General features: G+C 71.8%; 106 protein-coding genes and 1 riboswitch (2 of these 107 only partly in view). Of the genes, 47 read left to right on the forward strand and 59 right to left on the reverse strand.

What is annotated here, in order from left to right:
• The 3 genes in view from OG410_RS04090 to OG410_RS04100 are tightly spaced (each overlapping or abutting the next) and all read right to left on the reverse strand, a layout consistent with a single transcriptional unit that may run on beyond the window.
• Positions 1 to 537: the 5' portion of a GMC family oxidoreductase gene (locus OG410_RS04090; protein ID WP_329297840.1), read on the reverse strand. It extends 1308 nt beyond the left edge of the window; 537 of the gene's 1845 nt are visible here — the first part of the coding sequence; its start codon is at positions 535 to 537; its stop codon lies beyond the left edge, outside the window.
• Positions 534 to 1916, reverse strand: a complete 1383-nt coding sequence (locus tag OG410_RS04095) for a hypothetical protein (RefSeq protein WP_329297841.1) — start codon at positions 1914 to 1916, stop codon at positions 534 to 536. The genes OG410_RS04090 and OG410_RS04095 overlap by 4 nt, the downstream gene beginning before the upstream one ends.
• A complete protein-coding gene (locus tag OG410_RS04100) occupies positions 1913 to 2599 on the reverse strand; it encodes a FadR/GntR family transcriptional regulator (protein WP_329297842.1) in 687 nt (228 codons plus the stop codon). The genes OG410_RS04095 and OG410_RS04100 overlap by 4 nt, the downstream gene beginning before the upstream one ends.
• 277 nt (positions 2600 to 2876) lie before the next feature.
• Between OG410_RS04100 and OG410_RS04105 the strand changes: the two genes are divergently transcribed.
• Positions 2877 to 4040, forward strand: coding sequence for a glycoside hydrolase family 64 protein (locus OG410_RS04105; protein WP_443063875.1), 1164 nt, complete (start codon positions 2877 to 2879; stop codon positions 4038 to 4040).
• Positions 4041 to 4160: 120 nt separating this feature from the next.
• Here the strand turns inward: OG410_RS04105 and OG410_RS04110 are convergent, their stop codons facing one another.
• Together OG410_RS04110 and OG410_RS04115 are read right to left on the reverse strand one after the other, a co-directional pair.
• On the reverse strand, positions 4161 to 5297 hold the full coding sequence (locus OG410_RS04110) for a sulfite oxidase (protein WP_329297843.1): 1137 nt from the start codon (positions 5295 to 5297) through the stop codon (positions 4161 to 4163).
• A gap of 33 nt (positions 5298 to 5330) precedes the next feature.
• The gene (locus tag OG410_RS04115) at positions 5331 to 5999 is read right to left on the reverse strand and encodes a TetR/AcrR family transcriptional regulator (protein ID WP_329297844.1); all 669 of its coding nucleotides are present in this window, start codon (positions 5997 to 5999) and stop codon (positions 5331 to 5333) included.
• Between the two features lie 125 nt (positions 6000 to 6124).
• Between OG410_RS04115 and OG410_RS04120 the strand changes: the two genes are divergently transcribed.
• Complete coding sequence (locus tag OG410_RS04120; RefSeq protein WP_326789720.1) at positions 6125 to 6685, forward strand: NAD(P)H-dependent oxidoreductase; 561 nt, start codon at positions 6125 to 6127, stop codon at positions 6683 to 6685.
• 125 nt (positions 6686 to 6810) lie between these two features.
• Positions 6811 to 7488 (forward strand): AIM24 family protein, encoded by a 678-nt coding sequence (locus OG410_RS04125; protein WP_329297845.1) that lies wholly within the window; start codon positions 6811 to 6813, stop codon positions 7486 to 7488.
• A 67-nt stretch (positions 7489 to 7555) separates the two neighbouring features.
• On the opposite strand, the gene OG410_RS04130 is transcribed toward OG410_RS04125, so the two are convergent.
• From OG410_RS04130 to OG410_RS04140, 3 genes are all read right to left on the reverse strand, one after another.
• Positions 7556 to 9343, reverse strand: a complete 1788-nt coding sequence (locus tag OG410_RS04130; RefSeq protein ID WP_329297846.1) for a M4 family metallopeptidase — start codon at positions 9341 to 9343, stop codon at positions 7556 to 7558.
• Positions 9344 to 9572: 229 nt separating this feature from the next.
• Entirely contained in the window at positions 9573 to 10640 is a 1068-nt protein-coding gene (locus OG410_RS04135) for a polyprenyl synthetase family protein (protein WP_329297847.1), read from the reverse strand.
• Positions 10637 to 11692, reverse strand: coding sequence for a tetratricopeptide repeat protein (locus OG410_RS04140; protein WP_329297848.1), 1056 nt, complete (start codon positions 11690 to 11692; stop codon positions 10637 to 10639). The genes OG410_RS04135 and OG410_RS04140 overlap by 4 nt, the downstream gene beginning before the upstream one ends.
• A 355-nt stretch (positions 11693 to 12047) precedes the next feature.
• Between OG410_RS04140 and OG410_RS04145 the strand changes: the two genes are divergently transcribed.
• Complete coding sequence (locus OG410_RS04145; protein ID WP_329297849.1) at positions 12048 to 12929, forward strand: aminoglycoside phosphotransferase family protein; 882 nt, start codon at positions 12048 to 12050, stop codon at positions 12927 to 12929.
• Positions 12930 to 12945: 16 nt separating this feature from the next.
• Here OG410_RS04145 and OG410_RS04150 read toward each other — a convergent pair whose 3' ends face one another.
• The gene (locus OG410_RS04150; RefSeq protein WP_329297850.1) at positions 12946 to 13785 is read right to left on the reverse strand and encodes a helix-turn-helix transcriptional regulator; all 840 of its coding nucleotides are present in this window, start codon (positions 13783 to 13785) and stop codon (positions 12946 to 12948) included.
• 102 nt (positions 13786 to 13887) lie between these two features.
• Here OG410_RS04150 and OG410_RS04155 point away from each other — a divergent pair, with 102 nt between their 5' ends.
• Together OG410_RS04155 and OG410_RS04160 are read left to right on the forward strand one after the other, a co-directional pair.
• On the forward strand, positions 13888 to 14595 hold the full coding sequence (locus OG410_RS04155; protein ID WP_329297851.1) for an SDR family NAD(P)-dependent oxidoreductase: 708 nt from the start codon (positions 13888 to 13890) through the stop codon (positions 14593 to 14595).
• 85 nt (positions 14596 to 14680) lie between these two features.
• Positions 14681 to 15307, forward strand: a complete 627-nt coding sequence (locus tag OG410_RS04160; protein ID WP_329297852.1) for an alpha-ketoglutarate-dependent dioxygenase AlkB — start codon at positions 14681 to 14683, stop codon at positions 15305 to 15307.
• A 33-nt stretch (positions 15308 to 15340) separates the two neighbouring features.
• Here OG410_RS04160 and OG410_RS04165 read toward each other — a convergent pair whose 3' ends face one another.
• The 3 genes from OG410_RS04165 to OG410_RS04175 all read right to left on the reverse strand — a co-directional run bounded on the left by OG410_RS04165 (position 15341) and on the right by OG410_RS04175 (position 19076).
• On the reverse strand, positions 15341 to 15853 hold the full coding sequence (locus tag OG410_RS04165; RefSeq protein ID WP_328458684.1) for a TetR/AcrR family transcriptional regulator: 513 nt from the start codon (positions 15851 to 15853) through the stop codon (positions 15341 to 15343).
• A 206-nt stretch (positions 15854 to 16059) separates the two neighbouring features.
• Complete coding sequence (locus OG410_RS04170; RefSeq protein ID WP_329297853.1) at positions 16060 to 17505, reverse strand: MFS transporter; 1446 nt, start codon at positions 17503 to 17505, stop codon at positions 16060 to 16062.
• 368 nt (positions 17506 to 17873) lie between these two features.
• The gene (locus OG410_RS04175) at positions 17874 to 19076 is read right to left on the reverse strand and encodes an FAD-dependent monooxygenase (RefSeq protein WP_329297854.1); all 1203 of its coding nucleotides are present in this window, start codon (positions 19074 to 19076) and stop codon (positions 17874 to 17876) included.
• A gap of 337 nt (positions 19077 to 19413) precedes the next feature.
• Here OG410_RS04175 and melC1 point away from each other — a divergent pair, with 337 nt between their 5' ends.
• Positions 19414 to 19818, forward strand: coding sequence for an apotyrosinase chaperone MelC1 (melC1, locus tag OG410_RS04180; protein ID WP_329297855.1), 405 nt, complete (start codon positions 19414 to 19416; stop codon positions 19816 to 19818).
• Positions 19819 to 19851: 33 nt separating this feature from the next.
• Positions 19852 to 20676: a tyrosinase MelC2 gene (melC2, locus tag OG410_RS04185; RefSeq protein ID WP_329297856.1), complete on the forward strand. Its 825-nt coding sequence runs from the start codon at positions 19852 to 19854 to the stop codon at positions 20674 to 20676.
• A 55-nt stretch (positions 20677 to 20731) separates the two neighbouring features.
• Here the strand turns inward: melC2 and OG410_RS04190 are convergent, their stop codons facing one another.
• Together OG410_RS04190 and OG410_RS04195 are read right to left on the reverse strand one after the other, a co-directional pair.
• Positions 20732 to 21439 carry a ribonuclease H family protein gene (locus tag OG410_RS04190; protein ID WP_329304015.1) on the reverse strand — a complete coding sequence of 236 codons (708 nt, stop codon included), beginning with the start codon at positions 21437 to 21439 and terminating at the stop codon, positions 20732 to 20734.
• Positions 21440 to 21530: 91 nt separating this feature from the next.
• Positions 21531 to 22328 carry a VOC family protein gene (locus OG410_RS04195; RefSeq protein WP_329297857.1) on the reverse strand — a complete coding sequence of 266 codons (798 nt, stop codon included), beginning with the start codon at positions 22326 to 22328 and terminating at the stop codon, positions 21531 to 21533.
• Between the two features lie 140 nt (positions 22329 to 22468).
• Here OG410_RS04195 and OG410_RS04200 point away from each other — a divergent pair, with 140 nt between their 5' ends.
• Positions 22469 to 23485, forward strand: a complete 1017-nt coding sequence (locus OG410_RS04200; protein WP_329304016.1) for a zinc-binding alcohol dehydrogenase family protein — start codon at positions 22469 to 22471, stop codon at positions 23483 to 23485.
• A gap of 61 nt (positions 23486 to 23546) precedes the next feature.
• Positions 23547 to 24770, forward strand: coding sequence for a PP2C family protein-serine/threonine phosphatase (locus OG410_RS04205; protein ID WP_329297858.1), 1224 nt, complete (start codon positions 23547 to 23549; stop codon positions 24768 to 24770).
• A 168-nt stretch (positions 24771 to 24938) separates the two neighbouring features.
• Here the strand turns inward: OG410_RS04205 and OG410_RS04210 are convergent, their stop codons facing one another.
• Positions 24939 to 25421, reverse strand: a complete 483-nt coding sequence (locus tag OG410_RS04210; protein ID WP_329297859.1) for a VOC family protein — start codon at positions 25419 to 25421, stop codon at positions 24939 to 24941.
• A gap of 318 nt (positions 25422 to 25739) precedes the next feature.
• Here OG410_RS04210 and OG410_RS04215 point away from each other — a divergent pair, with 318 nt between their 5' ends.
• From OG410_RS04215 to OG410_RS04225, 3 genes are all read left to right on the forward strand, one after another.
• Entirely contained in the window at positions 25740 to 26936 is a 1197-nt protein-coding gene (locus OG410_RS04215) for an epoxide hydrolase family protein (protein WP_329297860.1), read from the forward strand.
• 253 nt (positions 26937 to 27189) lie between these two features.
• Positions 27190 to 27843, forward strand: coding sequence for an ATP-dependent Clp protease proteolytic subunit (locus OG410_RS04220; protein WP_329297861.1), 654 nt, complete (start codon positions 27190 to 27192; stop codon positions 27841 to 27843).
• A gap of 1 nt (position 27844) precedes the next feature.
• Positions 27845 to 28447 (forward strand): ClpP family protease, encoded by a 603-nt coding sequence (locus OG410_RS04225; protein WP_328456163.1) that lies wholly within the window; start codon positions 27845 to 27847, stop codon positions 28445 to 28447.
• A 26-nt stretch (positions 28448 to 28473) separates the two neighbouring features.
• Here the strand turns inward: OG410_RS04225 and OG410_RS04230 are convergent, their stop codons facing one another.
• Together OG410_RS04230 and OG410_RS04235 are read right to left on the reverse strand one after the other, a co-directional pair.
• Positions 28474 to 28950 carry a helix-turn-helix domain-containing protein gene (locus tag OG410_RS04230; RefSeq protein WP_329297862.1) on the reverse strand — a complete coding sequence of 159 codons (477 nt, stop codon included), beginning with the start codon at positions 28948 to 28950 and terminating at the stop codon, positions 28474 to 28476.
• 84 nt (positions 28951 to 29034) lie between these two features.
• Complete coding sequence (locus OG410_RS04235; protein ID WP_329297863.1) at positions 29035 to 30333, reverse strand: DUF6777 domain-containing protein; 1299 nt, start codon at positions 30331 to 30333, stop codon at positions 29035 to 29037.
• Positions 30334 to 30495: 162 nt separating this feature from the next.
• Here OG410_RS04235 and OG410_RS04240 point away from each other — a divergent pair, with 162 nt between their 5' ends.
• A complete protein-coding gene (locus OG410_RS04240) occupies positions 30496 to 31797 on the forward strand; it encodes a streptophobe family protein (protein WP_329297864.1) in 1302 nt (433 codons plus the stop codon).
• 55 nt (positions 31798 to 31852) lie between these two features.
• On the opposite strand, the gene OG410_RS04245 is transcribed toward OG410_RS04240, so the two are convergent.
• The 5 genes from OG410_RS04245 to mgrA form a co-directional block, all read right to left on the reverse strand.
• Positions 31853 to 32851, reverse strand: a complete 999-nt coding sequence (locus OG410_RS04245) for a serine/threonine-protein kinase (protein ID WP_329297865.1) — start codon at positions 32849 to 32851, stop codon at positions 31853 to 31855.
• 34 nt (positions 32852 to 32885) lie between these two features.
• Positions 32886 to 33755: a hypothetical protein gene (locus tag OG410_RS42530; RefSeq protein ID WP_443063710.1), complete on the reverse strand. Its 870-nt coding sequence runs from the start codon at positions 33753 to 33755 to the stop codon at positions 32886 to 32888.
• Between the two features lie 6 nt (positions 33756 to 33761).
• The gene (locus OG410_RS04255) at positions 33762 to 36104 is read right to left on the reverse strand and encodes an ABC transporter ATP-binding protein/permease (protein ID WP_329297866.1); all 2343 of its coding nucleotides are present in this window, start codon (positions 36102 to 36104) and stop codon (positions 33762 to 33764) included.
• A gap of 68 nt (positions 36105 to 36172) precedes the next feature.
• The gene (locus OG410_RS04260; RefSeq protein WP_329297867.1) at positions 36173 to 36583 is read right to left on the reverse strand and encodes a hypothetical protein; all 411 of its coding nucleotides are present in this window, start codon (positions 36581 to 36583) and stop codon (positions 36173 to 36175) included.
• A gap of 282 nt (positions 36584 to 36865) precedes the next feature.
• Positions 36866 to 37858: an L-glyceraldehyde 3-phosphate reductase gene (mgrA, locus tag OG410_RS04265; protein WP_329297868.1), complete on the reverse strand. Its 993-nt coding sequence runs from the start codon at positions 37856 to 37858 to the stop codon at positions 36866 to 36868.
• A gap of 150 nt (positions 37859 to 38008) precedes the next feature.
• On the opposite strand from mgrA, the gene OG410_RS04270 reads away from it, so the two are divergent.
• The gene (locus OG410_RS04270) at positions 38009 to 38902 is read left to right on the forward strand and encodes a LysR family transcriptional regulator (RefSeq protein WP_329297869.1); all 894 of its coding nucleotides are present in this window, start codon (positions 38009 to 38011) and stop codon (positions 38900 to 38902) included.
• Positions 38903 to 39011: 109 nt separating this feature from the next.
• The gene (locus OG410_RS04275; RefSeq protein ID WP_329297870.1) at positions 39012 to 39521 is read left to right on the forward strand and encodes a mycothiol transferase; all 510 of its coding nucleotides are present in this window, start codon (positions 39012 to 39014) and stop codon (positions 39519 to 39521) included.
• A gap of 69 nt (positions 39522 to 39590) precedes the next feature.
• On the opposite strand, the gene OG410_RS04280 is transcribed toward OG410_RS04275, so the two are convergent.
• Together OG410_RS04280 and OG410_RS04285 are read right to left on the reverse strand one after the other, a co-directional pair.
• Positions 39591 to 40655: an adenosine deaminase gene (locus OG410_RS04280; protein WP_329297871.1), complete on the reverse strand. Its 1065-nt coding sequence runs from the start codon at positions 40653 to 40655 to the stop codon at positions 39591 to 39593.
• Positions 40656 to 40756: 101 nt separating this feature from the next.
• Positions 40757 to 41149 (reverse strand): VOC family protein, encoded by a 393-nt coding sequence (locus OG410_RS04285; protein ID WP_329297872.1) that lies wholly within the window; start codon positions 41147 to 41149, stop codon positions 40757 to 40759.
• Positions 41150 to 41658: 509 nt separating this feature from the next.
• Between OG410_RS04285 and OG410_RS04290 the strand changes: the two genes are divergently transcribed.
• Genes OG410_RS04290 through OG410_RS04300 form a run of 3 tightly spaced genes read left to right on the forward strand, consistent with a single transcriptional unit; the run spans position 41659 to position 43066 of the window.
• Positions 41659 to 42363, forward strand: coding sequence for a phosphatase PAP2 family protein (locus tag OG410_RS04290; protein ID WP_329297873.1), 705 nt, complete (start codon positions 41659 to 41661; stop codon positions 42361 to 42363).
• 35 nt (positions 42364 to 42398) lie between these two features.
• Complete coding sequence (locus OG410_RS04295; RefSeq protein WP_329297874.1) at positions 42399 to 42848, forward strand: hypothetical protein; 450 nt, start codon at positions 42399 to 42401, stop codon at positions 42846 to 42848.
• Positions 42845 to 43066 carry a hypothetical protein gene (locus OG410_RS04300; RefSeq protein WP_329297875.1) on the forward strand — a complete coding sequence of 74 codons (222 nt, stop codon included), beginning with the start codon at positions 42845 to 42847 and terminating at the stop codon, positions 43064 to 43066. The genes OG410_RS04295 and OG410_RS04300 overlap by 4 nt, the downstream gene beginning before the upstream one ends.
• Positions 43067 to 43122: 56 nt before the next feature.
• Here OG410_RS04300 and OG410_RS04305 read toward each other — a convergent pair whose 3' ends face one another.
• Entirely contained in the window at positions 43123 to 43617 is a 495-nt protein-coding gene (locus OG410_RS04305) for a hypothetical protein (RefSeq protein ID WP_329297876.1), read from the reverse strand.
• Between the two features lie 264 nt (positions 43618 to 43881).
• Here OG410_RS04305 and OG410_RS04310 point away from each other — a divergent pair, with 264 nt between their 5' ends.
• Positions 43882 to 44247 (forward strand): hypothetical protein, encoded by a 366-nt coding sequence (locus OG410_RS04310; protein ID WP_443063711.1) that lies wholly within the window; start codon positions 43882 to 43884, stop codon positions 44245 to 44247.
• A gap of 118 nt (positions 44248 to 44365) precedes the next feature.
• Positions 44366 to 44986, forward strand: coding sequence for a hypothetical protein (locus OG410_RS04315; RefSeq protein WP_329297878.1), 621 nt, complete (start codon positions 44366 to 44368; stop codon positions 44984 to 44986).
• A gap of 37 nt (positions 44987 to 45023) precedes the next feature.
• On the opposite strand, the gene OG410_RS04320 is transcribed toward OG410_RS04315, so the two are convergent.
• From OG410_RS04320 to OG410_RS04330, 3 genes are all read right to left on the reverse strand, one after another.
• Entirely contained in the window at positions 45024 to 45626 is a 603-nt protein-coding gene (locus OG410_RS04320; RefSeq protein WP_329297879.1) for a hypothetical protein, read from the reverse strand.
• A 148-nt stretch (positions 45627 to 45774) separates the two neighbouring features.
• Positions 45775 to 47142 (reverse strand): PI-PLC domain-containing protein, encoded by a 1368-nt coding sequence (locus tag OG410_RS04325; protein ID WP_329297880.1) that lies wholly within the window; start codon positions 47140 to 47142, stop codon positions 45775 to 45777.
• A 131-nt stretch (positions 47143 to 47273) separates the two neighbouring features.
• Complete coding sequence (locus tag OG410_RS04330; RefSeq protein WP_329297881.1) at positions 47274 to 48107, reverse strand: alpha/beta fold hydrolase; 834 nt, start codon at positions 48105 to 48107, stop codon at positions 47274 to 47276.
• Between the two features lie 350 nt (positions 48108 to 48457).
• Positions 48458 to 48552: riboswitch (TPP riboswitch) on the forward strand.
• Between OG410_RS04330 and OG410_RS04335 the strand changes: the two genes are divergently transcribed.
• The 3 genes from OG410_RS04335 to gndA all read left to right on the forward strand — a co-directional run bounded on the left by OG410_RS04335 (position 48544) and on the right by gndA (position 52689).
• A complete protein-coding gene (locus OG410_RS04335) occupies positions 48544 to 49944 on the forward strand; it encodes a purine-cytosine permease family protein (RefSeq protein WP_329297882.1) in 1401 nt (466 codons plus the stop codon). Its footprint overlaps the riboswitch before it by 9 nt.
• A 65-nt stretch (positions 49945 to 50009) precedes the next feature.
• Complete coding sequence (gene thiD / locus OG410_RS04340; RefSeq protein ID WP_329297883.1) at positions 50010 to 50807, forward strand: bifunctional hydroxymethylpyrimidine kinase/phosphomethylpyrimidine kinase; 798 nt, start codon at positions 50010 to 50012, stop codon at positions 50805 to 50807.
• Positions 50808 to 51246: 439 nt separating this feature from the next.
• Entirely contained in the window at positions 51247 to 52689 is a 1443-nt protein-coding gene (gene gndA, locus OG410_RS04345) for an NADP-dependent phosphogluconate dehydrogenase (RefSeq protein ID WP_329297884.1), read from the forward strand.
• 87 nt (positions 52690 to 52776) lie between these two features.
• Here gndA and OG410_RS04350 read toward each other — a convergent pair whose 3' ends face one another.
• Positions 52777 to 54318, reverse strand: coding sequence for a hypothetical protein (locus tag OG410_RS04350; protein WP_329297885.1), 1542 nt, complete (start codon positions 54316 to 54318; stop codon positions 52777 to 52779).
• 323 nt (positions 54319 to 54641) lie between these two features.
• Between OG410_RS04350 and OG410_RS04355 the strand changes: the two genes are divergently transcribed.
• The 3 genes from OG410_RS04355 (at position 54642) to OG410_RS04365 (ending at position 56939) form a co-directional block, all read left to right on the forward strand.
• Positions 54642 to 55226 carry an Rv1733c family protein gene (locus tag OG410_RS04355; RefSeq protein ID WP_326789681.1) on the forward strand — a complete coding sequence of 195 codons (585 nt, stop codon included), beginning with the start codon at positions 54642 to 54644 and terminating at the stop codon, positions 55224 to 55226.
• 379 nt (positions 55227 to 55605) lie between these two features.
• Positions 55606 to 56070, forward strand: coding sequence for a Crp/Fnr family transcriptional regulator (locus OG410_RS04360; protein WP_326789680.1), 465 nt, complete (start codon positions 55606 to 55608; stop codon positions 56068 to 56070).
• Positions 56071 to 56234: 164 nt separating this feature from the next.
• Positions 56235 to 56939: a response regulator transcription factor gene (locus OG410_RS04365; RefSeq protein ID WP_329297886.1), complete on the forward strand. Its 705-nt coding sequence runs from the start codon at positions 56235 to 56237 to the stop codon at positions 56937 to 56939.
• Between the two features lie 56 nt (positions 56940 to 56995).
• Here OG410_RS04365 and OG410_RS04370 read toward each other — a convergent pair whose 3' ends face one another.
• The gene (locus OG410_RS04370; protein ID WP_329297887.1) at positions 56996 to 59380 is read right to left on the reverse strand and encodes a glycoside hydrolase family 65 protein; all 2385 of its coding nucleotides are present in this window, start codon (positions 59378 to 59380) and stop codon (positions 56996 to 56998) included.
• Positions 59381 to 59515: 135 nt separating this feature from the next.
• Positions 59516 to 61900, reverse strand: a complete 2385-nt coding sequence (locus OG410_RS04375; RefSeq protein WP_329297888.1) for a phosphoketolase family protein — start codon at positions 61898 to 61900, stop codon at positions 59516 to 59518.
• An 86-nt stretch (positions 61901 to 61986) separates the two neighbouring features.
• Here OG410_RS04375 and ppk2 point away from each other — a divergent pair, with 86 nt between their 5' ends.
• Positions 61987 to 62790: a polyphosphate kinase 2 gene (ppk2, locus tag OG410_RS04380; protein ID WP_329297889.1), complete on the forward strand. Its 804-nt coding sequence runs from the start codon at positions 61987 to 61989 to the stop codon at positions 62788 to 62790.
• Positions 62791 to 62795: 5 nt separating this feature from the next.
• Here ppk2 and OG410_RS04385 read toward each other — a convergent pair whose 3' ends face one another.
• From OG410_RS04385 to OG410_RS04400, 4 genes are all read right to left on the reverse strand, one after another.
• A complete protein-coding gene (locus tag OG410_RS04385; RefSeq protein ID WP_329297890.1) occupies positions 62796 to 63683 on the reverse strand; it encodes a universal stress protein in 888 nt (295 codons plus the stop codon).
• A gap of 5 nt (positions 63684 to 63688) precedes the next feature.
• Entirely contained in the window at positions 63689 to 64711 is a 1023-nt protein-coding gene (locus OG410_RS04390; RefSeq protein WP_329297891.1) for a zinc-dependent alcohol dehydrogenase, read from the reverse strand.
• A gap of 63 nt (positions 64712 to 64774) precedes the next feature.
• Entirely contained in the window at positions 64775 to 65680 is a 906-nt protein-coding gene (locus OG410_RS04395; protein WP_329297892.1) for a universal stress protein, read from the reverse strand.
• A 644-nt stretch (positions 65681 to 66324) separates the two neighbouring features.
• Positions 66325 to 66924: a TetR/AcrR family transcriptional regulator gene (locus tag OG410_RS04400; RefSeq protein ID WP_329297893.1), complete on the reverse strand. Its 600-nt coding sequence runs from the start codon at positions 66922 to 66924 to the stop codon at positions 66325 to 66327.
• 152 nt (positions 66925 to 67076) lie between these two features.
• On the opposite strand from OG410_RS04400, the gene OG410_RS04405 reads away from it, so the two are divergent.
• The gene (locus OG410_RS04405; RefSeq protein ID WP_329297894.1) at positions 67077 to 67895 is read left to right on the forward strand and encodes an SDR family NAD(P)-dependent oxidoreductase; all 819 of its coding nucleotides are present in this window, start codon (positions 67077 to 67079) and stop codon (positions 67893 to 67895) included.
• A 66-nt stretch (positions 67896 to 67961) separates the two neighbouring features.
• A complete protein-coding gene (locus tag OG410_RS04410; protein ID WP_329297895.1) occupies positions 67962 to 68918 on the forward strand; it encodes an SDR family NAD(P)-dependent oxidoreductase in 957 nt (318 codons plus the stop codon).
• 271 nt (positions 68919 to 69189) lie between these two features.
• Here the strand turns inward: OG410_RS04410 and OG410_RS04415 are convergent, their stop codons facing one another.
• Together OG410_RS04415 and OG410_RS04420 are read right to left on the reverse strand one after the other, a co-directional pair.
• Positions 69190 to 69570, reverse strand: a complete 381-nt coding sequence (locus tag OG410_RS04415; RefSeq protein ID WP_329297896.1) for a hypothetical protein — start codon at positions 69568 to 69570, stop codon at positions 69190 to 69192.
• An 88-nt stretch (positions 69571 to 69658) separates the two neighbouring features.
• A complete protein-coding gene (locus OG410_RS04420; RefSeq protein ID WP_329297897.1) occupies positions 69659 to 70105 on the reverse strand; it encodes a MarR family winged helix-turn-helix transcriptional regulator in 447 nt (148 codons plus the stop codon).
• 78 nt (positions 70106 to 70183) lie between these two features.
• Between OG410_RS04420 and OG410_RS04425 the strand changes: the two genes are divergently transcribed.
• The 6 genes from OG410_RS04425 to urtE all read left to right on the forward strand — a co-directional run bounded on the left by OG410_RS04425 (position 70184) and on the right by urtE (position 76362).
• Positions 70184 to 71296 carry a substrate-binding domain-containing protein gene (locus tag OG410_RS04425; protein WP_329297898.1) on the forward strand — a complete coding sequence of 371 codons (1113 nt, stop codon included), beginning with the start codon at positions 70184 to 70186 and terminating at the stop codon, positions 71294 to 71296.
• A gap of 298 nt (positions 71297 to 71594) precedes the next feature.
• Positions 71595 to 72800: an urea ABC transporter substrate-binding protein gene (gene urtA / locus OG410_RS04430; RefSeq protein WP_329297899.1), complete on the forward strand. Its 1206-nt coding sequence runs from the start codon at positions 71595 to 71597 to the stop codon at positions 72798 to 72800.
• A gap of 61 nt (positions 72801 to 72861) precedes the next feature.
• Entirely contained in the window at positions 72862 to 73758 is an 897-nt protein-coding gene (gene urtB / locus OG410_RS04435) for an urea ABC transporter permease subunit UrtB (RefSeq protein WP_329297900.1), read from the forward strand.
• Positions 73755 to 74870 carry an urea ABC transporter permease subunit UrtC gene (urtC, locus tag OG410_RS04440; RefSeq protein WP_329297901.1) on the forward strand — a complete coding sequence of 372 codons (1116 nt, stop codon included), beginning with the start codon at positions 73755 to 73757 and terminating at the stop codon, positions 74868 to 74870. The genes urtB and urtC overlap by 4 nt, the downstream gene beginning before the upstream one ends.
• Positions 74867 to 75670, forward strand: coding sequence for an urea ABC transporter ATP-binding protein UrtD (gene urtD / locus OG410_RS04445; protein WP_329297902.1), 804 nt, complete (start codon positions 74867 to 74869; stop codon positions 75668 to 75670). Before urtC ends, urtD begins: the two co-directional genes overlap by 4 nt.
• A complete protein-coding gene (gene urtE / locus OG410_RS04450; protein WP_329297903.1) occupies positions 75670 to 76362 on the forward strand; it encodes an urea ABC transporter ATP-binding subunit UrtE in 693 nt (230 codons plus the stop codon). Before urtD ends, urtE begins: the two co-directional genes overlap by 1 nt.
• Before the next feature lie 63 nt (positions 76363 to 76425).
• On the opposite strand, the gene OG410_RS04455 is transcribed toward urtE, so the two are convergent.
• Positions 76426 to 77625: an RNA polymerase sigma factor gene (locus tag OG410_RS04455; protein ID WP_329297904.1), complete on the reverse strand. Its 1200-nt coding sequence runs from the start codon at positions 77623 to 77625 to the stop codon at positions 76426 to 76428.
• A complete protein-coding gene (locus OG410_RS04460) occupies positions 77622 to 77978 on the reverse strand; it encodes a YciI family protein (RefSeq protein ID WP_326789662.1) in 357 nt (118 codons plus the stop codon). The genes OG410_RS04455 and OG410_RS04460 overlap by 4 nt, the downstream gene beginning before the upstream one ends.
• 99 nt (positions 77979 to 78077) lie before the next feature.
• Between OG410_RS04460 and OG410_RS04465 the strand changes: the two genes are divergently transcribed.
• Positions 78078 to 79151 carry an acyl-CoA dehydrogenase family protein gene (locus OG410_RS04465; protein WP_329297905.1) on the forward strand — a complete coding sequence of 358 codons (1074 nt, stop codon included), beginning with the start codon at positions 78078 to 78080 and terminating at the stop codon, positions 79149 to 79151.
• Here OG410_RS04465 and OG410_RS04470 read toward each other — a convergent pair.
• Both OG410_RS04470 and ssuE read right to left on the reverse strand, forming a co-directional pair.
• Complete coding sequence (locus OG410_RS04470; RefSeq protein WP_329297906.1) at positions 79141 to 80283, reverse strand: LLM class flavin-dependent oxidoreductase; 1143 nt, start codon at positions 80281 to 80283, stop codon at positions 79141 to 79143. The genes OG410_RS04465 and OG410_RS04470 overlap by 11 nt on opposite strands.
• A 154-nt stretch (positions 80284 to 80437) precedes the next feature.
• The gene (ssuE, locus tag OG410_RS04475) at positions 80438 to 80992 is read right to left on the reverse strand and encodes an NADPH-dependent FMN reductase (RefSeq protein ID WP_329297907.1); all 555 of its coding nucleotides are present in this window, start codon (positions 80990 to 80992) and stop codon (positions 80438 to 80440) included.
• Between the two features lie 748 nt (positions 80993 to 81740).
• On the opposite strand from ssuE, the gene OG410_RS04480 reads away from it, so the two are divergent.
• Positions 81741 to 81908: a hypothetical protein gene (locus tag OG410_RS04480; RefSeq protein ID WP_326789658.1), complete on the forward strand. Its 168-nt coding sequence runs from the start codon at positions 81741 to 81743 to the stop codon at positions 81906 to 81908.
• A gap of 145 nt (positions 81909 to 82053) precedes the next feature.
• Here OG410_RS04480 and OG410_RS04485 read toward each other — a convergent pair whose 3' ends face one another.
• Positions 82054 to 84201 carry an MMPL family transporter gene (locus OG410_RS04485; RefSeq protein ID WP_329297908.1) on the reverse strand — a complete coding sequence of 716 codons (2148 nt, stop codon included), beginning with the start codon at positions 84199 to 84201 and terminating at the stop codon, positions 82054 to 82056.
• Between the two features lie 224 nt (positions 84202 to 84425).
• The gene (locus OG410_RS04490) at positions 84426 to 84947 is read right to left on the reverse strand and encodes a MarR family winged helix-turn-helix transcriptional regulator (RefSeq protein WP_329297909.1); all 522 of its coding nucleotides are present in this window, start codon (positions 84945 to 84947) and stop codon (positions 84426 to 84428) included.
• Positions 84948 to 85103: 156 nt separating this feature from the next.
• On the opposite strand from OG410_RS04490, the gene OG410_RS04495 reads away from it, so the two are divergent.
• The 3 genes from OG410_RS04495 (at position 85104) to OG410_RS04505 (ending at position 89251) form a co-directional block, all read left to right on the forward strand.
• Complete coding sequence (locus OG410_RS04495) at positions 85104 to 86630, forward strand: SDR family oxidoreductase (RefSeq protein WP_329297910.1); 1527 nt, start codon at positions 85104 to 85106, stop codon at positions 86628 to 86630.
• A 198-nt stretch (positions 86631 to 86828) separates the two neighbouring features.
• Positions 86829 to 88202: a cryptochrome/photolyase family protein gene (locus OG410_RS04500; protein WP_329297911.1), complete on the forward strand. Its 1374-nt coding sequence runs from the start codon at positions 86829 to 86831 to the stop codon at positions 88200 to 88202.
• Between the two features lie 254 nt (positions 88203 to 88456).
• Positions 88457 to 89251 (forward strand): DUF4142 domain-containing protein, encoded by a 795-nt coding sequence (locus tag OG410_RS04505; protein ID WP_329297912.1) that lies wholly within the window; start codon positions 88457 to 88459, stop codon positions 89249 to 89251.
• A 65-nt stretch (positions 89252 to 89316) separates the two neighbouring features.
• Here the strand turns inward: OG410_RS04505 and OG410_RS04510 are convergent, their stop codons facing one another.
• On the reverse strand, positions 89317 to 90312 hold the full coding sequence (locus tag OG410_RS04510; protein ID WP_329297913.1) for a MerR family transcriptional regulator: 996 nt from the start codon (positions 90310 to 90312) through the stop codon (positions 89317 to 89319).
• A 112-nt stretch (positions 90313 to 90424) separates the two neighbouring features.
• Between OG410_RS04510 and OG410_RS04515 the strand changes: the two genes are divergently transcribed.
• From OG410_RS04515 to OG410_RS04525, 3 genes are all read left to right on the forward strand, one after another.
• Positions 90425 to 91018, forward strand: coding sequence for a sigma-70 family RNA polymerase sigma factor (locus OG410_RS04515; protein ID WP_329297914.1), 594 nt, complete (start codon positions 90425 to 90427; stop codon positions 91016 to 91018).
• Between the two features lie 103 nt (positions 91019 to 91121).
• Complete coding sequence (locus tag OG410_RS04520; protein ID WP_329297915.1) at positions 91122 to 91706, forward strand: sigma-70 family RNA polymerase sigma factor; 585 nt, start codon at positions 91122 to 91124, stop codon at positions 91704 to 91706.
• On the forward strand, positions 91703 to 92455 hold the full coding sequence (locus tag OG410_RS04525) for an anti-sigma factor (RefSeq protein WP_329297916.1): 753 nt from the start codon (positions 91703 to 91705) through the stop codon (positions 92453 to 92455). The genes OG410_RS04520 and OG410_RS04525 overlap by 4 nt, the downstream gene beginning before the upstream one ends.
• A 56-nt stretch (positions 92456 to 92511) precedes the next feature.
• Here OG410_RS04525 and OG410_RS04530 read toward each other — a convergent pair whose 3' ends face one another.
• The 5 genes from OG410_RS04530 to OG410_RS04550 all read right to left on the reverse strand — a co-directional run bounded on the left by OG410_RS04530 (position 92512) and on the right by OG410_RS04550 (position 98409).
• Complete coding sequence (locus OG410_RS04530) at positions 92512 to 93318, reverse strand: DUF1295 domain-containing protein (protein ID WP_329297917.1); 807 nt, start codon at positions 93316 to 93318, stop codon at positions 92512 to 92514.
• Complete coding sequence (locus OG410_RS04535) at positions 93315 to 94583, reverse strand: cyclopropane-fatty-acyl-phospholipid synthase family protein (RefSeq protein ID WP_329297918.1); 1269 nt, start codon at positions 94581 to 94583, stop codon at positions 93315 to 93317. The genes OG410_RS04530 and OG410_RS04535 overlap by 4 nt, the downstream gene beginning before the upstream one ends.
• The gene (locus tag OG410_RS04540; RefSeq protein WP_329297919.1) at positions 94580 to 95311 is read right to left on the reverse strand and encodes a DUF1365 domain-containing protein; all 732 of its coding nucleotides are present in this window, start codon (positions 95309 to 95311) and stop codon (positions 94580 to 94582) included. Before OG410_RS04540 ends, OG410_RS04535 begins: the two co-directional genes overlap by 4 nt.
• A complete protein-coding gene (locus OG410_RS04545) occupies positions 95308 to 96639 on the reverse strand; it encodes an NAD(P)/FAD-dependent oxidoreductase (protein WP_329297920.1) in 1332 nt (443 codons plus the stop codon). Before OG410_RS04545 ends, OG410_RS04540 begins: the two co-directional genes overlap by 4 nt.
• A 234-nt stretch (positions 96640 to 96873) precedes the next feature.
• Positions 96874 to 98409: an AMP-binding protein gene (locus OG410_RS04550; RefSeq protein ID WP_329297921.1), complete on the reverse strand. Its 1536-nt coding sequence runs from the start codon at positions 98407 to 98409 to the stop codon at positions 96874 to 96876.
• A gap of 168 nt (positions 98410 to 98577) precedes the next feature.
• Between OG410_RS04550 and OG410_RS04555 the strand changes: the two genes are divergently transcribed.
• Positions 98578 to 99150 carry a GNAT family N-acetyltransferase gene (locus OG410_RS04555; RefSeq protein ID WP_329297922.1) on the forward strand — a complete coding sequence of 191 codons (573 nt, stop codon included), beginning with the start codon at positions 98578 to 98580 and terminating at the stop codon, positions 99148 to 99150.
• 107 nt (positions 99151 to 99257) lie between these two features.
• On the opposite strand, the gene OG410_RS04560 is transcribed toward OG410_RS04555, so the two are convergent.
• The gene (locus tag OG410_RS04560; protein WP_329297923.1) at positions 99258 to 100703 is read right to left on the reverse strand and encodes a hydrolase; all 1446 of its coding nucleotides are present in this window, start codon (positions 100701 to 100703) and stop codon (positions 99258 to 99260) included.
• A gap of 254 nt (positions 100704 to 100957) precedes the next feature.
• Between OG410_RS04560 and OG410_RS04565 the strand changes: the two genes are divergently transcribed.
• Positions 100958 to 101221 (forward strand): GlsB/YeaQ/YmgE family stress response membrane protein, encoded by a 264-nt coding sequence (locus tag OG410_RS04565; protein ID WP_329297924.1) that lies wholly within the window; start codon positions 100958 to 100960, stop codon positions 101219 to 101221.
• A 125-nt stretch (positions 101222 to 101346) separates the two neighbouring features.
• The gene (locus OG410_RS04570; protein WP_329297925.1) at positions 101347 to 102228 is read left to right on the forward strand and encodes a GNAT family N-acetyltransferase; all 882 of its coding nucleotides are present in this window, start codon (positions 101347 to 101349) and stop codon (positions 102226 to 102228) included.
• Positions 102229 to 102448: 220 nt separating this feature from the next.
• On the opposite strand, the gene OG410_RS04575 is transcribed toward OG410_RS04570, so the two are convergent.
• The 9 genes from OG410_RS04575 to OG410_RS04615 form a co-directional block, all read right to left on the reverse strand.
• Entirely contained in the window at positions 102449 to 103225 is a 777-nt protein-coding gene (locus tag OG410_RS04575) for a GNAT family N-acetyltransferase (protein ID WP_329297926.1), read from the reverse strand.
• Between the two features lie 163 nt (positions 103226 to 103388).
• Positions 103389 to 104717, reverse strand: coding sequence for an MFS transporter (locus OG410_RS04580; RefSeq protein ID WP_329297927.1), 1329 nt, complete (start codon positions 104715 to 104717; stop codon positions 103389 to 103391).
• Between the two features lie 299 nt (positions 104718 to 105016).
• On the reverse strand, positions 105017 to 105967 hold the full coding sequence (locus OG410_RS04585) for a catechol 2,3-dioxygenase (protein WP_329297928.1): 951 nt from the start codon (positions 105965 to 105967) through the stop codon (positions 105017 to 105019).
• 9 nt (positions 105968 to 105976) lie between these two features.
• Positions 105977 to 107065 (reverse strand): 4-oxalomesaconate tautomerase, encoded by a 1089-nt coding sequence (locus tag OG410_RS04590; RefSeq protein ID WP_329297929.1) that lies wholly within the window; start codon positions 107063 to 107065, stop codon positions 105977 to 105979.
• Between the two features lie 73 nt (positions 107066 to 107138).
• Positions 107139 to 107849 (reverse strand): 4-carboxy-4-hydroxy-2-oxoadipate aldolase/oxaloacetate decarboxylase, encoded by a 711-nt coding sequence (locus OG410_RS04595; protein WP_329297930.1) that lies wholly within the window; start codon positions 107847 to 107849, stop codon positions 107139 to 107141.
• Positions 107846 to 108634 carry a PIG-L deacetylase family protein gene (locus OG410_RS04600; protein WP_329297931.1) on the reverse strand — a complete coding sequence of 263 codons (789 nt, stop codon included), beginning with the start codon at positions 108632 to 108634 and terminating at the stop codon, positions 107846 to 107848. Before OG410_RS04600 ends, OG410_RS04595 begins: the two co-directional genes overlap by 4 nt.
• Before the next feature lie 75 nt (positions 108635 to 108709).
• Positions 108710 to 109360 carry a GntR family transcriptional regulator gene (locus OG410_RS04605; RefSeq protein ID WP_329297932.1) on the reverse strand — a complete coding sequence of 217 codons (651 nt, stop codon included), beginning with the start codon at positions 109358 to 109360 and terminating at the stop codon, positions 108710 to 108712.
• A 352-nt stretch (positions 109361 to 109712) separates the two neighbouring features.
• Positions 109713 to 110786 (reverse strand): Ldh family oxidoreductase, encoded by a 1074-nt coding sequence (locus tag OG410_RS04610; RefSeq protein WP_329297933.1) that lies wholly within the window; start codon positions 110784 to 110786, stop codon positions 109713 to 109715.
• A 20-nt stretch (positions 110787 to 110806) separates the two neighbouring features.
• Positions 110807 to 111292 carry the 3' end of a thiamine pyrophosphate-dependent enzyme gene (locus OG410_RS04615; protein ID WP_329297934.1) on the reverse strand. Its footprint extends 1266 nt past the window's final position, so only the last 486 of its 1752 coding nucleotides appear in the window; its start codon lies beyond the right edge, outside the window; its stop codon occupies positions 110807 to 110809.

The following is a 111292-nucleotide window of genomic DNA, read 5'->3' on the forward strand; positions in this document are numbered from 1 at the left end:
GAACCGGTCGAGGGGCGCCCGGCGGCCGAAGGAGGCCGTCGGGTGGTGCCTGCCCTCCTCCAGGACGACGACGTCCAGCCCGGCGCGCGCGAGGGTACGCGCGGCCATGGCGCCGCCCGCGCCGGAGCCGACGACGACCGCGTCGGCGGTGGTGCGGGCGGGCCATTCCTCGGCCGGTGTGCAGTCGAGCGGCGGATCCTGAGGGGCGGGCCCGGGGGCGGGCCGGACCTGGGTCCGTTCGGTGCCGGCGGCCAGCAGGACGGGAATCTTGAGCAGGTCGAGGAGCGGGGCGAGCCGGGGTCGCCGGGCCAGCGAGCGGAGTACCTCCTCGCGTTCCTCGGGGCGAAGCGCCGCCAGACGCCTGCCGGTGCGTGCGAGGGCGTACGACTCCACGGCGGCGACGGCGGTGCGTACCGCGGCGCGGGCGGGCCGGGGAAGTCCTGCGAGCACGGAATCGAGGCGGTGCGGCACACGGGCGGGCCATGCGGGGCCGCCCTCGTCGGCGAGCAGCGCGGCGACGAGCCCGTCGGCGGTCATCGTTCGCCCGCCTCGGCGTGGGCGGTGCCGTCGAGTTCCCAGGTGGCTTCCGGACGCCAGTGGCCCCACCAGCGTTCCAGGACGATGCGGGCGTCGGCGGACTCACTGTTGCGACAGACGGCGCGGGCGCCGTCCGGGTCGCGGTATTCGAGGGTGAGGGTCCGTTCCGGGGGCTGGCGCACCTCGACGCGGATGCGGCGCAGGGCCGTGCGGCCGGTGACCGTCCACTCGGGCAGGCCGATGGCGGCCCGGAAGCGGCCGAGTCCCGCCCGGCCGATGGCCGAGCGCTCCGGTCGCCGCGGCCAGGTGCGGCCGTCCCGGCGCAGGCGCAGGAAGACCAGCGGGGGCAGCCGGCGCAGGGCGGGCCGGGTGGACACGGCGGCGACGATCTCCAGGACGTCTCCGTCGCCGAGGTCCGCGTGCAGCCAGGTCCACCGGTGCGCGTTGCCGTGCCCGTAGATCCGGGCCGAGGCTCCGGGTGCGGCGACCAGGTTCAAGGTCGTTTCCCCGTACGAGAATTCGCCCTCGTACGTGGCACGGGCGGCCGGCAGCATCTGGGCCGCGGGCAGCACGGGGCGGCGCCAGGACCAGCGAGGGAAGGTGAACAGTGGTGTTCCCTGCGGTTGTTCGAGGAGTCTCCAGTGGAAGTCGCCCGCGCTGCCGGTGAGTTGTCCGCCGCCGCTGGTGACGTCCTCGGCCGTGAATCCGTCGGCCGGCCGGGTCCAGGGGACGGGTCCGAAGCGGGCGTGCCGTACCTCGCCCTCGCGGGGGAACACCGCGGCCCAGCCGTGGGCGAACGGCTCGGATCCGTCGGCGGGTGCGGTGAGTTCGTGGTGCAGCCAGACCCCGCTGCCGGTCGCCGGGTCGGTGAGGGTGGTGTACCAGACCTCGGTGCGGCCCGGGGTGCCGTTCCATCGCGGGGCCGCGTGTTCCGCCGGGTCCTCGCGGCGCGGGAAACGGAATCCGAGCAGGAAGGGGAGAAGGCCGGTGGCCAGGGGAAAGCGCAGGACGCCCTCGCCCACCCGCGCCGGGCCCTCGTGGACGGTGAACCGCAGCACGGTCATGGAGGTGAGGGGACGGCGGGGCGTGACCGACTTCCAGCCGTCCAGGGTGAGGCGGCGCCCGTCGGCGGTGAAGGTGAGCCGGTAGCGAATGCGCCGCCGGGCGATCGGCGACACCTCCAACTCGCCCTCCGCGAGCGGGTCGTCGGTGTGTCCGGCGATGCGTACCCGGCCGGTGAGGCGGGCCGGGGTGGTCCGGTGCGGGAGCAGGACCTGGTCGGCGACGGCGCGCAGGTCGAGCCGGATGCGCCGGTGCCCCGGTTCGCCGTCGAGGCGGACGGTGCCGAGCATCGTCTCCGTGAACCTCGTGCCCCTCACTTGAGGCCGTCCAGCATGATGCGTTCGGTGGCCCGCAGATAGGTGTCGGCCGCCTCGTGCGCTCGCCGGGCGTCACCGGCGGTGACGGCCTCCACGACGGGTGCGAGCCGCTCGTAGGCGGCCTCCGCGTCGGCGAAGGGGCCCTTGAGCAGGGAACGGACCGGCAGGTAGGCGTTGAAGAGGGTGTTCGTGAGCAGGACGTACACGCGGTTGCCCGTGGCGCGGGCCAGCGCGCGGTGCACCTCGACGTCGGCCAGCTGGACCGCGTCGGTGCCCTCGGCCCGCCGTACGGCCGCGAGCAGCGCGCCGAGTTCGGCCCGTTGGGGGCGGGTGCCACGCTCGGCGGCCCGCTCGGCGATCAACGCGCCCACCCCGCGCCGCACTTCGAACACCTCGTGCACCCAGCCGGCGTCGTGCCGCACGAGCATGGGCAGGAGATCCGCCCCGCCGAGCCGGGCGTAGTCCCGCACCCGGGTGCCCACTCCGTGCCGGGTCTCCAGCAGTCCGGCCTGCACGAGCCGCCCGAAGGCGTGCTTGAGCGTGGTGCGCGTGACGCCGTACCCGTCGGCCAGCCGCCGCTCGGGGGGAAGGTAACTCCCCGCCGGATGACGGCCGTCGAGTATGTCCGTCCGCAGCCGGTCCTCCAGGACGTCCACGATGGTCTCGCGGGGCAGAGCCTCCACGTTTCCCCCTCCGGGCAAGTGGCTGAGTGGATGAGCCACTGAACCAGCGACCACCCCTGGGGGTCAACCCCTCGCGAGCGCTCAACCCGCCCCACCTCGAGGCGAGTTGGACCGGACCAATGCTGTGCGAATCGTTGACACGCCTGCCGTCCGGCAGGATTCTGAGAGCGCTCTCAAAAGGAAGCGGACGAGCCGCGTCCGCGTGCATCCACCTCGCTGAACCCCCACATCAAGGAGGCAGAGAGTGCGCGTACACATCAGATGGCCCGCCTGGGCGTTGGCCTGCGCCACGTTCGCCGCGGCACTGCTCACCTTCGGCGCGCCCTCCCGCGCCGAAGCCGCGGTCCCGGCGACCATCCCCCTCACGTTCACGAACAACTCCGGCCGCGGTGACCAGGTCTACATCTACGACCTCGGCACCGAGCTCTCGACCGGACGGCAGGGCTGGGCCGACGCGAACGGCACCTTCCACGCGTGGCCCGTGGGCGGCAACCCGCCGACGCCCGCGCCCGACGCGTCGATCACGGGACCGGCCAACGGTCAGTCGAAGACGATCCGGCTCCCCAAGTTCTCCGGGCGGCTCTACTTCTCCTTCGGGCAGAAGCTCGACTTCCGGGTGACGACCGGCGGTCTCGTGCAGCCGGCCGTCCAGAATCCGAGCGACCCGAACCGCAACATCCTCTTCAACTGGTCCGAGTACACGCTCAACGACTCCGGCCTGTGGATCAACAGCACCCAGGTCGACATGTTCTCCGCCCCGTACGCGGTCGGAGTCAAGCTCGCCGACGGGACCACGAAGAGCACCGGGCACCTCAAGGCCGGCGGCTACAACGGCTTCTTCAACGCGCTGCGCAGTCGGCCGGGCGGCTGGGCGAACCTCATCCAGACCCGGCCCGACGGCACGGTGCTGCGGGCGCTCGCCCCGGGGCACGGCATCGAGGCGGGCGCGCTCCCGGCCGGCGTCATGGACGACTACATCAACCGCGTCTGGCAGAAGTACGGTTCGTCGACGCTGACGGTGACACCCTTCGGCGACCAGCCGAACACCAAATACTTCGGCCGGGTCTCCGGTGGCGTCATGAACTTCACCAACAGCTCCGGAGCCGTCGTCACCAGCTTCCAGAAGCCGGACTCGGACAGCGTCTTCGGCTGCTACAAGCGGCTCGACGCGCCCAACGACCTGGTGCGCGGGCCCATTTCACGCACGCTGTGCGCGGGATTCAACCGCACCACGCTGCTGACCAACCCCAGCCAGCCGGACACCTCGTCCGCGAACTTCTACGCGGACGCGGTGACCAACCAGTACGCCCGCGCCATCCACGCCCAGATGGCCGACGGCAAGGCCTACGCGTTCGCGTTCGACGACGTCGGGAACCACGAGTCCCTCGTCCACGACGGCAATCCGCAGCAGGCGTTCGTCACGCTGGACCCGTTCAGCTGACCGACGCCGCGTCGCGGGGGCGGGAGCGGGGTCGGGTCCCGGGCGGGAACCGTGTCCGCCCCCGCCCCCGTGTCCGTCCCCGCGCCGCGTCGCCCGGACCGCCCTGGGCATGGGTCTCCGTCAGCGGCCTCGTCCGTCGTCGCCGGGGTCCAGACAGTGCACGGGGACCCGCTGGACCAGGTTGTTCACGAAGCCCCCGCGGTTCCACGGCTGTTCGACCGGCTGTGTGTGGCCTTCGGCATCGGTGGCGCGCGCACTGAGGACATGACGGCCGGGGGTCGCCGTCCACGTGAAGCTCCACGCGCGCCAGGCCCACCGGTCGGCGTTCGGCGGGTCCAGCCGTGCCGGGTGCCAGGAGCGCCCCTCGTCCGTGCTGACCTCGACGCCGGTCACGGGCGCGCGCCCCGACCAGGCCCGACCCGTCAGGGTGACGGCGCCCGGCGGGACCGCCCGCTCCCGCGACATGAAGTCGGGGAAGCCCGGCGGGACCAGAAGGGCGCGCGGGGCGATCCGGGTGACCGGCTCACCCTCGTCGGAGGCCTCCTGTCGCAGCCGGTACGCGACGGTCTGCTGGAATCCCCGGAACGGCGCGCTCGTCACCGTGATGTCCCGGAGCCACTTCACGTGCGCCATGCCGTACCAGCCCGGCACCACGAGCCGCAGGGGATGCCCGTGCTGCGGTGGCAGCGGGGCTCCGTTCATCGCGTAGACCACCAGGACCTCGGGCTCTTCGCCGCGGGCCACGTCCAGCGGAAGGGCACGCTGGTAGTCCTGCTCGACCCCGCGTTCCACGCCGTGATCGGCTCCGGTGAACACCACGTCCACCGCGTCCGGTTCGACCCCGGCCTCGGAGAGCAGCAGACGCAGCGGCACACCCGTCCACTCGGCCGTTCCGACCGCCTCCACCAGCCACGGCTGGCTGACCGGCCGGGGTGTCAGCAGGGCGCGCCCGTTGCCCGCGCACTCCATGGTCACCCGCTGCCTCACCGCGGGATACGCCTTCAGCTCGTCGACTCCGAGCAGCAGGGGGCGCTGCACCCGCCCGCCGAGAACGAGCTGCCAGGAGGCCTCTTCGGCGTACGGGATGTCGTAGTGCGTCAGCACATAGTGCAGCCCCGGCGGTGTGACCTCGTAGCGCAGGGCCTCCAGCGGCAGTCCGTGGTTCCGGGCGGCGAGGGCCAGCTCCTGGGCGCTGATGCCCTCGTCCGGTCCGGCCAGCCGGGCTGGTGCGCTCATGTCCTCGAGGCGTTGACCCATGAGCCCATTGTCCGCCCGCCCGGGGCGGGGCCGCTAGACGGAGCGCGGGCGCGGGGTGACGCTCCGGTCGACCAGGTCGCGCCAGCCGGACTCCAGACGCTCCAGCGGCATACCGCGCTGGCGGGTCAGATGGCCGATCAGCGCGGGGTCGAGGTATCCCATCAGGGTCTGGGCGACGAGCTCCGTGTCCGTGTCCGGCCCGGAGCCGGTCTGCCGCAGCAGCATGCACACGTGCATGAAGCGGACCCGGAACGGCGCGGAGGTGAAGCGGCGGGTGACCTCGGGTTCGGCGGCGAGGTACAGGTCGAGCTGTTCGGAGGTCTGGCGCAGGGTGTGGCATCCGAAGGCGTGCAGGCGCTCCACCGGTGGTGCGCCGGGGCCGAGCGGGGCCGGACCGCTGATGAAGGCGGTCTGGAAGCGCTGCTCGGTGTGGTCGAGCAGCGCCATCAGCAGGCCGGTGCGGTCGCCGAAGCGCCGGAAGACGGTCCCCTTGCCCACCGCCGCCGCGCAGGCGACGCCTTCCATGGTGAGCCTGGTCACTCCCTGCTCCTCGACCAGCCGCGCGGCGGCCTCCAGCAGGCGCGCGCGGTTGCGGGCGGCGTCGGCGCGCAACGGGGCTTCCTCAGGTGCGGTGAGCTGCATGAGGACGGGCTCTCCGGGCGACTCCGGTCGCTTCGGAAACGGCGGAAGTGGCTGGGACATGAAGCAAGCGTAACGGCATCCGGGGTCAACTGGACTGCGGTCCGCTTCGGTGGTAGACCTTAAGCGGACTTCGGTCCGTTTTATTACGGCAGTGTTTCAGCGATTCCACCCCCCGGGAGATATCCATGTCCGTACGCATCCTCGCCCTCGTCGGCAGCCTGCGCGCCGGTTCCCACAACCGTCAGCTCGCCGAGGCGGCCGTCAAGCTCGCCCCGGAGGGTGCCGAGGTCGAGCTCTTCGAGGGCCTGGCCGAGATCCCCTTCTACAACGAGGACATCGACGTCGAGGGCGCCGTGCCCGCCGCCGCCGCCCGGCTGCGCGCCGCGGCCGGCGAGGCCGACGCGTTCCTGCTCTTCTCGCCGGAGTACAACGGCACCATTCCGGCCGTCCTCAAGAACGCCATCGACTGGCTGTCGCGTCCGTACGGCGCCGGCGCCTTCAGCGGCAAGCCGGTCGTCGTGGCCGGCACCGCGTACGGCCAGTTCGGCGGCGTCTGGGCGCAGGACGAGGCCCGCAAGGCCGTGGGCATCGCCGGCGGCACCGTGCTGGAGGACGTCAAGCTCTCCGTCCCCGGCTCCGTGGTCCGCTTCGCCGAGACGCACCCCGTCGACGACGCCGAGGTCGCGGCGCAGCTCTCCGAGGTCCTGAACCGGCTGCACGGCCACGTCGGTGCGCCCGCTGCCTGACAACTCCCTTGTGGGCCGGTCCGGTTGACCCGGACCGGCCTTCGGCATGTCGTCACTCGGTCACCGTTCGTCCCAAGATCGCCACGACTCTGGCGGAGCCTCACCCTCCGCGACAGGATGCCCGCATGAAGAGCGATCTCTTTTCCAGTGACCACATCGTGCAGCCGGCCGTGGCGGCGGGCATGACCGTCCAGAACGCGAAGTCCATCAAGTACGCGGTCCAGGGCGAGATGTTCGCGCGCCAGGGCGCGATGGTCGCCTACCGGGGCAGCCTCCAGTTCGAGCGCAAGGGCCAGGGCGTGGGCGGCATGCTCAAGCGCGCTGTCACGGGTGAGGGACTTCCGCTGATGACCGTCCGCGGGCAGGGCGAGGCCTGGTTCGCGCACGAGGCACAGAACTGTTTCATCGTGGGCATCGAACCCGGCGACGTGTTCACGGTCAACGGCCGCAACGTCCTGTGCTTCGACGCCTCGCTGTCGTACGAGATCAAGACCGTCAAGGGCGCGGGCATCACCGGCGGCGGTCTGTTCAACAGCGTCTTCACCGGTCACGGCAGCCTGGGGCTGATATGCGAGGGCAACCCGCTCGTCATCCCCGTCTCCCAGCAGCAGCCGGTGTTCGTCGACACCGACGCGGTCGTCGGCTGGACGGCGCATCTGCGCACCTCGCTGCACCGCTCGCAGTCGATCGGCTCGATGATCCGCGGGGGTTCGGGCGAGGCGGTGCAGCTCAAGCTGGAGGGCGAGGGCCATGTGGTCGTACGTCCCAGTGAGGCGACGCCGCAGAAGACGCAGCAGCACTGAATCCGGGCAACGGCGAGGGGGCCCGCCGGCCGGCGGGCCCCCTCGTGTCGTCTTCCGGAGCGGTCCGTCAGCGGCCGGCGGCCGGGGTGTTGGCGGCCGTGACGTTGACGGCGGCCCAGGCCGCGCCCACCGCCTTGTACTCGGCGCTGTTCGCGCCGTACATGTCGGCGGCGGCCTTCAGCGTGGCCTTGCGCGCGTCGTGGAAGTCGGTCGTGGAGACCATGTACCGGGTGAGCGCCCGGTAGAAGACGGCGGTGGCCTTGGTGCGGCCGATGCCGGTCACCCGGGAACCGTCGTACGTAGGCGAGTTGTACGCGACACCATTGATCGTCTTGCGGCCGCTGCCCTCGGCGAGCAGGTAGAACGCGTGCGAGGAGACGCCGGAGCCGGCGTGCACCTCGGTGTCGTATGCGGCGGGCGACCAGTAGTCGACCGTCTCCTCCAGCACGTCGAGGGACGGGTGGTCGAGGCGCCGCAGGAACTTCTGGGCGAGGCCCAGCTTCTCCCCCACCAGGTAGTTCGGCGGGTTCTTCGGGTTGTTCGCCGAGAACTCGACGTTCGAGCCGAAGACGTCGGCGAGCGACTCGTTGAGGGAGCCCGCCTCGCCGTACTGGTTGCCGTCGTCGTCGACGCGGGTGGGTTCCAGGGCGGCGGTCGCGTCGACCACCCCGTGGGTCAGCTCGTGGCCGGTGACGTCGAGGACGACGAGGGGCTTCTTGAACACCTGGCCGTCACCGTCGCCGTACAGCATGCAGCCGCAGTACGAGTCCCAGAAGGCGTTGCCGACCTTGTTACCGAAGTGGACCATCCCGCGGGCACCGGCGCTGTTGTTCTTGATGCCCTTGCGGCCGAAGGTCTTCTTGAAGAAGTCCAGGGTCTGGGCGATGCCGTACTGGGCGTCGACCGCGGCGCTGGTCCGGGCCGAGGTGGTACCCGTGCCCCACTTGTTGTCGCCGTCGGTGAACGCCTTGCCGCGCGCGAAGGACTCCAGTTCCTGGCCCTTGGCGTCCCGGGTCTCGGTGTTCCACCGGGTCGGGTCCTTGAGCAGATAACTGGTCCGCGCGGTGCGGGTGGTGGTCAGGGACACCTTGCCGGCGAACAGGGAGGCTCCGCTCCCCTTGGCCGTGGCCGGGTAGTGGCCCGCCGCGGCGACGCCCGTGAGGCCGGACAGCCCGGCGGTGGCGTCGGCCGCGATACCGGTCTGCGGGGTCGCACTCTGGCCGCGCTCGCGCAGCGTGGCGGCCAGGGTCGGCGATATGAACTCGTCGGTGTTCGGGGTGTTGCTGCGGATCCGGCCGGTACGGGCGTCCACGACGACCGTGCTCGACCCGCCGGCCTCCGTGGTGCCGCTGTCCATGACGAGCACCTGGTAGGCGAGGGCGGTTGCGCCGTCGCGGCCGTCCACGACGAGCCGGGCGGTGCCCGCGTCGCCCTTCGCCACGGCCTCGGCCTTCCGCTCCGCCTGCTCGGGCGTCAGCTCCGCCTCCACGGTGGACGGCTCGACCACGTGATCGGCGGCCCGGGTCACACCCAGGTACTCGCCCCGCTTGCCGAGGTGGACGACCATGTCGCCGCCGAGGACCGGGAGGCCCCGGTGGGTGCGGACGAAGCGGACGTGGCTCTTTCCGTCCGGGTCGGTCATCACGTCCTTGGCCCGGAGGGTGTCCCCGTGGGTGACACCGGTGGCCGAGGCGTGCGCGAACGCCGCCGCCCTGGCGGCGGCCACCGGCGACGAGGCCGAAGTCGCCGCGCGGGCGGGCTCGTTCGGCGCGGAGGCGAAGGCGGGACCGGGGAGCGTGGCGGCCGTCGTCACGGCGACGGCGATCGCCACGCGGCGTATGTGGGGTCTACGCACTGAGTTCCTTTGCACAGGGCGGCCGGTATTACCAACCGCCTTACGGCGCGGCGCCGTCGGGCACCGCGGGGGCTGTCGGGTCCCGGCCGGACAGATGTACGAGGGAACGAGGTGGTTGCCCGGCCCGGCCGATCAGCGTCCGTGTGTGACCGATGTCGCACGGACCCGGCCCCGGAGCGGACAGGGCGGGCGTGCGGGCTGAGAGGCGGGATCAGGGAACGCGGAGACCTCAGACGGTGCGGTCGGCGAGGGCGGACAGCACGGTACGGAGTTGCGCCGCGGGCTCCTGGGCCGACGGCACCCCGGCGAGGAGCGTGTCCGCCGCGGCCAGGTGACGGCGCGCGGCGCGCACGGCCTCCGCGCGGCCCCCGGCGCGCTCGACGAGGGCCGTCGCACGGCGGACTCCGGATTCACCCAAGACGGCTGAGGCCGCGAGGAGTTCTTCGAGTTCGCCGTACCCCGCTCCGCCGAGCGCCGCGAGCACCGGCAGGGTCTTCTTCCCCTGCCGCAGGTCACTGTGGACCGGCTTGCCGGTGACCGACGGATCGCCCCAGATGCCCAGCACGTCGTCGGCGATCTGGAAGGCGACGCCGAGATGGCGGCCGGCGCGGTCCAGCACGGCCACGGTCCGGTCCGGCGCTCCGGCCAGCCGGGCGCCGAGTGCCAGCGCGCAGCCGAGCAGCGCACCGGTCTTGCGCTCGGCCATCACCTCGTACTCCCGTACCCCGACCGCGCCCGGCCCTGTCCAGGGCCGGGCGGCGAACAGCAGGTCATCGGCCTGGCCGCGGACCAGGTCACCGAGTGCGGAGGTCAACTGCCGTACGGCGGAACCTGCTTGGGGAGTGAGGGCGACGGTCTCGACGGCCAGCGCGAACAACGCGTCACCCGCCAGGACGGCGGGACCGGTGCCGTACGCCTTCCACACGGCCGGGCGCCCGCGGCGCAGCGGGTCACCGTCCATGATGTCGTCGTGGAGCAGCGAGAAGACGTGCACGAGCTCCACCGCGACAGCCCCCGGCACACCGGCCTCGGCCGGGCCGGAGACGAGTTCCGCCCCGAGGACGGCCAGCGCCTGGCGCACCCCTTTGCCCTGGCTGTGGTCGGCGGGGGCGCCGCCGACCTCGCAGCGGCCGAGCGCGTACCGGGCCATCTCGGCCACCCACGGGTGCAGCGTGCCGATCGCCTCCGACAGTGCGGGAGCGGCGAGTTCGCGGCACCGGCGCAGCACCTGCGCGGCGGCGGGCGGCGGCGCGGGCAGCGCCGGGACGGTCGAACGGTCGAGGGCGGTGGACGTCATCCCGCGGCCTCCGTCTCGTCGGTCCCGGTCGTCAACCCGAGCTCTGTCCGTGCTCGTTCGACCATCCGGTGGGCGTGCCGCAGTCCGATGCCCTCCAGCGTCACGGCCAACTCGTCGAGCTCGGCGGCGGTTTCGGCGCGGTCGCGGCCGAGGCGGGCGAGGGACTTGGCCAGCCCGAGACGGGACAGGGCCGTGCCGCGCGGCTCGCTCATCGCCTCGAACTCCGCCAGGGCGCCCGCATACACATCGCGGGCCGACTCGTAACGCCCGGCACGGTAGAGGACGTTGCCGCGCATCTTGTGGTTGTACGCGAGCGCGCCGGACAGCTTCATCGCGCGGCAGGAGACCTCGGCCTCGCTCAGCAGCTCCAGCGCGCGCTCCGTGTCCCCGTTGCGCACGGAGACGATGTCCGCGAGTCCCCGCAGCGCCCAGGCGTGACCGCGCCGGTCCTCGGCACGGGCGGCTATCCCGGCCGCCTCCTCGAACATCGTGTACGCGGTGTCGTAGGCGCCGGTGTTGCGGTGGATCTGGGCGATGCCCTCCAGGGCCCACACGGTGTGCCGGGCCTCGCCACGCTTGCGGGCCTCGGCCAGCAACTGCTCGTGCAGTTCCGTCACGGCCGCGTAGTCGCCCTGGATGCGGCCGGTCTCCGCCATTCCGGCCAGCGAGTAGCCGCGCACCACCACATCCCCCGCCTGGCCGCCGAGTTCGGCGGCCAGGCGCAGCAGCCGCCACGCCAGCGGGAACGCCCCGCGCTGGCGGGCCAGGGTGCCACCGCTCCACAGAGCCCACGCCATCGCGGCGCCGTCCCCGGCCTCCCGGGCGGTGCGGTAACTCGCCTTCCACGCCCGGTCTGCGTCCGTCACCTGCCCGAGCCGGCGGTGCGCCTCGGCGACCGCGAGGCCCGACCGGGCGGCCTCGGCGCGGGCGCCCGTACGCTCGGCGGCGCGCAGTTGCTCGGTACCCGCCGCGAGGACGTCGGTCAGCGAGGAGTTCACCGACAGGGTGGTCAAGGCGCCCTGGTATTCCGGGGCGAAGGCTTTGCCGTACATGAGTGCCCTTCCGTCCGCCCACCGTCCGTCCGCATACGGGCTCGGCCCGGTGGTGATGCTGTTCTCGACTCCTTCAAGGCGGTGACGTGCGGCGATCCAGCTATGCACACCATGTACACATGGCATGTATACATGGACTGTATACACCACGTGAATAGTGCGCTGATCCCTGTCCGTGAACTGATGCTTCAGGGAGGGCAGCGCGCCACGCGCCCGTTGCCGATCAAGACGGCGATCACGTCCAGGAGGTTGCCTGGCCGCCCCAAACACGTTGCACGGCGGCCCGAACCGGCCACAGGATGGCGGCAGCAGAGCCTCCCCCGCGGAAAGCAGGCCACCGTTGCCCCCAGCCCCGATGCACGCAGGTGAGACGCGGATCGACGGTTCGCTCGTACGGCGTCTGCTGGCCGGGCAGTTCCCCCGGTGGGCCCGACTCCCCCTGAAACGTGTGCAGTCGGCCGGTACCGTCAACGCCCTCTACCGTCTCGGCGACGACATGGCCGTGCGCCTCCCGCGGGTCGCGGACGGCGCCGACGACGCGCTCAAGGAACACACGTGGCTACCGCGGCTCGCCCCGCTGCTCCCTTTCCCGGTCCCCGAGATCCTCGGCCTCGGCACCCCCGCCGCGGACTACCCGTGGCACTGGTCCGTGCTGCGCTGGCTCGACGGCGACCTCCCGGCGCCCGACGCCCTGACCGCCCCACGGGAACTCGCCGCCGATCTGGGGGCGTTCGTCACCGCTCTGCGCGGGATCGACCTGCCCGGCGGACCGCGCGCCTACCGCGGCACACCACTGGCCGCGGTGGACGCCGAGACGCGCTCGGCGCTCGACGACCTCCGCGGCGCCATCGACACCGGAGCCGCGACGGCGGCATGGGAGGAAGCCCTGGCGGCACCGGCGTGGACGGGACCGCCGCGATGGCTCCACTCGGACCTGATGCCGATGAACCTCCTGGTCCGCGGAGGCCGGCTCGCGGCCGTCCTCGACTTCGGCACCCTCGGCACCGGCGATCCGGCCTGTGACTTCATCCCGGCCTGGAACCTCCTGCCCGCCGCCGCGAGGCCCGCCTTCCGGGACGCGGCCGGCGCCGACGACGCCGGATGGGCACGGGGACGCGGCTGGGCCCTGTCCATGGCCCTCGCCCAACTCCCCTACTACCGCGTCACGAACCCGGTCATCGCGGGCAACGCCGAGCACGTGATCCGCGAAGTGCTGGCCGAACAGCGGGTTTCGTAGCCGCCGTCACGCGCGGTCACTCGACGAGGGCCTGCGTTCCGAGAACGCCGAGGAGCGCGACGCGCTCGGCGTCCTCCGTACCGGGCTCGGCCGTGTAGACCATGATCCGCAGGTCGCTGCCCGCGACGCTGAGCACATCGCAGTCCAGCGTCACGGCTCCGACCTGGGGATGGTCGATGGTCTTGCGGGAGGCCTCGTGGCGGGCGACGGCTCCGGACTCCCACAGCTCCGCGAACCGCACGCTGTTCGCGCACAGTTCCTCGATGAGCTGCCCGAGGCGCCGGTCCGTCGGGTACCGGCTCGCGGTCGCGCGCAGGTCGGCGGCGAGCGTCGCCTCGAAGGCGCGCCGCTCCCGGGGGGTGTGCCGTACCCGGCCGCCGGGGCCGACGAAGGCGCGCCACACACCGTTGCGTTCGTTGCCGCTCCACCCGGACGGATCACCCAGCAGCGCCGCGTACAGCGGATTGGCCAGCAGCAGGGTCCAGGCCGCGTCGTACACCGCCACGGGCGTCCCGCTGAGCCGGTCGAGCAGCCGGTGGACGCCGGGGGTGATGTGGGCCGGCACCATGCCCCGGCCCGGCGGCACCAGTCCGGCCACCTGGAAAAGGTGCTCGCGTTCGGCTCCGGACAGCCGCAGCGCCCGGCCCAGGGCCTCGACGACCTGCTCCGAGGGATGGGCCGCCCGCCCCTGTTCGAGGCGGGTGACGTAGTCGACCGAGATGCCGGCGAGCAGGGCCAGCTCCTCGCGGCGCAGTCCGGCCGCGCGCCGGGTCCCGCCGCCGGGCAGCCCGACGGCCTCCGGCGTGACCCGGTCACGCCAGCGTCGCACCGTCCGCCCGAACTCCGTGTTCGCCATGCCACCCACTGTGCACCCGCCCGGCCCGGCGCGCCTGGTACCGGCGGTCCCAGGAAGACCGGACTCCTGGCTGCGGGCGGCGGACCGCCGGACTCTGGACGCATGACCACAACACTCATCACCGGAGCGAACAAGGGCCTCGGCTTCGAGACCGCCCGCCGGCTCGTCGCGGCGGGCCACACCGTCTACGTGGGCAGCCGGGACGCGGAGCGCGGACGGCGCGCGGCCGCGGAACTCGGGGCGCGCCCGGTCGTCGTCGATGTCACCGACGACGCGTCCGTCGCCGCCGCGGCCAGGACCATCGAGGCGGACGGCGGCCTGGACGTCCTGGTCAACAACGCCGGCGTAGAAGGGCGCGCCGAAGGCAACAGCGTGACCGGGGCGGCGGAGGTGACCGCCGGGATGATGCGCGAACTGTTCGAGACGAACGTGTTCGGCGTCGTCCGGGTCCTCCACGCCTTCCTGCCCCTGCTCCAGCGGTCGGCCGCCCCGGTCGTGGTGAACCTCAGCAGCGGCCTGGCCTCGCTGGCCCGGATCACCGACCCCGCCGGCCCGGCCCACGCCTACCCCGGTGTCGCCTATCCGGCGTCCAAGACCGCCGTCAACACGATCACCGTGCAGTACGCGAAGGCGTTCCCCGGGATCCGCGTCAACGCCGTGGAGCCCGGTTTCACCGCTACCGACCTGAACGGCAACACCGGGATCCAGACCGTGCGGGAGGGCGCCGAGATCATCGTGCGCATGGCGCTGATCGGCCCGGACGGACCGACCGGCGGCTTCTTCGACGCGGCGGGCCCCGTCCCCTGGTGACCACGCCACCCGGCCGGCCCCTCGGCAACCCGGCAACCCGGCAACTCGATGGAACACACATTCGATTACGGGGTACGCTGGCCTCATGGCCACGCACCTCCAGGGCTCCCTCTTCGACCAGACCGACGAACTCCGTCCCGGCCCCCTGAACGGGCTGCGGCGCACGAGGCTGGGCGACGGCGCCTGGATCGACCTGCTGCCCGGCTGGCTGAGCGGAGCCGACGAGCTCTTCGCCCGCCTCGCCGCCGAGGTCACGTGGCGGGCCGAACGGCGCCAGATGTACGAGCAGGTGGTGGACGTACCCCGGCTGCTCGCCTACTTCCGGGCGGAGGATCCGCTGCCGCACCCGGTCCTGGACGAGGCCCGGGACGCGCTGTCGGCGCACTACGCCGAGGAGCTGGGCGAGGCGTTCACCACGGCCGGGCTCTGCTACTACCGGGACGGGCGCGACAGTGTGGCCTGGCACGGGGACAGGATCGGCCGGGGCGCCCGCGAGGACACGATGGTCGCCATCGTGTCGGTGGGCGCCCCGCGTGATCTCCTGCTGCGGCCGCGCGGCGGCGGGGACACGGTCCGGCGCCCGCTGGGCCACGGCGACCTCATTGTCATGGGCGGCTCCTGCCAGCGCACCTGGGAACACGCGATCCCCAAGACGGCGCGGGCCGCGGGACCCCGGATCAGCGTCCAGTTCCGCCCGGACGGCGTGAACTGACCGGCGCGGACGCTCCCGCCGGGCCCGGCCGGCTCACGGCGCGAGCTGCGCCTGCACGGCGGGCGCGTACCGGTCGACGATGTCGTCGACCGGGGTGGCGCGCAGGTGCGAGCCCCGCGCGATCCCGTACATCACGCCGAGGCCGAGCAGCGTGCTCACGGCGAGTTCGGCGCGCAGGCCCGCGTCCTGCCCGCTCAGCCGCCCGGCGAGACGGTCGCTGACCTGGGCGCGGAAGTTGGCCCGCAGTATCTCGCCCTGCTCCCCCTGGAGCGGGGCGAAGACGATCCGCAGGACGGGGTCCGCACCCCGCTGGGTCTGGCCTTCGAGGAGATGGCGGACCATGTGCCGCCCGAGCTCCTCCAGCGGCGCGTCCAGCAGGGCCTCGGCGTCGGACTCGAAGGACATGACACGGGCGAACAGCGCGTCCTTGTTGCCGAAGTACTTAAGGATCAGCGGCGCGCTCACTCCGGCCCGGTCGGCGACCGCCTTGAGCGTGATGTCCGTGTGCGCGTGCCGGGCCAGCAGGTACCGGGCCGCGCGCAGGATCGCCGCCTTGCTCGCCTCGGCGTCACGGCGGGGGGCGGGAGTCGCTTCCGGCTCCCGGTCCGGGACGGGCGCGGCTCCCGGTTCGCGGTGCGGGACGGGCGCGGCCTCGGACTCGTGATGCGGTGGAGCGGGGGCGGCCGGCTGCTCACCGGGCCCTGGCGCGGCCGGGGACGCCGTGAGACCGGAGTGCGGGGTGGTCACGGTGCTCAAGCTCCTTCGAGGGCCTCGTCACGGGGTGCGCCGGTGGGACGGCCGGTTCGCGGGGTCTCGCGGGAGGCGGGGTCGGCGGGTATCGACAGGGCGGCGGCGCAGGCCACCAGTGCGACGGTACCCGCCATGGCGAAGGCCAGCAGATAGCCGTGCAGGGTCGGAACGGGGGCGCCCGCGACCAGGCTCGTGTGGTGCACGAGCACGGCGGCCACGGCGGCACTGCACACGGCCTGCCCGATGGTGCGCATCAGGACGTTGACGCCGTTGGCGGACGCGGTCTGCCCGGCGGGCACGGCACGCAGGATCAGCGTGGGCAGGGCGGAGTAGGCGAACGTCGTACCGATCGAGCAGACCGTGGCGCCCAGGATGATCGCCCACAGGTCACGGCTGTCGGCGATCCGCAGCACATAGCCGGAGGCGATGATCGCCGTACCGAGGGCCAGGGTGATCCGGGGACCGCGGGCCGCCGAAATGCGCGCCGAGACGGGCGACAGCAGCAGCATGGTCACCCCACCGGGCAGCAGACAGAGGCCGGTCGCCACGATGGACAGGCCGAGCCCGTAGCCGGTGGCCTTCGGCGCCTGGACCAGTTGCGCCGTGACCAGCGAGTTGCCGTAGAAGGAGAAGCCGGTCAGCAGCGCGGCGATGTGCGGCAGGGCGACGCGCGGACGGGCGGCCAGCTTCATGTCGACGAGGGGGCGTTCGGCGCGCAGCTGCTGTCGCCACCACAGCGTGAGAACGCCCGCGCAGGCGGCGAACAGCGCGAGGATCCTGGGGCTGGTCCAGCCCCAGGTGCCGCCCTGGGACACGGCGAGCAGCAGACACACCAGTCCGGCGGCCAGGCCCAGAGCGCCCAGTGTGTCGAAGCGGCCCGGCTCCCGTACGGGCGACTCGCGCACCGCCCACCAGGCCAGTGCCGTCCCGAAGGCACCGAGCGCGGTCGTCGCCCAGAACATGACGTGCCAGTTGGCGTACTGCACCAGGAGGGCGGCGAGCGGGAGGCCGAGCGCGGCGCCGATGCCGACGGTGGAACTCATCAGCGCGACGGCGGAACCCGTGCGCTCGGGCGGCAGTTCGTCGCGCAGGATGCTGATCGACAGCGGGACCACGGCGGCCGCCGCGCCCTGCAGCGCCCGCGCCACGATCAGGACGCCGATGTCGGAGGTGAGCGCGCACATCAGCGAGCCGACCGTCATCATCCCGAGGGCCATGAGCAGCACGCGCCGCTTGCCGTACATGTCTCCCGCACGGCCCAGGACCGGGGTCAGCACCGCTCCGGCGAGGAGGGTCGCCGTCACCATCCAGGACACCGCGCCCGCCGAGGCGCCGGTCAGCCGGGGCAGGTCGGGCAGCAACGGGACGACCACCGTCTGCATGACGGCCATGAGAATCCCGCCGAACGCCAGGACAGGGATCGCGAGCCGCTCGCGCAGGGCCGCCATCGGCACTCCAGAAGTAGACGTGAGAAAGAGGTGAATGACAATTCACCTTAGCGGTGAATTGTCATTCACCCCAAGGGGTGTCCGCTTCTACGGGAGTGCGTGAGGGCGCCTCGGCGGCGCCGGGGCGTTTCCGGGGCGCGCCGGGGATTCATGCGTGGCGTGGGGCGCCTGTCTGCGTCGTGGCGTGAGGGCGGGGCGGGCCTGTCCGCGTCGGGCACGGGCCTGAACGGGTCCCGCCCGGCACGGGCCGGCACGGCTGTCGCCCCGGCACGGCTATCGCCCGGCGCGGGCCTGTACGGGTCCCGCCCGGCACGGACCGGCACGGCTGTCGCCCGGCACGAGCCGGTACAGCTGTCGCCCCGGCACGGCTATCGCCCGGCGCGGGCCTGTACGCCGCGGGCGACCTTGGGGCCGAGCCAGCGCTTGAAGCGGCGCAGCGCCTCCAGCCTGCCGGCCGCGCGGTCGAGGCGGTAGTACAGCTGCGGCGGGACGTACGGCAGCAGCGGCGAGTGACGCTGCCCGAGCAAGGCGAACATCCGCGCCGGCGGAAGACCGATGTAGCGCGGCAGGCTCTCGTACCACTGGGCGCTGTGGCGGGCCGCGCTCTGCACCGACAGCAGCTCGGACCTGCGCTTCTGCCCGTACCGCGTGAGGGCGGTCTCCAGGTCCGGGTGCTCCCGCAACGCTCCGGCCAGGGCGATGGCGTCCTCCAGGGCGAGGGTGGTGCCGGCGCCGATCGAGTAGTGCGTGGTGTGGGCGGCGTCGCCGAGCAGGACGAGGTTGCCGCGGTGCCACGTCCGGTTGGTCAGCGTGCGGAAGGTGAGCCACTGGGCGGCGCCGTCGGGCTGGGCCCGGCCGATCAGCCCGTGCCCGTTCAGCAGGCCGGCGAACAGCTTCTCCAGCAGCGCGAGACCGTCGGCCTCGCTCGCGCACCCGAGCCCGAGGCCGGTCCAGGTCCCCGGGGAGCACTCGATGACCAAGGTGCTCCGGTCGTCGCTGAACCGGTACGCGTAGCACCAGATCCAGCCGTGGTCCGTCTCCACGAAGGAGAAGGTGAACGAGTCGAAGACCTTGGTCGTACCGACCCAGATGTAGTGGTTGCGTCCATGGCTGATCTCGGTGCCGAAGTGGCCGGCATGACGCTCGCGCAGGGCGCTGTTGACCCCGTCGCCCGCGACGACGAGGTCGGCGTCGGGCAGCCGGTCCGCCGCGATCTCGCTCTCGTACTCGACACGGACCCCCAGGGAGCGGGCCCGCTCCGCGAGCAGGTCGAGCATCCGGCGGCGGCCGATGCCGAATCCCTCGTCCCCCGGGGCCACTGTCGTACGGGTGCCGACATGGGCGACACCGTCGCTCCAGCTCACCGAGTTCTCGCTGACGGCGAGCGCGGACGCCGGGTCACCCTCGCGCAGCTTGTCGAGCAGGCCCGCCCAGTAGGTCACACCCCAGCCGTACGTCGATCCGGCCGGGTTCCTCTCATGGACGGTGATGTCATGGGACGGGTCCTGGAGCTTCATCAGGATCGAGAAGTACAGGCTTGCGGGTCCGCCACCGACGCACGCGATCTTCACGCGCACTCCCCTATGTTGCACAATGCGGTCGATTGACCACGAAGAGTAGCAGGGGTGCCGCGCCGGCGGTTCGCGCCAGATCACGGACGTGAGCCGCGCCACGCGCCGGCGGCCGCGACCGCAAGATCATCGGCATGACGCCTTCCGGCCGAAGGATTTCCGCCCGCCGATGGGTCGCGGGCACCCCGAACAGCAAGATCATCTTCGTTCAACTCTGCATGACATATACGCGATTGTCCGGATCGCAGCCAACCGACATTCGGCGATTTCTCCCGTTGTTTGACGAACCGATAGGCATATCGGGTCATCAACACAGCTGATCACAGGAGGTCTCCGCATGCCGGAGCTCACTCGTCGCCGCGCCCTCGTGGCCGCCGCCGCGCTCGCCGCGGGCGCAGGTGCCCAGGCCCTCGCCGCACCCGCCGCGTCCGCGAACCCGAACGGACCGGCCGCCGCACGGGAGTCCATGGGCGAGCACCACCACGGCGGCCCGCAACCCTTCGACGAGGTGTTCCGGGGGCGCCGCATAGAAGGCCGCCCGGTCACCGGGGGCGGTCACCATCACGGCGGCGGATACGCCGTGTTCGTCGACGGCGCGGAACTGCACGTGATGAGCAACGCCGACGGCAGCTGGATCAGCGTCGTCAGCCACTACGACCCCGTGCCCACCCCGCGCGACGCGGCCCGCGCCGCCGTCCTGGAGCTGCAGGGGGCACCGCTCGTGCCCTTCGCCGCCAACTGAACCACCCCGCAAGCAGATCGTGGAGTCCCGCACATGACCGTACGCAAGAACCAGGCGAGCCTGACCGCCGACGAGAAGCGGCGATTCGTCGACGCGCTGCTGCAGCTCAAGCGCAGCGGAAAGTACGACGCCTTCGTCACCACGCACAACGCGTTCATCCTCGGCGACACCGACAACGGCGAGCGGACAGGCCACCGTTCACCCTCGTTCCTGCCCTGGCACCGCAGATTCCTTCTGGAGTTCGAGCGGGCCCTGCAGGCCGTCGACCCCTCGGTGGCGCTGCCCTACTGGGACTGGAGCACCGACCGCACCGCGCGGGCGTCCCTGTGGGCGCCGGACTTCCTCGGCGGAACCGGGCGCAGTCTGGACGGCCGGGTGATGGACGGTCCGTTCGCCGCCTCTTCGGGCAACTGGCCCATCAACGTCCGTGTCGACAGCCGCACTTATCTGCGCAGGTCGCTGGGCACCGGGGTGCGGGAACTGCCGACCCGCGCCGAGGTGGAGTCCGTGCTCGCCATGGCGACGTACGACATGGCGCCCTGGAACAGCGCCTCGGACGGCTTCCGCAATCACCTCGAAGGCTGGCGGGGCGTCAACCTCCACAACCGGGTGCACGTGTGGGTGGGCGGGCAGATGGGCACGGGCGTCTCACCCAACGATCCGGTGTTCTGGCTCCACCACGCGTTCATAGACAGGCTGTGGGCCCAGTGGCAGCGCAGGCACCCGGGTTCCGGCTATGTCCCGCTCAAGGACACCCCGAACGTCGTCGACCTCGGCGAGACGATGAAGCCGTGGAACGACACCCGGCCGGCCGACCTGCTCGACCACTCCGCGTTCTACACGTTCGACACCGTCTGATCCCGGCCGCGGCGCGGGCGCGAGCAGGCGCCCGCGTCACGGGGAACGCCGGGGATCAGACTCCGCCCTGCGCCTCGGTGCGGCACTCCGGGTGACCCCAGCCCTGCGCGTTCTTGGCGATGGGCTCGCCCGCGGCATAGGAACGACCGCACACACAACGGCCGTTGAACTTGGCCTTGATGGTGCGGCTCGACGCGCCCGGCCGGGACGTCTTGGCCGCGGGGCGGCGGCGGGCGGCACCCGAGGCGACCGGGGTGTCGGGGGAGGCGGGCGGCTGCGGGGACCCGAGGTCGCTGCCCGCGGGCTGCTGTACCACCGCGGCCTGGCTGGCGGCACGGTCGGCGAAGTCGTTCAGCGGGTCGCCGTCGACCTGGTGGGCGGGGACGTAGCGGAACTCCACCGTACGTCCGGTGAGGAGTTCGTCGATCCGGGCGACCAGTTCCTGGTTGGCCACGGGTTTGCCCGCGGCCGTCTTCCAGCCCTTGCGCTTCCAGCCCGGCAGCCAGGTCGTGACGGCCTTCATCGCGTACTGGGAGTCCATCCGGATCTCCAGCGGCACATCGGGGGCGACGGCCGTCAGCAGGCGTTCCAGCGCGGTCAGTTCGGCGACGTTGTTCGTCGCCGTACCCAGCGGTCCCGCCTCCCAGCGGGCCGGGGTCTCGTCCCCGTCGGCGACGACCCAGGCCCATCCGGCGGGTCCCGGGTTTCCCTTCGAAGCCCCGTCACAGGCGGCAACAACGCGTTCAGGCATGACCCCGATCATGCCACGCCCGGCCGAGGGCCCCGCGCACGGAGTGGCGGGGAGCGGTACCACCCCGCCGGTGACCGGCGGGGTGGCGGCCACCGGACGAGCGTCAGGACACGTCCGTCATCCCGGGCATCTCGCCCTGGGTCGTCTTCATGTCGATGACGGAGAACGACGCGCCCTGCGGGTCGCTCAGCGCGGCGAACCGGCCGAAGGGGCTGTCCATCGGCCCGAAGCGCAGGACCGCACCGCGCTCGGTCGCCTTGGACACCGCCTCGTCGCAGCTGTCGACGGCGAAGTAGACATTGACGTACGACGGCACCTCGGGCGGGAACTCGTCCGTCATCTTCATCCGGCCGAGAACCGGATTCCCGCCGATGTTGAAGACACGGAAGTCGACGGCGTCGTCCTGCACCTGCTGGGCCGTGAAGGGGAAGACGGCCGGGAAGAACGCGTCGGACTTCTCCGGATCACGGGTGAAGACCTCCGCCCAGGCGTACGCGCCCGGCTCACCGATCGACTCGAAGCCCTCGTGGACGCCCGCCTGCCAGACGCCGAAGACGGCCCCGCCGGGGTCCCGGGCCAGCGCCATGGTGCCGAAGTCACCGACCTTCATCGGCTCCATCAGCACCTCGCCGCCCTCGCTCCTGACCTTCTCCGCGGTCGCGGCGGCGTCGGGCGAGGCGAGGTACAGACACCAGGCGGACTGGCCCTCCTGTCCCGGCATCGGCGGCACGACGGCGGCCACCGCCTTGCCGCCGGAATAGGCCTGTGTGTAGTTCCCGTACTCCGAGGACGACTCGCCGAACGTCCAGCCGAGCACGTCCCCGTAGAAGCTCTTGGCCCCCTCGACATCGCTGAACATCGCGTCCGCCCAGCAGGGCGTTCCTTCAGGCTGTACGGCCATGACCCGACCTTCTCCTGTTCGGTGAACGAATTCGCTGTTCACGCTAGCCAGCCTTCACGCGGGCCGCGCGCCGAAGCGCGGGCCCTGCACGACACTGGAGTCGGGCCGGTCCGGCCGTCGACGGGACGGGGCACGGGATGATGCGGGCATGGGAAGTGGTCCGGCCGGGGCCGGTCGAGGGAGAAGCGCTGCGCCTCGCCGGGCGACCGGTGCCGGTGCCCGGCCCCGACGAGCTCCTGGTCCACGTCCGCGCCTGCGGGGTGTGCCGCACCGACCTGCACGTCACCGAAGGCGACCTGCCCGTACACCGCCCCGGCGTGACACCGGGCCACGAGGCCGTCGGTGTGGTGGCGGCGACCGGCGGCGCGGTGAGCGGCTTCGCCCCGGGCGACCGGGTGGGGGTGGCCTGGCTGCGCCGTACGGACGGCACCTGCGAGTACTGCCTGCGCGGGTCCGAGAACCTCTGCCCGGCGTCCGAGTACACCGGCTGGGACGCCGACGGCGGTTACGCGGAGTACACGACCGTACCGGCCGCCTTCGCCTACCGGCTGCCCGACGGCGTGGACGACGTCGCCCTGGCCCCTCTGCTGTGCGCGGGCATCATCGGCTACCGGGCGCTGCGCCGGGCCGCGCTGCCGCCGGGCGGGCGGCTCGGCCTGTACGGGTTCGGCGGCAGCGCCCACCTCTGCGCGCAGCTCGCGCTCGCCGAGGGCGCCACCGTGCACGTACTGACCCGCGATCCGGCCGCACGACGGCTGGCGCTCGGCCTGGGGGCCGCGTCCGCCGGCGGGGCGTACGACGAGCCGCCCGAGCCGCTGGACAGCGCGATCCTCTTCGCACCGGCCGGTGATCTGGTGCCGGTCGCCCTGCGGGCACTCGACCGGGGCGGCGTCCTGTCCGTCGCCGGCATCCATCTGAGCGACATCCCGCCGCTGCGCTACGAGAGCGACCTGTTCCAGGAGAAGGAACTGCGCAGCGTCACCGCCAACACGCGTGAGGACGGCAGGGACTTCCTGGCACTCGCGGCCCGGCACGGCATCCGCGCCACGACGCACGCCTATCCCCTGGAGGACGCGCCGAGGGCGCTGCGCGACCTCAAGGCGGGCCGATTCGACGGCGCGGCGGTGCTGGTGAACGACAGCCCGCCGCGGCACTGAGCGTGCGGGCGGGCCACCCCCGTGCGTGGATGGACCCAGGGGGTGCTGCGGTGGAGGTGTGATGGCGGGCCGGGGCAAGGACGGGACGGCGGGTGCGGGGGTGCCGTCCGACGCCTCGGAGGACGCCGTCGAGTCGATCGGCACGACGCTCGACGAACGCACGACCTGCGAGGAACTCGTCGCGTTCATGTGCCGGCGCTTCTGCGAGACCGCCGCGGTGGACCTGCTGTCCAAGGACGTGGCGGCCGGCCGCCGTACCTCGGAACCGGAGTTCACCCGCGTCGCCGAGGCCGGCCGCACCCGGCTGCTCATCCCGCTGGAAGGCCGGCGCCCGCTGTCCGTCCGGGCACTCGACGAGGGCCGTCCGATCGCCGCCTCGATCGACCTGTCCGGCCGGACACCCCGGCAGGTCATGGCCGTACCGCTCCTCGCGCACGGTCGCCTGTACGGGGTGCTGCTCGCCGTCCGGCTGGGCGCGCCGTTCACCGGCGCCGACGTGGCGGGCGCCCACCACGCGGCGCGGCTCACGGCCGTGCACCTCGGCCACTCGCGCGAGCACGCATCCCTCCGCGGCACGGTCCTGGACCTCCAGCGGGCACTGCTCGCCGCACCGGGCCGGCCGCATCCGAACATCGACCTCGCCACCCGCTATCTGCCCGCGGGCGGCGGTTCCCTGGTGGGCGGGGACTGGTTCGAGACCGTACGGCTGCACTTCGGGCGCACTCTGCTGGTCGTCGGCGACGTGATGGGCCACGGCCTGGACGCCGCGGTGGACATGAACGCGTACCGTTCGATGCTGCGCTACGTCGCCTCCACGGATCTTCCGCCCCACCGGGTGCTGCGCCGTCTGGACACCGCGGTCGCCGAGGACGCCGGCAGGCGCCCGGCCACCTGTCTGCTCGTGCGGGTCGATCCGGCGCGCGGTATCGCGGTGATCGCGGGTGCCGGGCATCTGCCGCCGGTGGTGTTCGCCGGTGACGGCTCGGGCGAACTGCTGCCGCTGCCGGTGGGTCCACCGCTGGGCACAGGGGTGGGCGGCTACCAGCAGGTGGTCCGCAGGCTCTCCCCGGACGACACCCTGGTGATGTTCACCGACGGTCTCGTCGAGCGCCGCGACGAGGACATCGACGAGTCGCTGGCACGGCTGGCCGCCCTGCGGCTTCCACCGGGGGCCGGGGTCGACGCCCTGCTCGACGAGGTGCTGGTCGCGCTCGACGCCCGGCACGCGGAGGACGACGTGGCGGTGCTGGCGGCCCGGATCCGCCCGCGCGACCACCCTGCCTGAGGCGCCCCGGCACCCGCCGTCCGCCGCCCGTCGCTCTCCCCGTCACCCGTCGCTGTCCCCCTCACACGCCTTGCGCCTCTTGCGTCACGTGCACCCCTCGCGTCCGGCGTCCCCGTCTCTCCGGCCGGGACAGGCTCCCTGTCCCGGCCGGACGGCGGCGGCCGTCGGTCACTCCCCCGCGTGCGCCCTTTCCAGGGCCGCCATGTCCAGCTTGGTCATCTTGTACATCGCCTGGGCCGTACGGGCGGCCTTCCCCGTGTCCGCGTCGCCGAGCAACTCGATGAGCCCGTCCGGGACGATCTGCCAGGACAGTCCGTACTTGTCCTTCAGCCAGCCGCAGGGACCCGCCTCGCCTCCGTCCTCGACGAACTTGTCCCAGTAGTGGTCCACCTCTTCCTGGCCGTAGCAGTGCACCTGGAACGAGATCGCCTCGTCGAACGTGAACTGCGGGCCACCGTTGACCGCGACGAACTTCTGGCCGTTGGCCACGAACTCGACGGCCAGCACGGAACCGGGCGTCCCGGGCCCGGCCTCGGTGTACCGGCCGACCCGGCCGAGCCGGGAGTGCTTGAAGATCGAGACGTAGTAGTGCGCGGCCTCCTCGGCCTGGCCGTCGAACCACAGACAGGTGGTGAAACCGTCGGCGGGCATGTGTACCTCCTCGGGCGGAAATCGTCGTCACCTCTGTCGACCGATCCTCGTCCGAAAACTCATCGGCCGCGCGCGCACGACCTCACCCGCGACGACCCGGGGCCACCCGGTGCGCGCCCCTTCACCCGCCTCGGCCACCCCCGGCCGCCCGGCACCGGTCCGCCCTGGTCACCCGGAGTGGTCGCACCCCCTCGACCATGACGTTCGGGAAGGGCGACACAGCCCCGGACCGCTCTCCGGTGACACCCGGCCGTCGGCCCCCGGTCCCGCGGAAAACCCGTGCCGGGCGAGCCCGGCGCGGAGTTAGCATCCCCGGACATGCATCCCACCGACTCCCCCGGCGTCCATCCGTTCCGTGTCGACTTCCCGCAGAGCGACATCGACGACCTGCACCGCCGTCTCGACGCCACCCGCTGGCCCGACGAACTGCCCGGAGTGGGCTGGGCCTACGGAGTCCCGAAGGACTACCTCCAGGATCTCGTCCACCACTGGCGGCACGCCTACGACTGGCGCGCGGCCGAGGAACGTCTCAACTCGTGGCCGCAGTTCACCACCGAGATCGACGGCGCGCGCGTGCACTTCGCGCACATCCGCTCGCCGGAACCCGACGCGACCCCGCTGATCATGACGCACGGCTGGCCCGGGTCCATCGTCGAATTCACCGATGTCGTGGGGCCGTTGACCGATCCGCGCGCGTACGGCGGCGATCCGGCCGACGCCTTTCACCTGGTCGTGCCGAGCATCCCGGGCTTCGGGCTCTCGGGGCCGACACGGGACACCGGCTGGGAGTTCACCCGGGTGGCCGCAGCGTTCGCCGTACTGATGGAGCGCCTCGGCTACCGGCGATACGGCGCACAGGGCGGGGACTGGGGCGGGGCCGTCTCGCGCGAGCTGGGGCGGGCGCACCCCGACCGGGTGAGCGGCGTCCACCTCAACCTGCTGCCCGGGTCGTCCGCCGTCACCGAGCCGACCGCCCTGGAACTGGCCGAGCTGACCCCGTACGAGCGCGAGCGCACCCTCGGCTCCTGGCGGCGGGGCCAGGAATGGAACCGCGAGGAGGCGGGATACGCCGTGCTCCAGTCCACCCGGCCGCAGACCCTCGCGTACGCCCTCACGGACTCTCCGGTCGGTCAACTCGCCTGGATCGCGGAGAAGTTCAGGCAGTGGACGGACTCGCGGGACCGTCCCGAGGACGCCGTCGACCGGGATCTGATGCTGACCAACGTGATGCTGTACTGGCTGACCGGCACGGCCGGTTCGTCCGCGCGGATCTACTACGAGCGGGCCCACGCCGCCTATTGGGGCACTCCGCCCGAGCCGTCGACCGCTCCGACGGCCCTCGCCGTCTTCCCCGAGGAGAACTTCGTCGCGCTGCGCCATGTCGCGGAACGCACCGACACCATCGTGCGCTGGACCGAGTTCGACCGGGGCGGTCACTTCGCCGCGATGGAGGAGCCGGATCTGCTGGTCGCGGACATCCGGGCGTTCTTCCGCCAACTCCGCACGACCGCCTGAGGAACGGTGCCGGTCCTCCGCCGGCCCGCCTCCCGACTGCCGTCACCGCCACCGCCACCGCCACCGCCGCAGCCGCCGTCGCCGTCGCCGTCGCCGTCGCCGTCGCCGGGAACTCTGCGGGGACACCCCGGGGGCGCCTTCCGGCTCTGCCGACAGCGAATCTGCCACGGGCCGAGAAATCCGCTCCGGCACGGCCACCGGACCGAGAGTGGAGTCAGCGGCGACACCCGCCGCGTCACGACCAGGAGGAACCATGACTCCGCTCATCACCGGCCGCTATCCGGACCGCATGCCGCGGGCCGAGGAGGGCGACACCCCGGCGACCCGCTACGACGACCATCTGGCCGCGCAGTTGCTGGCCCAGCGGATCGTCTTCCTGGGCACCCAGGTCGACGAGGTCTCCGCGAACCGGGTGTGCGCCCAGCTGCTCCTGCTGTCCGCCGAGGACGCACGCACCGACATCAGCCTCTACATCAACAGTCCGGGTGGTTCGGTGACCGCCGGGCTCGCCATCTACGACACCATGCGGCTGATCCCCAACGACGTCTCCACGCTCGCGATGGGATTCGCCGCCAGCATGGGACAGTTCCTGCTCAGCGTGGGCACCCGTGGCAAGCGCTTCGCCCTGCCGAACACGCGGATCATGATGCACCAGCCGTCCGCGGGCATCGGCGGCACCACCGCCGACATCGAGATCCAGGCGCAGAACCACGAGTTCACCAAGCGGGCCATCGAACGGATCACCGCGGAGCACACCGGCCAGAGCGAGGAGACGATCTCCAGGGACGGTGACCGCGACCGATGGTTCACGGCGGAGCAGGCCAAGGAGTACGGCATGGTGGACCGGGTCGTGGAGTCGCTCGACGATGTCCGCCCGGCCGCGTCACGGCGACGGACGGGACTCTGACATGGGTACGTACACGATCCCGAACGTTGTCGAGCGGACCCCGCAGGGCGAGCGGTCGTACGACGTCTTCAGCCGGCTGCTCTCCGAGCGGATCATCTTCCTCGGCACGGAGATCGACGACGGTGTCGCCAACGTCGTCATCGCGCAACTCCTCCATCTGGAGTCGTCGAGCCCGGAGAGCGAGATCGCGATCTACATCAACTCGCCCGGGGGATCGTTCACTTCACTGATGGCCATCTACGACACGATGACCTTCGTGCAGGCTCCCATCTCGACGTTCTGCGTCGGGCAGGCCGCCTCCACCGCCGCGGTTCTGCTCGCCGGGGGTGATCCCGGGCGGCGGTTCGTCCTGGAACACGCCCGCGTGCTGCTCGGCCAGCCGGCCAGCGGCGGCCGTCAGGGCACGGTGTCGGACCTCAGCCTCCAGGCCAAGGAGATGCTGCGGATCCGCTCGCAGGTCGAGGAGGTCCTGTCCCGGCACACCCACCACGACGTCGCCACGCTGCGCGCGGACATGGACCGCGACAAGATCTTCACCGCGCAGGAAGCGGTGGAGTACGGGCTCGCGGACGAGATCCTGAGCCGCCGGCTCGCCGTGGTCTGACCTCGGCGAGCCGGGCGGGGACGGCGTCAGGCGGCGAGACACATTCCGTCGTACCGCGAGGCCGAGGACGGGGTGGACGCGGAGCGGCTCCGGACGGACTCGGACCGGGTGTGCCGGGTCAGCTCACTCTGGGCCAGCGACAGCAGTTCGGTCAGACCGAGACCGAGGGCGCGCGCGGCCGCTGCGAGGACCTCGGAGGAGGCCTCCTTGCGGCCGCGTTCCACCTCGGAGAGGTAGGGCATGGAGATCCGGGCCGCGTCGGCCACGTCCTTGAGCGTGCGTTCCTGGGCCAGTCGCTCGCGCCTCAGGACGTCGCCGACCAGGTCGCGCCACAGCGGCTCCTTGGCTGTGGGAGCGGGAGCCGCGGGTCCCCGGAGCGGCGCGAGCCCCGGTGGCCGCGGTGCTCGGCCCGGGGCACCGGCCGGCGGCGCTGCCCGGGAAGGCTCTCCCGCCGCCGGGCGCAGGGGGATGACGCGGGCTTCGTTCGTCACGTGGTCGCTCACCCCTTCAGCCTAGAAGCGCGGGGCCGTACGGGAAGGGAGCGGCGTTCCGCTCTCGGTGAAGCCGGGGCTCGTCGCCCCGGACCCTCAGCCGCCGTCGCCCGCGGCGGGAGAGGAACCGGGCGACTCCGGCGACTGTTCGCCGGACGACGAGCCGGACGCCGGGGCCGACTCCGTCACGGGCGGCGGGGGCTCGCTGGAAGGACTCTCCGGTTCCACCGAGGACGGCGCGGAGGAGGACGATTCGGAGGAGGACGACGACGGGGACGAACTCTCGGACGACGGCGAGTTCGAGGTCGAGGTCGAGGCCGACGGGGACTCGGAGCCCGAGTCACTGACCGACGGCGAGGGCTTCACCGGGGGGTGCGTCTTCTTGTCCTTGTCCACGTCGTCGCCCCGGTGCCGCTCGATCCACTCGTTGCTCTCGGGGTCGTAGAGCACGAACACGTTGATGACCGTCGTCGACGGCGCGACGGCCACGGAGTTCTGCGGACGGTACGACGGCCACGGGTCGCCCGTCGTCTTGACGTTGCCCTTCTGCGGTACCGGTTCGAGCAGCGGGTTGCCGCAGGCACAGCGCACCCGGGGCACACCGCGGGAGTCCACGAGGACGGCCGTGCCTGTCTGGAGGACCGCCTGGTAGCTGGTGGGGGCGCCGTTGCGGTAGCCGTGGTTGGTGACACGGGTGTCCAGGCGCAGTTGTACGGGGGTCAGGGAGCGCAGATACACCGGGACCGCGTTCGGCTGGATGCCCTCGACCGAGGCGAAGGCCTTGTTCTTGGCGGGGTCCGCCTTCAGCGCGCTGACCTGCTTCTCGACGTCGCAGCTCGACACGTTGCGCGTACCGCCGTAGAGGCCGGGCGCGTTGCCGCTGTAGGTGCCGGCCTTGCCGGCGGGCGCAGACGAGGCCGATGCCGTGGGCGTCTCCGACTCGATGGAACTGTCGTTGGCGGTCGACTCGGTGAACGGGTCGGGCCCCGACTTGTCCGCGGACTGCGCGAAGACCTCGCTGCCGGCGTTCTTGGCCCCGCCGCCGCTGTTGGTGAACACCAGTCCCAGGATCACCGCCGCCGCCACGACACCGGTGATCAGCGCGACCCGCGGCGCCGACCGCCACCAGGGCCGTTCGGGTCCCCCACCCGGTCCACCCGGTCCACCGGCGCCACCGCCGGGCCCCTCGGGACCCGAGCCACCGCCACCCGTACCGCCCCCTCCCGTACCACCGCTTCCCGGTCCACCGGCTCCGTCGCCCGCACCGGAAGCGCCGCTGGGCGGTCCCGCGGGCGGAAAGTTGACGGGCTGGGTGGGGCTCGGCTGCGACGGGCCCGACAGCGGGCCCGAAGGCGGTCCTGTGGGGCGGCCGGAGGACGGCGGTTCGACGCTCACAAGCTCTTCTCCTGATGGAGGGATGCGGTGGCACCGAGGTGCTTTTGTGCTGCTTTCCTACATAACGAACCCATTGTGTGCCCCGGTCCGCCGGTGCCCGCAAGCCGACGCGGTCGGCTCTCCCGAGGGGCGGACGGTGTCGGTGCTGCTTAGCGTGGCAGCGTGAGTCCCCAGACACCGTCCGCCCAGCCGGGCCACAGCAGCGGCGCAGGTCCGGCCGCCCGTCACGGCTGGCTCCAGGCCCTCGTGGCCGTACTGGCCGGTCTGGTCCTGATGACTGTGGTCGCCGCTCTCGGCCTGTGGGCCTCCGGGGCAACCGACCTCCCCGACAACGCCTATCCGCGGGTGGTCGCGGCCACCCTGGTCACGGCGGTCGGCGGGACCATCGAGCTCACCGGCGACGCGGGAGCCATCGCCGAGACGAAGGCGGCCCTCACGGTGATTCCGCTGTCGGTGACCCTGACCGGGGCGCTGGCGCTCGGGGCGGGATTCCTGCGGCCGCTGCGGCACCGCGCCGTCGCCGGGGCGACGGAGCTGGCCGGCTGGGCCGGACGGCTCGCCGTCCTGTGGCTGCTCGTCCTGATCGGGCTGGCGCTCGCGGCCCGCCAGAACTTCACCATCGACCTCGGGGACGGCACCATCGGCGCCATCGGCGACCTGTTCGGCGCAACGCCCGAGGTGGGTTTCAAGGCCGCCATGGCACCGACGCTGGTGTTCGGGGTGCTGTGGCTCGCCGGCGTCTTCGTGATCGCTCTGCTGGTCTCCCGCGGTGCGCCGCTCCCGGCCCGGCTGCTGCGCTTCCAGGAATCGGTGCGGCCTGTCGCGTACGCCATGGTGATCCTGCTGCTCGCCTGCGTGGGCCTCGGCGTGGTCATCGGACTGGTCGTGGCGGCGACCCGCGGGCATCCGGCCGAGACCTTCGCCGTGATGCTCCTCGGTCTTCCCAATGTCGTCTGGCTCGCGTTCACCATCGGGCTGGGCGCCACCTGGAACGGACGGGTGGACGGGCCTTTCGGACTGCCGATGCCGCACATCCTCGACGAGGTGCTGCGCACTCCGGACGTGTCCGCGCTCAACCTCGGCTCCCTCGCCGACTACGACGGCAGGATCTGGTGGCTGGTGGTCGTCGACGCCGTACTGCTGCTCGGGGCGGCGTTCCTGATGGCGGCCCGCTCACCGGCCCGGACGCGGGCCTGGCAGCACGCCGTCCGCATGGCGGTCGCGCTGGCGCTGACGGTGCTCATGATCTGCCTGCTGGGCCGGATCTCGGCGCACTACGGCCTGTCGATCCTCGGCCTCGGTGACATCGGCGGAGGCCTGAAGGGGGAGCTCTTCCTGAAGCCCCAGGTGTGGGGTGCCCTCGGCCTCGCCGTGCTGTGGGGGCTGGTCGCCGGTTTCCTGGGTGCCCTCCTGGCCAAGGGGGTCCGGCGCAAGGGCGAGGTCGGGTCCACCGGCCGCCGATGACCGATACCGACGGCTGACGACGCACGACGCACGGCGCACGGCTGGCGGTGGCGCCTCAGCCCCGGAACACCGGCCGGGCCCAGACCGGCGGCTGCGGCACGGGCCCCGGGCCGCCGGACGCCACCTCGGCCTCCGTGCTCGACCCGGTGCCGCTCCCGGTCACCGGGCCGCGTGCGGCGACCCGCAGCGCGCTGACGAAGGCCAGGCACGAGTCGTACCGGTCGTCCGGACTCTTGGCGAGCGCCTTCGCGAGGACCGCGTCGACCGCCTCCGGGATGTCGGGGCGATGCGTGGTCAGGGCCGGCGGCTGGTCGTACTGGTGGGCCCACAGCAGCGCCATGTCGTCGTCGCGCTGGAAGGGCGGATGGCCTGCCATCGTCTCGTAGACGACACAGCCGAGGCTGTAGACGTCGCAGCGGCCGTCGACCGGCTTGCCTGAGATCTGCTCCGGCGCCACGTAGTCGAGGGTGCCGACGAACTGTCCGACGCTCGTGAACCCGGTCAGCGACAGGGACTTCTTGGTCAGTCCGAAGTCCGTGAGATAGACGTGTTCGGGGTGGTCGCTGTCGGTGCCCTGGGCCACCAGGATGTTGCCGGGTTTCACGTCCCGGTGCACCAGGCCGTGGTCGTGCGCCGCGTCGAGCGCGGAGGCGACCTGGATGCCGATCCGGGCGGCCACGGTGACCGTCAGCGGGCCCTCACGGTCGAGAAGATGGCGCAGGTCGCGTCCGGCCACGTAACGCATGGCGATGTAGAGGACGCCGTCCGTCTCGCCCGCCTCGAACACGGGCACGATGTGTGGGTGGTCGATCGCGGCGGCCACCCGTGACTCGTGGGTGAAGCGGCCGCGGAAGGTGTCGTTCCGGGCGAGTTCCGGGGCGAGCAGTTTGAGAGCGACCGTGCGGTCCAGACGCAGGTCCTTGGCCTGGTAGACGACGGCCATCCCGCCGCGGCCGATCTCCCGCTCGATCCGGTAGCCCGCGATCTGCCGTCCGATCAGGTCGGAGGGCCGCCCCGAGAACGGGCTGGTGTCCCGCCCGGACGTCTCGTCCATCAGCCGTCACCCCGTTCCCGCCCCGCGCCGTGCATCAGTCCTCGCTCCCGTCGTCGCCGTCGTCGCCGTCGTCACCGCCGAAAGTGACCAGGCGGGTGGGCTCGTGTCCGCCGGGAGGCCCGCCCCGTGGCCCGCTGGGGGGCCCGCCGGGGGCGGGCTCCCGCACGATCCGCGTCGGCTCCGCCTGGCGCTCGCGCGCCGTGCTCGGCCCCTGCGACCGATCCCGCTCCTGCCGCCGGTCGGAACCCTGCGACCGGCCGGGTTCCTGCGACGGGTCGCGCTCCGGACCCCGATCCTGCTCCGGACCCCGGTCCTGCTCCGTGCCCCGGTCCCGCGACGGTGCCCGGTCCCGCGACGGTTCCTGTTCCCGCGACGGTTCCTGTTCCCGGGGCCGGTGGGCACTCTCGCGTCGCGCGGTCGAGGGGGTGCGCTCGGCCGCGAAGGTGCTCAGCCGCGTCCCGTCGCAGTACACCCACCGCTCGTGCTCGCCGTCGTACAGCCACAGCGACTCGCCGTCGACGACCACACCGATCCGGCTGCCCAGCGTCCGGGCACGGAAGTTCTCGGCCTCGAGCTGCCCGGACGCCAGTTCCTCGGCCGCCTGCCGGTAGTCGGTGAGCGCCTGCTCGACGCGGGCCAGCAACGGGCGCGGATCGGCCGTGCGGGCGAGCGGACGGGTCGCCGCCGGCGGTAGCTGCGGTACGGCGATCAACAGGCGGCCGTCGACCCAGGCCGACCAGCCGTTCGCGCACACGATCCGCCCCCAGTCGCCGAGCCGGTCGACGAGTTCGACCGGCAGGAGCGCGTCCAGGGGAACGGTCGGGCGGGACGGGTCGGGCGACTCCCAGGCGGGCAGCCCGTCCTGCGGAACGACATGCGTCGGGCGGAAGCCGGGGGTCGTCATCGGCGGCTACTTCCGCATGACCGCGGGCTCGTGCCGTCGCAGCAGCCGGGCGACCAGCCAGCCGAAGACGACGGAGAGCACCACGAGCATGCCCATGTTGATGAGCCACGCGCTGGTCGAGTGCCGGAACATCGGGTCGCCGGTCAGCTCGCCGGGCACGATCCGGGCGAGCCCGATGGTCCCGGCCATCGCGCCCAGGGCCCAGCGGGAGGGCACGAGCCAGGAGAGCTGCTCCAGACCGGGCACACCGTGCAGCTTCAGCAGGGCGCCGCAGAACACCACCTGGACGATGGCCAGCAGCACCAGCAGCGGCATCGTCACCTCCTCCTTGCGCACCACGGCGGAGACGAGGAGGCCGAGCATCATCGCGGTGAAGGCGAGCAGGGCCACCGCCAGCGTGATCTCCAGGAGGGGTGGCATCAGGACGCCTTCACCCCCGGGGGCGTTGAGGTCGACGCCGAACAGGCCGACGAGGGTGAGCACGACGGCCTGGAGCACGGTGATGGTGCCGAGGACGACGACCTTGGACATCAGGTACGCCGATCTGGACAGGCCGACGGCCCGTTCTCGCTGGTAGATCGTCCGTTCCTTGACGAGTTCGCGCACGGCGTTGGCCGCGCCGGTCAGCACGCCGCCGACGCACAGGATGAGCAGCGCGTTCATCGCCGTCTCCTGGGTCAGCTTGCCTCCCGCCAGCGCCCGCGCCATCGCGCCCATCACGAACGGCAGGGCGATCATGATGGCGAGGAAGGTCCGGTCGGCCCCGAGCGCGGCGGCGTAGCGGCGGACCAGGGTGCGGAGCTGGGAGCCCCAGCTCTGGGCCTTCGGCGGCGGTCCGACGAGGGCTCCGGTGGCCGCGTCCGGCATCTTCGGCTGCGAGGTCGACTTGTCGATGTACTGACCATGGAACGGCGAGTCCTGGTACTCCCCCGCCCAGTCACGGTCCGTGTCGCGCTCGAAGGCTTCGAACGCCTCGGGCCACTGCCGGTAGCCGAAGAAGGCCAGAGTGTCGTCGGGCGGCCCGTAATAGGCCACCTTGCCGCCGGGTGCGAGGACCAGGAGCCGGTCGCAGACGTCCAGGCTGAGCACGCTGTGGGTGACCACGATGACGGTTCGGCCGTCGTCGGCGAGGCCGCGCAGCATGTGCATCACCGAGCGGTCCATACCCGGGTCGAGTCCGGAGGTCGGTTCGTCGAGGAAGAGCAGGGACGGCTTGGTGAGCAGTTCCAGGGCGACGCTGACACGCTTTCGCTGTCCGCCGGACAGGCTGTGGATGGGCTGGTCGGCACGTTGCCCCAGGCCCAGTTCGCCGATCACCTCGTCCACCCGCGCCAGGCGCTCCTCCTTGGCCGTGTCCTGCGGGAAGCGCAGTTCGGCGGCGTAGGTCAGCGCCCGGCGGACGGTCAGCTGGGCGTGCAGGATGTCGTCCTGCGGGACGAGGCCGATGCGCTGGCGCAGTTCGGCGTAGTCGCGGTAGAGGTCACGGCCGTCGTAGAGCACCGTGCCGTGGTCGGCGGGCCGCTGTCCGGTGAGCGCGTTCAGGAGCGTGGACTTGCCGGCGCCGCTCGGGCCGACGACGGCGAGCAGACATTTCTCGCCGACGGGAAACGACACCCGGTCCAGGAGCGTCTTGCGGCCCTTGTCCACCTCGACGGTGAGGTCCTGCACGTCGAGGGAGACCTCGCCGCTGTCGACGTACTCCTGCAGCTGGTCGCCGACGAGACAGAACGCGGAGTGCCCGATGCCGACGATGTCACCGGGTGTGATCAGGGCGCGCTCGACGGGCTGTCCGTTGAGGAACGTGCCGTTGTGGCTGCCGAGGTCGACGATCTCGTACGTCCCGTCGGGCCGGGCCTGCAGCTCGGCGTGGTTCCGCGAGACGATCAGGTCGTCGATGACGAGGTCGTTGTCGGCGCCACGGCCGATGCGGACGGTGCGGGACGGCAGCGGCCGTACGGTGGTCGGCTGCCTGAACGTACCGGTGGCGGCCGGCATGGAGACGGCCGAGGGGCGCTCCGCGGCAGGTGGCGGGCGGCGGACGAGGACGGCGCGCGGGCCGTCGGCGGGACTCCCGAAGCGGATCACGCTGCCGGGTCCGACGCCCCATTCGTGGACGCGTCGGCCGTCGGCGTACGTGCCGTTCGTGCTGTTCTCGTCCTCGAGCGTCCAGTGATCGGCCTGGGGCCGCAGCACCGCGTGGTGCCACGAGACCCGGACGTCGTCGATCACGACGTCACACAGCGGATCGCGCCCGACGTGGTAGTCGTGGTCCGGGCTCATCACCGTCGAGCCCGTCTCGGTTTCGAGGACGAGCTCGGGTGCAGTCGCCGTGAGCGGCCTCTCTGCCATGCCTGAATTCTAACGATCCACCCACATAAGTGCCTGATCTGTGTTCGACAGCCGGGGCGCGCGAACGGTCAGGCGGCGGAGGTTCCGAGGACCGTGGCGGTGCGGTGCATGCGCAGCGCGTCCACCGATTCGGCGAGCAGTTCGTACTCGGTGGTGTCGTCGCTGGTGGAGACGCGGACGAGTTTGCCCGCGGCCAACTCATCGGCGACCAGCTCCTGTTGCCCCGAGTCGCCGCACCAGGCGCGCAGCATCGTCGGGACGTCGGGAACACCGTCCCCCACCGGGGCGATCGAGTTGGGCGGAAAGGTGGGATCCTCGGGCTGCGGATCGAGCCGTTCGGCCATCCAGGCCGCACGGTCCCGCATCCACCACAGGGCCAGCGCGAGGGTCGGCGCGCGATAGGTGCCGAGGGGTACGCCGACTCGCTGACCGCCGCACATGCCGTACGCGGTGACATGGCACAGGAATTCGTCGTGCACGATCTTCCCCCATTGGCGTCGCTCGTCGCCGGTCCGGCCTCACTTTCCCTGCGGCTCATGGGCGTTGCTCCGTGCAATTGCACAGGCATGGCTGAATTGCCCTACTGATTGAGTATCGTCACTACTGACACACTGTCACCACGTGAATTCAGCCAGTCTCTTGGCATATTCACCACCACGGTTGGCCGAAACGGCATCGACAGCTTTCGCCGAGTTCCCCGACGCGGTCACACGTCGGGGAACTCGGCGTACACCCGCGGGCGCGCCCCGCGCTCTAAGCCCCTACGCCCTGACCAGCGCGTCGATCCGCGTGAGTTCGTCCTCGGTGAAGTCCAGGTTGGCGACGGCCTCGACGCTGTCCTCCAACTGCCGCGGGCTGCTGGCGCCGACGAGGGCCGAGGTGACCCGGCCGCCGCGCAGCACCCAGGCCAGCGCGAGCTGGGCCAGCGACTGACCACGGGACTTGGCGATCTCGTCGAGGGTCCGCAGCCGGCCCACGAGATCCTCGGTGACCGTGTCCTCGCTCAGGAACGGGCTGTCGCTCGCGGCCCGCGAGTCCTCCGGGATGCCGTCGAGATAGCGGCCGGTGAGCAGGCCCTGCTCCAGCGGCGAGTACGCGATGGAACCCACCTGGAGCTCGTCGAGCGCGTCCAGCAGCCCCTCGTCCTCGGGGCGGCGGTCGAGCATCGAGTAGCGCGGCTGGTGGATGAGCAGCGGGGTGCCCAGCTCGGCCAGGATCCGGGCGGCTTCACGGGTCTGCTCCGCCGAATAGTTCGAGACGCCGACGTACAGCGCCTTGCCCTGCTGGACGGCCGAGTGCAGGGCGCCCATCGTCTCCTCCAGCGGAGTCTCCGGGTCGGGGCGGTGCGAGTAGAAGATGTCGACGTGGTCGAGGCCCATCCGGCCCAGGCTCTGGTCGAGCGAGGACAGCAGGTACTTGCGCGAGCCCCATTCGCCGTACGGGCCCGGCCACATCAGATAGCCGGCCTTGGTCGAGACGATCAGCTCGTCGCGGTGGTGCGCGAAATCCGCCTTCAGGGCGTCACCGAGGGCGGACTCGGCCGCGCCGGGCGGCGGGCCGTAGTTGTTGGCCAGGTCGAAGTGGGTGACACCGAGGTCGAAGGCGCGGCGCAGGATCGCGCGCTGGACGTCCACGGGCCGGTCGGGGCCGAAGTTGTGCCACAGACCGAGCGACAGCGCGGGCAGCTTCAGGCCGCTGCGTCCGGTGCGCCGGTAGGGCATGTCCGCGTAGCGGTCGGGGTGCGGGGTGTACAACGCGTACTCCTGAGAGGCCGGGGAAACAGGCTGCCTCCACTCTCGCGCGCCCCGCGGGCAGCGGTCCAACGGAAGGATCGGATGGCATTGAGCGATCCCGCTTCTCAATCGGTCCGGGCGCCCCTCGGTCGGCGCCTACCCTTGCCTCTCATGGAACTGCGTCATCTTCAGCACTTCGTCGCCGTCGCCGAGGACCGGCACTTCACCCGGGCGGCGGAGCGGCTCATGGTGTCGCAGTCGGGTCTCTCCTCCTCGATCAGAGCGCTGGAGCGGGAGCTTCAAGCGCCCTTGTTCGTCCGTACGACCCGCCGGGTCACCCTCACGGAGGCCGGCCGCGCCCTGTTCGTCGAGGCGGAACGGATCCTCGCCCAGGTGCGGTCGGCGCACGACGCCGTGGCCGCCGTGCAGGGGGTGCTGCGCGGCACTCTGTCCCTCGGCACCGAACAGTGCATCGCCGGCGTGCACTGCGCCCGGCTGCTCGCCGCGTTCCGGCGGCGCCATCCGGACGTGGAGATCCGGCTGCGCCAGGCGGGTTCCGAGGCACTGGCGGAGGAGGTCGCGGCGGGCCGTCTCGACCTGGCCTTCGCCGTGCGCACCCGTGCCGATGCCGAGCAGCTGCGGTCGGTCCCGCTGGCCAGTGAGCCGATGACGGTCCTCTGCCACGCCGAGCACCCGCTCGCGACCGCCGCCGTGGTCACGCCCGAGGAACTCGGCGGGGAGGCCTTCGTCGACTTCCACCCCGACTGGGGTCCGCGGCGCACCACCGACGCGGCCTTCGCGGCGGCGGGTGTACGGCGGACGGTGGCGCTGGAGGTCAACGACGTCCACAGCCTGCTGGAGCTCGTCCACGAAGGCCTCGGCGTCGCCGTCGTACCACGCCATTTCGGTCACAAGCCGGAGGCCCGCGATCTCACCGCGCTGCCTTTCAAGGGCGTCTCGGAGGGCTCGTACGAGACGGTCGCGATGCTGCCTCCGGCGGAGGCCACGAGCCCGGCCGCGCGGGCTCTGATGGCCCTGCTGGACGTCCCTCAGGAAGGTGCCTGAACCGTCCGGGACGCGCGGCGACGGCGGGGAGGCGGCGTGCCCGGCACCGTTTCGGGCCACTCGGGCGGTTCCGGACGCAGGGACGGGTCCGATGGGCGATGGTGGTTCCATGCTTGCGAAGGACATCCTCATCGACGGATTCGGCCGCATCCGGGAAGAAGTCCATGCCGCTGTCGACGGGCTCGCGCCGGACGCCCTCAACGCCCGCCCCGACGAGACCGCGAACTCGATCTCCTGGCTGGTCTGGCACCTCACCCGGATCCAGGACGATCACGTCGCCGACGCGGCCGGTACGGAACAGGTGTGGCTCACCGAGGACTGGGCGAAGCGCTTCGCGCTCGACCTGCCGCGCGGCGACACCGGGTACGGCCACACGTCCGGGAAGGTCGCCCGGGTGCGGGTGGAGTCGGGCGACCTGCTGCTCGGCTACTACGACGCCGTCCACGAACGGACCCTCGACTACATCGGCGGGCTGGCCGCCCACGACTTCGAGCGCGTCGTGGACGAACGCTGGGACCCGCCGGTCACCCTGGGCGTGCGCCTGGTCAGCGTCCTGTCCGACGATCTCCAGCACGTCGGACAGGCCGCCTACGTACGCGGACTGGTTCAGCAGTCGTAACCGGGACACACGACGTCTTCGGACCGGTTCAGCAGTCGCGGCCAGGAAGCACGACGTCCTCGGACCGGTTCAGCAGTCGTAACCCGGAAGCACGACGTCCTCGATGAGGGCCTTGCGCTCGTCGAACGGGATGAACGCGCTCTTGACCGCGTTCACGGTGACGGTGCGCAGATCCTCGATGCCCCAGCCCGCCTCCTCCACGAGCAGCGACATCTCCCGGGTCATCGTCGTCCCCGAGACCAGACGGTTGTCGGTGTTGAGGGTGACACGGAAGCCCAGGTCGCGCAGGGCGGTGATCGGGTGCTCGGCGATGGACTTCGCCGCGCCGGTCTGGAGGTTGGAGGTCGGGCACATCTCCAGGGCGATGCGGCGGTCGCGCACCCAGCCGGCGAGGCGGCCGAGCTTGCCGTCCACGATGTCCTCGGTGATGCGGACGCCGTGGCCGATGCGCTGGGCGCCGCAGACCTGGAGCGCCTGGTGGATGCTGGGCAGACCGTGCGCCTCACCGGCGTGGATGGTGAACGGGACGCTCTCGCGCCGCAGGTGCTCGAAGGCGGCCAGGTGGTCGGCGGGCGGGAAGCCGTCCTCGGCGCCCGCGATGTCGAAGCCGACGACTCCGGCGTCCCGGAACGCCACCGCGAGGTCGGCGATCTCGCGGGTCCGGTCGAACATCCGCATGCCGCACAGCAGGGTGCCGACACGCACCGGGGTTCCCGCGGCGGCCGCCTTGGCCATACCGGCGGCGAAGCCCTCCTGCACGGCCTCGACGACCTCGGGCAGGGTCAGCCCGCCGTTGACCATGAGCTCGGGCGCGTACCGCACCTCGCCGTAGACGACACCGTCCTCGGCGAGGTCGAGGACGTACTCCTCGGCCGTGCGGAGCAGGCCCTCGCGGGACTGCATCACGGCGAGGGTGTGCTCGAACGTGGCTATGTAGCGGACCAGGTCGCCGGAGTTGGCGGCCTCGTAGTACCAGTCGGCCAGTTCCCGCGGGTCCGTGGTGGGCAGGGTGTGGCCGACGGTCTCCGCGAGCTCGACCAGGGTGGCCGGACGGAGGCCGCCGTCGAGGTGGTCGTGCAGGACCGCCTTGGGCAGGCGGCGGATCGTGTCGATGTCGATGCGGGGCGCGGTCATGTGCGGTGTTCCTCGGGAGGTCGTTCGGATCGGGAGGGTGTGGAAGGGTACGGGGGCGTGCGAGGGCGTACGGGAGGGTGCGGGAGAGCGGGCCGGGCCCGTCAGCCCGCGGGCTGGAGCAGGTCCCAGCGGTTGCCGTACAGGTCCTGGAAGACGGCGACCGAGCCGTACGGCTCGTGGCGCGGCTCCTCCAGGAAGGTCACGCCCGCGGCGCTCATCCTGGCGTGGTCGCGGGCGAAGTCGTCGGTGTACAGGAAGAAGCCGACACGTCCGCCGGTCTGGTCGCCGATCCGGCCGCGCTGCGTCTCGTCCTTGGCCCGGGCGAGCAGCAGCCCGGTTCCACCGCCGTCCGCACCCGGCTCGACCACGACCCAGCGGGAGCCGTCGGGCCTCGGGGTGTCCTCGACGAGGCGGAAACCGAGGGCTTCGGTGTAGTGACGGACGGCCTCGTCGTAGTCGTCGACGACGAGGGTGACCAGGGCGATGCGTCTCATCGGACCTCTCCAGGGTTATACGTAACACGCAGGGTACGGCATTCCCTGCCGGTCACCGGGGTGACCCCGTCGCCGGTCACACGGGAAGGGCAGACGGGCGGACGGACGACGCCTTTCCCCGCTGGGCGACGCGACCACGATCCCCACCGGGCGACACGGCGCCGCTTCTCTGCCGGGCGCTACTGCGCCGCTCCCCGCCCGGCTGCACGGCGCCGCTTCTCCGACAGGTGACACGGCACCGCTTCTCTGCCGGGTGACGGGACGCCGACACCCGCCGGGTCACGGGACGCCGACTTCCTCGGGCGATGGGACGCTGATCTTCGTGGAGCAACCCGGTGACGACCCCGGGTACGCATCGTCTACAGTTATGTAGACGATACCGCGACGCAACTGGGCGCGGGCGAGCAGTCCTGCCCCCGTGCGCGCGTCCCGTGGAAAGGGGCCACCGTCATGTCCGCCGCCCCGGGCGCCTCACTCGCGCACGAGGCCGACGCCACCCAGGCCCGGCCATGAAGCGACAGGGCACCAGCGACATCGCCGCATCGACCGCGCTGGGGAGCCTGGTGGCGTTCGTGCTGCTGGCTCTGGTCGTGACCGGTCACGACGGTGCCCCCCTGTCCGGCGACTCCGGGCTGACCTCCTGGTCGCTCACACACCGCCCGGACGTGGCGCTCGCCATGGCACGCGGCGTGACCTACACCGGCACCGGAGTCGTCCCGTACGCGCTGGTCGTCCTGGCCGGCCTGCTTCTCGGCCGGACGGCACGGGGGCGGGTCCGCGCCGTGGCCGCCTGTGTATGCGCTCTGGCCGTCGCGCAGGCCCTGCGGTTCGCCGTGATGTCACTGATCGCCCGTCCCCGGCCCCCCGTGGCGAACTGGGCGACCCATGCCTCGGGGTGGTCGTTCCCGTCCGGTCACACCACCACCTCCGCCGTCGCGGGCGGGCTGCTCATCCTCGCGGTGCTCGCCCGCGCCCCGCAGTCCAGGAGAGCCCTCGTCCTGCTCATCGGCTGCTGGGCCGTGCTCGTCGGCCTGTCACGCGTCTACCTGGGCGTTCACTGGTTCTCCGACGTCGTGGGCGGCTGGCTGTTCGCCACCTGCTGGCTGAGCCTGCTCGTGTACGTCCTCGCACGGTTCTTCCCTCAGATCCACTCCGCGACAACGGCGCCCCCGCCCCCTCTCCGCGAAGACCCCACGGCGAACCACGGGCTGTAGGCTGCGGCCGTCGCTGAGATCACCTGAGGAACGCCATGGAGCATTCGCTGTCGACCCGTAACCGTCTGGGCAACAGCGGCCTCGCGGTAGTCCCTGCGGTTGCCGCCACCGCGTACGCGGTACAAGCCGACGACTCGATGCCACGGCTCGTGGCGATTCTGGCCGTGCTCGGGTTCGCCGCTCTGGCAGTCCGTGGATATCGGCTCGGCGTGACGTACGACCACTCGCGGATCACGATTCGCGGCTACTCGCGCACACGGGTCATCGACCGAGACCACATCAAGGAAGTCACGGACTTTCCGGCCGTGAGGTGGACAGCTCGCAACGGGCGCGAGCGATGGACACCTCTGACCGCTTTCATGACGAGCACGGGTGAATTCTCGACGACCCGGATCCACAAGGAACGCGCCCTCAAGAAGCTGAGGCAGTGGGTACGACGAGGAGGCGGCGAACGAGGGCGTGCGAAGACCGCCGTTCCTCGATGACGTCGACAGTGGCCGACGGCGAAGACGTCGATCCGGACGTCTGCGTACCGTGGTTCGAAGATGTCGTGTCCAAGCTCAACGCACTCTCCCCCGATGATCGGCTCAGACTTGCGCAGGTCATCCGCGAGGTGGCCGACCGGGAGCCGGACGGCCGGAGACAGGCGGCACTCCTCGAAACGCCGGACCATCTCGGCCTCGAGGATTCGGATGATGAATAAATGAAGTGGGGGGCCGGGCGAAGTCGAGCAGCTACGCCACCCCTGCTACGTCACCTTCAGTCGGCGAAGCAGCCGAAGTCCTCGTTGTCCCGATCCTCGTACGCCTTTCGTGATGCTTCCTCGCCGTCGCTGAAGACCACGCGCCCGGTGTCGAGTTGGCGGGGCCGGAAGGTGAGGAATCCCGAGACGAGATCGTCCGAGGTCATGTTGGTGCGCAGCGCGTACGTGGATGTGGGGTCCAGCTCGACGGACAGGGGGAGCCGCGTCGTGAAGCCTTGCGGGGAGCTCCCGAGGCGGATTCGGTGCAACGGGATCCCGTGGGAAGCCTTGATGTGCCACAGCAGTTGGCCCGGATCATCAGCAGTGCCGTCGTGATCCCACCGGTACAGGCCGACCTCGGTGATGCCGTCGTACTTGGCGCCCGGGCACTCGCGCCAGCCGATCACCGGACCGGAACTCCCGCTCTCGACGAACAGCGGATTGAACTCCGCGCCGCAACCACTCAGCAGGAGCGCGAGAGCGATGACGCCGGTTGAACGCACCCACTTCATCCTGTGGAGTGTACGAGGGAAGGGGCGCGGCGATACCCCGGCGAATGTCTCGACCCGATACCGACAAGCCATGGCTTCCCGGTCCGTGCCGCCTGGAGCGGTGGACAGGGGCACAAGTCCGTCCGCACAACCGGTCTTCCGAAGCGCGGCCGTGCTCTCGCTATGATCGGCCCATGACGTCACAAGAGGCCGATGCCGCGTAGGGCGCCGGGTGGGCTTCGGGGCGGGATGTCCGGTCGGCGGGGTGACGCCCTGGTGAGTACCTTGCTGGTCAACACGTGTCCCGGGCCGCCGGCGTGCGCCGATGTGCACACTTACCTCTTTGTCGATGGGCTCGACCTGGTGACGCGCAGCGACGGCAACGCGCTTGGCCTGCACCCCCGGCAGCTCCTTCGCCCGGGCGGACCCCTCTACCCGTCGGATGCGCCTCGCGATGTGAAGGTGGCGGACCATGGCCGAGCCGATGCGGACCCCTGCGGACTCACCATCACCGTGCGGCTCCAGGGCGAGACGGTCGTCTGGTCCGATCTGATGTTCCCGGGCCGCGAACACGGGGTCGTCGAGGAGGCTCGCTTCCATCTGGCGCAGTACCTCGGTGAGATCGAACGGGTCCACGGAGCCTGGCAATGAACGTCCCGCGGGACAAGGAGGCTCCCTGAACGCCATCGATGACGTCGACTGGTCGGCCATACCCAATCCGACAGGAGATCACTGGGACGATCCGGAGGGCGTCGCTCACGCACTCCGGATGCTGACGGTGTCCACCACGGCCAACGAGACGGGGGACGCGGCGGCAAGCCTAGCCGGTCGCGGCTTCGTCTGTGGCCACGCCGCCATGGTGTTCCCGGCGGCCTACGCGGCCACCCCGATCCTGCTGGACCTCGTCGCGAACGGTCGGCGTCCACGTATCAAGGACGCGGCGGTCGGGCTGCTGTCCGACGCGCTGGGCTTCCTGCCACCCGCCGACCACAACCGCGTGGATACCGATCACGGCGCCGACATCCCCCTCTGCTGTGCCATGGCACAGCACATCCGCGGCCGCCGTGACCTCCTTCTCGCCCACGGGCGCAGCGGCAAGCGGCTCGTGAGCGAGGCAGAGCAGCACTGGCGACTGACCATCGAGGAGGCGGAGTGCCGACCCGACGGCAGTCAGACTGCCCTCGCCTTCCTCGACGGCGCGCCCTTCGCCACGCCGACCGAGGCTGAAGTGCACACACCCGCAGCGGTGTTGTCTGCTTCGAACGTGTGGATCGACGCCTTGACCGCGGACGCTTCGGGCGCCGCCGCCGTCCACTTCAGGGCAGCACCCTCCGAGTTTCTTCCGGGCTGCACTCTCCACCCTGCCGAATGCGGTCTCCGCGAGCACTGAACGAGGCGTGACATGCTCGTCGGCGGGTGCGTCGGCGTCATTCGACGCCCGGCGGAAATCCGTAGATGCCGTCGTCCACGGGGGCCCCGTCCGGGATCTCCAGAGGGAGGATTCCCCAGTTCCGGGCGATGGCCATGACGTGCTGTTCATTGGGCATGGCGGCATGCCAGTCGTCCCATTCCTCATCGCTCCAGTTCTGTCGGCCTTCCTCCAGCCCCCTCTCCCCGACGCCGAGTCGGCGCTCGATCTCGGTGGGCTCGCCGAACCGCAGGGGCACATCACCGGTGCAGCCGTTGTAGCAATAGGCCCGGACTACTCGGCCGGCCTCCACTCTCGCCCAGGCGTGATACTCACCGATGCGATCCGTGCTGAAGTACTGAAGGTCGCCGAGGCGCCGGCCGAGCGCTCCGAGCCAGTCCAGCATGGCCGGACCGTCGCCGTCGCGTCCGTTGTCGAGGTGGATCCGGCCGTGGGCCAGCGTCCACCCCTCCACGGGGGACGCCACGAAGACGCCCCGTTTGTACGCCGCTTCGGTCCCTGAGTCCCAGTCCATCGGCACTCGCCCGACCAAACCGAGCGCGTCGGCGACCGCCCGGCTGCCGGCGCCGGGCACGGCGAGCCAGGATGTCTTGTAGCCCATGCCCATGGTGATCCCCTCCCACGTCTTTGGGTGGATCCTGCCGCACCGCACTGACATACGCCGTCGGGCGCCTTTGTCACGCCCGGCGAGCCTCGCCTGGCCCCCTCCCCTCGGGGTGACCTCGGCGAGGCTCGCGGGTCGCGTCCGGCTACGGATACACGTACGTGTTCAGCGTGTTCACCGCGGAGCCGGGATCGCCCAGGTCGTAGCGGTCGACCGCGAGGTAGTTGGGCTTCTTTCGGGCGGCCGGCTCGCAGAAGCGGCGGGCCCGGTCGGCGAGTTTGGTGTTGTCCGTCCCGGCGGTCCCGGAGATCGCGGCGTCACGGAAGTGGTTCATGACGAAGAGCGGGCGGAAGCCGTTCTCGGTACGGGTGAGCGGTACGTTCGTGCCCGCGTCGTACCAGCGGCTGTAGCAGGACCAGTCCGAGGAGCCGAGGCCCGAGCCCATGGACCAGTAGTTCTCGACGGTCCACTCGCGCTGGTACATGACGCCGAAGCTGTCCCGGGTCAGTCCGGCGGACTCGTCCGATGAACGGCTGTGGTCGGTGAAGATGAGCAGGCGGTGTCCCGCCGCGGTGAGATCCGCGAGCTTCGGCCAGCCGTTCTCGCGCACGCCGGTCAGGTCGGGACGGTAGAGGACGTCGGACAGGCCGTTCACGCGGGCGAGTTCGGAGCGCAGGACGCCCGGATCGACGTAGTCCTCCAGGAACACGGTGACGACCTGGTCGGGGTGCTGTTCGAGGAAGTCGACCATGCGCTGGAGGTCGACCCAGAGCGCGACCGGCCTGCTGACGAGGGTGCAGCTGTTGTGACACAGGATCGCGCCGTCGGGAGTCTGGTGCAGGTCGAGCATGAAGCCCCGTACACCGTCGGCCAGTTGCTGGTTGATACCGCGCTTCTGATTCGGCACGAGGTTGACGAAGGGCGGGGCGAATCCGCCGTCCACGCCGTTCGCGTAGGCGTTGTGCGCGGTGAGGAACGTGACCTGGTCCAGGGTGCGTTGGTCCTGCGGTGGCATCGGCCGGGCCGCGGGCGCGGCCGGGGTGAGGTACCAGGACGCGAGAGCGCCCGGTGAGCCGATCGCCAGCTGGGCCGGATAGTTGGAGCCCGCGGACTTGTCGGTGACCGTCAAGTACCGTTCGGATCCCGGGGCTTTGAGTGTGTATCGGTCGGCTCCGCCCGGTGTCACCTCCCAGGCGGCGTCGGCGCTCGTACAGGCGACGGTCCGGGCCTGGTCTCCCGAGCGGCCCAGGCAACTGCCCGCGCTGTCAGTGCTTTCGAGCACGGAGGAGGAACCGCTCTGGCGCAGGGTCCACTGCTGGCGGTCCTCGTTTCCCTTGGGGTTGTGCTGGACGACCGCGCCCGCGCTGTCGGCCGCGTTCAGTCCCGTGATGGCGCTCTGGACGAAGTAGGTGCCCGCGACGGGGACTTCGGCGGCGCCGGCGGGCGCGGGGACGGCGAAAACGGAGCCCAGTACAGCGGTGGCGGCGAGCAGGGAGCGTCGGCTCGGTCTCATGGCACGTGATCCCTTCCTGTGGGGAGCATGAGCATGCCATGCAGCGACACAGGGGCGGGCGACGGCGGTACGGATCGCGTCAGTGGGCGTGGCCCCGGGCCGACGGCTTGCCGCACACCCGCCGGGTGAGGTCAGCGGCCGCCGGCTCGCGTGCCGGGGTGCTCGATCCGCGTGACGAACGCGGCGATGTCGGCGACCACGCGTTCGGGCTGTTCCCAGTGGAGGCAGTGGCCGGTCTCCGGGTAGGCGAGGAATTCCGCGCCGTGCACCGCGTCCAGGATGGTCTGCTGGTCCTCTCGGGGCAGGAACTCGTCCTGTTCACCCCAGATGACGAGTGTGGGCACCAGGATGCCGGCGAGGGTCGCGGGGAGATCGGCGTCGAGGAGACCGCGGGCCGTGTCCTTCCAGACGTACGCGGGGAGCTTGAGATTCTCCTCCACCATGGTCTCGACGAACCCCCGGGCGATCGGGCGGGTCGCCGTGCCGGCCAGGAAGTCCTCGACGAACGCGCGGGGCACGGGATCGGCCAGATCCTCCATGGCGCCGACCATCCTGGTCACCGCCGGCTTGTCCGCGAGGGCGCCGGGGACACCGAGCAGGACCAGGCCCGCGATGCGGTCGGGATGGCTGCCGGCGACGATCCGGGCCGGTACGCCGCCGCTGGACGCCCCGACCAGGACGGCCCGGGGGATGTCGACCGCGTTCAGGAAGTCCACCAGGTCGGCGGCGAAATCGTCCGGAGCGTAGCCCTCCGGGGGCCGGCCGGCATCGCCGTGCCCGCGCTGCGTGGGCGCGTATCCGTGCAGGGACGCGGGAAGGCGCCTCAGGAGCGGTTCGAAGGACCACCAGGAGTCGGCCAGACCGTGTACGAAGACGACCGGCGTACCACTGGGGTAGCCGGCTTCGGCGTACGGGAGAGCGAGACCTTCCCGCACCTGCGCGGACTTCAGGGAGATCACGGTCACGGCACCCTGCCTCCTTCCGCCCGGCCACCGGGTCCGGGAACCCGGGAGCGGAGAGCGAGCGGCGATCACTTCCGACAGTACCGAGGGGCGGCACGCGCCGCGCTGCGAACGGGCCCGCTCGCGCCGTTCGAATGAACCGGAGCGTGCGCGGGCGGACGCCGGCCCGGGCTAGTGAGCCCATGAGGCGACGCTTCCGAAGGGGACCTGGGATCACGGGCCCCGGAGGGCTCCCGGACGGTCCGGCCCGGGTCCGGCGGTGGCGCCGCCCGCCCGTACACAGGAGCTGAGCACGGCTTCTGCCCGGGGGACCCACTCCCGCTCGGTCCTCGGGAGCGGTTAGTGTGTCCGTCGTACCGGACACGGGGTGCCCCGTCCGAGGGCTGAGATCACACCCGTCGAACCTGAACCAGTTCATACTGGCGGAGGGATGTCTTCCATGCCATTGGCGCATGTTCCCGGCGGGCTGCCCGCCGACAGCCGGCCCGCCGTCTTCGACGGACGGATGCCCACCGCACCCGGCGACCTGCGGGTGGAGGGGCACGGCATCGAGCCGGTTCCCGAGAGCAACCGGTACGGCGGGGCCGGGCGCCTGTTCACCGTGTGGTTCGCCCCGAACCTGACGATGACGGGCGTGTTCACCGGCACCATCGGGATCGCGCTGGGCCTGGACTTCGGCACCGCGCTCGCCGCGGTCGTCCTCGGAACCGTGATCGGCGCCCTGCCCACCGCCTACCTCAGCACCTGGGGCGGGCTCACCGGCACCGGCCAACTCCCGCTCGCACGGCTCGCGTTCGGCCGGGCGGTGGTGCTGCCCGGGATGCTCCAGTGGCTGTCCTCGGTCGCCTGGGACGCGTTGATCGGCCTGTTCGGCGGGGATGCGCTGGCGCGGCTGTGCGGCTGGCCGTTCTGGCTCGGCGTACTGGTCATGATGGCCGCTCAGGGGGCCCTCGGCGTCCTCGGCTACGAAGCCATCCACCGCCTGCAGATCGTCATGACGTTCGTGCTCGCCGTGGCCTTCGCGGTGATCGCCTGGCGGATGCTCGACGGGGTCCACCCCGCGACGACCGGGGCCGCGTCCGGCGCCGACCGGGCGGGCGCGTTCGTGCTCACCAGCACCATCGCGCTGAGCCTGTCGCTCTCCTGGGCGCCGTACGCCGGTGACTTCAGCCGCTATCTGCCGCGTTCGACGTCCCGGCCGCGGATGTTCTGGTGCACCCTGATCGGGCTCGTCGCGTCCTTCGTCGCCGTGCAGGTCCTCGGACTGTGGGGCGCGTCGGTGCTGACCGACCAGACGGCGGCGGGCGTGGACTCGCTGCTGGGCGGTGGCTCCGCGGGAGCGTTCGGGCTGCTGGCCGTGGCACTCGCCGCGGTGTGCAGCAACGCGATGAACGACTACAGCGGTTCGCTGGCCCTCCAGACCCTGGGTGTGCGGATGCCGCGCCCGTTGGCGGCCGCCCTGGCCGCCGCGCTCGGCTTCCCGCTGGTGCTGTGGATGCACGCCGCCGACACGACGGCCCGCTTCCAGAACGTGCTGTTGTTCGTGGGCTGTTGGATCCCCGGGTTCGTCGCGATCGTCGTCGTGGACTGGATCGCCCGGGGGCGGGAGCGTGGGGACGCCCCGGTCGACGTCGCCGTCGAGATGTCCCGTCCGCGTTCCGGATGGCCGTCGCTGGTGGCCTTCGTCGCGGCGTTCGGCGCGGCGGTGCCGTTCATGGACACGAGCCTGTACGTCGGTCCGGTGGCCGACGCGCTGCACGGCGCCGATCTCTCCTACTACGTGGCGTTCCTCGTCGCCCTCGCCCTCTACGCCCCGCTGCGGCTGCGCCGCCGCGTCTGAGGGCTGCCCGTCGCTCCGCCGGTCCAGGGCTTCGGGCCCGCGGCCGTATCCGAGAGGAACACCTCATGACCGCCCCGCCCCGCGTCCTGACGATCGCCGGCTCCGATTCCGGCGGAGGCGCAGGAGTCCAGGCCGACTTGAAGACCATGCTCGCGCTGGGCGCCCACGGGATGAGCGTGCTCACCGCTGTGACCGCGCAGAACTCCGTGGGTGTGCAGGGGGCTTGGGAGCTGCCCGAGGAGGCGGTACGCGCCCAGTACCGCAGTGTGGTCGACGACATCGGCGTGCAGGCCGTGAAGACGGGGATGCTCTCGTCACCCGGCCTCGTCACCACGGTCGCCGAGTTGCTGTCCGACGTGGGCGTCCCGGTCGTCGTGGACCCGGTGAGCGTCTCCAAGCACGGGGACCGGCTGCTGGCCGACGACGCGCTGGACGCCGTACGGACCCGGTTGCTGCCGCGGGCGACCGTGGCCACCCCGAATCTCGACGAGGTCGCCCAGCTCACCGGGGTGAAGGTGGACGACGAGACGGGCATGCGCCGGGCCGCGGGGCTGCTGCTCGCGTTCGGTCCCCGTTGGGTGCTCGTGAAGGGGGGCCATCTGCCGGGCCAGGCAGTCGACTTGCTCACCGACGGAACATCCGAGCACTGGCTGCGCGCGCCCCGCCACGACAACCGGCACACGCACGGCACGGGGTGCACGCTCGCCTCGGCCATCGCGGTGGGCCTGGCCGAGGGCCTTTCGGTGCCGGAGGCCGTACGACGGGCCAAGACGTACGTGACGGCCGCGATCGAGGCCGGTTTCGCGCTCGGTGCCGGTATCGGACCGGTGGACCACGGGTGGCGGCTGCGCCGCACCGACTGACGCCGCCCGGCGTTCGCCCGGCGTTCGGGCACGGCTGACCCCGCCCGGCGGACGCCCGCCGTTCCGGTACAGCCGATCCCGCCCGGGGTTCGCCCGCCGTTCCGGCACCACGGAATCCCGCCCGGCCAGCGCCCGCGATCCCGGCACGACTGCCCGATTCCCCGGCCGCGACCCTCATTCGGGCACGGCCGGCCCCTCCGTCGGCCACCGCCCGCCCGGAGCCCACACCCCGGCCGGCCAACGGCTCCGCACCTCGGCGCGAGGCTCCCGGGCGTCCGGGTCCGTCCGGCGTCCGAAGGCCCGTCCCACGGTCCGGCACACCTCCTGCCTCGGACGGTGAACACCTCGGCCCCTCCCGGCGTACTGATCGGCACAGCGACAGTCGTCTGCTCGCCCGTCAGGTACGCGGACAGGCAGATCCGGATCCAAGGAGCACACCATGAAGGCGACCGCGCAGATCGGCGTCACAGGGCTCGCGGTGATGGGCCGCAACCTGGCCCGCAACTTCGCCCGGAACGGCTACACCGTCGCCGTCCACAACCGCACCCCCGCACGCACCAAGGCACTGGTCGAGGAGTTCGGGCACGAGGGCTCCTTCGTCGCGGCCGAGTCGGCCGAGGACTTCGTGGCGGCGCTGGAACGCCCCCGACGCCTCATGATCATGGTGCAGGCGGGTGCCGCCACTGACGCCGTCATCGAGGAATTCGCCCCGCTGCTCGAAGACGGCGACGTGATCATCGACGGGGGCAACGCCCACTTCAGCGACACCCGTCGTCGTGAGCAGTCGCTGCGCGAACGCGGCATCCACTTCGTCGGCGCGGGCGTGTCCGGCGGCGAGGAGGGCGCCCTCAACGGGCCGAGCATCATGCCGGGCGGCTCCCCCGAGTCGTACGCCTCGCTGGGCCCGATGTTCGAGTCGATCAGTGCCAAGGTGGACGGCGAGCCGTGCGCCACGCACATCGGCACCGACGGCGCCGGACACTTCGTCAAGATGGTGCACAACGGCATCGAGTACGCCGACATGCAGCTCATCGGCGAGGCCTACGACCTCCTCCGGCGCGTCGGCGGCTACACGCCGCAGCAGATCGCGGAGATCTTCCGGCGCTGGAACAAGGGCCGCCTCGACTCGTACCTCATCGAGATCACCGCCGAGGTCCTCGCGCACACGGACGCCGCCACCGGCGAGCCGTTCGTGGACGTCGTGGTCGACGCCGCCGGGCAGAAGGGCACCGGCCGCTGGACCGTGCAGACCGCCCTGGACCTCGGCTCCCCGGTCACCGCCATCGCGCAGGCGACCTTCGCCCGCGCCGCCTCCAGCCAGGGCGAACTGCGCGCCGCCTACCGGGGCCTGCCCGGCGGCACCCACTGGGACCTGTCGGCGACGGAGGCCGAGCGGTTCACCAGCCAGGTCGAACACGCCCTGTACGCATCGAAGCTGATCGCCTACGACCAGGGCTGGAAGATGATCCTGGACGCCGCCGCCGAGTACGGCTGGGACATCGACCTCGGTGAGGTCGCGAAGATCTGGCGCGGTGGCTGCATCGTCCGCGCGGCGTTCCTCGACCGGATCCGCGCCGCGTACGCCGTCGATCCGGGCCTGGTCAGCCTGCTGTCGGACGCGGGGTTCGCCACCGAGATCAAGGACGCCCAGGTCCCGTGGCGCGAGGTCGTCTCCACGGCCACCCGCAGAGGCGTTCCGGTGCCCGCGTTCTCCGCGGCGCTGTCCTACTACGACACGCTGCGCGCCGACCGGCTGCCGGCCGCCCTGACCCAGGGCCAGCGCGACTTCTTCGGTGCCCACACCTACCGGCGCACCGACCGCCAGGGCAGCTTCCACACGCTGTGGGGCGAGGCGTCCCGCAGCGAGACCGAGGTCCTGTGACGCTGTCGGTCGATGAATGAGCGAGGGGCGGGCCGTACTTCCGTGGTGACGGAAGTACGGCCCGCCCCTCGCTGACGGCCGGGCGTCTCAACCACCGTTCGTGATGGGCTCGTCGATCCCCGTCACGAGGTGCGTCATCACCGCGGCCGGCAGCGACGGGTTGCCGGCCGCCGCTTCCGCCACCTGCCGGTCGGGGTCGGCGAGCAGTTCCACGATCACCCGCGGCGGGAGTGCCGGGTGAGCGGCGGCCACGGGTCTCGCCCGGTCGTCCGCGAGGCAGGAGAGCAGGACCGGGGCGGTCGCGTTCGGGTGCCGGGCGATCTCCCGGAACACCTTCTGCCCGGGTGGTGCCTGCCGGGCCAGGTGTTCCAACAGTGCCGCGCTCGCTCCAGGGTTGACCGCGACCTTGGCGTGGACCCGGGATCCGTGCCGGTCGACCATGGCCAGCAACCGGGCTTCGGTGAGGCCGGGGTGCGGCGCGACGGACTTGACCACCTTCGCATCGGGGTCACTTGCCAGCGCGTCACGTATCTGCGGCGGCAGATCACGGCGTTGGGCCGCCAGCATGCGTGCCGCCGGGTCCGGCGACCGGGCCAGCTCCTTGATCTCGGCGGGAGTCGCGGCGGCGATCCGGGGGAGCAGGGTGGCGCCGACCTTGGCGGTGCGGGCCAGTTCGGTGAGCACGTCGAGCGGGACACGGGGATGCTGTGCGAGGCCCCGGCGCACCTGGACATGAGGGTCCCCCGCCAGTACGCGGATCACGTCCTCGCCGGTCGCGGGGTTCTCGGCGAGGTCGGCGCGGACACCGGGAACGGGGTCCGCGGCAAGCCGTGCGCACACCTGCGGGGGCAGGTCCGGACGGGCCGCGAGCATCCAGCGCAACATCATCGAGGGATGATCCGCGAAAACGACGACCGCTTCGGTGGGTGTCGCGGGGTTGCGGAGTGCGGCGACCTGGATGTCGTGGACCGTGGACTCGTGGGAGCCGTCGCAGGAGGCCCCCGGCAGTAGATCACAGTCCGGCCGGGGGCATTCCGGATCGTGGGTGAAGGGGGTCGCCTCGCGGTCGCAGACCCGGCAGTGTCGCGCGAGAGGCAGTCCCTCGCCGGTGACGAGCGCGGCCAGTATGTGCGCGGGCGTCGCCTCGTTGGCCGCCACGGCGCGGCGCACCTCGGTATGGGGATGCTCCGCGAGCGCGGCGGCCGTTTCCGGTGCGGTCCACAGAGCGAGCTCCGCGACGACGTCCGGATCCGGGTCCGCGGCGAGCGTCTCCACCACGTCGGCGGGGAGGCCGGGGCAGCCGGCCAGCTTCTCCCGGCGCTCCGCCACCGGGTCCGCCGCGAACAGTCGCGCCCACTCCGGGCTGCCGGATCCCTCGTCGAGCAGGGCGAGGGCGGTGTCCGGCCGCGCCACGGGATCGACGTCGGCGGCTGTCAGCCTGCCTTCGCGGGCGAGCCGTACGCCACTCCGCTCGTCGCGCGCGAAGAGGGCGACCGCCTGCGCGTGGCTGAGGTCCTCCCGGCCCGCGAGGTCGATGGCGAGGTCGGTGTCCGCGACCGCGATCAGCCGGTCGACCAGTTCGGACGGCAGGGCCGGGTTGGCGGCGAGACCGCTCAGGACATGGTTCACAGGGGCATCCTGCCTCGGGCCGTGGAGGATCGGCCGGGGTTTTTCCGGCGCGGAGGTCACCGGGCGAAAGGTCCCCGGTGCCGGCCCACGCGTGCGCACGCCTCGCTCGGTGCCCCGCTGTTCATCGGCGCCCAAGGTGGAAATTTCCTTGTCAACGGCTCCTTCAGTACACGAATCGATCTCGCGATACCCGCCCTGACCGGGGCAGATGCTTCGCGCAGGGGCCGTCCGGTCCTCGCCGCGGGACCGACCGGCCTCTGCCACCGCTCGCGCGCGCCGCGATCCCCTTGCACTGTTGGGGTGTAACGAGGAGGTGCGGTGCCATGCGCGGAGCACAGGGTGCGAGGCAGTGGTGCTGGCGCTGGCGGAGGAATCCGCTGCGTCGCCGTGACGACGTCTTCGAGGCGTGGATCGTGCTGATCGTCTGGACGGTGATGGTGCTGGGCGGCACCCTCGCCGGCCTGGTGACCGCCCACGCCGCCGACGAGTCGTTCACGCGGCTGCGCCACGACCGGCACGCCATCCCGGCCATACTGGTCAGCGGTACGGAAAGGGCGGTACCCGCCGGAGAGGGCTCGTCCTTCGACCATGTCCGGGCGACGGTCCGCTGGACGACGCCGGACGGGTCGCCACACATCGGCAGCGCCCTGGTGGAATCCGGGCACAAGGCCGGATCGCACGTGGTGATCTGGACGGATCCGCAGGGCCGGCCCACCACGGCACCGCCGACCACGAGCGCCGCGGCCACCGAGTCCACCCTGCTGGGCGTCGCCGCCGCCGTGGCCCTGGGCGGCCTGGTCTTCGGCGTGGGCGGCCTCGTCCGGTGGCGGCTCGACCAGCGGCGCTACCGCCGGTGGGAGCGCGAGTGGGAGCGGCTCGGACCGCAGTGGGGGCACAAGACGCCCTGACCCGGTGCGTCCAGCCCCACGGTCGGGGCCACTGATCCCCGGCAGGAGTCAACCGGCCTAAGCCGTAAGGCACTTCCGCCGTAAGGCACTCCTGCGATACGGGACTTCTGCGGTACTGGATTTCTGCGGTGCGGGACTTCACGCCTCCCGGACGGTGTTGCCGTCCGGGAGGCGTTCGGCGGCGACGGGGTCCGGGACGGTCAAGGCGTGGATGGCGCGCGGCACGGCACGCGGAACCGGCAGTCTCCTTCCGCGGAAGCCTCCGGCCCGGGCCGGTGCCATGCGGCCCGTGAAGGGGGGCCGGACGGCCCATGGCGGCGGGCGGACCGCGGGTGGAGATTGGAGGCGGAAGGGTCGGGCGCCAGGAAGAGGCAGGATCATGAACACTTCCACCACATCCACCATGCTGCGGGCGCTGCCCGCCCACCAGCAGGAACGGCTGCTGCGCATGGCCCGCGAGGTGTCGTTCCCCGAGGGCACCCGGCTGTTCGAGGAAGGCCGTCACGCGGACAGGTTCTGGATCATCCGGACCGGGACGGTGTCGCTCGACATGCGGGTCCCGGGTCGCCGTGCGGCCGTCATCGAGATCCTCGGTCACAACGAACTCGTCGGTTGGTCCTGGCTGTTCGCCCCGCACACCTGGCATCTGGGCGCCGAGGCGACGAGCCCGGTGCGCGCCTACGAGTTCGACGCCGAGGACGTCCGGGCACTGTGCCGCGAAGACCCCGAGCTGGGAATGGCCGTGGCCCAGTGGGCGGGCGAGATCGTCGGCCACCGGCTCCAGTCGGCCCGGACCCGGCTGCTCGACCTGTACGCCCCTTACGGCAGCGGCAGCGCGCGCTGACCACCGGCGTCGCGCGGACCGGTGAGCCTGCCGTCGACCTCGGCGGGGAATCCCGTGCAGACTCGAATGGGGCCGGTCGGCCCTAGTGCATCGGGGCCGGAAGCGCAAGGATCGACCCTGAGCGGGCTCACGGTCTGCTGTCCATTACTGAATAAGGGGTCGTCATGGCCGAGGCGCGTACGTTCTCCGAGCGGAACCCGATCAGGGTCTTCCTGCTGGACGACCACGAGGTGGTGCGCCGCGGTCTCACGGACCTGCTGGACGCCGAGCCCGACATCTCGGTGGTCGGCGACGCGGGCAACGTGGAGCACGCCCTGCTGCGCGGCCCCGCACTGCGCCCCGACGTGGCCGTTCTCGACGTACGCCTGCCGGACGGCGACGGCATCACCGTCTGCCGGGAACTGCGCAGCCAGATGCCCGAGCTGTCCTGCCTGATGCTGACGTCCTTCGACGACGAGGAAGCGCTGCTCGACGCGATCATGGCCGGGGCGGCGGGCTACGTACTGAAGCAGATCAAGGGTTCCGACCTGGTCTCCGCGGTCCGCACCGTCGCGTCCGGCCAGTCGATGCTGGACCCCACGACGACCGCCCGGCTGATGCGCAAGCTGCGCACGGACCCGGCCGAGGAACCGCCCCTCTCGCCCGAGCTCGCCGGCCTCTCGCCGCGTGAGCGGGACATCCTCGCGCTGATCGGGGGCGGGCTCACGAACCGCGAGATCGGCAAGGAGCTCTATCTCTCCGAGAAGACGGTGAAGAACCACATCTCCCGGCTGCTGGCCAAGCTCGGCGTCCAGCGCCGCGTCCAGGCCGCGGTCCTGGCCAACCAGCTCGAACACCCGGAAGCGGCCGGCCACCACTCCACGCGCTGAGCCCCGCTCCGGTCGGCCCCCGGTCACCGTCCCCGACCCCGGTCCCCGGTCCCCGGTCATCGTCGCCGTTCCGGCAGCGTGAGGGTGCAGGACTCACCCGGCGCCACCGTGACCGTGCGGTCCGCCAAGGTGATGTCGATCGGCGGCTCGTCCGACGCCGGCACGCTCACCATCAGCCTCCCCGCGCTCAGGTGCAGCTGCACACCACGATGCCCCCGGTAGCGGAGCGCGAGACCGTACTCGGACAGCTCCGGCAGCGGGACCGGGTCGAACCGCAGGGCTCCGCCGCGGGTCTCGAGACCGGTCAGCCCGCGCTGGACGAGATCGAGGGTGCCCGCCATCGCGCCCAGGTGGATGCCCTCCCCCGTGGTGCCGCCCTGAAGGTCGGCGATGTCGCCCCGCAGAGCCTCGTGGATGTACGTCCAGGCCTCGGCGCGCCGGGCCCGGCCCAGCACCCAGCCGTGCACGAGACTGCTCAGCGTCGAACCGTGGCTCGTGCGGCTCAGGTAGTGGTCGACGGTGCGCCGCCAGAGGGTGTCGTCGACCTCGTGTCCGAGCCTGCGGAACAGAGCGCCGAGTTCGGCCGGCGCGAAGAGATAGCCCAGCATCAGCACGTCCGCCTGCTTCGAGGCCTGGTAGCGGTTGACGCTGTCGCCCTCGGCCTCCAGGATCCGGTCGAGCCGCCGGATGTCGCCGTACCGGTCCCGGTAGCCCTCCCAGTCGAGCTCCGCGAGGTCGCCGTACCCCTCGAACTGGCTGACGACACCGGAGTGGAAGGGCACGTGCAGTCCGCTCGACACGTCGTGCCAGAGGTCGAGTTCGGCGGGGTCGAGGCCGGTCCGCTCCACGAGGTCCCGGCGCAGCAGCTCGGGCAGCTCGCCCAGCACGTCGAGGGTCCGGGCGAGCACCCAGGCGGCCGTCACATTGGTGTACGCGTTGTCGTCGAGGCCGGGCCGGATGGAGTCCGGGTAGGCGTCGTGGTACTCGTCGGGGCCGACGACACCGCGGATCCGGTAGCGGCCGAGGGTGCCGTCGTACTCGGCGAAGCCGGCCCAGAAGCGGGCGATCTGCACGAGCATCTCGATGCCCTTGGTGTGCAGGAACTCGGTGTCGCCGCTCGCCTCGCAGTACTGCCACACGTTGTACGCGATCGCCGACCCGACGTGGTGCTGGAGGTGCGAGTGGTCGGCCAGCCAGCGGCCGGAACGCGGGTTCAGGTGCAGTTGCTGGGTCTCCTCCCGCCCGTCGCTGCCGCTCTGCCACGGGTACATCGCGCCGGTGCGGCCGGCGTCCTGGGCCGCCCGGCGGGCCCGCTCCAGACGGCGGTGACGATAGGTGAGCAGGGCGCGGGAGACCTCGGGGAAATGGAGGTTCAGGTACGGCAGCACGAACAGTTCGTCCCAGAAGACGTGCCCCCGGTAGGCCTCGCCGTGCAGCCCGCGCGCCGGGACTCCGACGTCGAGCTCCGCGGTGTGCGGGGAGAGCGTCTGGAGCACGTGGAACTGGTGCAGACGCAGGATCGGTCCCACGCTGCCCGGCACGTCCAGTTCGGCCTTGCGCCACAGTGCCTGCCACGCGGTGCGATGGGTGTCCAGCAGCCCCTCGAAGTCCGCGGCCCGCCCGACCCGGTCGACGGCCGCGTCCAGCGGGTCCTTGATCGCCGTGTCGTGGGAGGTGTGCAGGGCCACGGTCTTGTCCACCGTCACCGTCCGGCCGTCGGCCAGCGCGATCCTGAGCGTCTGGGTGGCGCGTCCCGGGGTGTGCGCGTCCGTCGTCTCGGCGGGAGCGTCCGTGACGGTACGGGCGGCCAGTCCGATGCCGATCTCCGAGGCGGAGGTGCGGCAGCGGAGCCAGACCGTGTCCGGTTTCCCGGTGCCGGTCCTGACGTCCGTGAGGTGGCGGGAGGCGAGGGAGCGATAGCGCTCGACTCCGCTGTTGGTGACCGTCCCGTCGAGTGCCGACTCGATCTCGACAGGTCCGGACCAGCCCTCGGCCGTCACCTGCGTGCGCAGCAGGGCGAGGTGGGGATCGGCCATGTGGACCAGGCGCAGCTGCCGCACGGCCAGGCGCCGGCCCTCCTCGTCCTCGTAGCGCACGGTGCGTTCCAGGGTGCCCGCGACCAGGTCGAGGCGCAGCCGGTGGTCGAGCAGCCGGTGGGAGTCGGGGGTGAGCCAGGTCCCGGTGGCGGTCCGCACACGCAGGGGCAGCCAGTTGGGGAGGTTGACCATGTCCTCGTTCTCGACCTGGTGCCCGGCCACCTGTGAGGTCAGACGGTTGTAGCAGCCCGCCGCGTACGTGGCCGGGTAGTGGACGGAGTCGGCGGAGCACTCCGGGGCCGCGCCCCGGGTCGCGAAGTACCCGTTGCCGAGGGTGCACAGCGATTCGCGCAGACGTTCCTGCGCCGGGTGGTAGCCCTCGTAGTTCCAGGTGAGGTCGTCCATGCCTTCATCCTCCGGTACGGGCGGCCCGCCGGCCTCGCGGCACACGCGGGGCGGCGGCGGGCCTGTCCCGTGAGCGTCGGCCGTGGACGCGTACGGTCCCGGGTGACGCCCTGCTCCGGCCGCGGGCTCGGCCCCTCAGCCGGTCCAGGTCCAGTCCGCGACCTCGGGAAGGTCGGTGCCGTGTTCGCGGATCCAGATGTCGTGGCGGGAGCGGGCGTCGGCCATCTTCTGGCGCAGGACGGCGGCGCGGACGCCGAGGCTGGGGACGCGGTCGACGACGTCCATGACCAGCCGGTAGCGGTCCATGTCGTTGCGGACGACCATGTCGAAGGGGGTCGTGGTGGTGCCCATCTCCTTGTAGCCGCGCACATGGAGGTTCCCGTGGCCGGTGCGGCGGTAGGCGAGGCGGTGGATGAGCCAGGGGTAGCCGTGGTAGGCGAAGATCACCGGTTTGTCGGTGGTGAACAGTCCGTCGTACTCGAAGTCGCTCATCCCGTGCGGGTGTTCCTCGCTCGGCAGCAGCCGGGTCATGTCGACGACGTTGACGACCCGGACGGCGAGCTCGGGCAGATGGCGGCGCAGCAGGTCGGAGGCGGCCAGGATCTCCTGGGTGGGGACGTCGCCCGCGCAGGCGAGGACGACATCGGGGTCCCGGGCGCCGTCGGCGGTTCCCGCCCAGTCCCAGATGCCGGCGCCGCGGGCGCAGTGGGCGCGGGCCTCGTCCATGGAGAGCCAGTCGAAGCAGGGCTGCTTGCCGGCGACGACGACGTTCACGTAGTCGCGGCTGCGCAGTGCGTGATCCACCACGGACAGCAGGGTGTTGGCGTCCGGCGGGAGGTAGACGCGCACGACCTCGGGACTCTTGTTGAGGACGTGGTCGACGAAGCCCGGGTCCTGGTGCGAGAAGCCGTTGTGGTCCTGGCGCCAGACATGTGAGGTGAGCAGGTAGTTGAGGGAGGCGATCGGGGCGCGCCAGGGCAGTTCGCGTGAGGTCCTCAGCCATTTGATGTGCTGGTTGACCATGGAGTCGACGATGTGCACGAAGGCCTCGTAGCAGGAGAACAGTCCGTGCCGGCCGGTGAGGGTGTAGCCCTCCAGCCAGCCCTGGCAGAGGTGTTCGGAGAGGATCTCCATGACGCGGCCGTGCCGGTCCAGGTGTTCGTCCACGGGCAGGATCTGTGCCTGCCAGGCCTTGCCGCTGGCGCCGAAGACGGCGCCCAGGCGGTTGGAGGCCGTCTCGTCGGGGCCGACCAGCCGGAAGTCGCGGCGCTCCGAGGTCTTGCTCATGACGTGTTCGAGGAGGCCGCCGAGGACCCGGGTCGGCTCGTGCACGGTGGCTCCGGGCTTGTCCACGGGGACGGCGAAGCGGTCCAGGGGCGGGAGCGGGAGATCGCGCAGGAGGAGGCCGCCGTTGGCGTGCGGGGTGGCGCCCAGACGCCGGGAGCCCTCGGGCACGCAGGCCAGCACGTCGGCGACCGGCCGTCCCTGGGCGTCGAAGAGTTCCTCGGGGCGGTAGGAGCGCAGCCAGGTCTCCAGCTGCCGCAGGTGTTCGGGGTTCTCACGGACTCCGGCGAGGGGCACCTGATGGGCGCGCCAGGTTCCTTCGACGGGCTCGCCGTCGACCTCGGCGGGGCCGGTCCAGCCTTTGGGGGTGCGCAGGACGACCATGGGCCAGCGGGCCCGCTCGGTGACGCCTTCCTCGCGGGCCGTGCGCTGGAGGAGCGCGATCCGGTCCAGGGCCCGGTCGAAGGCGGCGGCCATGGCGCGGTGCACCTGGGCGGGGTCGTCGCCGGTGACATGGATGGGTTCGTGGCCGTATCCGCGCAGCAGTTCGTCGAGTTCGGCCTCCGGGAGCCGGGAGAGCACGGTCGGATTGGCGATCTTGTAGCCGTTGAGGTGCAGAATCGGCAGGACGGCGCCGTCGTGGACCGGGTCGAGGAACTTGTTGGAGTGCCAGGACGCGGCGAGCGGTCCCGTCTCCGCCTCGCCGTCACCGATCACGCAGGCGACGAGCAGTCCGGGGTTGTCGAAGGCGGCTCCGTAGGCGTGGGCGAGGGAGTAGCCGAGTTCGCCTCCCTCGTGGATGGAGCCGGGCGTCTCGGGGGCGACGTGGCTGGGCACTCCGCCGGGGAAGGAGAACTGCCGGAACAGCCTCTCCATGCCCTCGCGGTCCCGTGGCACGGAGGGGTACGTCTGGCTGTACGTGCCCTCCAGCCAGGAGTTCGCCAGCACGGCCGGGCCGCCGTGCCCGGGACCCCATACGCACAGCGCGTCCAGGCCGCGTGCCTTCACGACGCGGTTGAGGTGGGTGTGGACCAGGTTGAGGCCGGGCGAGGTGCCCCAGTGGCCGAGCAGGCGGGGCTTGATGTGCGCGGGAGTCAGGCGCTGGGTGAGCAGCGGGTTGGACATCAGATAGATCTGGCCCACGGCAAGGTAGTTGGCGGCCCGCCAGTGGGCGTCCAGAGTGCGCAGTTCGTCGTCGGTCAGTACGGTGCTGTCCTGGTGTTCGGCCTTGGGCATGGAGACTCCGTCGGTCATCGGGGTACGTCGGCAAGGCGGGGCGTCGCAGCGCTTCACAGGAGGCGTCATCGGGCGGAGGAGGCGGCATGGCCGAGGAGAAGACGGCGAAGGTGCCGCGTGAGACGTACGAGCGGGAGCTGCTGCGTCTGCAGACGGAGCTGGTGAAGCTCCAGGAGTGGGTGCGGACCGAGGGCGCCCGTGTGGTGGTGGTCTTCGAGGGCCGGGACGCGGCGGGCAAGGGCGGCACGATCAAGCGGGTGGCGGAGCATCTGAACCCGCGTCTCGCACGGATCGCTGCGCTGCCGACGCCCACCGAGCGCGAGCGCACCCAGTGGTACTTCCAGCGGTATGTGGAGCATCTGCCGGCCGCCGGGGAGATCGTGCTGTTCGACCGGAGCTGGTACAACCGCGCCGGGGTCGAGCACGTCATGGGCTTCTGCACGAAGGAGGAGCATCAGCTCTTCCTCCGCCAGTGTCCGATCTTCGAGCGGATGCTGGTGGAAGCGGGGGTGCTGCTGCGCAAGTACTGGTTCTCGGTGAGCGACGCGGAGCAGCAGAAGCGGTTCCGGCGCCGGCTGCATGACCCCACGCGGCGCTGGAAGCTGTCGCCCATGGACCTGGAGTCGATCACCCGCTGGGAGGCCTACTCCCGGGCGAAGGACGAGATGCTGGTGCACACGGACATCGTCGAGGCGCCGTGGTTCGTGGTCGAGAGCGACGACAAGCGCCGCGCCAGGCTGAACATGATCGCCCATCTGCTGTCCACCGTCCCGTATCGCGAGGTGCCGCCGCCGGTTCTGGAGCTGCCCGACCGGCCGCCGTCGACGGGTTACGTCCGCCCGCCGCGCGATCTGCAGACGTTCGTCCCCGACCACGCGGCGAGCCTGTAGGGCGCTCATACCCGCTGGGGTACGACGGCCACGGGGCAGGCCGCGTGGTGCAGGGCGGTGTGGGCGACCCTGCCGAGCTGCATCCCGATGTGCCCGTGGCTGTCCTGCCGCCGGACCCCGACGACGAGCAGATCGGCCTCTGTGGAGGCGTCCAGCAGCACGTTGCGGGCGGTCCCCTCGACGGTGCGCCGGTGCACGTCCACGGCCGGATGATCGGCCGCGGCGCCGCTCAGCGCCTTGTCCAGGATCTCCACCGCCTGCTGTTCGTACACGCGGGCGGGATCGCCTGTCATCAGCGGGTGACCGGTGCTCTCGTGGGCGGGGCGCCGCCAGGCCCGTACGGCCTCCAGGGGAACCCCGCGTTCCGACGCCTCCCGGAAGGCGAAGCGGGTGGCGGCCAAGCCGAGCGCGGGATCCCCGACCTCGAGGACGACCCGCCGGTACCGGCCGGCTCCGCCCCGGTTGTCGTGGCTGCCGCGCAGCACGATCACCGGGCAGTGGGCGCGAGCGGCGACCGTGAGGCTCACCGACCCGAGGAGCTTCTCGGCGACACCGCTGCGGCCCCGCGACCCGAGCACCAGCGCGGTGGCGTTCAAGCCTTCCCCGAGCAGCGCGCTCACCGCGTCGTCGGGCACCACCTCGGTGGTGACCCGCACGGCGGCGTCGCGACGCCGGGCGCGCCGGGCGGCGGCCTCCACGACCCTGTCGGCCATGATCTGCTCGGAGTACCTGCCCAGCCCCTCGGCGAGGGCGGCGCCTTCGTAGCGTTCCCAGAGCGAGGCGTACACCAGGCGCAGCGGCAGACCGCGCAGGGCGGCCTCGTCCGTGGCCCAGTCCACGGCGCGCATTCCGGGCTCGGACCCGTCGACACCGACGACGAGGGGCAGGTCCACGACGCTCAGTTCCCTTCGCCGAAGTCGAAGACGATCCGGGCCTGGATCCGGCCGTGCAGCACCTCGTCGATGGACTCGTTGACGGACGCGAGGGGCCGGGACTCGCGGATGACCCTGGTCCGGCCCGCGGCGTGCAGTTCGAAGACCTCGGCCAGGTCCTGCCGGGTGCCGACGATGGAGCCGATCACGGAGGTGCCGTTGAGCACGGTCTCGAAGATCGGGACCGGGATCGTGCCGTGCGCCGGCATCGCGACCATGACGAGTTTTCCGCCGCGCCGCAGTCCCTTGTACACCGCGGAGAAGGCGTCCTCGTTCACCGCGAGCGCCAGCGCGGCGTGCGCGCCGCCGTGGCGCCTGAGGACCTCGCCGGGGTCCTCCTTACGGGCGTCGATCACGATGTCGGCGCCGAGTTCCGAGGCCAGTTCGAGTTTCTCGTCGGTGACGTCGATCGCCGCCACGGTGGCACCGGCGATCTTCGCGTACTGCAGGGCCAGGTGGCCGAGTCCGCCCACGCCGGAGATGGCGACGAGCTGGCTGGGCCTGACGTCGGCGACTTTCAGGGCCTTGTACGTGGTCACACCGGCGCAGGTGAGCGGGGCCGCGTCGAGCGGGGAGATCCCCTCGGGCACCGGCTGGGCGAAGTCGGCCCAGGCGAGCATCTTCTCGGCGTAGCCGCCGTCGCACCCGTAACCGGTGTTGATCTGCTGCTCGCACAGCGTCTCCCAGCCGGAGAGACAGTGTTCGCAGCGTCCGCAGGCCTTGCCGAGCCAGGGCACGGCGACCCGCTGTCCCACGGTGAGATGGGTGACTCCGTCGCCCAGCGCCTCGACGAGGCCGACGCCCTCGTGTCCGGGGACGAACGGCGGGCTGGGCTTGACCGGCCAGTCGCCGTTGGCGGCGTGGATGTCGGTGTGGCAGAGCCCGGAGGCCTCCACCCGGACGCGGACCTGGCCGGGGCCGGGCTCGGGGTCCGGCCGGTCCTCGATGACCAGCGGCTCACCGAACGCTCGTACGACTGCTGCCTTCATGGGATGTCTCTCCTTGCACGATCGGGCCGCGACCGGTACTCGGCCGGGAGCGGCCCGTGGTGATCAGGGGTGCGGGACGACGGCGACGGGGGCGGTGGAGTGGTGCAGCACGGCGTGCGTGACGGGCCCGATGTGGGCGCCGAGCGCGGCGCCGCGGACCCGGCGGCCCACCACGACGAGCGAGGCCTCCCGGGAGGCGTCGACGAGGTGGTTGGCCGGCTTTCCGGACAGGGAGTCCTCGATGATCTCCACGGCCGGGTACTTCTCGCGCCAGGGCCGCAGCGCTTCCGTCATGGCGGCGGCGTCCTCGGCGGCCAGCCGGGCGTTCATCTTCAGGTCCGGGGGCAGCCCGTACGCGATGTAGGGCGGCTCGTTCCAGGAGTGCACGACCCGCAGCGCCGTGGCACGCAGCAGGGCCGCCTCGAAGGCGAAGCCGATCAGCGCGTCGTCCGGGGTGCCGGTGTCCAGCCCGAGCACGACGGGGCGGAAGGCCGCGAGGGCGGACGGGATGCCCGTCGGATCCGTCAGATGCTCGTCCGCGGCCTGTTCACCGGCGCGTACGAACACGACGGGACGCCCGGCGTGTGCCGCGACGGCCAGGCCGACCGAGCCGACCATGAAGCCGCCGACGCCGCTGAGCCCACGGGTGCCGAGGACCAGGAGTTCGGCGTCGTCCGCGGCCTTGAGCAGTACCTCGGCCGGCCGGCCGTTGAGCTGCTCCGCGGTGACGTCGACTCCCGGGTGGCGCTCCCGTAGCCCTTCGGCTGCTTCGCGCGGGATCCGCTCGCTCCAGTGCTGGTGGGTCTCGGCGCCGAGCAGTGGTGCCTGGGCCATGGGGTCCGGGGCGGCTTCCCATACGTTGACCAGCCTGACCGGCAGGGCGCGCAGCCGCGCCTCGCGGGTGGCCCATTCGGCGGCGGCGAGGCTCTCGGGAGAACCGTCGAGGCCTACGGTGACAGTGCGGGGCATGGTGTCCACCTCCTGAATCGGGCCCGGTCCGGGTCCGATTCCAGGGTCGTGTCGAAACGGTCGGGTGGGGCAGGGGCCGCTGGTCCCCGGTGGGGGCCGTTCGGCCCAAGCCGGGCCACCGGGCCGCACGGGAGGGCGGAACCCTCCAGAGCTCCCGTCTCCCGCCCGGGGCCGGCACGGCCGGCGACCGGTGCGCCTGACCGACGGCTCGGCCGGGAGCCCACCGACACGGGGGGCGCGTCGCCCGCGGAGACGGCGCGGGGACGAGGGCGAGGACGATCAGGAAAGCCGCGTGGACGAGGTGGTGGTGGTCGGCGAACGGATCGACCGCCGCGTTCTCCGTGAGCCGTCGGCCAGGTACTGGCGGGCACCTGCTCGGCGACCCACATCAGCCCCACCATTACCGTGCCCGCAACCGCGCAGATCCGCAGCACGAATCCGCCGATCAGGGCGAGGCCCATGCCGGGCGGCCCGGCCGCGAAGGGCCGGTGGACCCGGGTGCCACCGGCCTGGGGGCGGCGCGGGTCCACCCCGTCGATCCGGTAGGAACACCGTCGGATCGGCAACCCTTGTTGGGCGAGTCTCCGTCGCTCCGGCTCATTCCGAACGGGTGCGTGGCCGGCCGCGGCCGGCTGTCGGCCGTTTCAGCCCTCGGCCGTGCCGGGGCCCGTCTGGCGCAGGCAGCGCTCCAGGCGCCGCAGGAAGCCGTCGAAGGACTCGTCCGCGGGCCAGGTCTCGTACGCCGTGAGGGTGGCGGCCACCGCGATGTTCAGCTGCAGGGTCGCGGTGAGCTCGTCGGACCCCGCCGCCCCCGTCGATCCGTCGGGCCCGGTGGTCCGGGACGCCACCCAGCTCCTGAGGTCGGAGAAGAACTGCTCGCCGAAGTTCTGCGCCGACTGGGCGAAGGCGGGCGACTGCGCCTTGAGGCGGCGCAGCAGCGGCATGCCGTCGCGCAGGCTCTCGCAGAACCCCGTGAGGATCGCGGTCAGGGAGTCCCAGAGCGGCTCGTCGGCGGGGCGGTCCCGCATCAGCTCCTGCCATGAGCGCCGCTCCTCGGGGTCCTGGTCGAGGAGTACGGCCTCCTTGCCGGCGAAGTAGTTGAAGAAGGTGGCCCGCGAGACGTTCGCCGCGGCCGCGATCTGCTCGACGGTCGTGGCCTCGTAACCCTGCTCCTCCACGAGCCGCAGCGCGGCCTCCCGGATGGCGCGCCAGGTCGCCAGCTTCTTGCGCTCCCGCAGGCTCATGCGCTCTCCCCTTGCACGGTCTTTCCCATAGGGGCATCCTACGGACCACTTCCTGGATGAGTACATTTTTGGACGCGTCTAAATTTTTGCGTTACGGTGGAGTCCGACCCCGGAGGTACGCCCCGACGGCCCACCCCTCCGAAGGAGAAGTCATGAGCAAGGTCTGGTTCATCACCGGTACGTCCCGCGGTCTCGGCCGCGCGTTCGCCGAGTCCGCGCTCGAGCGCGGGGACAAGGTCGCCGCGACCGCCCGGAACACGGCCGCGCTGGACGACCTGGTCACCAAGTACGGCGAGGCCGCGGTCCTTCCGCTGGCACTCGACGTCACCGACAAGGCCGCCGTCACCGCCGCGGTGGCCGCCGCGCACGAGAAGTTCGGCCGCCTCGACGTCGTGGTCAACAACGCCGGCTACGGCATGTTCGGCATGATCGAGGAGATAACCGAGCAGCAGCTGCGCGACCAGATGGAGACGAACCTGTTCGGCGCCTTCTGGGTCACGCAGACCGTCCTGCCGATCCTGCGCGCCCAGGGCAGCGGCCACATCGTGCAGGTCTCGTCCGTCGGTGGCGTCGCCGCGTTCCCTTCCCTCGGCGCGTATCACGCCTCCAAGTGGGCCCTCGAAGGCTTCAGCGAGGCCCTCGCCCAGGAGGTCGCGGGCGCAGGGATCAAGGTCACCATCGTCGAGCCCGGCGGCTTCAGCACCGACTGGGCCGGCTCCTCCGCCGGCCAGGCCGAGCCCAACCCCGCCTACGACCAGGTCCGCACGGCCATCACGGCCCGCCTGGGCAACGCCCGGTACGCCGGCCCCGCCGACGCCGCCGCCGCCCTGCTGCAGATCGTCGACGACGAGAACCCGCCGCTGCGCGTGCTCTTCGGCACCGAACCCATCGAGATCATCGAGCCCCTCTACGCCCAGCGCCTGCGGACCTGGTCCGACTGGCAGCACGTCTCCCGGACCGCCCAGGGCTGACCGGCCCGACCGGTCCGGCACGCTCCACGCATTCCCCCCACACGAACTCGTCAGGAGTCCTCTCTCATGTCCGCATCCCAGAAGTCCCCCGCCTTCGGAGCCACCTCGACCGCCGCCGAGGTGCTCGACGGAGTCGATCTGCACGGCCGCCGGGCCGTGGTCACCGGTGCCGGTTCCGGTATCGGCGTGGAGACGGTCCGCGCGCTCGCCGCGGCGGGCGCCGACGTCACCCTGGCCGTACGCGACACCGATGCGGGCGCCGCCGTGGCGACCCGCCTGCGGGACGAGCTTCCGTCCTCCGCCGGGACGCTGTCGGTGGGCCGGATCGAGCTGTCCGACCTGGCGTCGGTCGCGGCGTTCACCGCGGCCTGGAGCGGCCCGCTCCACATCCTGGTCAACAACGCCGGCGTGATGTCCCCGCCGCGGATCACCCGTACCCCCGAGGGCCGGGAGTGGCAGTTCGGCGTCAACCACCTGGGCCACTTCGCGCTGGCCACCGGCCTCCGCCCCGCGCTCGCCGCCGCCGGCGGCGCCCGCGTGGTCGCGGTCAGCTCGATCGGCCATCTCTTCTCCCCGGTCGTCTTCGACGACCTGGACTACCGCTACCGCCCCTACGACCCCTGGACGTCCTACGGCCAGTCCAAGACCGCCACCACCCTGTTCGCCGCCGGCGCCGCCGAACGCTGGGCCGACGACGGGATCACCGCGAACGCCGTGATGCCCGGCAACGTCGCCGCCACCGGCCTGGCCCGCAACACCGACATGGACGCCGTGGCCGGGATGCTCGCCGCCGGCGAACTCGTCCTGCCCCCGGGCAAGACCGTCGAACAGGGCGCCGCCACCACCGCCCTGATGGCCGGCTCGCCCTCCGTGGCCGCCGTCACCGGCCGCTACTACGAGGACTGCGCCGAGGCCCAGCCCGTCACCGAACGCGCGGGCGCCCTCGCCGGCGTCGCCCCCTACGCCCTCGACCGCGACAACGCGGCACGCCTGTGGACCGTGTCCGAGGCGTTCCTCCGCTAGCCCGGAGCGCGGAAGGACAGCCGCACGTCCGCGGAAGGCGAGGCCTCCGTACGCGAGTTCGCCAGGCCGCGTACGGAAGCCCCCACTCGGACGAAACGGCACACGACCGGCCGCCCTGGAACCGCCCTGCACGGCGGCCCTTCATCGGTCGGCGGCCTTCAAGCGGCCCAGCGCGGCGTCTGCGCGTACTTCGGCAGGACTCGGCAGGCTCACGGTGGTTCCCGTCCTGGGCGACGAAGAGATCGGGCGCCGACCGAGCGCGCGGGTTCGACTAATCCGTGCCGGTTCCGGCCCCGTGCAGCATCCGGGCCACCAGCAGGGCGCCTCCCGCCGCCGCCCCCACCGCTCCCACCGCTCCCACGGCCAGGAAACCGCCGGAGGAACGCCAGGACAGTACCGACCACCGCGACTGCGCGGAGAACAACGATCCTGTACTCAGCCACGAACCGGTCGAGATCAGTGACAGGGCGGAACCGATCGAGCCGACCGACAAGGCGCTGCCGATCGAGCCGACCGACAAGGCCGAACCGACGGACCCCACGGACAGCACCGATCCCACGGAGCCGATCGACAGCACGGAATCCTTTGACCACAACGACAGCACCGAACCAGAGGGCGTACCAGGGACCGACCGTACGGACAGCTTTGTCATGAGGCCATCTTGCCCCGGGCCGCTCCGCCCCGGGCGGTTGTCGACGGATGACGCGGGTCTCGCGTGAGGGACCTTCCGGCATCCGGCTTCAGAGCGTGGACCGTTCGCCCGCCGCGCCGAGCGTGTCGGCCAGCTGTCCCAGCAGCGAGCGCAGCAGTTCGTCGTCCCCGTCGTTCAGCACCGGCCAGCGCGCGCGGACCTCGCGGTCCAGGCGCCGCCAGTACGTCCGGCCGCGCGGGGTGAGGTGGGCGAGGATGCGGCGCCGGTCGTAAGGGTCGACGCGGCGATAGAGGAGGTTCTGGTCCACGAGGTGGTCGACGAGTCTGGTGAGCGTCGCCGGCGGGAGGAAGACCGCCTCGGCGATCGCGGTCATGGGGTGGCCCGCGCCGTCGGAGAGCAGCGCGAGGACCCGCCAGGCGTCGAGGGAGCAGCCGTCCTCGTCCAGCACGGACTGGAGCCGCCGTGCCGCCAGGCGCTCCGCCCGCGTCAGCAGCTGCATCAGATCCTGGGGCTGACGCGGCGATGGGGTCGGCATCCTGCTCCTCGCTCCCGGGGGGTGTACATGGTACGAGACGGATTGGAGTTCACCGCGTCGACCCGGAATCATGACGCCATGTTCCGGCCCGATGCGCCCGTGCCCGACTGGTTCACGGCAGACGACTCCGTGTTCGGCGTGGCCCTCGTCCTTCCCCTGCAGGGATCGGCGGGCATCTTCGGGCCCACCTGCGAACTGTGCGCGCAACTGGCGGCGGAGGAGGTCAACCGCGCGGGCGGGGTACTCGGCAAGGAGCTGCGCCTGCTGCCCGTGGACGGGGGTGGCACACCACGCGAAGTCGCGGACCATGTCGAGGCGTTGGTGGACCTGGGGGCCGTGCAGGGGGTCACGGGCTGGCACATCTCCTCGGTGCGCCAGGCCCTCGCCCCGAGAATCGCGCATCGGGTTCCCTACGTCTACACCGCCCTGTACGAAGGCGGTGAGCACACCGCCGGGGTGTTCCTCACGAGCGAGACACCGCGTGACCAACTACGCCCGGCCATGGGCCTGCTGGCGCACGAGCGCGGGCTGCGCCGCTGGTTCGTGGTGGGCAACGACTATGTGTGGCCGCGCCGTACGGCCCGAGCCGCTCACGTGTACGCGCGTGAGTCCGGCGGCAGCATCCAGGGAGAGGTGTATCTGCCGCTGGGCACCCATGACTTCGGTGCGGTGCTGCGCCGGATCGAGCGCACGGAGGCGGATGGCGTCATCATGCTGCTGGTCGGCAGTGACGCGGTGCGCTTCAACCGGGCGTTCGCCGCGGCCGGCCTCGACACCCGGTGCCTCCGGCTGAGCACCCTGATGGACGAGAACATGCTGATGGCCAGCGGCCCTTCGGCCACGGTGGATCTCTACAGCACGGCCGGGTTCTTCGCTTCCCTCGCCGGCCAGGACACCCTGGACTTCCACGGACTGTACGCAGGCCGATTCGGGATCGAGGCGCCGGCTCTCGGCAGTTTCGGCGAATCCTGTTACGAGGGCGTGCTGTTGCTCGCCGCGCTCATCGGCCGGGCCGGAACCCTCGAGGTGTCGGCGATCGGGGCAGCGGCCGAGACCGTGTCCTACGAGGGGCCACGGGGGCTGCTCCATCTGCGCGGCGGTCATGTGCGCCAACGCATCTACCTGGCACGGGCCGAGGGGCTGGACTTCGACGTGGTCGCCGAGCTCGACCTTCACGAACCCGGCTCTTGACACCGGCTCGTCGGCGCCAAGATACTTCCCGCAGGAAGTAATCAGAATGCCTCGGGCGTGTCATGAATTCGGATGCCGAATTCCGCCCCGGGCATTTTTTGTTGCCCTCCCGAGCGCCCCCGAACACATCATGAGAGCGGGAAGATACGGCCGGGAAAGTACAGCGAAACACCTTGGAAACAGGGCGACTTGAGGCTGTGGACCGCACTTCAGGAGGTTGTCTCCTCCACAGCCCGAGGGGGTTCTATTGTCCAGCGGTTCCCGAATTCTCCGACGCCGGATCGCAGCCGGTGCCGCCGTGCTCGCGACCGTCGTCGCACTCTCCGCGTGCGGCGCCAAGACCGACGCGGGCGGTACGTCCGACAAGGCCGCGAAGGCGGACGTGAGCGGCGACACCGTCAAGGTGGGTCTGCTCAACTCGCTGTCGGGCACGATGGCGATCAGCGAGGTGACCGTACGCGACTCCCTGAAACTGGCCATCGGCGAGATCAACGCCTCGGGCGGAGTGCTCGGCAAGAAGATCGAGCCGATCAGCGAGGACGGCGCCTCCGACTGGCCGACGTTCGCCGAGAAGGCGAGCAAGCTGATCAGGGAGGACCGGGTCGCGGCCACCTTCGGCTGCTGGACCTCCGCGAGCCGCAAGGCCGTCAAGCCTGTCTTCGAGAAGAACAAGTCGCTGCTCTTCTACCCCGTGCAGTACGAGGGACTTGAGCAGTCCCCCTACATCTTCTACACCGGCGCCACCACCAACCAGCAGATCGTCCCCGGCCTCGACTATCTCAAGTCCCAGGGCAAGAAGCGGATCTACCTGGTCGGCAGCGACTACGTCTTCCCGCGCACCGCCAACAAGGAGATCAGGGCGTACGCCAAGGCCAACGGCATGACGGTCCTCGGCGAGGACTACGCGCCGCTCGGCTCCACCGAGTTCAGCACGATCGCCAACAAGGTGAAGGCGTCGAAGGCGGACGCGGTCTTCAACACCCTCAACGGCGACTCGAACGTGGCCTTCTTCAAGGAGTACAAGTCCGCCGGGCTCACCGCCAAGGGCATGCCGGTGGTCTCGGTGTCGATCGCCGAGGAGGAGGTCAAGTCGATCGGGGCGCAGTACCTGGCGGGCCAGTTGACGGCCTGGAACTACTACCAGACCACCCCGGGGGCCGCGAACACCAAGTTCGTGAAGGCCTACAAGGCCAAGTACGGCCAGGACAAGCCGACCAGTGACCCGATGGAGGCCGCGTACACCTCGGTCTACCTGTGGAAGGCGATGGTCGAGAAGGCGAAGTCCTTCGACCCCGAGAAGGTCAAGGCCGCGTCCGACGGCATCACCTTCGACGCGCCGGAGGGCAAGGTCACCGTGGACGGCGCGACCCAGCACATCTACAAGACCGCCCGCATCGGCAGGATCGGCTCTGACGGGCTGATCGAGCAGGTCTGGGACTCCGGCAAGCCGATCAAGCCGGACCCCTACTTGAAGGGTTACGACTGGGCCTCCGGCCTCTCCTGACCACCCGTCGCGCGGGGCCTGTGCGCACAGGCCCCGCGTCCCGACTCCCCGGAGCCGCCGTATGACCGTGATCCTCGGGCAGTTGTTCACCGGCGTCAGCATCGGTGCCGTCCTGCTCCTCATCGCGCTCGGCCTCTCGCTCACCTTCGGCCAGATGAATGTCATCAACATGGCCCACGGCGAGTTCATCATGGCCGGCGCCTACACCACGTACGTACTGCAGAAGTCCATTTCCGGCGCAGGAATTTCACTGATCGTCGCTCTGCCCGTCGCATTTCTTGTGTCGGGGGCGCTCGGCGCGCTGCTGGAATGGCTGCTGATCCGCCGCCTTTACCTCCGTCCCCTCGACACCCTTCTTGTCACGTGGGGTGTCTCGCTGATGCTTCAGCAACTCGCCCGTGACATTTTCGGTGCGCCGAATGTGCAGACCCGCGCACCCGATGTCCTCACCGGGCACATCACGGTCATCGGCGGCGACGACCCGCTCACCTTCGCCAACAGCCGGCTGTTCATCCTCGGGCTGGCGGTCGCCGCGGTCGTGGCCCTGTCCCTCACGCTGCGGCTGACCCCGCTCGGGCGGCGGATCCGCGCGGTGGTGCAGAACCGGGACCTGGCGGAGGTGTCCGGCATCTCCACCGGGCGCGTGGACCGCACCGCCTTCTTCATCGGCTCCGGGCTCGCCGGGGTCGCCGGGGTCGCGCTGACCCTGGTCGGCCCGATCGGGCCGACGATGGGCACCAACGTCATCATCGACGCCTTCCTGGTGATCGTGGTCGGCGGCATCGGGCAGCTCAAGGGCAGCGTGATCGTCGCCTTCGTGCTGGGCGCGCTGCAGTCGGTCCTGGAGTACTCGACCACCGTCAGTGTCGCGAAGGTGCTGGTCCTCGTCGCCATCGTCGCGTTCCTCCAGTGGCGGCCACAGGGCCTGTACACGCTGCGCACCAGGAGCCTCACATGACCACCACCACTCCCCTGGCCCCGAAGTCGAGGCAACTGCCGGGCAGTCGGGGCCGGTTCACCGCGGCTCGTCCCGCCGCCGGTTTCGCGGCGGCCGCCGTCGCGCTCTTCGCCGTCGCCCCGCTCGCGTTGTCCGACTTCCGGCTCGGTCTGCTCGCCAAGTATCTGTGCACGGCCATGGTCGCGGTCGGCATCTGTCTGGCATGGGGGCGCGGCGGCCTGCTGACACTCGGCCAAGGGGTGTTCTTCGGACTGGGCGGCTACGCCATGGCCATGCACCTGAAGATCGCGGACGCCGGCCCCGGCAACCTGCCCGACTTCATGCAGCTGTACGGGACCGCCACCGAACTCCCCTGGTGGTGGCGGCCGTTCGCGAATCCGGTGTTCGCGATCGCCGCGACCGTCCTGCTGCCCATGGCCGTCGCCGCGATCCTCGGTTCCTTCATCTTCCGGCGCCGGGTCAAGGGCGCCTACTTCGCGATTCTCAGCCAGGCGCTCGCCGCGGCCTTCGCGATCTGGCTGGTCGGCCAGCAGGCCACGACAGGCGGCACCAACGGACTGACCGACATCCAGGGCTTCTTCGGCTACGACCTGAACGACCCGGTCAACCAGCGGATGGTGTACTTCGTCATCGCCGCGGTGCTGCTCCTGCTGATCGCGCTCGCCCGTCAGCTGATCCACAGCCGCTACGGCGAACTCCTCGTCGCCGTGCGGGATTCCGAGGAACGGGTGCGGTTCCTCGGCTACGACCCCGCGAACGTCAAGCTCGTGGCGTACGTCGTCGCGGCGGGCATGGCCGGACTCGCGGGTGCGTTGTTCGTGCCCGCCGTCGGCATCATCTCCCCCGCGCTGGTCGGCATCGTGCCGTCCATCGAACTCGTCATCGGCGCCGCGGTCGGCGGCCGGGCGAGCCTGACGGGCGCGGTACTCGGCGCGATCGGCGTCGCCTGGGCCAGGACGGCCCTGTCCGAGGAGTTCCCCGCGGCCTGGACCTACTTCCAGGGGCTGTTGTTCATCGTCGCCCTGGCGTTCCTGCCGGGCGGTCTCGCCTCGCTGGCCGCGATCGTGAAGCGGCGCCGGGCGCACCGAGGACTCGCTGGAGACACGGTATGACGGAGTTTACGGACAGTGCGCCCGCGGGGCTCCGGATTCGGGGACTGCGGGTGACCTTCGACGGCTTCACCGCCGTCGACGGGGTGGACCTCGACGTGCGGCCGGGGGATCTTCGCTTCCTGATCGGGCCGAACGGCGCGGGCAAGACGACGCTGGTCGACGCGGTCACCGGACTGGTGCGGGCGACGGGATCGGTGCGCTTCGGGGGTGCCGACATCCTCGGCCGCAGCGTGCACCGGATCGCCCGCTCGGGGATCGGCCGCACCTTCCAGACGGCCGCCGTCTTCGAGGAGTTGACGGTCCTTCAGAACCTGGACATCGCGGCGGGCGCCGGGCGGGGCGCGCTGACGATGCTGCGCCGCCGCAAGGGTGTGCCCGGGTCCGTGGCGCGCGCCCTGGAGACGGTGGGCCTGGCCGGCCGCGCCGACAGCCCGGCCGGGACGCTCGCGCACGGCCAGAAGCAGTGGCTGGAGATCGGCATGCTGCTGGTGCAGGACGTCCGGCTGCTGCTGCTCGACGAGCCGGTCGCGGGCATGAGCCAGGACGAACGGCAGGCCACCGGCGAGCTGTTGGAGCGCATCAGCCGGGAGCGGACCGTCGTCGTGATCGAGCACGACATGGACTTCATGCGGTCCTTCGCGCGCAGCGTCAGTGTGCTGCACGCGGGCCGGGTGCTCAGCGAGGGGACGGTGGCCGAGGTGCAGGCCGACCCGAAGGTGCAGCAGGTGTATCTCGGGCACGCGGCCGCCGAGGACACCACGGCGACCGTTCCCGGACCGACCGCCGTTCAGGAGGCGTGATGCTGGAGATCGACACCGTCCACGTCGGGTACCACCGCAGTCTCGTCCTGCACGGCGTCTCCGTCGAGGTGCCGAGGGACGGGGTGGCGGCGGTGCTCGGGCACAACGGCGCGGGCAAGAGCACCCTGCTGCGGGCCGCCGTCGGACTGCTCGGCCCGCGAAGCGGCTCGGTCCGCCTGGACGGCGAGGACATCACCCGGCTGAGGCCCCATGAGCGGGTGGCGCGCGGCATGGCGTACGTCCCGCAGGGCCAGCAGGCCTTCCCGCACCTCACGACCGCCGAGAATCTCCAACTGGTCGCGGACGGTCGACGCCGCGGCAGGGAGGCGATCGCCGAGGCACTGGACCTGTTCCCGGCGCTGCGGACCCTGTCGGGCCGCCGCGCGGGGCTGCTCTCCGGGGGTCAGCGCCAGCAACTGTCCATCGCCCGGGCCCTGGTGACGGAGCCTCGGGTTCTCCTGCTGGACGAGCCGACCGAGGGCATCCAGCCCTCGGTGGTCGCCGAGATCGAGGAGACGATCCTCGCCCTGGCCGCCCGGGGCGGTCTGTCGGTGCTCCTGGTCGAGCAGCATGTCGGCTTCGCGATGCGGGCCGCGCAGCGCTACTACGTCCTGGAGGCCGGCCGGGTCACGTCGTCGGGCGAGGGCGGCCGGGACGCCGAGCAGGTGGTGCGGGAGGCGCTCAGCGTGTGACCCAGGGTGGAGTCCGCCGGGCACCCTGATGATCGGCCGGGACGGGGCACGCGGCCTCGGCCGTCAGCTCCCCGCGAGGGATGCCCGGGCCCGTTCGAGGTGGGCACGTTCCGGCGCGCTCCCGGTCAGCGTGATGGCCGCTTCGTACGCCCGCAGCGCCTCGGCGTCGCGTCCGATCCGGCGCAGCAGGTCCGCCCGTACGGCGTGGAAGGCGTGGTACCCGTCGAGGTCGAGCTGGTCGACGAGGGCGAGTGCGGGCTCCGGTCCCTCGGTCTCGGCCACGGCGACGGCGCGGTTGAGGGCCACGACCGGGCTGGGGGCGAGCCGCATGAGCTGGTCGTACAGCCGGAGGATCTGCCCCCAGTCCGTGGCGGCGGCGGTCGGGGCGTCGCTGTGGACCGCGTTGACCGCGGCCTGGATCTGGTAGGGCCCCGGCCGGTCGCGGCGCAGACAGCGGCGTACGAGAGCCTGGCCCTCGGTGATCAGGTCCCGGTCCCAGCGGGTGCGGTCCTGTTCGGCGAGGAGGACCAGGTCACCGCCGACCGTCGCGCGGGCCGGCCGGCGGGCCTCGACGAGCAGCATCAGGGCGAGCAGGCCGAGCGCCTCGGGCTCGTCGGGCATGAGCTCGACGAGGAGACGTCCGAGGCGCAGGGCCTCGGCACAGAGGTCCTCGCGGCCCCCGTACCCCTCGTTGAAGACGAGGTAGACGACGGCCAGCACACCCCTGACGCGGTCCGGCAGATCCGCGTCGCGCGGCACGCGGTAGGGGATGCCCGCGTCGCGGATCTTGGCCTTGGCGCGGACGATCCGCTGGGCCATGGTGGGTTCGGGGACGAGGAAGGCACGCGCGATCTGCGCGGTGCTCAGGCCGCCGAGGAGCCGTAGCGTCAGGGCGACCTGGGCCTGGGGCGCGAGCGCGGGGTGGCAGCAGGTGAAGATCAGACGGAGCCGTTCGTCGCGCACGGGGCCCTCCTCCACGGGGTCGTCCGGGGCGTGCAGCCGGGCCGCCTCGGCGTGCCGGGCCGCGCGGGTGGACTCGCGGCGCAGCCGGTCGACGGCGCGGTTGCGGGCGGTCGTGATGATCCAGCCGGCCGGGCTCGGCGGGATGCCGGTCCCCGGCCACTTCGCCACGGCCGTGGTGAACGCGTCCTGGACCGCTTCCTCGGCGAGGTCGATGTCGCCCAGGAAGCGGATCAGGACGGCGACCGCCCGGCCGTACTCGGCGCGGAAGACGGCCTCGATGTCACCGGCTCCGACGGTCATCGGTCCTCGGACTCGTGGGTGAACGGCCGCACCTCGATCGGGAGCGTCGTCGCCAGGGTCGCCTTGCGCCCCCAGGCGAGCGCCGCGTCGAGATCGGGCGCCTTGATCAGACAGATCCCGCCCAGATACTCCTTGCTCTCCGCGTACGGCCCGTCGGTGACCAGGACGTCACCGTCCCGGGCGCGCAGCACGGTGGCCGTCTCCGGCCCGTGCAGTCCGCCGGCGAAGACCCAGGCGCCGGCCTCGCGCAGTTCGGTGTTGAACACGTCCAGGTTGTGCATGATCTCTTCCAGGACCTCGGGCGCGGGCGGCTCGCCCTGCGGCTGCATCACGCTCAGCAGGTAGTACTTCATGATGTCCTCCTCGGTGGTCCCACTCGGCGTCTTTGTGACTACACGAACGAAGGGGCGCCGGATCGACACACGCCACGACGACAGCGGGAGATTCCTTCGATGACCGTCCCACCGCATCCGCTCGTCGCCGCGGCCCGGGAACTGGCGGCCGGGGTCCTGGCGCCCCGGGCCGAGGACGTGGACCGGGACGGCATGCCCGCGAGCAGCGTCGAGGCCGTCAAGCGCTCGGGGCTGCTCGGGGTCGCCGCGCCGGTCGAGGCCGGCGGGTCGGCGGCGCCCGCCGCGGTGGTCCGCGAGACCGCGGAGATCCTGGCCGGGGCGTGCTGCTCGACCTGGTTCGTGCAGACCCAGCACCACACGCCGGTGGCGACCCTGGCGAAGAGCGGCCTTCCTGTACGCGAACGGCTTCTCGGCCCGCTCGCGCGCGGGGAGCTGCTGTCCGGTGTCGCGTACGCCCAGTTGCGCGCGTACCCGCGCGTCCCGGTACGAGTCACGCGCGAGCGCGGCGGGTGGCGCTTCGACGGGACGGTCCCCTGGTACACCGGCTGGGGGCTGAACGACGTCATGCTGCTGGCCGGGGTGACGCAGGACGACGAGGCGCTGTTCGCGTTCACGCAGGCGCGCGAGCAGCCGGGGCTTCGCCCGTCCCCGCCGATGCGGCTCGCCGCGCTCACCGCGTCCCGGACCGTCTCGCTGGAGCTGGACGGACTGTGGCTGCCCGACGACGCGGTGGCTCTGCGCACCCCGTACGAGTCCTGGGCGGTCACGGACCGCCCCAAGAACACCAATGCCTCGCCCGCCGTCTTCGGGGTCACGGCGACGGCGATCGGCCTGCTGGAGGCCGATCCCTCGGCGGGGGAAACGGCTGACACCCTGCGGGCACGTCTCGACGAGGTCAGACGGCGGGCGTACGAACTCGCCGACCACCCGGTGCCGACCGAGCGGATCGAGGAGCGGCTGGAGTGCAAGACCCGGGCGTACGACGTGATGCGGGCGGCCACCACGGCGGCGGTCGTGGCCGGCGGCGGGCGGGCGATGGACCTGCGCAGCCCGGCCCAACGGCTCGCGCGCGAGGGGATGTTCCTGCTGGTGCAGGGGCAGACGGCCCAGGTGCGCGCGACGCACCTGGGGTCGCTGGGTTCCCTCGGCGGGCCCGGTCCGCTCAGCCGGTGAAGGGCACCTGGGCGACCGGTGCCGGCGGGGCCGCGAACGGGTGCCGCCACAGGCCCCGCGCGGCGAGCCGGGGCAGGACGCCCTCGCCGAACCAGTAGGCCTCCTCCAGGTGCGGGTAGCCGGAGAGCACGAACTCGTCGATGCCGAGGGCGTGGTACTCCCCGATCCGGTCGGCGACCTCCTCGTGGCTGCCGACCAGCGCGGTGCCCGCTCCGCCGCGCACCAGGCCGATGCCGGCCCACAGGTTGGGGTGGATCTCCAGCCCGTCCCGGCCGCCGCCGTGCAGCGCGAGCATCCGTTGCTGGCCCTGCGACTCGCTGCGGGCGAGTCCCTCCTGGACGGACCGTACGGTCGCCGGGTCGAAGCCGTCGAGGATCCGGTGTGCCTCGGCCCAGGCCTGCTCGGAGCTGTCGCGGGTGATGACATGGAGCCGGATGCCGAACCGGAGGGTCCGCCCCTCCTTCGCCGCCAGCCCGCGGATCCAGGCGATCTTCTCGGCGACCTGGGCGGGTGGTTCGCCCCAGGTGAGGTAGACGTCCGCGTGGCGGGCGGCGACCTCTCCGGCGATCGGCGAGGAGCCGCCGAAGTAGACCTCGGGGACCGGGTCGGGGACGCGGGCGAGCCGGGCGTCCTCGACCCGCAGGTGCTCACCGGCCAGGTCGACGGTCTTGCCCTCCCACAGGTCCCGGACGATCCGCAGGAATTCGCCGGTACGGCGGTAGCGGGCGTCCTTGTCGAGGAAGTCGCCGTAGGCGCGCTGCTCGTGGCTCTCGCCGCCGGTCACCACGTTGAGGAGCAGCCGTCCGCCGGTCCGGCGCTGGAAGGTGGAGGCCATCTGCGCGGCGAGTGTGGGCGACACGAAGCCGGGCCGGAAGGCGACGAGGAACTTCAGCCGCTCCGTGTGCTGACTGACCATCGCGGTCGTCAGCCACGCGTCCTCGCACCAGGCGCCCGTCGGGGTGAGGGCGCCGACAAATCCCAGGTCCTCCGCGGCACGGGCGATCTGGCTCAGATAGGCGACCGTCGGTGGCCGGTCCCGTGAGGACACGGTGGCGGGCGTGCCGTGACCGCCGCCGACGACATCGCGGCTGTCGCCGTTGGTGGGCAGGAACCAGTGGAAGGTGAGGGACACGGCGGCGTTCTCCGATCGTGGGGACCTGGTGGGCGAGGGGGCCGTCGGCTGTGGCCGGTGCCGTGCCTGCTGCGGCTTCAGTGCCCCGGCAGGCAGCGTTCGCCCCGTCGCGGCGCCTGCGCGTCGTCGGCGATCGCTTCGACGGTCATCGGTGTCAGCCCGTGGCGGCGAGCAGGGGTGTACGGCCCAGAGCGGCGGAGAACTGGTCCACCACCTGGGCCAGGGCCTCGGCGCTGCCCGGCGCCACGGTGACGCTCCCGTCCTGGCCCGTGATGATGTCCTTGTCGAGGGTGAACCAGCCCTGGACGATATGGGCCGCCCCCATGGAGTTGAGGACCGGACGGAGCGCGTAGTCCAGGGCGAGCACGTGAGCGGTACTGCCTCCCGTCACCAGCGGCAGCACGGTCTTCCCGGCCAGGGCGTACTGCGGGAGCAGATCGAGCAGCGCCTTCAGGACGCCGGAGTAGGCGGCCTTGTAGACGGGGGTGCCGATGACCACTCCGTCGGCTCGGGCGAACAGTTCGGCCGCCTCCACTATGGCGGGGTGCTGGAAGTCCGCGCCGAGCAACGCCTCGGCGGGGATCGTACGGACGTCGAGGGGGATCACCTCGTGCCCCTGCCCGGCGAGCCGGGCGTCGAGGTGGCGCAGGAGCTTGGCCGTGCGGGAGGAGACCGAGGGGCTGCCGGAGACGGACAGAACGGTGGCCATGAGTCCTCTTTCGTGAACGGGTTCCGGTGAACGGTTCCGGGTCAGTACCGCGAGCGGGCTCGCGGGTGAGTTCCGTGACCCGGGTGCCGGGTCACGGGCTGCCGGGGTGACCGGAAGGCGTGACCGGGACTTCGGGTGGGCTGGATACCGGGGTGAACGGACGGACGTGACCGGCGTTCCTGGACGGGGGCTGCCGGGCGGGCGGAGAGCGAATGGAGACGGATCAGGCTCGCACCGCACCCGCGCGGCACGCTGGAGGAGCACCTGAGTCCCGACGGACTCCCGCTCTCTGTACGGCAGTCAGACCTCGGCGCACCGTACGGACCGTGGCGCGGCACTCGGGGCCGGCGGCTGTTCGGGATGCGTCGAGGTTCGGGAACCCGGCCGGATTCAGCCGGAGTTCGGGTGCCGATGTGTCGCGGAGAGGCGAGGGAACACGCCGGTCACGGTGAGGAGAAGTCACCGTGGGCGGAGGACCCGCGCGAAGGAGACCTGCAGTCGGGGATCGTCAGGCTTCGCGGCGACAGAAGGAACTGCAGACACGCGCGAGGTCGACGTGGCGTCGCCGCGTGAGGTCCAGTCGCATCTTCATGGTCGCGATCGTCGCAGCTCCGCGTACGGGCAGTCAAGGAACGGCGGTTCGGTCTCGCATCCCGGACCGGGGCATGTCCCGGGGAAACCCGGGCAAGCGCATTCCACGGGACTCGTCGCTCCGGGTCCGCCGTCAGAGCTGGAGGTGTCTGCCGCCATGGGCACAAAGGTGCTGGAACGATTTCCCGCCGGGGCTCCGCGTGGATCCTGGACCGCGGAGGAATACGCGGCCCGGCGCCGTACCGAGGGGCTGCAGGCGACGGTCGTGATGGACCTGAACTCGGACGCCTTCCTCGTGGTCGTTCCGGCCGGCGACGAGGACTGAGCCGGACCGCGGTGACCGGACCGCGGCGGAACACAGCGGACGGTCCGCACGCACGAACGGCCCGCGCGAACCACACGGCGGGCCGTCGTGCTTCCTGTCGGAGTGGGCCCCGTCCCGCCGGACCGGGCCCACTCCGACAGGGTTCTCACACCTCGACGCGCTCGTCCCCTCGGACCCCGGGCGCGGACGCGGACTCGGGGTCGGGGTCGGCTCCGGGCTCGCGGCTGAGCGTCCCCGGCCACCACGCCCGGCGGCCGATGTCGCGGACCAGGGCCGGCACCAGCAGGGAGCGGACGACCAGGGTGTCGAGCAGGACGCCGAAGGCGACGATGAAGGCGATCTGCACCAGGAACGCCAGCGGGATCACCCCGAGGGCGGCGAAGGTCGCGGCCAGCACCACGCCCGCCGAGGTGATCACCCCGCCGGTGGCGACGAGTCCGCGCAGCACGCCCGCGCGTACCCCGTGACGCAGCGACTCCTCCCGGACCCGGGACATCAGGAAGATGTTGTAGTCGACGCCGAGGGCCACCAGGAACACGAAGCCGTACAGCGGCACGGACGCGTCGGTGCCCGTGAAGCCGAACCCGTGCCGGAACACGAGCGACGAGATGCCCAGCGTGGCGAGGAAGTTGAGCGCCACCGTGGCCACCAGGAGCACCGGCATGAGCAGCGAGCGGAGCAGGACGGTCAGGATGACCAGGATGATGGCGAGGACCACCGGCACGATGAGCGTGCGGTCGCGTTCGGCGGTCTGCCGGGTGTCGTACTGCTGGGCCGCGTAGCCCCCGACGAGCGCGTCGGCGTCCGGTACGGCGTGCACCGCTGTGCGCAGCCGGGCGACGGTGGCCTTGGCCGCGTCGCTGTCCGCGGCGGACCGCAGCGTGACGTCGACACGGACCCGGCCGTCGACGATCCGCGGCGCTCCCCCGCCGGGCCGCCCGGACTCCGTCACCACGACGGCCGACGCGACACCGTCCGTGGCGCGCGCAGCGGACGTGACCTGCGCGACGCGGTCGGCGTTCGCGATGATCACGGCCGGGTTGCCGGAGCCGCCGGGGAAGTGCCGCCCGAGGGTCTCCTGCGCGGCGACCGACGGTGCGTCGTTGACGAAGATCTCGGCGAGCGGGATGCCCTTCGCGGTCAGGGTGGGCGCGAAGGCCGCGCAGGCGAGGAGGCCGGCCAGGGCCATCGCCCAGACCTTGCGCGGCGCGCGGTCGACCAGTGCCGCGACCCGGTTCCAGATGCCGCCGCCGGTGCTCACCCCGCCCGCCGGGCGGGGCCTGGCCGGCCAGTAGGCGGCGCGGCCGAGGAGCACCAGGACGGCGGGCAGGAAGGTGAGCGAGCTCAAGCCGGCGCAGGCCACGCCGATGGCCCCCACGGGACCGAGCGAGCGGTTGTTCGTCAGATCGCTGAGCAGCAGCGCCAGCAGTCCGAGGGCGACGGTTCCCGCGCTCGCGACGATCGCGCCCCAGGACTGCCGCAGTGCCGCCCGGACCGCCGTGAACCGGTCGGCGCTCAGGGCGAGTTCCTCACGGAAACGGGCACTCAGCAGAAGGGCGTAATCGGTGGCGGCGCCGATCACGAGGATCGAGAGGATGCCCTGCACCTGGCCGTCGACGCGTACGACACCGCGGTCGGCGAGGACGTAGACGACGGCGCAGGCCAGGCCCAGCGCGAACACCGATCCGAGGATGATGAGGAACGGGAGCAGCACACTGCGGTAGACGAGCAGCAGGATCACGAGGACGGCCGCCAGGGCCACCCCGAGGAGCAGTCCGTCGATTCCGGCGAAGGCGTCGCCGAGGTCGGCCTGACTGGCGGCGGGTCCGGCGATCCACGTGGTCGTACCGGGGACGGCTGCGGCGGCGGTACGAATGCGGTCGACGGCGTCGGGAAGCCGCTTGCCGAGGTCGGGCCTGAGCTGGACGACGCCTTCCAGGGCCTTGCCGTCCTGTGACGGCAGGGCGGGTGACGGCCGGCCGACCACGCCGGGGGTGCCGGCGAGGGAGGCGAGCGCGCGGGTCGCGGCGGACTGCCGGGCCCCGGCCGTGGAAGCGTCGCCGTCCACGGTCCACACGACGATCGCGGGCAGCGTCCCGGCCTGCTGGAACGCACGCTGCTGGGCCACCACCTTCGTGGACTCGGCGCTGCGCGGCAGGAAGGCGGCCTGGTCGTTGGTGGAGACCTCGCCGAGCCGGCCGGCGTAGGGGCCGAGGGTGCCTCCGATGCCGAGCCAGGCGACGAGCAGGACGACGGGGATCAGCCACAGGGCTCGTCGCGGGGTGAGGGACATCGTTCTCCAGGTTGTGCCGGCAGGTGACTCGATGAGCACAAGTATCTCGATGAATGACAATCTCAATCATTGAGATATCTCGCGGCCAGATCGTAGACCATGCCCGGAGTTCCGTCCCCGGCGGCCGTCCGGATGCACCGGGCGGTGGCCGTCCGGGCACGGACAGCGGCCGCCCGGACGCGAGGACGCGTCCGCGGGCGGCGGGCGGCGTGCGCCGGGCGGGTTCAGCGTCCGGGAGACCGTACGGCCGAGAGCCGCTCGTTCATCGTCGCCAGGAAGCGGAGGACGACGGACAGCTCGTCCTCGCTGAATCCGGACCGCACGCTCGCCGTGACGTCGGCGAGCGGCCGGAAGTGGGCGCGCGCGGCCGACCTGGCGTCGGGAACGTAGTGGAGGTGGACCACCCTGCGGTCGGGGCTCTCCCGGACGCGCCGGATGTGGCCCGCGCGTTCGAGCCGGTCCAGACACGCGGTGACCGCGCCCGAGGTGAGTCCGAGGTGCTCGCGCAGCCGGCCCGGGGTGAGCGGCTCGGACGCGTCGAGGATCGCCGCGAGCGCCAGAACGTCCGTGGCGTGCAGACCGTGTTCCCCGGCGAAGGCGTGGACCAGCCGGTTGATCTCGCCGTTCAGGCGGCGCAACTCGACCGCGAAGGCGTGAAGATCCGTCGCCGCGGCCCGCTCCCGCTCCCGGCCCGCATCGGGGTCCGGATCATCCGTCCGGTCGTCACGGTCGTCTCGTCTGGCCACGTGATCAGCCTATAGAAGTCCCGGCACTCCCCCGTTCGGGCGTCCGCCACCCGGAGGCCGCCCCGTCCGGCGCATCCGCGGGCGGTACCGGGGTGGAAGGGATCAGGGAGGGAGGCGGTCCCCGAGGGGGCCAGGACGGCGACCGACGGAGGACCCATGAGCGACGACGAGACCGGCACCGGCCCGAGGTGTCTGGTGACCGGTGCCACCGGCTACATCGGCGGACGGCTGGTCCCCGAACTGCTGGCCGAGGGGTACCGGGTGCGCTGTCTGGCCCGCACACCCGCCAAGCTGCGCGACTATCCCTGGGCGGGCGAGGCGGAGGTGGTGCGCGGCGATGTGACGGACGCCGGCTCGGTCGCCGACGCGCTGCGCGGATGCGAGGTCGCCTACTACCTCGTGCACGCGCTCGGCACGGGCCACGACTTCGAGGACACCGACCGCAGGGCGGCCCGGATCTTCGGCGAGCAGGCCCGTGCGGCGGGTGTGCGGCGCATCGTCTACCTGGGCGGCCTCACCCCCGCGGGCGTACCGGCCGGGGAACTGTCACCGCACCTGAGGTCGCGGGCCGAGGTGGGGCGCATCCTGCTGGAGTCGGGCGTACCGACCACCGTGCTGCGCGCCGCGGTGATCATCGGGTCCGGCTCGGCCTCCTTCGAGATGCTGCGCTATCTCACCGAGCGGCTGCCGGTGATGGTGACGCCGAGCTGGGTGCACACCCGGATCCAGCCCATGGGCGTACGCGATGTGCTGCGCACCCTGGTCGGCAGCGCCGGGATGCCCGCGGAGGTGAACCGCGCCTTCGACATCGGCGGCCCCGACGTCCTCACGTACCTGGAGATGATGCGCCGGTACGCGGCCGTCGCCGGGCTGCCGCGCAGGCTCATCTTCCCGGTGCCGGTCCTCACGCCCCGGCTGTCCAGCCACTGGGTCGGCCTGGTCACCCCGGTGCCCGCGTCGATCGCCCGCCCGCTCACCGAGTCGCTGCGCCATGAGGTCGTGTGCCGCGAGCACGACATCGTCCGGTACGTTCCCGATCCTCCGGGACGCCCGATCGGCTTCGACGCGGCGGTCGCCCTGGCGCTCCAGCGGGTGCGCGACGCCCAGGTGACCACCCGCTGGTCGTCGGCGTCGTATCCCGGGACGGCCAGCGACCCGCTGCCCACCGACCCCGACTGGGCGGGCGGCAGCCTCTACACGGACAAGCGCGAGCTGACGGTGGACGCGTCGCCCGGGAATCTGTGGCGGGTGATCGAGGGCATCGGCGGCGACAACGGCTGGTACTCCTTCCCGCTGGCCTGGGCGGTGCGCGGCTGGATGGACCGGCTGGTGGGCGGAGTGGGCCTGCGGCGCGGCCGCCGTGACGCCAGCCGGCTGCGGGTGGGCGACTCCCTCGACTTCTGGCGGGTGGAGGAGATCGAGCCGGGGCGGCTGCTGCGGCTGCGGGCCGAGATGAGGCTGCCGGGGCTCGCGTGGCTGGAGATGTACGCCGATGTGACGGACGACGGGCGCACACGCTACGGGCAGCGGGCCCTGTTCCATCCGCACGGGCTGCTCGGGCACCTGTACTGGTGGAGCGTGTCGCCTTTCCACGCCGTGGTGTTCGGCGGCATGGCCCGCAACATCGCGCTGGCCGCCGAGAGCACTCCCGCCGCCGCGACGGCACCCGCGCCCACCCACTGACACCGCACCCGCGCACACCCGCCGACCTGCGTCCGTGCTCACCCGCCGGCTCCCCGACCGCGTCCATGCTCACCCGCCGGCTCCCCGACCGCGTCCGTGCCCGTACCGCGCGAGCTGTACGAACCGCATCCGCGGGACTTGCCCGGACCGAAGCAGACCGACGCCGTACCCCTCTCAGCACCGCCCCGGAGCCACCCCATGACCGTCTCGATCGTCCTGTTCACCTCCGACCTGCGCCTGCACGACCACCCGCCGCTGCGGGCCGCCCTCGACGGTTCGGACGCGGTGGTGCCGCTCTTCGTCCGCGACGAGGCCGTCGCCGGCGCCAGGTTCACCGCCCCCAACCGGATGGCGTTCCTCGCCGACTGTCTGACGGACCTGGACGCCGGGCTCCGTGACCGCGGCGGTCGCCTGGTGGTGCGCTCCGGCGACGTGGCGGCCGAGGTGGCGAAGGCGGCCGCCGAGACCGACGCCGCCGCGGTGCACATCGCGGCGGGGGTCAGCGCCTACGCACACCGCAGGGAGGAGCGGCTGCGCGCCGCGCTGGAGTCGGAGGGACGCCGCCTGCACGTCCACGAGGCGGTGGTCACCGCGCTCGCTCCCGGTGCGGTGACCCCGGCGGCCTCCGACCACTTCGCCGTCTTCACGCCGTACCACCGCCGGTGGGCGCGGCAGCCGTTGCGGAACCCGGTCGCGGCTCCCCGGGCCGTCCGGGTGCCGGACGGCGTCGGTTCGGAGGCGATCCCCTCGCGCTTGGACGTGTCCGCGGTGTCCGAGGGGCTGGCCCGGGGCGGCGAGACGGAGGCCAGGAAACGGCTGACGGCCTGGCTGCGCGACGGGATCGGGGCGTACGAGGACCGCCACGACGACCTGCCCGGCGACGCGACCTCCCGGCTCTCCCCCCATCTGCACTTCGGCACGCTGTCGGCGGTCGAACTGGTCCACCGGGCACGCGGTGTGGGCGGTCCGGGCGCCGAGGCGTTCGTACGGCAGCTCGCCTGGCGGGACTTCCATCACCAGGTGCTGGCGGCCAGGCCGGACGCGTCCGCCGCCGACTACCGTCCCCGGCACGACCGTTGGCGCTCGGGGGCCGAGGCACAGGAGGACATCGAGGCCTGGCGGGAGGGGCGGACCGGCTATCCGGTGGTGGACGCCGCGATGCGGCAATTGCGCCACGAGGGCTGGATGCACAACCGGGGGCGCCTGCTCACCGCGAGCTTCCTGGCCAAGACGCTGTACGTGGACTGGCGGGTCGGGGCCCGGCACTTCCTGGACCTGCTGGTGGACGGCGATGTCGCCGACAACCAGCTCAACTGGCAGTGGATGGCGGGAACGGGCACGGACAGCCGGCCCAACCGTGTCCTGAACCCGCTGACCCAGGCGAGGCGTTACGACCCGGAAGGGGCATATGTCCGGCGCTGGGTGCCCGAGTTGGCCGGAATCGCGGGGCGCGCGGTGCACGAGCCGTGGAAGGTCCAGGACCTGGACCGGGCGGCCCGCGACTACCCGGACCCGATCGTCGACCTGTCCGAGGGGCTGGCCCGGTTCAAGAAGGCCCGGGGCCTGGACTGACAACAACGCCCGGGGCCTGGACCGGCACCGGGGCCTGGACCGGCGACAACACCGTGGCCGCGTGCGAGAACGATCCGAATCGAATATAAACTGCCGAGGATTTTACCTGTTGTAGAGATTCCTCAGCGGTGCGCCGCCGTACTGGTGGTCGTCCGAACCACTCGTACCGGATCCGTGCGCACCGGATCCATCGCGCGGCCATCCCGGAGCCAACGGCTCCGGAACCGCCGTACCCGCCCCCAGGAGGCTGCTCAATGCGCATTACACGGAACGTGGGAACCCTCTTCGTGACCGGTGCGTTGACGCTGACCCTGGCCGCGCTCGCCTATCCGGCCATGCTGGGGATCCAGACCACGTCCGCCGCCCCGGTCCGCATCATCGCCAATCCGTCCTCGGGGCCGCTGACCGAGGCCGACCGCGACTTCGTCGTCAAGGTGCGCGCGGCGGGGCTGTGGGAGTACCCGGTCGGGCAGCTGGCCCTGCAGAAGGGGACCACCCCGGAGGTCCGCACGGCGGGGGAGCACCTGATCGCGGGGCATGCCGGGCTCGACGCCACGAGCCGCAAGGTCGCCAAGGAACTCGGCATCACGCTGCCCAACAAGCCGTCCCCGCAGCAGCAGGGCTTCGTGGCGACGCTGAGCGCGGACTCCGGCGCGAAGTTCAACACCGACTTCGCCAACATCCTGCGCATCACCCACGGACAGATCTTCTCGACCGTGGCGAAGATCCGCGCCTCGACGGAGAACTCCCTCGTACGGCAGCTCGCCGACCAGGCCAACGACACCGTGCTGGACCACATCACCGTGATGGAGAAGACCGGACTGGTCGACTTCGACCAGGTGATCATCCAGGAGACCACCATCCCGAAGGTGCCCGCGGTCAATCTGACGCCTCCCGCGCCGCAGCCCGGCGAGCCGGAGGTCGTCCTGACACCGCCGGCGGGTAGTGGTGCGGCGCTGCCCTCGGGCGGGGCGTCGCTGCCCGCGGGAGGTGCCTCGCTGCCCGCAGGAGGTGCCTCGCTGCCCTCGCCGACTCCGACGGTGGGCTGAACCACGCGGGTGGAGTGAACGGCGGCGGCCCGAGCGGGAGTTCGTGAGGGCGGCCGCCTTCCGGCTCAGCCCTCGGCCAGGCTCACCAGCGTGGTGAGCGCCTCCCTCAGTCCCGGCGGCCGGAGCATGCCCGGTTCCTGGCGTCCGGCCCAGCCGGGGCCGCCCAGCAGGACGGCGGGATGGCTGCGGGCGCCCTTGACCCCCCAGGCGGTGGCCGCGATGTGCCGGGCCAGCGGGCGGTCGGCGGTGGAGCGGGTCTGCGACCACAGCACGACGGCGACCGGTCCCAGCCGGCGCACCGCCGCGGTCAGCGCCTCAGGGGGCACGGCGGGGCCGAACATCCGCGCGGGCAGGCCCTGTTCGACGAGCCCCGCGTGCAACGCCTCCAGCGGGAGGCAGTGCTGTTCGCCCGGGACGCAGGCCAGCACGATCGGACCGCCGGTCGCCGGCGATCGGGGCCCCACCGGTCCCGAAGCGCGGTGCAGCACCCGGGAGATCTGCCACGACAGCAGGTGCTCCACCTCCACGTAGCGGTCCCCGGCGGACTCCCATTTGCGGCCCACCGCGTGCAGGGTCGGCACCATCACCTCCTCCCAGCCGACGACCACGCCGTGCCGCTCGACGAGCGAGGTCAACTGGTCGTCCACGGACGGCGCGTCGAGGCGTACGGCGGCGCGCGCGAGCCCCTTGCACTCCTGTCTGGGGTCCCCGAACGGCTCCGCCCCGGCCGCCGGTGACGGGGGTTCCAGGCCGTCGGCCGCGCTCCCGCTTTCGGGCGTCAGCGGGTCGGGCCGGCCCTTCGCCGCCCTGGCCGCCTCGGCGGCCGGCACTCCGGCCGAGGTCAGCCGGCACATCTCCTCGAGCATCGCCACGTCCTGGGGCGTCCAGCGGCGGTGCCGTCCGCCGGAACGGACGGCGGGGCCCATTCCGTATCTGCGGTCCCAGGAACGCAGCGTGGTGGGTGACACTCCCAGGCGGCGGGCCAGCGCGCCGGTGGTGACACCGGCCTCCGCGGATCCCGTGCCAGGTCCCCGACCCCGATCCGACCGGCCATCACCCATACGGCGACTATACGACGCAGAAACGATGCGAGTTGTCGCCTCTGTCGCATGGTTCCCACAATCGGTTCCACGGGCCCCACACAGGGAGTTCCCGGAGCAAGGAGTCGTGGCCATGAGCGCAGATCCGACCGCCGAGCACCTGACCGCCGAGTCCGGGGACGCTCTCACGGACGCGGACCTGGCCCGTGGAATCGTCGACGGGGACGAGGCGTCCATGGCCACCGCGTACCGGCGCTGGGCTCCCCTGGTCCAGGCCCTGGCCCGGCGTTCGCTGGGCGACGCGCGCGAGGCGGAGGACGTCACCCAGCAGGTGTTCCTCGCCGTATGGCGGGGGGCCCGGGGTTACCGGCCCGAACGCGGCCCGGTGGCCGCGTGGCTCGTCGGCATCACCCGGCGCAAGATCGCCGACGCCCTGTCCGCGCGGACCCGGCGCACCGAGCTGGTGGGCGCGGCCGGCGCCCTTCTGGTCCTCGCCGACGACACCAGGTCCCGGCCCGAGGCCACGCTCGACCGTGTCGTCGTCCGGCACGAGCTGGCCAAGCTCCCGACCCCGCAGCGACGGGTCCTGCACCTCGCGTTCTACGAGGACCTCACGCAGACCCAGATCGCCCGGCGCACCGGCTGGCCGCTGGGCACCGTCAAGAGCCACTCCCGACGCGGTATGCACCAGCTCCGCGACTGTCTGCGACCGCTCGCCGAGGTCTGAGCACAAAGGGCCCACCGGCACTTTCCGGCCCGCGGGCCAATCCACCACCCCACCGGCTCCGGATCACATCCGAACCGTCGTCGCGTCTCGGAGGAACCACACCGTGAAGGAAGCCGTGGAGATCGGGCGAAAGCCGTCCGCGGAGCCGGACCTGCCGGATCTCATGTCCCGGGTCGCCCGCGGTGACCAGGACGCGTTCGCCTCGCTCTACGACGTGGTGGCGGGCCCGGTCCTCGGCATCGTGCGCAAGGTGCTGCGCGACCCGGCGCAGTCGGAGGAGGTCGCGCAGGAGGTGCTCGTCGAGGTGTGGCGGACCGCGGCCCGCTACCGCCCCGAGCGGGGGTCGGTGATGAACTGGGTCCTGACCCTCACCCATCAGCGGGCCGTGGACCGGGTGCGCTCGGTCGAGGCCTCGGCCGCGCGGGAGCAGAAGGCCGCGCTCCTCGACCGGACGTCCCCGTTCGACGAGGTGACCGAACAGGTCGAGGCGCGCCTGGAACGTGAGCAGGTACGGCGCTGTCTGCGCACACTGACGGAGCTCCAGCGCGAGTCGGTGACCCTGGCCTACTACCGCGGGCTGACCTACCGGGAGGTGGCGGAGCTGCTGGCGACCCCCCTCGGCACGGTCAAGACCCGGCTGCGCGACGGACTGATCCGGCTGCGCGACTGCCTGGGGGTCACGGCGTGACCCCCGTGGATCTGCACACGCTGACCGGCGCGTACGCGCTGCACGCGCTGGCCGACGACGAACGCGAGCGTTTCGAGCGGCACGCCGCGGACTGCGCCGACTGCACGCGGGAGGTCCGTGAGCTCAGTGCCACCGCGGCGCGGCTGGGCCTGGCCGTCACGGCTTCGCCGGGCCCGGCCCTCAAGGACCGGGTGATGCGGCGGATCACCTCCGTCCGCCAGGAGCCGCCGCGCGCCCTTCCCCTCACGGCTCTCCTGGCCCCCGGCATCCGCCGGCACCGGCCCGGGCGATGGGCGCTGGCCGCGGCTCTGGCCGCGGCGGCCTCGCTCGGCGGTACGGCGGTGTGGCAGCACGAGCGCGCCCAGGACGCCCAGGAGCAGGCCCGGCAGGCCGAACGGCGTGCGGACCAGGTGACCGCGGTCCTCACCGCCCCCGACGCCAGGTCACGTACGGCGAAGCTGGCCGGCGGGGCGAGCGGCACGGTCGTCGTGTCCCGGAGCCGGGACCGGGCGGTGTTCATCCCCTCGAAGATGGCGAGGCCGCCGGGCGGCAAGGTGTACCAGCTGTGGTTCGACGACGCGGGCACCATGCGGTCCGCCGGGCTGATGGACCCGGGCCGCACGACCGGGGCCGTACTGCTGGAGGGTTCCCTCGACGGTGCGTCCGGCATGGGGATCACCGTGGAGCCGGCCGGTGGTTCCCCCAGGCCGACGTCCGCGCCGGTGGCCCTGCTGGGCCTCCCCGTCTGAGTGTTCGTCCCCTCCGTTGGGGGGAGGGGACGAACACTCGGCTCCGTTGGAGCCGGTCAGCGGCGCGGTCTCGGTGGCAGCGGAAAAAAGCCGCTGGTGCGCGCCGCGTACTCGGCGAAACCCGGGCGCTTGGCCATGTGGCGCTCCAGCATCGGCTTCCCGCTGCCGTTGATCAGGAGGTAGCTCATCACCAGCGGCGACACCAGCGCCACGGCGGCCGCCTGCGGGCTGTCGCACGCGAGCAGGAACAGGCCCCACCAGACGCAGAAGTCGCCGAAGTAGTTGGGGTGGCGGGTCCAGCTCCACAGGCCGCGGTCCATGACACGGCCGCGGTGGGCCGGATCGGCCTTGAAGCGGGCCAGCTGGGCGTCGCCGACCGCCTCGAAGAACAGCCCGAGAGCCCACAGGGCGGTGCCCGCCCAGGCGAAGCCCGTCAGCGGCCCCGGAATGTACTGCGCGGCCTGGACGGGCAGCGACACCAGCCACACCAGCGCCCCTTGCAGGAGGTACACCATGCGCAGGGCGTAGAGGTCACGGCTGCCGGGCGCCTTGGCCAGCAGGGCTTCGTAGCGCGGGTCCTCGCCGTGTCCCCGGCCGCGCCGCGCGATGTGCGCCGCCAGCCGCAGTCCCCACACCGAGGTGAGGACGGTGACGAGCACGCGGCGGGCCTCGTCGCCCTCACCGGCGGACGCCAGGAAGGTGACGAGGGCCACCGCGGTGAAGCCGATCCCCCAGGCGACGTCCACGATCCGGTGCAGGCCCCCGCGTACGGCGACGGCGAAGGTGGCGAGCATGACGGCGAACGCCGCTCCGGCCGCGAGAGCGAGGTTCCGGTCGAACGCCTCCCAGGGGAAACCGCTCATGGCGTGGGATCCTCCTTCGTGAACAGGTACTGCTGGACGTCCAGATAGCCGGAGCGGAATCCGGCTTCGGAGTAGGCGAGATAGAAGGTCCACATCCGGCGGAAGGTCTCGTCGAAGCCGAGCGCCGCGACCTCGTCGGCCCGCTCGGTGAACCGCTCGCGCCACAGCCGCAGCGTTTCCGCGTAGTGCTCCCCGAAGGCGTCCCTGCGCGTGGTGCGCAGACCGGTGTGGGCGCGGGTCACCTCTTCCACCGCCTCCACCGAGGGCAGCAGGCCGCCCGGGAAGACGTACTTCTGGATCCAGGTGAAGGTGTCGCGGGAGGCGAGCATGCGGTCGTGCGGCATGGTGATCGCCTGGAGGGCGAGACGGCCGCCGGGGGCGAGCCGGGCGTCGAGGGTGGTGAAGTAGACGGGCCAGAACTCCTCTCCCACGGCCTCGATCATCTCGACGCTGACCACGGCGTCGTAGGTGCCGGTGGCCTCGCGGTAGTCGCACAGTTCGATGCGCACGCGGTCGTCGAGCCCCGCCCGGCGCACCCGTTCACGGGCCAGGGCCCGCTGTTCGCGGGAGAGGGTGAGCGAGGTGACCCGGGCGCCGCGGGCGGCGGCGCGGATCGCCAGCTCGCCCCAGCCGGTGCCGATTTCGAGGAGCCGTGTGCCGGGTCCCACGTCGGCGAGGTCGAGGAGCCGGTCGATCTTGCGGTGCTGGGCGGCGGGCAGCAGCGTCCAGGAGGCGGGGAAGCCGCGGAAGAGGGCCGACGAATAGCTGAGGGTGTCGTCGAGGAAGAGCGCGAACAGGTCGTTGGACAGGTCGTAGTGGCGGCTAATGTTGTGGCGGGCTCCCGCGGGGGTGTTGCGCTGGATGTCCGGCCGGCGCATCGCCCAGAGCGCCCGCAGTCTCTGCAGCGGTGCCGGGACCAGCCGGGCCGCGTTGCCGGCGAGGACGGTGAGCGCGGCGACCAGGTCCGGCGCGTCCCACTCCCGCGCCATGTAGGACTCGCCGAAGCCGACGAGGCCCTGGGCGCCGATGCGGCGGTGGAAGGCCGCCGGGTCGTGGATCTCGATGACCGGGCCGCCGAGGCCGGCGCGGGTTCCGTCCGCGAACCGCGCCCGCAGCGGCAGTCGTTCGAGCGCCCGCAGCACCACCGCGCGGGTGACGGCCGTGCGGGCCCGCGACGACGGCGGCCGGGCCACGACGTCCGGCCAGCGGAGCGGGTCGGTGTCCCGTCGGGGTGTCCCGACGGGACAGGACTCGGCTGTCGTCATGTCACGCTCTCCTGGTCTCGTCGCGGGGTGCGGGGCTGCACGGGCAGCCCGCGCAGGTAGAGGCGGATGCCGTGCAGCCGGATGGCGGCGGACACGGCGACGGTGGACCAGGGGTGGCGCAGTGCCTGACGCAGCAGCGCGCCGGCCGTGGCCGCCTGCCGTGTCCCGCGTACGGTGGCGGTGAAGGGCCGCTCTCCCGCGCGTTCCAGACCCACCGTCAGATCGAGCCGGCTGCCGGGCTCGGGCAGCCGCATGCGGTAGGCGCCGTCGACGGGGAAGAACGGCGAGACGTAGAACTCCTTGCGGGTCCGCGCGATGCCGCTGTCGTCGGGGCGCAGCAGATACGTGTGCCGTTCGCCGTAGGTGTTGTGCACCTCGGCGACGACACAGCGGGCGGTGCCGTCGGGGTCGTGGCACCAGTACAGGGTCAGCGGGTTGAAGACATGGCCGAGGACTCGGGCGTGGGCGAGCATCAGGACCGGTCCGCCGTGCAGGTCGACACCGTGCGAGGCGAGGAAGCGGTCCAGGCCCGCGCGGATGCTCGGCTGGTCGCCGTCGAAGTGGTCCCGGGGGTCGAAGCGGGCCAACGGGCGCAACGGGTAGGGCAGTTCGGGTGGATGGTCGGGGTCGGTCAGCCACATGTACGTCCGGTGGCGGAGTGCGTACCGGGTGGGACGGGTCCGTACGTGCGCGACCGTGCAGGGATAGAGGGCGGGGACGCCGGTCACCAGGTCACCCCCAGTGCCTCTGCCGCCTCGACCCCGGACCGGCAGCCGTCCTCGTGGAAGCCCCAGCCGTGGTAGGCGCCCGCGTACGCGGTCACCGGGCTGTTCAGGGCGGGGAGACGGTGCTGGGCGGCGACGGACTCGGGCGTGTAGACGGGGTGTTCGTACTCCATGCGGGCCAGGATCCGTGCCGGGTCGACCCGGTCCTCGCCGCCGAGCGTGACGACATAGGTCTCGGGCGCGTCCAGCCGCTGAAGTCGGTTCATGTCGTAGCTGACCCGGACCCGGTCGACGTCGGTGTGGCAGTCGGGCATCAGGTAGTTCCAGGAGGCGCGTGCGCGGCGGGCGCTCGGCAGCAGCGTCGTGTCGGTGTGGAGAAGGGTGGTGTTGCGCGAGTAACGGAACGCCCCGAGCACCTCGCGTTCCAGGCGGGTGGGGTCGGCGAGCAGCCGCAGGGCCTGGCCGGGATGCACGGCGATGACGACGGAGCCGTACGAGGCGGTGGTGCCGTCCTCGGTGGTGACGTCCACTCCGCCGGCGTGGCGGCGCACGGCCCGGACCGGGGTGGAGGTGTGCACCGCGTCGAGTTCCTTGGCCAGTCGGTCGACGTAGGAGCGGGAGCCTCCGGTGACCGTGCGCCAGGCGGGCGAGCCGCCCACCGAGAGCATGCCGTGGTGGTCCATGAAGCGGAACAGGTAGGCGGCCGGGTAGCGGCGGGCCGTGGCCGCGTCGCAGGACCAGACGGCGGAGACGAGCGGGGTCATGAAGTGCCGGGTGAAATAGGGCGAGAAGCGCTGCCGGGTGATGAACTCGTCGAGCGTGAGGGCGTCTTCGCCGCCGTCGGCCAGCAGCCGGCGGGCGGCGCGGTGGAACGCCGGGACTTCGGTGAGCATCCGCAGGTAGGGGCCGTGCAGCGCGCTGCGCGGCCGGGCGAACAGACCGGCGGGACCCCGGGCGCCCGCGTACTGGAGTCCGCATCCCTCGCACCGCACCGACATGCTCATCTCGGACTCCTGCGTGGCGACACCGAGTTCGGCGAACAGCCACAGCAGGTGGGGGTAGGTGCGGCGGTTGTGCACGATGAAGCCCGAGTCGACGCGGTGCAGGCGTCCGTCGGACGAGGTCAGGTCGTGGGTGTGGGCGTGTCCGCCGAGCCGGTCGTCCGCTTCGTAGAGGGCCACGGGCCGCTCTCGGCTCAGCACGTACGCGGCGGTGAGCCCGGCCACTCCCCCGCCGATCACGGCCGTACGCCGGAGTGCTCCCGGGCGTTCCTGTCCGGGGTGCCCTGCGCCGCCGTCCGGAGCGTCTGCCGGCCCGTGCCTCGTTCTCATCGGATTCCTCCCGCGCGGCTCCGGATCGGGGGATCGGAGCTCTCGGGGGTATTCCGAAGCAGAGGGCCGAACGGATGGGCCGGGGCCCGATCTTCCTTCGCGCCGGGCGGAGGAAGGGCCGGACCGCCCGGCGGCCGAACGCCGAAGGCGACCGTTCCGTCACGCCCGGCCACCGGGCCGCCGGGGCGCGGGGACCGCCCTCGCCGCGACGACCGCCGTCACCGGGAGCGACGGTCAGTTGACGTGCCGTTCGTGCCCCTCCCAGTACGGCTCGCGCAGCTTGTACTTCTGGAGTTTGCCGGTGGCCGTCCGTGCCAGGACGTCCCGGAACTCGACCGAGGTCGGCGCCTTGTACCCGGCGAGGCGCTCCTTGCAGTACTCGATCAGCTCGCTCTCCGTGGCCTCCGCGTCCGGAGCGAGGACCACCAGGGCCTTGACGGTCTCCCCCCACTTCTCGTGCGGCACACCGATGACCGCGACCTCGGCCACCGCCGGATGGCTGAAGAGCGCGTCCTCCACCTCGATCGAGGACACGTTCTCACCGCCCGTGATGATCACGTCCTTCTTGCGGTCACTGATCGTCAGATAGCCGTCGTCGCCGATGGATCCGCCGTCGCCGGTGTGGAACCAGCCGTCGGCCAGTGCCCGTTCGGTCTCCGCGGGCTGCTCCCAGTAGCCCTCCAGCACGACGTTGGAGCGCGCGAGGATCTCGCCGTCGGGGGCGGTGCGCAGGGTCACGCCCAGCGCGGGGGCGCCGGCGCGTACCAGTTTCTCGGCGCGGTCCTGCGGGTCGAGGCCGTCCCATTCGGCGCGGGCGCGGTTGACGGTGAGCAGGGGTGAGGTCTCGGTGAGGCCGTAGATCTGGATGAACTCCCAGCCCAGCAGGGACTCGACCCGTGCGACGGTCCTGGTGGGCGGCGGCGCTCCGGCGACGATGATACGGACCCGGTCGCGGCCGGGGATCTCGCCGTCGAAGGACTCGGCTGCGGCCAGCACCGCGTTGACGACGGCCGGGGCCGCGCACATCACCGTGACGCCGTGCTCGGCGACCCGGCGCAGGATCTCCGCCCCGTCGACCTTGCGCAGCGCGATCTGCCGGACGCCGAGGCCCGCCATCGCGAAGGGCATCCCCCATCCGTTCGCGTGGAACATGGGCAGGGTGTGCAGGTACACATCACGGTCGGTGACCCCGGCGTGCAGGGCGAAGGTCGTGGCGTTGACCCAGATGTTGCGGTGCGTGATCTGTACGCCTTTGGGCCGGGCCGTCGTGCCGCTGGTGTAGTTGATCGTCGCGGTGGCGTTCTCGTCCGCCTCCCAGGGCCGGGGTTCGGTGTCGAAGCGGTACAGCTCGGCGTCCGCGGCGGGACCGAGCGTGAAGCGGTGCTTGCAGCCGACCCCGGCGAAGCGGTCGGCCAGTTCGGGGTCGACGAGCAGGACGCTCGCGCCCGAGTGCTCGACGATGTAACTCACCTCGTCGGCCGTCAGACGGAAGTTGACCGGTACGAGGACCCGGCCGTGGCCGCTGACGCCGAAGAAGGAGGTGAGCAGCCGGGCACTGTTGGGCGAGACGACGGCCACGCGCGCGCCGTGCGGGACGCCCAGCGCGTCGAGCCCGGCGGCCTGGGCCCGGGCCAGCTCACCGACGCGCCGGTAGGTCAGCCCTTCCCAGGGCTCGGCCGGCTGGTCGGGTTCGTCGACGACGCCGAGGCGGTCGCCGTACACGGTGACGGCGCGGTCCAGGAAATCAAGCGCTCCGAAAGGGACGAGCATCACGGCCTCCCGACGATCGGACGATGTCCCCTTTCTATCCTGACCCCGCCCCCGCGCATCCGGACAACACACGAAGGAGCCGCGAAGGGCACCGGCCGTGCTGTCCGGACCCATGTACGCGTCCTGGCGTCCTTGGCCTTCGCCCGCCCGGCACGCCACGATCGTCCGATGGACAGCCGACCGACGTTCGACTTGCCCCGGCCCCTGCGCATCGGCGGGCTGGGGCTGCATCTACGCGAGTGGTCCGACGACGACGTCGCGGATCTCGTCGCGCTCTACGACGATCCCGAGATCGACCGGTGGACACCGGTCGTCTCGCCCTTCGACACCCAGGCGGCGCTCGCCTACCTCGCGGCGGCCGAGCAGAAGACCGCCGAGAGGCGAGGGGTGCAGCTCGCCATCACCACGGACGGTGCGCGGCCCCAGGGGGAGATCCTGCTGTTCCCCGGCACGGCCGACGACCGTGACGTCGAGCTGGCCTACGGCGTGGGGGCCGCCTACCGGGGCCAGGGGCTCGCGACCCGCGCGGTCCGGCTCGTCGTGGACTTCGCCCACCGTCGCGTCGGCGGTCGGCGCGTCGTGCTGTGCATCGAGGACGGGAACACCGCGAGCGAGGCGGTCGCCAAGGCGACGGGTTTCGTCCTGACCGACGACGAGCCCGTGGTCCGTACGGCGAAGGGCCGGGACGTCGTGCTGCGGACCTGGAACCATCTCGAACGCGTCGGCTCACGCCTCGGATGAGGGGCCGGGCCGAAGGACGCGACCGCCCAGAGAGCACGGACCGTCCCGGAAGAGCGGCGTGAGGGGCGGACCCGGTCGCGGGCCCGCCCCTCCGTCCGACGGGGTGCTCAGCTCACATTGAGCGCGGTGTCGTCGAGGACGAACGACGTCTGGAGCGTGGAGCCCTCGACGCCGGTGAACTTGATCGTGACCGTCTGCCCGGCGTAGGTGGTGCCCAGGCTGAACGAGCGCTGCGTGTACCCGGACGCGGCGTTCAGGTTCGAGTACGTGGCCAGGGTCGACAGCACGGTACCGCTGCTGTTGACGACCTGGGCCTTGAGGGTGTCGTACGCCGTGCTCGTGGTCGTCTCGGCCGTGTCCACGTGGAGATAGAAGCTCAGGGTGGCCGAGCAGCCCGAGGGGATGGTCACGGACTGTGCGAGCGTGTTGGTGTTGGCGGAGCCGTAGCCGTTGAGCCAGGCCTTGTACGAACCGGTGCGGGCCGCCTCGCCGGCGCTGTTGGTGATGACCCCGCTGGTGGCGGTCCAGGACGTGCTGCCCGACTCGAAGCCCTGGTTGGCGAGCAGTTGCGCGGCCGTGCAGGTGCCGCCACCGCCGCCACCGCCGCCGCTGGTCGTGCCGGCGAGCCAGTCGGTGGCGTTCAGGGCGAGGGCCTTGTTGGTGGCGCCGGTGTCGTTCCAGCCGTCGTACAGGGTGTTGCCGGACTGGCCGGTGCCGTCGTCGATCGGGGAACTGTCGCCCCAGAACGCGACCTTGCCGCTGCCGAACGTGCTGGTCGCGAAGAACGCGCCGGTGTTCCCGGAGTAACCGGTCCGGTAGAGCAGGCCCTTGACGGCCGAGTTGTCGGCCGGCTTGAGCGTGGCCGTCGTCCCGCTGGCGATCAGGCTCTTGGTGACGGTACCGAACGAGCCGTGCAGAATCGTGTTGGTGCTGTCGCTGATGGCGCTCGGATAGTCGGAGCTGATACTCAGCGTGTCGACGGAGAAGCCGAACGGGTCGGTGCTGTCGACGCTGTTGTTGCTCATCAGGTCGTTGAAGATCTCGACCGCGTCGTAGCCGTCGCTGTTGCGGTCGGCTCCGGTGTGGTCGGAGATCATGAAGAGGCCGCCGCCGTTCTTGACGAACGTCATGATGGCGGTCTTCTCGGCCGTGGTGAACAGCGTGTTGGGCTCGGGCAGCACCAGCTCGTCGAAGTTCGACAGGTCGGTCGCGGCACTGCCCCCGTAGGTGAGGCTGGAGCCCGAAGGCAGCGTCTTCAGGCTGTAGTTGCCCGTGTTCTGCAGGGCCACGCCCCAGGAGGACAGGGCGCCCGTCCAGGAAGTCTCCGAGGTCGGGCTGGAATTCTGGCCGAGCGGGTCGGGCTGACTGGTGGAGATGATCCAGTCGGCGTTGCCCGCGGTCTCGGCGTGGCCGTTGTCGAACAGGACACGGTGGGGGGTGGCCGCGCGGGCGGGAACAGCGGTGGCCGCCTGGAGCGCGGCACCCGTGACGAGCAGTCCGAACAGGCCCAGGGCGGTGGTGAGTCTGTGACGGGACTTCCTGAATCCGAGCATCCGACGAACCTCCGGTAATGAGGGGGGAGAGGCGGTGCGGGCGCCAAGTCTGCGCGCGTAGAACGGAAGTTGACTGTCTCCCGTTCAACAGATTATTGAACGGTACATGTCCAAACGCGAGTTGCCCAGGGGGCGGACGGGGTGCGCCGCGGGCCCTCCGGCGGCATGTCCACGGGTGCCTGCGCGGCGGCGGACTGGCCGGGCCCGATGCGGGCAGATACATGACTACGGGGGACCGACCAGGAGGGGCGGAGATGGAGATCTCGGGCGTCATCAGTGCCATCGTCATCGGCATCGTCATCGGTGTACTGGGCCGGCTCGCCGTGCCGGGACGCCAGCGCATCGGCATCCTGTGGACGATCGTCGTCGGCATCGTGGCGGCGTTCATCGGGTCGGGGGTCGCCGCCGCGTTCGGCGTCGCCGACACCAAGGGCGTCGACTGGATCGAGTGGCTCATCCAGATAGGCCTCGCCGCGATCGGCGTCACCGCACTGGACCGGGCCAGGGGGCGTCACTGAGCGGCCGGCGCCGGGCCGGAACCGGCTGACGGACGGCGCTCGCCGAATTGCGTTGCCGGGCGGGGGTGTGTGCGGCTACGTTCTGCGGGTTTCGCATGCCTGCGCCGCCACCTCACGGAGACACCTTGCCGCCACGCATCACGCCGTTGACCGATCCCGGCTCCTCCCCCTCGAACCGACGACTGGCCTGGCTGGCCTCGGACGCCGAAGGGGTCCCGGTGGGCTCGGCGTACCTTCGGCTGTCCGGCGGGAAGGGGCGGGACCATCGCGCCGAGCTGGAGATCGCGGTGCACCCGGCCGAGCGGCGCACCGGAGTGGGCGGCGCCCTTCTGGACGCCGCCCTGACCGCCGCGCGGGGCGACGGACGCCGGTCGCTGGTCGCCACCGTCACGGCCGGCTCCCCCGGTGAACCGTTTCTCACGGCCCATGGATTCCGCCCGGTGCTGGCTCTGACGTTCGCCCGCCTCCCGCTGCCGGAACTCGACCTCGAAGCGGTGACCGCGATCGCCGAACGCCCGCACCCCGGCTACGCGTTGACGAGCTGGGACGGCGTCGTGCCGCCCGAACTGGCGCACACCTTCGCCGACTCCCGCCGGGCCATGGACGACATGCCGATGGAGGACAGCGACCACGGCATCGACGTCTGGGACGTCACGCGGGTCGTGGCCGTGGCCGAGGCGGTTCTCGAACGGGGCGACGCTCTGCACACGGTGGCCGTGGTGGACCGCTCGGACGGCTCCGTCGCCGGATTCTCGGAACTCGTCGTACCGGGCGGCGGGCGCGGCGACGCCCAGCACTACGGAACGGGCGTCCTGCCCGGGCATCGCGGCCACGGCCTCGGGCTGTGGATGAAGGCCGAGTCGATCCGCGCAGCGCGTCTGCGGTACCCGGAACTCACCGGACTGCTGACCGACACGGCCGACAGCAACGCGCACATGATCGGCATCAACGACGCGCTCGGCTATCGGCCCACCCACCGGGAGCTGGAGTACCGGCTGGACCTCTGAGGGGCAGGCGCAAGGACAGGGACAGGGACAGAGCCAGGGACAGCGGCTCGCTCCGGGACGCCGGTCCCCCAGGTCCCGCGCCGAGTCCCGCACCGGTCACGGGGGCCTCGGCCGGAGTTCCCGGCCGGGACTCTGCGCCCGGCGACGGACTCCTGTGCCGGACGGCCGCATTCAGCGCGGCGACATCACCCCCGGCCGCGCGCGTCGCCGGCGGCCGGGGTCACCCTTCGTACACGTACGGCGTGGTCGTGGTGAGCGGCTGGAAGCCCAGCCGGGTGAGGATGGGGCGGCTCTGGCTGGAGGCGTCGACCTGGACGTAGCGGTAGCCGCGCTCGGCGGCGACACGGGCCCGGTGGGCGACGAGGGCGCGGTAGATGCCCCGGCCCCGCCAGGCCTCGACGGTTCCGCCGCCCCACAGCCCGGCGAACCGGGCCCCCGGCGGAAGTTCCATGCGGGCCGCGCTGACCGGGACGTCTCCGACGAGCGCCACGACGGCGACGACCGTGTTCGGGTCGCCGGTGAGCTGGGCGAGCAGCTGGTGGCGCAGCAGGGTGCTGTCGCCGCCGAAAGCCTGTTCATGGACGTCGGCGACGAGGGCCACGCCCGCGCGGTCGGTGACGGGCAGCAGCCGTACGCCCTCGGGCGGTTCCCCGTCGAGGGCCAGATCGCTCAGCTCGGCGACCATCAGCGTCTCCTCGGGCTGGGCGGTGAAACCCGCGGCCCGCAGTCGCTGCCCCAGGTCCTCGGGCCGGTCGTGCCCGTACAGCTTCCACTCGAAGCCACCCCCGAGCGAGGAGAAGAAGCGCACCTGTTCGGCGATGGCCGCGTCGGCGCTCGTCGCGTCGAGGTCGGACCAGACCACCCCGTTCCAGCCCTTGTCGGCGCCGACCTGGCGCACCACCTTGCCGGCGCGCTCGACTCGGGCGCCCGGCGCGTCGGGCCGCGCGCCTTCCCGCATGTCCCGGTCGAACAGCGCCAGTACCGCTACGTGATCCATGGGGTCACTTCAACATCCCGGGACGAACGGGGCAACGGGATAAGGCGGTGTCCTCCCTGTTCATCACTCGCCAGGCGTCACCGCGCGTACGCCCCGGACATGAGGGCGTCCGGGAGGGCCCTTCCGCAGGGCCCGCCCGGACGCCGGTTCTGTGCCGCTCCGGTCAGCCGGTGGGGGCCAGCTCCTGCTGCGGGACGGAGCTCAGGGGCGTCGCCTGGACGCGGCGCAGGCCGGTCAGGCTGACGAACACCAGGGAGAAGACGCCCGCGAGGGCGAAGGCGGTGAAGCCCGCGGTGGTCGAGCCGGTGGCGAGCAGCTGGCCGCCGAGCCAGGGGCCGAAGACGGCGCCGAAGCGTCCCATTCCGGAGGTCCAGCCGACCGCGGTGGCACGGTTGTCGTCCTCGGAGCGGTGCGCCACCGTGGCGTAGATCATCGCCTGGGCGCTGAAGAGGAACATGCCGGTCAGGAAGACGACGGTGTAGGTGAGGGGCAGCGCCATCTTGAAGCTGAGGGAGTAGATCCCGATGGCGGTGGCGCCGAACCAGATGGCGGAGATGCGCGAGCCGCCGAACCTGTCGGTGAGGCGTCCGCCGATCAGCATGCCGACGATGCCGCCGAGGTTGATGACGATGACGAAGCCGATCGAGGAGCCGAGGTTGTAGCCGTTGGCCTTCATCAGCGAGGGCAGCCACTGCGAGACGCCGTAGACGAGGAGGAGACCGCCGAAGGACGCGATCCAGAAGAGCAGGGTCTGCATCCACCGGCCACCGCGGAACAGGGCGGTGACGGCGCTGAAGCGGTCGGCCACGGCCTGGCGCTCCTCGGCGCGGGCGGCCAGGTCGACGCCGTAGCGGTCGGCGAGCGCGCGGGCCTCGTCGGTACGGCCCTTGGCCTGGAGGAAGGACATCGACTCGGGCAGGAAGGCGGCCGCCAGCGGAACCCCGATGAACAGCGGTATCACGCAGATCCAGAAGGAGACCCGCCAGTCGCCCGTCCCGAGCGCCACGAATCCGGCGACGATGCCGCCGGCCTGGTGGGCGGTCATCAGGGAACCCACGATCAGGGCGCGGCGGCCCTTCGGCGCGTATTCGGTGACCATGGTGATCGCGCTCGGCAGCAGGCCGCCGAGGCCGAGGCCGGCCAGGAAGCGGCCGAGACTGAAGACGCCCAGGCTCCCGGCGGCGGCGCAGACCGCGGAGGCCAGCGAGAACACGGCGGTCGACGCGATGATCGTCTTCTTGCGGCCGACCCAGTCACTGACGGTGCCCGAGCACAGGGCGCCGATCAGCATGCCGAAGGTGGCGTAGGAGCCGACGTCGCCGGCCTTGCCGGGGTCGATGCCGAGCGCCTTCGTCTCCAGCATGTGCGGCAGCACGGAGCCGTAGATGAACATGTCGAGGCCGTCGAAGAGGACGACCAGCCAGCAGAGGCCGACGACGATCGCGGCCAGTCTGCTGCCGCCGCGAGCGGGCAGGGCGAGGGAGGAGGACATCGTTGTTTCCTCTCGTCCAGGAGGTGGGGGCCCTGGAAGGGGATCGGGGACGCGGGTCGACGCGGCTCGTGCGGCTGACCCGATTATGCGACAGACGCTAAGAGTGAAGCCCCAGAGTGTCAACGCTTTTGTCAACAATCTGCGAAACAATCAGGCCACCCCTCGCGACCCTGGCACGGGCGGCTGAGAGGCAGGTGAAAACGCGCACGGGCGGCACACGATCGGTGCCGCCCGCACGTATGTGCTGACTGGAACGGTTCGCTCAACAGTTCGACACCCGACGGGACGCCACCGGGTGGTCAGCCGATGGGCGGTGTGCCGTGGGTATGGAAGGACTCGATGGTCTTCAGGCCCCAGGCCTGGCCCTTCTTCCGCTCGTTCTCGGTCCAGGTGACCAGGGGCCAGTCGGGGGCCAGGACGAGTCGGGTGAGCGGGTTGCACAGCTCGATGCGGTTGCCGCCGGGTTCGTAGACGTACAGGAAGAACGTCTGCTGGATGGCGTGCTTGTGCGGGCCCGTCTCGATGAACACACCGGTGTCGATGGCGAGGTCGGCGGCGCGCAGGATGTCCTCACGGGTGTCCGTGGCGAACGCGATGTGGTGCAGGCGCCCGCTCGAACCCGTCCAGTCCTCCGTGTAGACGACGTCGTACGACTTGTTGCTGAAGGTCAGCCACTGGGCGGCGATCCGGCCGCTGTCGAGCTGGATCTGCTCGGTCGGCCGGGCCCCGAGCGCGTCACGGACGAAGTCTCCGTTGGCGGCGACGTCGGAGGCGAGGAAGTTCACGTGGTCCAGGCGTCGTACGCCGACCCCGTGACCGGGCTTGGCCTGCGGCTGGTTCTTCAGACCGGGCTTGAGATGGTCGGGCGCCTGATACCACTCGCTCTCCCAGTACAGGGCGAACTCGTGACCGTCGGGGTCGGTGGTGACGTAGACCGGGCCGAGCCCCGGCTCGTCGTTCACCCAGCGGCCCTCGCGGCCGGCGCTCTCGATCTCCTTGACCCGGCGCTGGAGGGCCTCCTCGCTGGAGGCGCGCAGGGCGGTGCGGCGGATGCCCGAGGTCGTGTGGGCGGTGAGGGTCAGGCTGTGGTGCTCGTAGTCGTCCCAGGTCCGCAGATAGACGGAGTCTCCGGAGCGCCCGTTCTCGGTCAGACCGAGGTAGTCCGTGAAGAAGCGGACGCTGGCGTCCAGGTCGGGGGTGAGCAGTTCGACGTGCCCGAGGTGGGCGATGTCGCCGAGCGGCGGGGCCATGGGGCCTCCTTAAGGGTGATGTGCGGCTCCGGCCGGCCGGGGGAAGACCGTGCCGTCGAAGATCTTGCGTGCGGTGCGGACGACGGCGGTGCGCCGGGCCACGGGTGCGGCGCCCCCGGGGCCGTACTCGACACCTGCTTCGATGTCGAGGAATCCGGTGGGGTGTTCGATACGCAGCCGGTCGCCCCGTTCGGGCGGGCGCGCCACGGCGTGTCCGACACCGCCCTCCACGCGCAGCCCGGCGGCGACGCTCGCGGCGCCGAGGACACCGATGGAGGTGTGGCAGCGCACCGGGATGAAGGTGCGGGTCATGACGGCTCCGCCGGCGCGGGGCGGGGCGAGCAGGGTCAGCTTGGGCACGGTGGCGTTCTCGACGTCCCCGAGACCCATCAGCTTGCCCGCCTCCAGGCGGATCTCGCGGAGCCGGTCGGCCAGCGCCAGATCCTCCTCCAGGTCCTTGGGTGCCTCGTACCCGGTGACACCCAGCGAGGACGCGGCGATCAGCACGGTCGGCATGCCGTTGTCCACGCAGGTCACCGGGATGTCGGCGACGATGTCCCGGGCATGGCCGGTGGGCAGCAGCGGGCTGCTCCCCCGCGGGAACTCGATCACCACCGGAGCCGCCGTCCCGGGCACTCCGGAGATCTCGGCGGAGCCCGTGTAGACCACGCGCCCGCCCTCGGTGGGGAAGCTCGCGACCGCGAGGTCCCCGGAGTTGACCATGCGGACGCGTACCGAGGTACGGCCCTCCCCCGACTCGACCAGTCCGCGTTCGACGGCGAACGGGCCGACCCCGGCGAGGATGTTGCCGCAGTTCTGACGGTCCGACACTTCTGCTTTGTCGACGGCGACTTGGAGGAACAGGTAGTCGACGTCGGCGGCGGGGTCCGCGGAGACCGAGACCACGGCCACCTTGCTGGTCAGCGGGTGGGCGCCGCCCAGGCCGTCGATCTGGCGCGGGTCGGGGCTGCCCATCACGCGCAGCAGCAGGTCGTCGCGTCCGGCGGTGTCCCCGGGGAGGTCCCCGGCGAGGAAGTAGGCGCCCTTGGAGGTGCCGCCGCGCAGGAGCATGCAGCGCACCTCGTCGGGCCCGCTCATGGCTTGGCTCCGTCCGGGAAGCGGGGCCCGCTCATGACTCGGCTCCCGGATCCGGCCCGGAAGCGGGGCCCGCTCATGGTGTGGCTCCGTCCCGCACGTAGTCGTCGTACGACGTGTAGGTCACGCCCAGGCGGACCAGGGTCTCGCGCAACCCGTAGCGGTCCAGGCCGAGTTCGCCGTCGAGGAAGGCGGCGCGGGCCAGCGCCTCCTTGCGCTCGCGGGCCGCGGAGGCCTCGGCGACCTCGCGGGCTTCCTCGCGCGGCACGCACACCACGCCGTCGTCGTCGGCGAGGATCACGTCGCCGGGCCGGACGATCTGGCCGCCGATGGCCACCGGCACGTTCACGGAGCCGCCGGTCGCCTTCACGGTGCCCTGCGGGCTGACAGCGGCGGACCAGGCGGCGAAGCCCATCTCCCGCAGTTCGACGGTGTCCCGGATGCCGGCGTTGATCACCAGACCGCGCACACCACGCCGTTGGAGCGCGGTGGCGAACAGCTCGCCGAACATGCCGTCGGTGGAGGGCGAGGTGGTGGTGACGACCAGGATGTCGCCCTCTCCGCACTGCTCCACAGCGGCGTGGATCATGAGGTTGTCGCCGGGCCAGGACAGGACGGTGACCGCGGTGCCCGCGACACGGGTGTCCTGCTGGACGGGGCGCAGATGCGTGCCGAGCAGGCCGGTGCGGCCCATGGCCTCGTGCACGGTCGCGGTGCCGTATCCGGCGATCGCCTCGACGTCCTTCGCGTCCGCCTTCGGCGGGCCGGTGACGATCACGCCGCTCATGCCAGCTCCTTCGCGATCTGCGGGTAGGGACGCATGAACGCCTCGGCCATGGTCTTGTGGGCCAGGCCCAGGTTGGGGCCGGCGTTGCGCTTGAGCTGGACCCCGCGGCGCACGGCGAGGTCGGTGTAGTAGTCCCACAGGTGCTGCTGGGCGCCGAGGCACTCCATCGCCTTGCGCTTGGTCTCCCACACCTCGGTGATGTCGAGGAGGACCTCGGGCCTGAAGCCGCTCATCTCGGGCTGGTGGGGCTCGAAGTAGAAGACGGGCGGGGCACCGATGATCTCGCCCTCGCCGGGATAGCCGATGGCCTGGGCGAGGACCCTGGCCTCCAGCGCCATGCGGTGGGCGGCGGGGTGGTCGCCGTTGTACGGGTCCTCGGCCGGGTGGGTGAGCACGACGTCCGGCTGGGTCTCGCGGTAGAGCGTCACCAGGCGGTCGGTGAGCTCGGCGGTGACGGTCAGCGGGTAGTCGCCGGCGTCGAAGAAGCGGACCGCGGCGCCGAGCGTGGCGGCGGCCTTCTCGGCCTCCTCACGGCGTATCGCCTTGATCTCGTCGAGCTTCTTGCCCTCGCGCCAGGCCTTGGCGGACTCACCGCGCTCGCCGAAGGTCAGGCACGCGATCGTGACCTTCTCCCCGCGGGACGCGGCCAGGGCGATCGCGCCCCCTGCCCGCCACACGAAGTCTCCGGCGTGCGCGGTGACGACGAGCGTCGATCGTGACGGGCTCCCCCCGGGCTCGGGCGGGGCCGGGGGCTCGGGGGTGGCGGGCGCGTAGCCGTGCGTCATTGCAGCAATCTCCTTGATGGACAGGTGGGCGCCCGCCTCGGCTGTCCGTCGCACCGCGCGTCGCCGCGCGGTGCGTCAGTCGCGCAGCGCTTCGATCACACTGCCGAGGTGAGCGCGGACGGCCGTTTCGGCCGCCTGCGGGTCCCTGGCCGCGATCGCCTCGATCATGGCCAGGTGTTCACTCAGGGACTGCTGCGCGCGACCGGGACGCAACGCCAGCTGGAAGCGGTGGCGAACCAGTTGGGCGTTGAGCCGTTCCAGGAGTCCCACGGCCGTCCGCTGGCCGGAGAACTCCCTGATCCGAGCGTGTACTTCGTGGTTCAGCTCGGAGTAGGTGATGGGTTCACCGTCGCCGACCGCCTTGACCATGGCGGCGCCCAGGTCCGCCAGCTCGGCGAGCTGGTCGTCGGTGGCCAGGACGGCCGCCTTGGCGGCGCAGAGACCTTCGAGGGCCATACGGCACTCGGTGATGGCGACCGCTTCCTCCACGGTCACCACCCGGACGCGTGATCCGCGGTTGCGGATCCGTTCGACCAGTCCCTCCGATTCCAGCTCGATCAACGCCGCCCGCGCGCTGGCCCGGGTGACACCGAACTGCTCGGCGAGTTCGTTCTCCACCAGCCGCTGGGCCGGTGCCATCTCTCCGCGCAGAATCGCCTGCCGCAGCTGCACCAACGCGTGCTGCTTGGCCTGCTCGCCGGTGCCTGGACGGGCTTCCGTCTGCATTGCGCCCTCCCTGAGTGAGTGCCTGTCGAACGTAAATCTAGACCAACAAGATTGTCAACAATTTTGTTCGGCATGTTGCCGACCGTGCGGCGGCGGAACCCTCGGCTCCGTCGCCGCACCGGGAGACGCAGGGCCTGTGCCGGAGCCGGGGCGGACCCGAGGACGGCCGGAGGGGCGCTCATCTCGTGCGACGCGACCGCCATGGGCCCGGCGCGGCACGTTCGCGTAGAGGCCCGGCGGGTTCACGGCACCGGCAGGGCCGGGCGCCGACAGCGGAGCGGCCCGGTGCCGCGGCAGACGGACAGCGTCTGCCGCGGCACCGGGCCGCCGGGGATACGAAGACGTCCGGGAGCTACCCCCGGACCTCGGGCACGGTGATGCCGAACCCGGCCGCGCTCTCGGTCAGTTCGCGCCACACCTTGACCGCCACGGGCACCCCCTCCCCCGTGCGCAGCGCCGCGACCGAGGCGCTGCGCTCCCCCGGGTAGAACACGCCCTGCGCTCCGTCCGCCGGAGTCAGCGCCTTGAGCGTGGCGAGCGTGGCGTCGACGGCCGCGGTGAACTCCCCGGCGTCACCGAAGGCCGCCGGGTCGATGGCGACGATCAGCGCGTTCTGGCGGTGCTTGCGGCCTTCGGGATCGTCGGAGTGGAAGGCGGCGAAGATGGGCGCGCCGACGAGAACGCTGGTCAGCAGCTCGAAGGCGAGCGACATGCCGGCCCCCTTGGCGCCGCCCAGCGGCAGCGGCATGACCGCCTTGTCCGGATCGGTGGTGGGGGTGCCGTCCCCGGTGGCGGCGGCGCCTTCGGGCAGCGGGGTGCCGCTCGCCCGGGCCTGCCGGATCTTGCCCAGCGCGATGGTGGCGGTGGCCATGTCGAGAAGCAGCGGGGCATGACTCCTCGCCGGTACGGCGACGGCGAGCGGGCTGGTCGCGACCGCCGCGCCCTTGGCCCCGGTGTAACCCATGTTGGGCATGCCGGCGACGAACGCGATGCCGATCAGGCCCTGTTCGGCGATCTTCGAGACGTAGTAGCCGATGGCACCGGTGTGCACGGTGCGACGCACCCCGACGGCCGCGACGCCGCTCGCCCGGGCCCGGGTGACCGCCTCCTCGGCGGCGGCGGTGAGGGCCACCGGTCCCGGCGCTCGGTCGGCGTCGAGGACGGCGACGGCCGGGGTGCTCGACTCGACCGTGATCTCGGGACGGGCGTTGACCACCCCCTTGGAGAGCAGCTCCAGGTAGGCGGGGACACGCGCGGTGCCGTGGGAGTCGACGCCGCGCAGCGCGGCCCAGACGAACACGTCGGCGGTGGTACGGGCGTGCTCGGGGCCGAGGCCGCCCTTCTCGAGGAGGGCCGCGGCGAATCCGCGGAGCTCCTCGGCGGGGACGAGCACCTTGCCCGGCTTGGGCGTCGGGGTGTCGGTCATGGTGGCGGGTGCCTCCTGGATCAGCGGGTGACGAGGACGTCGACGACGGCGGTGGTGCCCTCCGACACGGCCTTGAGCGCGCGCTCCAGGGCGGGAGCGAGCGCGTCCGGCGCGTCGACGGTCTCGGTGTGCATGCCGAACGGCTCGGCGAACCGGGCGAGCCGGGGCAGCCGGCGCAGGTCGGTGCCGAGCCACTCGCCGGTCTCGGCCGCCGCGCCCTCGGGGTAGAACCGGCGATGGTTGAGGTTCATCGACTTGTAGACACGGTTGTTGAAGACCACGATCAGCAGCGGCAGTCCGTACGCGTTCGAGGCGTCGTACGACGGGATGACCGGGTTGTAGGCGAAGGCGCCGTCGCCGATCGTGAGGACCACGGGCCTTTCCCGCGCGGCGAGTTTGACGCCGAGCGCGACCGCGATGCCCTGGCCGAGTCCGCCCTGGACGTAGAAGTACGCGTCGGGCTCGGAGGTCTGCAGATGGCGTTTGACGACACGGCTGTGCGTGAT

Origin of the sequence: Streptomyces sp. NBC_00659 (genome assembly GCF_036226925.1) — a bacterium.
Lineage (GTDB): Bacteria > Actinomycetota > Actinomycetes > Streptomycetales > Streptomycetaceae > Streptomyces.

What these genes read in the sequence shown, in the direction of transcription:
- OG410_RS04565 (WP_329297924.1), top strand. Translation starts at nt 100,958, where the DNA reads ATGGAGATCTCGGGCGTCATCAGTGCCATCGTCATCGGCATCGTCATC.
- OG410_RS04335 (WP_329297882.1), top strand. Translation starts at nt 48,544, where the DNA reads ATGCCATTGGCGCATGTTCCCGGCGGGCTGCCCGCCGACAGCCGGCCC.
- OG410_RS04125 (WP_329297845.1), top strand. Translation starts at nt 6,811, where the DNA reads ATGAAGAGCGATCTCTTTTCCAGTGACCACATCGTGCAGCCGGCCGTG.
- OG410_RS04500 (WP_329297911.1), top strand. Translation starts at nt 86,829, where the DNA reads ATGACCGTCTCGATCGTCCTGTTCACCTCCGACCTGCGCCTGCACGAC.
- OG410_RS04115 (WP_329297844.1), bottom strand. Translation starts at nt 5,999, where the DNA reads ATGTCCCAGCCACTTCCGCCGTTTCCGAAGCGACCGGAGTCGCCCGGA.
- OG410_RS04300 (WP_329297875.1), top strand. Translation starts at nt 42,845, where the DNA reads ATGACGTCGACAGTGGCCGACGGCGAAGACGTCGATCCGGACGTCTGC.
- OG410_RS04560 (WP_329297923.1), bottom strand. Translation starts at nt 100,703, where the DNA reads ATGCTCGGATTCAGGAAGTCCCGTCACAGACTCACCACCGCCCTGGGC.
- OG410_RS04585 (WP_329297928.1), bottom strand. Translation starts at nt 105,967, where the DNA reads ATGGCCCCGCCGCTCGGCGACATCGCCCACCTCGGGCACGTCGAACTG.
- OG410_RS42530 (WP_443063710.1), bottom strand. Translation starts at nt 33,755, where the DNA reads ATGACGACCCCCGGCTTCCGCCCGACGCATGTCGTTCCGCAGGACGGG.
- OG410_RS04110 (WP_329297843.1), bottom strand. Translation starts at nt 5,297, where the DNA reads ATGGGTCAACGCCTCGAGGACATGAGCGCACCAGCCCGGCTGGCCGGA.
- OG410_RS04425 (WP_329297898.1), top strand. Translation starts at nt 70,184, where the DNA reads ATGTTCCGGCCCGATGCGCCCGTGCCCGACTGGTTCACGGCAGACGAC.
- OG410_RS04160 (WP_329297852.1), top strand. Translation starts at nt 14,681, where the DNA reads ATGGCCACGCACCTCCAGGGCTCCCTCTTCGACCAGACCGACGAACTC.
- OG410_RS04605 (WP_329297932.1), bottom strand. Translation starts at nt 109,360, where the DNA reads ATGCAGACGGAAGCCCGTCCAGGCACCGGCGAGCAGGCCAAGCAGCAC.
- OG410_RS04590 (WP_329297929.1), bottom strand. Translation starts at nt 107,065, where the DNA reads ATGAGCGGGCCCGACGAGGTGCGCTGCATGCTCCTGCGCGGCGGCACC.
- OG410_RS04555 (WP_329297922.1), top strand. Translation starts at nt 98,578, where the DNA reads ATGGACAGCCGACCGACGTTCGACTTGCCCCGGCCCCTGCGCATCGGC.
- OG410_RS04455 (WP_329297904.1), bottom strand. Translation starts at nt 77,625, where the DNA reads ATGACCGTCGGAGCCGGTGACATCGAGGCCGTCTTCCGCGCCGAGTAC.
- OG410_RS04210 (WP_329297859.1), bottom strand. Translation starts at nt 25,421, where the DNA reads ATGCCCGCCGACGGTTTCACCACCTGTCTGTGGTTCGACGGCCAGGCC.
- OG410_RS04465 (WP_329297905.1), top strand. Translation starts at nt 78,078, where the DNA reads ATGACCGTCCCACCGCATCCGCTCGTCGCCGCGGCCCGGGAACTGGCG.
- OG410_RS04360 (WP_326789680.1), top strand. Translation starts at nt 55,606, where the DNA reads ATGAACACTTCCACCACATCCACCATGCTGCGGGCGCTGCCCGCCCAC.
- OG410_RS04140 (WP_329297848.1), bottom strand. Translation starts at nt 11,692, where the DNA reads ATGTACGGCAAAGCCTTCGCCCCGGAATACCAGGGCGCCTTGACCACC.
- OG410_RS04285 (WP_329297872.1), bottom strand. Translation starts at nt 41,149, where the DNA reads ATGAGACGCATCGCCCTGGTCACCCTCGTCGTCGACGACTACGACGAG.
- OG410_RS04225 (WP_328456163.1), top strand. Translation starts at nt 27,845, where the DNA reads ATGGGTACGTACACGATCCCGAACGTTGTCGAGCGGACCCCGCAGGGC.
- OG410_RS04355 (WP_326789681.1), top strand. Translation starts at nt 54,642, where the DNA reads ATGCGCGGAGCACAGGGTGCGAGGCAGTGGTGCTGGCGCTGGCGGAGG.
- OG410_RS04580 (WP_329297927.1), bottom strand. Translation starts at nt 104,717, where the DNA reads ATGTCCTCCTCCCTCGCCCTGCCCGCTCGCGGCGGCAGCAGACTGGCC.
- OG410_RS04295 (WP_329297874.1), top strand. Translation starts at nt 42,399, where the DNA reads ATGGAGCATTCGCTGTCGACCCGTAACCGTCTGGGCAACAGCGGCCTC.
- urtD (WP_329297902.1), top strand. Translation starts at nt 74,867, where the DNA reads ATGACGGAGTTTACGGACAGTGCGCCCGCGGGGCTCCGGATTCGGGGA.
- OG410_RS04375 (WP_329297888.1), bottom strand. Translation starts at nt 61,900, where the DNA reads ATGCCCAAGGCCGAACACCAGGACAGCACCGTACTGACCGACGACGAA.
- OG410_RS04530 (WP_329297917.1), bottom strand. Translation starts at nt 93,318, where the DNA reads ATGAGCGGTTTCCCCTGGGAGGCGTTCGACCGGAACCTCGCTCTCGCG.
- OG410_RS04155 (WP_329297851.1), top strand. Translation starts at nt 13,888, where the DNA reads ATGACCACAACACTCATCACCGGAGCGAACAAGGGCCTCGGCTTCGAG.
- OG410_RS04600 (WP_329297931.1), bottom strand. Translation starts at nt 108,634, where the DNA reads ATGACGCACGGCTACGCGCCCGCCACCCCCGAGCCCCCGGCCCCGCCC.
- OG410_RS04545 (WP_329297920.1), bottom strand. Translation starts at nt 96,639, where the DNA reads ATGAGAACGAGGCACGGGCCGGCAGACGCTCCGGACGGCGGCGCAGGG.
- OG410_RS04370 (WP_329297887.1), bottom strand. Translation starts at nt 59,380, where the DNA reads ATGGACGACCTCACCTGGAACTACGAGGGCTACCACCCGGCGCAGGAA.
- OG410_RS04190 (WP_329304015.1), bottom strand. Translation starts at nt 21,439, where the DNA reads ATGATCGGGGTCATGCCTGAACGCGTTGTTGCCGCCTGTGACGGGGCT.
- OG410_RS04365 (WP_329297886.1), top strand. Translation starts at nt 56,235, where the DNA reads ATGGCCGAGGCGCGTACGTTCTCCGAGCGGAACCCGATCAGGGTCTTC.
- OG410_RS04405 (WP_329297894.1), top strand. Translation starts at nt 67,077, where the DNA reads ATGAGCAAGGTCTGGTTCATCACCGGTACGTCCCGCGGTCTCGGCCGC.
- ssuE (WP_329297907.1), bottom strand. Translation starts at nt 80,992, where the DNA reads ATGGCCACCGTTCTGTCCGTCTCCGGCAGCCCCTCGGTCTCCTCCCGC.
- OG410_RS04220 (WP_329297861.1), top strand. Translation starts at nt 27,190, where the DNA reads ATGACTCCGCTCATCACCGGCCGCTATCCGGACCGCATGCCGCGGGCC.
- OG410_RS04150 (WP_329297850.1), bottom strand. Translation starts at nt 13,785, where the DNA reads ATGGCGAACACGGAGTTCGGGCGGACGGTGCGACGCTGGCGTGACCGG.
- urtE (WP_329297903.1), top strand. Translation starts at nt 75,670, where the DNA reads ATGCTGGAGATCGACACCGTCCACGTCGGGTACCACCGCAGTCTCGTC.
- OG410_RS04120 (WP_326789720.1), top strand. Translation starts at nt 6,125, where the DNA reads ATGTCCGTACGCATCCTCGCCCTCGTCGGCAGCCTGCGCGCCGGTTCC.
- OG410_RS04255 (WP_329297866.1), bottom strand. Translation starts at nt 36,104, where the DNA reads ATGGCAGAGAGGCCGCTCACGGCGACTGCACCCGAGCTCGTCCTCGAA.
- OG410_RS04195 (WP_329297857.1), bottom strand. Translation starts at nt 22,328, where the DNA reads ATGGCCGTACAGCCTGAAGGAACGCCCTGCTGGGCGGACGCGATGTTC.
- OG410_RS04485 (WP_329297908.1), bottom strand. Translation starts at nt 84,201, where the DNA reads ATGTCCCTCACCCCGCGACGAGCCCTGTGGCTGATCCCCGTCGTCCTG.
- urtC (WP_329297901.1), top strand. Translation starts at nt 73,755, where the DNA reads ATGACCACCACCACTCCCCTGGCCCCGAAGTCGAGGCAACTGCCGGGC.
- OG410_RS04480 (WP_326789658.1), top strand. Translation starts at nt 81,741, where the DNA reads ATGGGCACAAAGGTGCTGGAACGATTTCCCGCCGGGGCTCCGCGTGGA.
- OG410_RS04270 (WP_329297869.1), top strand. Translation starts at nt 38,009, where the DNA reads ATGGAACTGCGTCATCTTCAGCACTTCGTCGCCGTCGCCGAGGACCGG.
- OG410_RS04200 (WP_329304016.1), top strand. Translation starts at nt 22,469, where the DNA reads ATGCGGGCATGGGAAGTGGTCCGGCCGGGGCCGGTCGAGGGAGAAGCG.
- OG410_RS04290 (WP_329297873.1), top strand. Translation starts at nt 41,659, where the DNA reads ATGAAGCGACAGGGCACCAGCGACATCGCCGCATCGACCGCGCTGGGG.
- OG410_RS04550 (WP_329297921.1), bottom strand. Translation starts at nt 98,409, where the DNA reads ATGCTCGTCCCTTTCGGAGCGCTTGATTTCCTGGACCGCGCCGTCACC.
- OG410_RS04320 (WP_329297879.1), bottom strand. Translation starts at nt 45,626, where the DNA reads ATGGGCTACAAGACATCCTGGCTCGCCGTGCCCGGCGCCGGCAGCCGG.
- ppk2 (WP_329297889.1), top strand. Translation starts at nt 61,987, where the DNA reads ATGGCCGAGGAGAAGACGGCGAAGGTGCCGCGTGAGACGTACGAGCGG.
- OG410_RS04305 (WP_329297876.1), bottom strand. Translation starts at nt 43,617, where the DNA reads ATGAAGTGGGTGCGTTCAACCGGCGTCATCGCTCTCGCGCTCCTGCTG.
- melC2 (WP_329297856.1), top strand. Translation starts at nt 19,852, where the DNA reads ATGACCGTACGCAAGAACCAGGCGAGCCTGACCGCCGACGAGAAGCGG.
- OG410_RS04595 (WP_329297930.1), bottom strand. Translation starts at nt 107,849, where the DNA reads ATGAGCGGCGTGATCGTCACCGGCCCGCCGAAGGCGGACGCGAAGGAC.
- OG410_RS04575 (WP_329297926.1), bottom strand. Translation starts at nt 103,225, where the DNA reads ATGGATCACGTAGCGGTACTGGCGCTGTTCGACCGGGACATGCGGGAA.
- OG410_RS04400 (WP_329297893.1), bottom strand. Translation starts at nt 66,924, where the DNA reads ATGAGCCTGCGGGAGCGCAAGAAGCTGGCGACCTGGCGCGCCATCCGG.
- OG410_RS04535 (WP_329297918.1), bottom strand. Translation starts at nt 94,583, where the DNA reads ATGACGACAGCCGAGTCCTGTCCCGTCGGGACACCCCGACGGGACACC.
- gndA (WP_329297884.1), top strand. Translation starts at nt 51,247, where the DNA reads ATGAAGGCGACCGCGCAGATCGGCGTCACAGGGCTCGCGGTGATGGGC.
- OG410_RS04145 (WP_329297849.1), top strand. Translation starts at nt 12,048, where the DNA reads ATGCACGCAGGTGAGACGCGGATCGACGGTTCGCTCGTACGGCGTCTG.
- OG410_RS04415 (WP_329297896.1), bottom strand. Translation starts at nt 69,570, where the DNA reads ATGACAAAGCTGTCCGTACGGTCGGTCCCTGGTACGCCCTCTGGTTCG.
- OG410_RS04515 (WP_329297914.1), top strand. Translation starts at nt 90,425, where the DNA reads ATGAGCGCAGATCCGACCGCCGAGCACCTGACCGCCGAGTCCGGGGAC.
- OG410_RS04610 (WP_329297933.1), bottom strand. Translation starts at nt 110,786, where the DNA reads ATGACCGACACCCCGACGCCCAAGCCGGGCAAGGTGCTCGTCCCCGCC.
- OG410_RS04390 (WP_329297891.1), bottom strand. Translation starts at nt 64,711, where the DNA reads ATGAAGGCAGCAGTCGTACGAGCGTTCGGTGAGCCGCTGGTCATCGAG.
- OG410_RS04135 (WP_329297847.1), bottom strand. Translation starts at nt 10,640, where the DNA reads ATGACGTCCACCGCCCTCGACCGTTCGACCGTCCCGGCGCTGCCCGCG.
- OG410_RS04170 (WP_329297853.1), bottom strand. Translation starts at nt 17,505, where the DNA reads ATGGCGGCCCTGCGCGAGCGGCTCGCGATCCCTGTCCTGGCGTTCGGC.
- OG410_RS04460 (WP_326789662.1), bottom strand. Translation starts at nt 77,978, where the DNA reads ATGAAGTACTACCTGCTGAGCGTGATGCAGCCGCAGGGCGAGCCGCCC.
- OG410_RS04505 (WP_329297912.1), top strand. Translation starts at nt 88,457, where the DNA reads ATGCGCATTACACGGAACGTGGGAACCCTCTTCGTGACCGGTGCGTTG.
- OG410_RS04420 (WP_329297897.1), bottom strand. Translation starts at nt 70,105, where the DNA reads ATGCCGACCCCATCGCCGCGTCAGCCCCAGGATCTGATGCAGCTGCTG.
- OG410_RS04280 (WP_329297871.1), bottom strand. Translation starts at nt 40,655, where the DNA reads ATGACCGCGCCCCGCATCGACATCGACACGATCCGCCGCCTGCCCAAG.
- OG410_RS04215 (WP_329297860.1), top strand. Translation starts at nt 25,740, where the DNA reads ATGCATCCCACCGACTCCCCCGGCGTCCATCCGTTCCGTGTCGACTTC.
- OG410_RS04395 (WP_329297892.1), bottom strand. Translation starts at nt 65,680, where the DNA reads ATGCCCCGCACTGTCACCGTAGGCCTCGACGGTTCTCCCGAGAGCCTC.
- OG410_RS04510 (WP_329297913.1), bottom strand. Translation starts at nt 90,312, where the DNA reads ATGGGTGATGGCCGGTCGGATCGGGGTCGGGGACCTGGCACGGGATCC.
- melC1 (WP_329297855.1), top strand. Translation starts at nt 19,414, where the DNA reads ATGCCGGAGCTCACTCGTCGCCGCGCCCTCGTGGCCGCCGCCGCGCTC.
- OG410_RS04325 (WP_329297880.1), bottom strand. Translation starts at nt 47,142, where the DNA reads ATGAGACCGAGCCGACGCTCCCTGCTCGCCGCCACCGCTGTACTGGGC.
- thiD (WP_329297883.1), top strand. Translation starts at nt 50,010, where the DNA reads ATGACCGCCCCGCCCCGCGTCCTGACGATCGCCGGCTCCGATTCCGGC.
- OG410_RS04205 (WP_329297858.1), top strand. Translation starts at nt 23,547, where the DNA reads ATGGCGGGCCGGGGCAAGGACGGGACGGCGGGTGCGGGGGTGCCGTCC.
- OG410_RS04275 (WP_329297870.1), top strand. Translation starts at nt 39,012, where the DNA reads ATGCTTGCGAAGGACATCCTCATCGACGGATTCGGCCGCATCCGGGAA.
- urtB (WP_329297900.1), top strand. Translation starts at nt 72,862, where the DNA reads ATGACCGTGATCCTCGGGCAGTTGTTCACCGGCGTCAGCATCGGTGCC.
- OG410_RS04495 (WP_329297910.1), top strand. Translation starts at nt 85,104, where the DNA reads ATGAGCGACGACGAGACCGGCACCGGCCCGAGGTGTCTGGTGACCGGT.
- OG410_RS04410 (WP_329297895.1), top strand. Translation starts at nt 67,962, where the DNA reads ATGTCCGCATCCCAGAAGTCCCCCGCCTTCGGAGCCACCTCGACCGCC.
- OG410_RS04245 (WP_329297865.1), bottom strand. Translation starts at nt 32,851, where the DNA reads ATGGACGAGACGTCCGGGCGGGACACCAGCCCGTTCTCGGGGCGGCCC.
- OG410_RS04315 (WP_329297878.1), top strand. Translation starts at nt 44,366, where the DNA reads ATGCTGACGGTGTCCACCACGGCCAACGAGACGGGGGACGCGGCGGCA.